The following is a 112,206-nucleotide window of genomic DNA, read 5'->3' as shown; positions in this document are numbered from 1 at the left end:
ATCGACCAGAACACCATCGTCTTCGGCATCGGCCCCGCCGGTACCGGTAAGACCTATCTGGCGATGGCCAAGGCCGTGCAGGCGCTCACCGCCAAGCAGGTCAGCCGGATCATCCTGACCCGGCCGGCGGTCGAGGCCGGCGAGCGGCTGGGCTTCCTGCCCGGCACGCTCAACGAGAAGATCGATCCGTACCTGCGCCCGCTCTACGACGCGCTGCACGACATGCTCGACCCCGAGTCGATCCCGCGCCTGATGGCGGCGGGCACGATCGAGGTCGCGCCGCTGGCCTACATGCGCGGCCGCACGCTCAACGACGCGTTCATCATTCTCGACGAGGCGCAGAACACCACGCCCGAGCAGATGAAGATGTTCCTGACCCGGCTCGGGTTCGGTGCCAAGATCGTGGTCACCGGCGACGTCACCCAGGTCGACCTGCCCGGCGGCACCACCAGCGGCCTGCGGATCGTCCGCGAGATCCTGCGCGACGTCGAGGACGTGCACTTCGCCGAGCTGTCCAGCAGCGATGTGGTCCGGCACCGGCTGGTCGCCGAGATCGTCGACGCGTACGCGCGGTACGACGTCGAGCAGGAACAGAGCGCCACTCAATCCGTCCACGCCGTGCCGGGCCGAGCCGCATCCGGCGGCCGCACCGGGCACCGGCGCTGATACCAAGGGGTAAAGAGCACCACATGTCGATCGAGATCGCCAACGAGTCGGGAGTCGAGGTCGACACCGACGCGATCCTCGCGGTGGCCCGGTACGCCCTTGACGAGATGGGGGTCAACCCGCTCGCCGAGCTGTCGATCCTTCTCGTCGACATCGACTACATGGCCGAGCTGAACCACCGCTGGATGGGTGGTGACGGCCCCACCGACGTCCTCGCGTTCCCGATGGACGAGGGCAGCGTCGACCACGGCCCCGGCGAGGCGGGCACGGGGGAGCCGGCACTGCTCGGCGACATCGTGCTCGCCCCCGAGGTGGCCGCCAAGCAGGCCGCGGCGGCCGGTCACTCGGCCGCCGACGAGCTGCACCTGCTCACCGTGCACGGGGCGCTGCACCTGCTCGGCTACGACCACGCCGAGCCGGAGGAGGAGCGGGAGATGTTCTCGCTCCAGAACCGCCTGCTGCAGAGCTGGCGCACCAGCCGACAGACCGGCTGATACCGGTGGACCCAGCGTCTCTAGCCTCGGCAGGTCAGGCCTCGGCCGGCCTGCCGGACTTGCAGTTGATCGTTCTTGCCGTCGCCTTGGTCTTCCTGGCCGGCTTGGCCTCGATGGCCGACGCGGCCCTGGGCACGGTGTCCCCGGCCCGGGCCGCCGAGATGGCCCGGGAGGGCGAGCGCGGTGCCGCCGCCCTCGCCGCCGTCGCCGGCGACGTGGTGCGCCACCTCAACCTGCTGCTGTTGCTGCGGCTGATCTGCGAGCTCACCGCGACCACGCTGGTCGCGCTGGTCGCGGTGGACAGCTGGGGGATCGGCTGGCGGGCCGCGCTGGTCACCGCCGGTGCGATGACCCTGGTCAGCTTCGTGGTGGTGGGGGTCGCGCCGCGCACGGTGGGGCGGCAGCACGCCTACGCGGTGGGCCGGGCGGCGGCGCCGCTGGTGCGCTGGCTCGGCAAGGTACTCAACCCGCTCGCGTCGCTGCTGATCCTGATCGGTAACGCGGTGACCCCGGGCAAGGGCTTCCCGGACGGCCCGTTCGGCAGCCAGGTGGAGCTGCGCGAGCTGGTCGACCTGGCCGAGCAGCGCGGCGTCGTCGAGCACGGCGAACGCGAGATGATCCACTCGGTGTTCGCGCTGGGTGACACGATCGCCCGCGAGGTGATGGTGCCGCGCACCGAGATGGTGTGGATCGAGGCGCCGAAGACCCTGCAGCAGGCCCTCTACCTGTTCCTGCGGTCCGGTTTCTCCAGGATTCCGGTGATCGGGGACAGCGTCGACGACGTGCTCGGTGTGCTCTACCTGAAGGACGTGATCCGCCGCACCCAGTCGGGTGATCCGGCGGCTACCGCGCAGGCGGTGGCCGAACTGATGCGGGCGGCGACGTTCGTCCCGGAGTCGAAACCGGTCGACGACCTGCTGTCCGAGATGCAGGCCGCGCGCACCCACCTGGTGATCGTGGTCGACGAGTACGGCGGCACGGCCGGCCTGGTCACGATCGAGGACATCCTCGAGGAGATCGTCGGGGAGATCACCGACGAGTACGACGTCGAACGCCCGCCGGTCGAGCACCTGGACGACGGCGCGGTGCGGGTGACCGCCCGCCTGCCGATCGAGGACCTGGGCGACATCTTCGGCGTGGAACTGCCCGCCGACGAGGTCGAGACCGTGGGCGGCCTGCTCGCCCAGACGCTGGGCCGGGTGCCGATCCCCGGCGCCGGCGCCGACGTGGGCGGCCTCTACATGGTCGCCGAGGGCACCACCGGCCGGCGCAACCGGATCGACTCGGTGCTGGTGCGCCGGGCCGAACAGCCGGCCGACCGGTCCGACGAGACCACCACCGACCCCGCCAACCCGGGCTCCGGCCCCGGCCGATCTGGCGAATCCGAGACTGAGGAAAGACAAACCGCAGATGCCTGACCCGACCTTTGCCGGCGCGGCCGTGCCGACGACCGACGGCGGCGCGCTGAGCGCCGAGGACAACAAGTTGGTCACCCTGGCCCGCAGCGCCCGCGCCCGGGTGGGCGCGGTCGAGGGTGCCGCGGTACGCGACCAGGACGGCCGTACGTACAACGGTGCCACCGTGTCGCTGCCCAGCCTGTCGGTGACGGCCCTGCAGCTGGCGGTGGCCCTGGCGGTGTCGTCGGGTGCTTCGGCGATCGAGGCGGCCGCGGTGGTGACCGAGGCGTCGGAACTGGACGGCGCCGGCCACGCCGCGGTGCGCGACCTGGCCACGAACGCCCCGATCCACGTGGCGGCCCCCGACGCGACTCTGCTCGGCACGGTCACCGTATGACGCAGCCGGGTAACGAGGGCGAGCGCCGGCTGACGGCCGGCGAGCGCAACGAACTGCGCCGCCAGGAGCGGCGGGCGGCCCGCCGCACAGCCGACACCACGGGCGCCGCGGGTGGCACGGGTGGCGCGGCTGCCCGGGGCGGCCAGAAGGGCGGCGGCCAGCGTGGCGGTGCCTCGGCCGGTGGTCAGCGCGGTGGCGCGGCCGGTGGCGGTCAGCGGTCCGGCGGCCAGCGCAGCGGCGGTCAGCCGGGCGGCGGTCAGCGGTCCGGTGGTCAGCGCGGTGGCGGCTCGGCCGGCGGCGGTCAGCAGGGCGTTGGTCAGCCCAGCGGCGGTCAGAAGAACAGCCAGGCAGCCGGGGCCGGGCAGGGGCGGGGTCCTTCTGCTCGTACTACGGGACGGCCAGGATCGGCCGGGGGCGGACCAGCCCGTACCCAGAAAGTGCGGGAGGTGACCGCCAAGAGTGAGCCCCGGCCGGAGAGCAGCCCGCCTGCCCGGCGGGTGCACCGGCATGCCGAAGCGGCGCGCAGCGGCGCGGGCGACGGCGTCTACCGGGCCGGTTTCGCGTGTTTTGTCGGGCGGCCGAATGCCGGGAAGAGCACCCTGACCAACGCGATCATCGGGCAGAAGATCGCGATCACCTCGAACAAGCCGCAGACCACCCGGCACGTGATCCGGGGCATCCTGCACCGCGAGGACTCGCAGCTCGTGCTGGTGGACACGCCGGGTCTGCACCGGCCGCGAACCCTGCTGGGGGAGCGGCTCAACGATCTCGTGCGCGAGGTGTGGAGCGAGACCGACGTGATCGGCATCTGCTTCCCGGCGGACGAGCCGGTGGGGCGCGGTGACCGGTTCATCTCGGCCGAGATGGCCGAGCTGAAGGCCACCGTGATCGCCGTGGTGACGAAGGTCGACCTGGTGGGTCCGCAGCGGCTGGCCGAGCATCTCCTCGCGGTGAGTAAGTTGTACGACTTCGCGGAGATCGTACCGGTCAGCGCGGTGTCCGGGCATCAGGTGCAGCAGCTGGTCGACGTGCTGGTCAAGCACCTGCCGGAGTCCCCGCAGCTGTACCCGGACGACGTGCTGACCGACGAGCCGGAGCAGGTGCTGATCGCCGAGCTGATCCGCGAGGCGGCCCTCGAGGGGGTGCGCGACGAGCTGCCGCACTCGATCGCGGTGATGGTCGAGGAGATGCAGGTCGAGGGCAAGCTGACCAAGATCTACGCGGACCTGTACGTGGAGCGGGACAGCCAGAAGTCGATCGTGATCGGCACCCGCGGAACACGTCTCAAGGAAGTTGGGAGCAAAGCCCGAGGTGAGATCGAGCAACTTCTGGGTACCAGGGTGTACCTAGATTTACATGTTCGTGTCGCCAAGGAGTGGCAGCGTGATCCCCGTCAATTGCGCAAGCTGGGTTTCTGATTTTCCCGATTATGGGATAATTCACGCTGGTTTGCGGGGACGTGCGGCGCTTAGGTAACTCAAGAGTCATGCGGAACCAGTACCTGGACCTGCTCCGTGCCGTCGCGACCGTGCGAGTGGTGGTCTACCACTCCACCGGTTGGGCCGCGCTGACCGTCGCTTTCCCGGCCATGTCGGTGATGTTTGCCCTGGCCGGCTCGCTGATGGCGGCTTCCCTCGACAAGTACGGCCCGTGGGCGGTGGAACGCCGCCTGCACCGGCTGCTGCCCTCGCTGTGGGTGATCGTCGGCATCGCGGTGCCGGTCATGTTCACGGCCGGGATGGTCTGGGACTGGAAGGTGCTGCTGTGGGCGTTCCCGCTGCAGGACCCGCCGGCCGCCGGCTTCTGGCTCGAGGGGCTCGCCGCGATGTGGTACCTGCGGGACTTCCTCTGGATGGTGCTCCTGTCGCCGCTGGCGCTGCCGCTGTTCCGGCGGGCACCCTTGCTGACGATCCTGACGCCGTACGTGGCCCTCGCCGTGATGACCTTCACCGGGATCAAGCCGCCGGCGGTGATCCACGACCTGGCCCTGTACGGCGGGGCCTGGCTGCTCGGCTTCGCCCACCACGACGGCATGCTGAAGCTGACCGCCCGCCGCTGGTGGCTGATCGGCGCGCTCGCGGTCACCGGTGTCATCTGGACGCTCACCCACCCGGGCCCGCGCGGGTTCGACCTGAACGACATCCCGCTCGGCAATGCCCTCTGGTCGGCCGCGTTCATCCTGGTCGCGCTGGGGATCTCGCCGATGGTGCGGCCGCGCCGGGTGCTGACCGTGCTCAACTCCCGAGCCCTGACGATCTACCTCTGGCACGTGCCGATCATCGTGGCCCTGTCGCACTTCGCGATCTGGTCGGGCCTGCCGATCTTCGGCTGGGTCGGGATCAGCTGGCGCCTGGTGGTGGTGACGATCGCCCTCGCCGGCGTGGTGCTGGCGGTCGGCTGGGTCGAGGACTGGGCGGCCGGGCGGCGGCCCCAGCTCGTGCCGGGTGTGTCCCGGCGGCAGATCCCGGTGTCGCCGGCCCCGGCCATGGCGTCGACCAGGGTGTAGCTCTTTCAGCGGCTCAGATCGCGCGGGTTTCGGCCGACGTCGTCTCAGATCTCGCGGGTTTCGGCCGAAGTCGTCGATGATGGAGACCACCTATCCGGTCGAGGCGCCCACGCTCGAGTCGGCGCACGAGGCGCTGCGCCGGCTGTACGGGCCGCACACCGAGGACCTGTGGAAGACGCTGCTGTTCAGCGCCGGGCTGACCGGGGCCGAGACCGACCCCGGGTCGTTCGGCCGGATGGTCGTGTCGATGCAGGCCGCCGACGGGGTCACCGGGCTGTGCGGGCGTTCGCTGGCGATGCGGGCCGCGGCCTTCAAGCGGTTGGCCGCTTTGCCCCCTTCGGACGACGTGGTCGTCGTGCGGGCCGCCGGGGAGGGCGCGTGAACGACTTCAGCCGGATGGCGGTGCTGGCCGGGATCGACATCGACAACCCATCGCTTCGCGAGAAGCTGGACGCCCTGGCCGCGCGGGCTGCCGCGCGGCTCGGCCGGGAGGTCGGCCTGATCAGCATGGTGCTGGACAGTGCCCAGTTCTTCGCCGGGTCGTACGGGCTGCACGGGTGGCTGGCCGAACTGGGCGGGACGCCGATCGAGTGGTCGTTCTGCGTGAACGCGGTCCGGTCGGGCCGGCCGTACGTCGTGCCGGACGCCCGGATCGACGCGTTGCAGTCGACGAATCCGCTGGTCTGCGTGGACGGGGTGCGCAGTTATGCCGGGGTGCCGATCGTGGTGGACGGGGAGGTGCTCGGGGCGCACTGCGTCCTCGGGTACGCCCCGGCCGAGTTCACCCCGGCGGACCTCGAGGAGCTCCACCGCGGGGCTTCGGAGATCGTCGAGCTGCTGATCTCCTATCGGCGGCCGGTCACCGCGCCCTGACGTCTCACCGGCCCTGATCCCTGATCTCTACCGGCCCTGACTTCTACCGGCCGCGGACCAGCAGTGGCTGGGCCACCTGGCCGATTTTTCCGGACATGTCGAACATCTGGCCCTCGGCCAGGCCCAGGCCGTCCTCGGACACGATCGTGCGGGCGGCCAGGTGCACCCAGTCGCCCACCGGTTCCCGCAGCAGGGTCGCGGTCATGGTCGGCGGGATGGACAGCCACTTGTCGAACGGCAGGATCGCGGACAGCCCGTTCGCCGAGTCGGCCACGATCAGGGCCCGGTCCTGACCGGTCAGCTCGATGCCGTCGATCAGCGGGGTGCGCACCCGGCTCCACACGTGCGTCTCGCCCAGCTCGTCGAGCCCGCCCCGGGTGCAGCGCCACTCGATCGCCCGGCCGTAGCCCCAGTCCCCGCTGAACCTGTCTTCCCGCTCGGGCAGCAGTTCCGCCCGGGTGTCGTCGGGCAGCACCGGCGGCTGCGGCCCGGGCGCGATGTGCCAGGCCCGGGCGCTCACCGCGACCCGGCCGTCGATCACCATCCGGGCCTCGTTGAGCGCGGTGAGGCGGCCCGGTTTCACCTCGGACACCTCGACCCGGGACTCGCGGCGCGGGATCGGGCCGAGGAAATCCACCGAGAGCCGGGCCAGGCGCAGGCCGTCGAGGCGCAGCAGGTGCCCGAGCAGGGCGGCCGGCGGGCCACCGTGCTGCATGGCGCCGTCCCACGGGCTCTCGGTGAATTCGGACGGTTCGTAACGGTCGTCACCGAGTGGTAGGTAAAAGCTCACGGAGTCGAGGCTACGGTTATGTCCCCACTCGTCACCCGTACGTCGATCACATTCTTTGCCGTGGCGTCGCTGGTCAGGCCGTCCAGGTTCTCGTCACCGGACCCGGAGTGGGACAACACCTTGTACTTGCCCGCCGGCACCCCCACCCACATGTCGCCGCTCGTCGTCTGGGCGGTCACCGAGGTGGGCGCGGTCAGCTCGACGCGCACGTCGCCCGAGGTGAGCTTGACGTCGACCGGACCGGCCACCCGGATCGCCTGGATGTCGCCCGAGGTGGTGCGCACCTTGACCGAGCTCTTCGCGTCAATCACCTCGATGTCGCCCGAGGTGGCCTGCACCGAGACCGCGCCGGTCGCGTTGGCCACCGTCACGTCGCCCGAGGTCAGCTGCAGGTCGGTGATGCCCACCCCGTCGAGCCGGATGTCCCCGGAGCGCTCCTTGCCGTGCACGTTCACCCCGGGCGGCGTCTTGATCTCGTAGAACACCGAGCAGTTCCCGCCGCACGACGTGTCGATGTTCAACGTCGTGCCGTCCAGCTTGTAGGGGTTGCCCGGATTGGTCGAGCGGCTGATCACCCGGCGGATCGTGGTCTCGGTGACGTTTCCGGTGGTGATCACCACGTCGCCGCTGCCCCCGGTCAGCACGATGTCGGTGATCTTGGCCTTTTCGGTGTCGTCGTAGGTCATCTTCGCCCCGATCACACCGGCGCAGCCGGTCAGGGCGGTCGTCGACGCAGCGATGACGGCGAGGACTCCGGCGCGCCGGATCAGGGTCGAGGTCATGGCTCAGACGCTATTCGCGCGCGATACGCCGGCACTATCGGTCCTCCCACTGAGCCGCCCCCGAGATGACCCTGAGATCCGGCTCAGGGTTTGCCGCCCGGGACGGGGTTTGTCGTACCCCCGGGGCAGAATGCCAGTAGTTCCTTGAGGGAGGATGGGCCGTGCCCACCGGATCCGGTTACCGCCGAGAGCTCTACCGCGACGACGCGGTGGTGCTGCGTGTGCAGAAACTCGGCGAGAGCGACCGGATCATCACGCTGCTGACCCGCCGGCACGGCCGGCTGCGCGCGGTGGCCCGCGGCGTGCGGCGCACCGCCTCGCGTTTCGGTGCCCGGCTCGAGCCGTTCGGCCACATCGACCTGCAGCTGGCCGGCTCGCCCGAGGGGGTCGGCAGCGCGCTGCACTCGGTCAGCCAGGTCGAGGCGGTCGCGCTCTACGGCAAGCACTTCCTCACCGACTACCCGCGCTACACGGCGGCCAGCGCCATCGCCGAGACCGCCGAGCGGCTCACCCCGATCGAGCGGGAGCCGTCGCTGCGGCTGTTCCAGCTCACCCTGGGCGCGCTCAAGGCCCTCGCCGCCGGCGAGCACGCCGGCCCCCTGGTCCTCGACGCCTACCTGCTGCGGGCGATGGCCACGGCCGGCTGGGCGCCGGCCATCTCCGAGTGCGCGGTCTGCGGCACCCCGGGCCGGCACGCGGCGTTCTCGGTCCCGGCCGGCGGCGCGGTCTGCCCCGACTGCCGGCCACCCGGCGCCGCCCACCCCAGCCCGGACACCCTCGGCCTGATGCGGGCGCTCACCGACGGCGACTGGCTGGTCGCCGACTCGTCCGAGCCGCCGATCCGCCGGGAGTGCAGCGGCCTGGTCGCCGCCCACCTGCAATGGCACATGGAGCGGGCGCTGCGCTCGCTGCCGCTGGTCGATCGACGGGAGAGTTCCTGATGCCGCGTCCACCCACCCCGCACCTGTCCGGGGTCCGCCCGCCGGAACTGCCGAAGGCCGCGCTGCCGAAACACGTGGCGATCGTGATGGACGGCAACGGGCGCTGGGCCAAGGACCGCGGCCTGTCCCGCACCAAGGGCCACGAGCAGGGTGAATACTCGCTGTTCGACACGATCGAGGGCGCCATCGAGCTGGGCATCCCCTACCTGTCGGCCTACGCGTTCTCGACCGAGAACTGGAAGCGCTCGCCCGAGGAGGTGCGCTTCCTGATGGGCTTCAACCGCGACGTGATCCGCCGCCGCCGCAACCAGCTGGTCGACCTGGGCGTGCGGGTGGTCTGGTCCGGGCGGGCCGGCCGGCTGTGGAAGAGCGTCATCTCCGAGCTGCAGACCGCCGAGGAGATGTCGAAGAACAACAAGACGCTGACCCTGCAGTTCTGCGTCAACTACGGCGGGCAGGCCGAGATCGCCGACGCGACCGCCGCGATCGCCCGTGACGTGGTGGCCGGCAGGCTCAAGGCCGACAAGATCACCGAGAAGACCATCGCGAAATACCTGTACCACCCCGAGGTCCCCGAGGTCGATCTCTTCCTGCGCCCGTCCGGCGAGCAGCGCACCTCCAACTTCCTGCTCTGGCAGACCGCGTACGCCGAACTGGTCTTCCTGGACACCCTGTGGCCCGACTTCGACCGCCGCCACCTCTGGTACGCGTGCGAGCTCTACGCCTCCCGGGACCGCCGGTTCGGCGGGGCGGTGCCCAACCCGGTCGCCCCCGCTACGTCGTAAGGATCCGCACCGTCGCGGCGGTGTCGGACAGATCCGGGAGTACGGCGTGGGCGCCCGCGAGCACCAGATCGGCCATCGTGGTCGCTCCGGTCGCCACGCCCACCGCGAGGGCGCCGTTGGCCAGCGCGGCCGTCACGTCGTGCACCGTGTCGCCGATGACGACCGGGGTGAACTTCTCGCCGTACTTCGCTTCGGCGCGTTCCAGGCTGCGGCGCACCAGGGTGGCGCGCACGGCGTCGTCGGTGCCGTAACCGCCCACCTCGGCGTCGAACGAGCCACTGAGCCCGAACGCGGCCACCTTGGCCGCCGCCACCTCGGGCACGTTGCCGGTGACCAGCGTCTGCACCACCCGCGGGTCGTCGCCGAGGCGTTCCAGCACATCCCGTACGCCGGGCATCAGCGCACCCTGCTCGCCGAATTCGTGCTGCACCGCGAGCACGTTCTGGACGTAGCGCACGAAGAACGTCTCCGGCGTGCAGTCGGTCACCCCGTGCCGGGCGAACACCTCGGCGCAGATGTCCATGTCGGTGCGCCCGCCGAAGATCGGTGTCTCCAGCCAGGCGCGCCCGGTGATCTCGGTGAACGCGGCCCGCCAGGCGCGCGCCGCCACCCCGCCGCCACGCAGCAGGGTGTAGTCGATGTCCCACATGACCAGGCGTCTCACTCCTGCAAGGCCCGTTCGATGTGTTCGACCTTCGCGGTCAGCGCACCGGTGACTCCGGGCCGCACGTCCGCCTTGAGCGACACGCTCACCCGGTGCCCATCCTTGCCGACGGCCTCCACGGCCGCCTTCACCACGGCGAAGCATTCGTCCCACTCACCCTCGATCGTGGTGAACATGGCGTCGGTGCGATTGGGCAGCCCGGAAGCCCGTACCACCCGCACCGCCTCGGCGACGAGGTCCCCCACGGATTCACCGGACCCGATCGGCGTAACAGAAAACGCAACCAGCATGCGGCAATAGTCGCAGCACGCTCCCGGTCCGGCGCAACCCTTCAGCGCCCGCTGTGTCGGACCCGCCGCGCGGGTGCGAGAGCGCTCTCAGAGAGGCCGGGCGGCCGATTCGGCCCGCGCCGGCGGCGCGAGGAGATCGCGCTTCCCGCCGCGCCGCCTTGCTTCCGGCGGCCGGCTTCGCCCGCCTGCCGGCGGTGCCCGGCCCGCGCCGGGCTCGCGGTCGGCTTTTGGGTTGACGGAGTGAGTACTCACTCCGTAGCTTGAATTGCATGACAGAGACATCGGCTCGGCGCCGGGCGCCGGGAATGAGCCCGGAGCGGCGCCGGGAGATGATCGTGGCCGCGACGGTGCCGTTGCTCATGGAGCACGGCGCCGGGGTCAGCACCCTGCAGATCGCCCAGGCCGCCGGGATCGGTGAGGCCACCGTCTTTCGCGCCTTCACCGACAAAGACGAGCTGCTCGATGCCTGTGTGGCTGCTGTCCTGCGCAACGATCAGGTCCTGGCCGAACTCGACTCCGTGCCGCTCGGCCAGCCGCTCGCCGACCGGTTGGCCGAGGCCGCCGCGACCCTGCGCGCCTATCTCGACCGGATGGGCGTGGTGATCGGCGCGGTGCATTCCGCCGGCCGGCGTGCCGAGCGCCGCGCGCCCGCCGCAGGCCGCCCCGCACCGGGCGAGAGCGGCAGCGGCGGCAGCGCGGCGGGCGAGAGCAGCGCGGCGGGCGAGAGCAGCGCGGCGGGCGAGAGCAGCGCGGCGGGCCGGACGGCCGGCAGGCCGGCGCCGGACGGCCACCTCGCCGGGGCGCGGGAGGAGGCGGCGGAGCGGACGCGGCAGGCGATCATGCGGCTTCTCGAACCCGACCGGGCCTCGCTGCGGCTGCCGGTCGACCAGCTCACCGACATCTTCCTCGGGCTGCTGGTCCCCGGCCGCGGAATCCCCGGCGGGCCGCACGTGCCGACCGAGACCCTCGTCGACGTCTTCCTGCACGGTGTGGTCGCCGGGGAGGCATAGGTCAGCAGGTGCGGCTTCGCTTCCAGGCCAGGAAGGCCCGGGGCTTGTCGGTGATGATGCCGGCCATCCCCGGGTACGAGGCCATCCGCTTCCACTCGGCCGGGTCGTTGACGGTCCACGAGTAGACGCGCAGGCCGCCGGCGGTCCACTTCGCCATCCGCGCGGCGGTGATCGCGTCCTTGTTCTTGATCAGGATGTTCGCGTGCAGTTTGACGGTGGCCGGGTCGACGTCGCCCACACCCTGCACCAGCGCCCGCGCGTAGGTGGGCAGCCGGGTCTTGGCCTCGTCCAGGGTGGCGGCGTCGAACGACGAGATCGCCGGCAGCGGGGCCGTGCCGCCCCGCGACTTCAGGGCGGCCTCCAGCGCCGTCCACTGGGTCGCGTTCGGGTTGACCTTCAGCTCCACGAACGCGTACGCGGCGTCGACGACCTGGTCGTTGATGAAGTCCCGCAGCGTCGGCACCGGCTGGTCGTCGTCGGTGCGCAGCTCGCTCAGCTCGGCGTAGGTGAACTCGGCGACCGGGCCGGTGCCGTCGGTCGTGCGGTCCACCGTCTCGTCGTGCATCAGCACCGGAACGTTGTCCCGGGTGAACCGGACATCGGTCTCCCAGAACCCGACGGTCTGGTTGGATGCGTCCCGATACGCGTTGCGGCTGTTCTCCACGTATCGTTCGTTGCCGCCGCGGTGCGCCAGCGGCGACGGGGTCACGCACGCCGCGGCCGACGCCGACAGTGAGGTGCCGAGGGCCACCCCGGCCGCGACGGCACCGACCGCGATGACCGATACGACTCTTCGATTCATCGCAGCATCATTGCATCGTCCCGCCAGTGAGGTGTGCCGATCGACTACCGTCCGGCTGTGACAAACGCGGCAGCGGCGGGAACCTGGGTTCTGGGTGATCAGCGGGTCAACCGGATGGGATTCGGATCCATGCGGCTCACTGTGGACCCCGACCCGCACGTCGCCGTCCGGGTGCTGCGGCGGGCCGTCGACCTCGGCGTCGAACACGTCGACACCGCCGCGTTCTACTTCTCACCGGGCGGCATTCTGGACGTCGGCGACGGACCGGCACGGTATGCGACCGAACTCATTCGGCGCGCTCTCTCGCCGTACGGTGAAAGGCTTTTGATTGCCACCAAAGTCGGACCGGGAATCCTGGCCGATGGCCGCTGGGGTGAAGCCCGCACCGCGGGCGAGCTGCGCAAACAGGTCGAGGAAAACCTGCGGCGGCTCGGTGTGGAACGGCTCGACCTGGTCAATCTGCGGGTGTTCCGGTCGGCCGATTCGATCGCCGAACGGTTCGCGGCGCTCGCCGACATGCGCGCGGAAGGGCTGATCCGCCATCTCGGGCTTTCGGCGGTACGGGTGGAACAGCTCGACGAAGCGCTCGCCATCGCGCCGGTCGCGTGCGTGCAGAACAGTTACGCCCTCGACCTGAGGCACAACGACGAAATGCTGCGGGTCTGCGGAGAGCGGGGAATCGCGTTCGTGCCGTTCTTCGCGATCGCCGGACCGGGAAAGGAAAGCGGCGCGAGCGCCGAACAGAATGCGGTGATCGAGGCGGTGGCGGCCCGGCACGGGGCGACCGCCCACCAGGTACGCCTGGCCTGGACCCTGCACCAGGGGGAGCATGTGCTCGCCATTCCGGGAACCGGCAGTGAACGGCACCTCGCGGAAAATGTCGCGGCCGGCGCCATTCGGCTCACCGAGAGCGACCTGTCCGAACTGTTTGCCGTCCGGCCATGAGATCGACAGGGCCCGTTGAGGTCATCCCGCGAATGTGTCGACGAAACCGCATGAGTCGATCCTTCGTCGGGAGCACACCAATATGGGTCACGGCCACGACCACGATCACGACCACCCGCAGCTGAGCACCGGCGGCGACCTCTCGCCGGCCATGGACCTGAGCATCCCGGACAGCGAACTGTCGCCGTCCGATGTGTCCCGCCGCGGCTTCCTGCGCGGTGCCGGCCTGCTCGGTGCCGGTGCCGCCGCCTCCGTGCTGGCCACCCCGGGCGCCGCCGAGGCCGCCGGCCTGTCGCACGCGCACGGCCCGACCGGTGGCGGCGCCGAGAAGGGCGGGTTCCAGTGGCTCGCCGGTGACCACCACATCCACACCCAGTACAGCTCCGACGCCCAGTACCGGGTCCTGGACCAGGCCAAGCACGGCCACGCGTACGGGCTGGACTGGCTGGTCATCACCGACCACGGCAGCAACGAGCACGCCAAGATCGGTGTGGAGAAGGTCAACCCGGACATCCGCAAGACCCGCGAGGAACTCAAGGGCCTGCTGACCTTCCAGGGGCTGGAGTGGAACATCCCGGCCGCCGAGCACGCGACCGTGTTCGTGCACCCCGGCAAGAACGAGGTGGCCGTCCTCAAGCAGTTCGAGCAGACCTACGACGGCTCGCAGCTGCCCGCCACCAACACCGAGGCGCAGAACGAGGCGGCCGCGATCGCCGGCATCAAGTTCCTCGCCTCGCAGGTGAAACAGCGCAAGGTCGAGGGCGCGCTGTTCCTGGCCAACCACCCGGCCCGCCGCGGCATCGACTCGCCACACGAGATCCGCAACTGGCGCGACGCCGACCCGACGGTCGCCATCGGCTTCGAAGGGGCGCCCGGCCACCAGGCCGCCGGCATCCCGATCGCGTACGGCCGGGGCGGCGCCCGCGGCTACTACGACAACAACCCCTCGGCCGCCTCGTACGCCGGTTACCCGCTCGAGAGCTACCGCACCTGGGGTGGCTTCGACTGGATGACCGCCACCGTCGGCGGGCTCTGGGACAGCCTGCTCTCCGAGGGCAAGGCCTGGTGGATCACCGTCAACTCGGACTCCCACGTCAACTACCTCGACCAGTCCGAGCGCGGGCCCGGCAGCGACTTCGCCACCAACGGCAAGTACAACGACCCGGTCTACAGCGGCAAGACCCTCACCACGGCCGGTGACTTCTGGCCCGGCTACTACGGCCGCACCAACGTGGGTGCGTCGTCGTTCGCGTACAAGGCGGTCATGGACGGCCTGCGGGCCGGCCGCGTCTGGGTCGACCACGGCCGGCTGATCAAGAGCCTGGACGCCCGGGTCCGGGTGGCCGGCGACCGCCGTGGCAGCACCGGCACCCCGCTCGGCGGCGTGGTGCAGGTCAAGCGGGGCACCTCGACCGAGCTGACCCTCGAGATCGACCTGCAGGACGTGCCGAATTTCGCGGCGTTTGTGCCCGTACTCAAGCGGGTTGATGTGATTGTCGGAACGGTGACCGGCCCGGTCACCGACAAGGACACCTTCAAGGCGCCCGACACCAAGGTCGTCAAGTCGTTCGAGGTCGACGCCGCCGCCAAGAGCGTTTCGGTGACCTACTCGTTCGGCCGCCTCGACAAGCCGTTCTACGTGCGGGTCCGCGGCACCGACGGCAAGCGCACCCAGCCCGGCCTGATGGGTACCGCGGTCGACCCGTACGGTCCGAAGCTGGACGTCATCGGCGACGCCGACCCGTGGGGCGACCTGTGGTTCTACACCAACCCGATCTGGGTCCTGCCGAAGTGACGTTGTACCGCTCGGTCGCGGCCGTCGGCGTCAGCCTCGGCCACCCCGACCTGGCCGCCGCGGACCACTGGATCCTGTCCCTGGATCCACGTCCGCGGCTGGCCTGCACCCACCTCGTCACCACGCCGCACCGGCACGTGGCGATCAGCCTCACCACCACCGAGGTCTATGAGACCGAGCCCGAACTGCAGGCCGCCGCGGATGCGGCAGTGGACGGCAAATTCGGCCGCGCGGTCATCTTCCCCGGGGTCGAGGAGCTGACCGGCATCCGTACCGTCGCCGAGATTCTCGAACTCAGCGCGATCGAACGGGTCGAGGTGCTTGGCTCGGGCGTCGCCGACGGCGACGCCCAGGTCGACACCCGCGACTTCGTCCGCCCGCAATACCGGGACAGCGAGCTGGTCCTCACCACCACACCGGCGGCCGGGGGCGTCCTGGTCCCGTTCGAAACCCGGGATCCCACCCCCTGCTGCGCGAACCACTGACCCTACGCTGGGCCGGTGTCTCTCCACACCCAGTTGCTTCAAGGACGCGGTGGGGTGCTGCTCTTCGGCATCACCCCACCGCGCCGCAGCGCCACCCCCGAGAAGATCCGGGAGATCGCCGAGATCACCCTCGGCCGCCTGACCGGCCTCGACCTCGACGGCCTGATCCTGTACGACATCGACGACGAATCCGACCGCAACCCCGGTGAGCGTCCGTTCCCGTACCTGCCGACCATCGACCCGGTCGAATTCCACACCCACCTCGGTGCCTGGGACCGCCCGGTCGTCATCTACCGCTGCGTGGGCAAGTACGCCGAGGACGAGCTGCGGTCATGGCTCACCACCGCGGACACCGACCGGGTGCTCGGCGTCTTCGTCGGAGCCTCATCGGGTGACAAGCCGGTGCGGACCGACCTGCGCCGAGCGCAGGCACTTCGTGCGGAGGTACGGCCGGAGCTGGGCCTGGGCGCGGTGGTCATCCCCGAGCGGCACGCCCGCGGCGGCGAGGAACACCTGCGGATGCTCACCAAGCAGGAACGCGGCTGCAGCTTCTTCATCTCCCAGGTGATCTACGACGCCGGCGAGACCAAGGACCTGCTCTCCGACTACTTCTACGCGTGCCGCGCGGGTGGCCTGGAACCCCGCCCGGTGATCTTCACGCTGTCCCTGTGCGGCTCGACCAAGACCCTGGCGTTCCTCAAATGGCTGGGCGTGGACGTGCCACGCTGGCTGGAGAACACCCTCCTGCACGCCGAGGACCCACTGGCCGAGTCACACCGCGAGGTTCTGGCGATAGCCCAGGACCTGCGCGACTATTGCGAACGGCTGGGCCTGCCATACGGCTTCCACGTCGAGTCGGTCTCCATCCGCAAGGTAGAGATCGACGCCGCCGTCCGCCTGACCGAGGAACTGGGCGCCCTGCTGCGCTCAGCCCCTATCGAGGCCTGAGCTTCCGGTCGCGGACCATGCCGATCCCGCTCCTACCGCCACGAACAACGCGAACGGAAGCTCCGGGTCGGCCTGAATGACGGCCAAGGCCACCCACTGGTTGTGCTCGGGGCAGCTCCACGCCAGCATCCCGCTTGTCTGGCTGCGGAAGAAGTCGACCGCCTCGCCATCCTCAAGGTCGGCGGGATTCCTGTGTTCCCCGTCGCCCCAGAAGTTGACCTCCTCAGCCGGCCCCCACCTTTTGCTGAACGCCTCCGCAAGTCGGTCGCGCTCCTGCTCAATGGCGTCTCGGACCGGCCCGACGACCTCCTCGCCACGGTCATCCCAGAAGTCCTGAGTGACAGAGAGACGAGCCACGTGGTGGTCTACGTCCCCGAACGCGTCCCGGCGGCCGTAAGCGATGTCGGGAAACGGCTGACGCATCAGGGCGTCAACGGCTGCTTCGTGCGCCGAGCTCATGGTCTCCAGATTAGATGTCGGCCCGTGGCCAGGTTTTTCACGCCAGACTTTGGAAGCCCGGACGAGTTGCAGAGGTGGCGCACGGCATCCTCGAAACCCTCGGCGCCCTCATGAACCTCGTAATACTCGCCCCACGTGGTGTCGACCGTGAGGCTGATCCAGCGCAGCCCGTCGGGCGCAAGTTCGGTCGCAGACAGGGAGACGCTGGATATCTCATCCCACCGCAGCATGTCGATACTGGCGGCGCCAGGGCGCATCTCCATGCCGAATACCGAGACCAGAGGCTCGGTCTCCGACGTCACCGTGACACCGTCACCGGTCACCTCAATCCGCTGCACCGGCGGATCCTACGCAGGGCGCCGCCCGGTTCCGAGGCTGCCGCCAACGAAGGGCCGTACGGCCCAGACCTGAGCGGCGGAAGTCGGCACCGAGCCGGCGGAGAGAACCCACTCGTCGGCGAGGGCGCCGACAACCAGGTCGTCGTTGCCGAAGCGCAGCACCAGACCCGCGCAGACCGCGTCACCGTCGTGGCCGAGGATCGCGGCACCGTCGCTGAGCCGGGCCCCGACGAAACTCGACAGCACATCCGGACTCAGCGCCGGGCCGACTCTTGTCTGCCCGTACTCATCCATGTCGTAGGAACGGTATGGATCCTTCTTCGAGAGGAGGAACTGGTCGCCGCGGCCGTGCAGAGCGATCGGACCAGTGTGTTCGAAGAAGAGCCATGCATGCAGCAGGCTCTCGGCATCCGGTTCGCGCCGTCCCTCGAACCAGTGCCGGGCCTCGGTCACGGCCTCGAGCCGTCGCCCGCAGATGCTCGTCAACCATGCTTCAACCATCGAGGGATCGCTGAAGCCCACGTACGGCACCTGGTGCTCCACCCGCAACGCCTGCCATACGGCGTGAGCGGTGGCTTCGTACACGTCGCCCACACCGGTGTCGCACTCGGTGACGGCCACCTGGGTCACCGTCACCTTTGCCGCCTCGGACCGGCCGTGCAGCGCCCACTGAGCGCCCAGCTCGGCCTCACGCCGGTGTTCGTCGGAAGCGTCAGCCAACACCTCGACCCCGGGTCGGCTCGACGCCGCCACCTCCACAGTGACCTGCGCGAACCGTGAGTAGCGGCTCGTCTGCTCCAACAGGCGGAAGGTGGTCACGGCCCTGATCGTTCCAGCCAGTTGCCGTCTCCGGCGAACGATATAGCGCTACGCGGCGCCCGCATCGCGACCAGAGAGGCGCACCGGCTTCGCAGTGCCGGTGAACCTCCATCGGGCAGCCATGGCGAGTTGGAGAGGTTCTGGCAATCGCCTAGGACCTACGCGATTTCTGGGAGCGGCTGGGCCTGCTGTACGGCTTCCACGTCGAGTCGGTCTCCATCAGCAAGGCAGAGATCGAGGCAGCCGCCCGCCTGACCGTGCCCTGCTGCGCTCGGCCCTCATCAGAGCCTGCAGTTATCCACAGGCCACAACAATGTCGCGAACCTCACCGCCTCCCTGTGCCAGCCTGACAACGTGCTGGAGGAACTGACCCGAGTCCGTGGTGTGCTCGCCGAATGCGGCGACACACCACTGTGGTCGTCCACCGACACCCAGGTGCTCGACGCGCTCGTGCAGGCACATGCCTGTGCGCAACAGGTGCAGGCGATCCTCGCGCACCTGATCCACGAGGCCGAGACCCGAGGCCTGCCACGCAAGGAAGCCGCGTCGAGCACACCGGTGTGGCTGCGGCAACGGATCCGGACAAGCATGTGGGAAGGTCGGAGACTCGCGAAACTAGCCGCCGAACTCGACCGCTCCCCGGCGCTCGACACGGCCGTCTCCGACGGAGAGATCTCCACCGACCAGGCGATCGTGATCGCCCAGGCGGTCGCGGACCTACCCGCCGACACCAGCATCGACACCCGGGCGCAGGCCGAGAAGCTGCTGATCTCCTACGCCGCCGAGTTCGATCCGGCCACCCTGGCCAAGTTCGGCGCCCGGATCCTGGCGCACGTCGACCCGGAGGCCGCCGACCGGCACGACGAAGAGGCGCTGAAACGGCAGGACGCGCGCGCCCACCAGGGGCGAGGGTTCACGCTGAGCCCGACCGGCGACGGCCGGGTGCGGCTGTCGGGCTGCCTGGACACCGCGGCCGCGGCCATCGTCAACGCGGCGCTGGACCCACTGTGTCACCCCGGCCGGGAGTCCGCGACCGACAGCGACACCACCCGCACAGCGGCGCAGCGTCGCGCGGACACCCTCGTCGACATCTGCAACCGAGTCCTCCGCAACGGGGAATTGCCGACATCGGGCGGAGACGCGGCCCAGGTGGTGGTGACCATCCCGATCGACACCCTGCGAACCCCGCCGGCCTCGTCCGCGGAACCCTCCGGCGAACCGCCCGCTCCGGGCCATGGTTCGGCGGGTCGCAGCGGTGTCTCCGGAGCGCTGGACACCGACGCACCGATCAGCGCCGCCGAGGCGCGGCAGATGGCCTGTGACGCTCAGATCATTCCGGCGGTGCTCGGCGCCGACGGGCAGGTGCTCGACATCGGCCGTGCCCGTCGCCTGTTCACCGGCCCGCTCCGCCGGGCCCTCATCCTTCGCGACGGCGGGTGCGCCTTCCCGTCGTGCGACCGGCCGGCGAACTGGGCCGACGGACATCACATCCAGTCCTGGGCCGACGGTGGACCGACCACCCTGTCCAACGCTTGCCTGCTATGCCGCTACCACCACCGGGTCATTCACCGCACTGATTGGCGGGTGCGCCTAGCGGCCGACGGCCTTCCTGAGTTCATCCCACCGCCGACCGTCGACCCGTTACGCCGGCCTCTCCGTAACGCCTACCATCGGCGGCAGTGAGCAGGGCGGAGACGACATCAGACACCCGCGGCCAGTTCGATCAGGTGGCGTCGGCATGCCTGGGCGGCGGCGGGCATGCGGTGGTCTCGGTGGTGGATTACAGCTATGTCCGGGTGGGTTGGGGTTGGGGTCAGCTGCCGTATCGCTATGGCTGGGCCGGGTGCCTCGGCGGCGGTTCGAGCCAGTAAAGCCACGCCCAGGCCGGCGGCCACCAGTTCGCGGATGCTCGCCGGGGTCGCTGCCTCGAACGGGACTTGCGGAGCGAAGCCGGCCGTGTGGGCGGCCTCGTCGAGGATGGCTCGCAGGCCGCTGCCCGGCGGCAAGCAGACGAACGGCTCGTCGCGCAGCTGGGGCAGGGGGAGCGCGGTGCCGCCCGCCAGGTGGTGTTCGGGCGAGACGATCAGCACCACCTGCTCGCGGGCTATCCGGTGAGCAGAGAAGCGGGACGGCAGGTCGGCGTGTGCCGGGCCGACCACCAGATCGACCATGCCCGCGTCCAACTCGGTGAGGAGGGCCGCGATCAGGCCGGAGCGCAGGTTGAGGCTGACCCCGGGATAGCGGGCGTGGAACCCGGACAACGCCCCGGGCAGGTCGAAGCCGCCGACGACCGCGGTGGCGCCCAGGGTTACCCGGCCAGTCAAGACGGCGGCCAGGTCGGCCAGGTCGTTGCGGGCGCCGTCGATCTCGGCCAGGGCGCGCCGGCTCCGGGCCAGGAACAACTCGCCGGCTTCGGTTAAGGCCACCCGGCGGGTGGTGCGGGTGAACAGCTCGGTGCCCAACTCCGTCTCGAGCGCGCGGATTTGGGCGGACACCGCCGACTGGGCGACGTGCAACCGCTCGGCGGCTCGGGTGAAGCCGCCGAACCGGGCGACCGCCTCGAAGTAGGTGAGTTGGCGCAGCTCCACGGATTCATCTTTGGTCGCGATTAATCGCAGCGCAACTCTGTCTTGGACTTATCAAAGTGGTCGGGTCAGGCTCGGAGTCATGGAACAGCGAAAGCTTGGCGATCTGGCCACCTCCGCGATCGGGCTCGGCTGCATGGGCTTCTCGCAGGCGTACGGGCCGGCCGACGACGACGAGTCGATCGCCGTGATCGGGGACGCGCTCGACCACGGCATCACCCTGATCGACACCGCGATGAGTTACGGCCAGGGGCACAACGAGAGCCTGGTCGGGCGGGCCATCGCCGGCCGCCGCGACGAGGTGGTGCTGGCGACCAAGCTCGGGATCGTGCGGGGTGCGGACGGCACTCGCCTCGATGGTCGGCCGGAGAACGTGCGCGGCTACTGCGACGCCTCCCTGCGGCGTCTCGGCGTCGACATCATCGACCTCTACTACCTGCACCGGGTCGATCCCGAGGTGCCAATCGGCGAGACGGTCGGCGCCATGGCCGAACTCGTGGCCGCGGGCAAGGTGCGCCACCTCGGGGTCTCCGAGGTCAATCCGGTCCAGCTGGAGCAGGCGGCGGCGGTGCATCCGATCGCCGCCGTCGAGTTCGAGTGGTCGCTGGCCTGGCGGGAACCGGAGGACGACGTGGTGCCGGCCGCGCGGCGCCTGGGTATCGGCCTGGTCCCGTACAGTCCGCTGGGTCGCGGCCTGCTCACCGGGGCCCTACCGACCGGGCCGTTTCCGGAGGGGGATTTCCGGCGCACCGATCCGCGGTTCGGTGGCGAGCACCTGACCGCCAACCTCGAGCTGGTGCGGGCGCTGGCCGCGACGGCCGAGGAACATGGCTGTACGCCGGGGCAGATGGCGCTGGCCTGGCTGCTCGCGCAGGGTAACGACGTGGTGCCGATCCCGGGCACCCGCAGTCGGGCCCGGCTGGCCGAGAACGTGGCCGCGGCCGGCATCGCCGTCGACCCGGACGCGGTCGTGCCCCGCGAGGCGTGGCGCGGCGACCGGACCTCCTTCGCGGCGCGCGGCACGACGCGCAGTAAGTGACAAGCCGCTGAGCGCGGCATGACGCGCAATAGGAGGCAAACGCGGCACGACGCGCAGTAGGTGGCAAGCGCTGCGTGCGGCATGACGCGCAGTAACTGGCAAGCGCGGCACGACACGAAGTAGGTGATCAGATGATCGGGCGGAACAGGCCCAGCGTGATCGTGGTGGCCAGCACGGCTGCGGCGAGCCCGGCCGCGCCGATGATGAGCAGCGTGTCGGCGCCGGTGAAGGTCTGCCGGCGGGCGTAGGTGCGGGGCAGGCCGGAGTCGAAGCCTCGCGCGTCCATCGCCACCGCCAGTCGGCCGCCCCGGCGCAGTGCCCCGACCAGCAGCGCGAACGCGGTGGCGCCGAACAGCCGTACCTTGGCGGCCGGGTTGCGGCCGGCGTCGACGCCGCGGGCCCGGCGGGCCAGGGTGAGCATCTGCCATTCGGCGCCTAGCAGCGGCAACAGCCGGAACGCGGCGAGTGCGCCGATCGCGAAGCGGGCCGGCGCCTTGGCGTTCTGCACCAGGGCGTCGGCCAGGTCGGTGGGGTCGGTGGTGGCGAACACCACGATGCCGGGCAGGGCGATCGCGAACAGCCGCAGGATCAGCCCGAGCGCGGTGGCCAGCACGCCGGTGGTGACGTCGAACGGGCCGAGTCCGACCAGGACGGTGCCGCTGCGGTCGGACGCGAACAGCACCATGGTGACCAGCACGCCGGCGCCGGCCAGCAGCAGCGGCCAGACGTGCCGGGCCAGCACCGCGTGGCGCAGCCCGAACAGCGGCAGCAGCGCCAGCTCGATCACCAGCGCGATGGCCGGAGTGAGCGGGTCGAGGGTGCTGAGCAGCGGCAGCGAGAAGAGCAGAGCGGCGGCGAGCTTGGCGACCGGGTTGCGGCGGGCGAGCGGCGCCGCCGGATTCCCGATCGGCTGGGTCACGAACGTCATGCCGGCCGTCCGGAGAACTCGCCGCGAACGGCCGTCATGCCGGCCGTTCGGAGAACTCGCCGCGAACGGCCGTCATGCCGGCCGTTCGGAGAACTCGCCGCGAACGGACGTCATGGCGGGCGAGCGGCGCCGCCGGATTCCCGATCGGCTGGGTCACGAACGTCATGCCGGACGTCCGGAGAACTCGCCGCGAACGGACGTTATGCCGGGCGGGCGGCGCCGCCGGATTCCCGATCGGCTGGGTCACGGCCGTCATGCCGGTCGTCCGGAGAGCTCGCCGAGGGCGAACGTCCGGTCGGCGACGGTCCGCACGAAGTCGTCGTCGTGGGTCACTGCCACCACGGCGTGGCCCTCGTCGCGTAGTTCGGCCAACAGCGTGACCAGCTCGATCCAGGTGCGCCGGTCCTGGCCGAAGGTGGGCTCGTCCAAAACCAGCAGACGGGGGGCGGTGGCCAGGGCCGTCGCGACGCTCAGGCGGCGTGCTTCCCCGCCCGAGAGGGTGTACGGGTTGGCAGCGGCGAGTTTGGTCAGCCGCAGCCGCTCCAGCAGCGAGTCCACGGTGCCGGCGATCTCGGTGGGCGTCCGGCCGAGCCGCCGCGGGCCGACCGCCAGTTCGTCGGCGACCCGGGACGTCACGAACTGGTGCTCGGGGTTCTGGAAGACCGATCCGATCCGCGAGGTCAGCGTGGCCGCCCGCCACCGGTGCGGCGGTTTCGGGTCGCCGAACGCCGACACCCGCCCACCGGTCGGCGCGAGCAGCCCGCCCAGCACCAGCGCGAGGGTCGACTTCCCGGCCCCGTTCGGCCCGGTTACCGCGAGCACCTCACCGGCGCTGACCGACATCGAGACATCGTTGAGGCGCTTGTCGACGGCCACGTCCTCGGCGACAACAAGAGCGACCGCACGAGCGACCGCACGAGCGACCGCACGAGTGGCCGCGAGAGGCGACGTCGGCGAACCGGCAATAGCCCGCTGCGGGGCCAGCGGGAATCCCGGCACCCACACGCCCTCGTCGGCGAGGCGGTCACCGTATCCGGCGAACACCACCTCGGGGGTGCCGTCGGCCCGGATTCCGCCGCCCGCTTCGAGCACCACCACCCGGTCGACCAGCGGCAACGCCTCGGCGACCCGGTGTTCGACCAGGATGAGGGTGGATGACGACCGGGACCGGGTGATCGCCGTACGGACCAGGTCGGCGCCGGCCGGGTCGAGGTTGGCGGTCGGTTCGTCGAGCAGCAGCAGGCCCGGCCGCAGCGCTAGCACCCCGGCCAGCGCCAGCCGTTGCGCCTCGCCGCCGGACAGCGCCGCCGTCGACCGGGTGATCGGGTAGGGGAAGCCGACCCGGTCCAGGGCGTCGCTGACCCGGGGCCAGATCTCGGCGGCCGGCACTCCGCGATTTTCCAGGCCGAAGGCCACGTCGTCGCCGCTGCGGGCCATCACCAGCTGGGTCTGCGGGTCCTGGAAGACGATGCCGACCCGGTCGCGGGCGTCGGCGGGGGAGCGGCCGTCGATCTCGACGGTGCCGGCCTGTTCGCCCGAGTCGGCGGGGAGCAGGCCGGCCAGCGCGGCGAGCAGAGTGCTCTTGCCGGCCCCGGAGGGACCGAGCAGCAGCACCCGCTCGCCGTCGTCGATGCGCAGGTCGACGTCGCGGACCGCCCAGGCGCGACGGCCCGCGTGCCGCCAGCCGAAGCCGCGAAGAACGACGGTGCTCAAGGGTGGATCAGACGAGCGCGCGGGAGCGGCCGGCCGCGAACCGGTCGAGCACCCCGGTCTGGGCGAGGGCCCGCACCAGCAGCAGGCTGCCGAGACCGGCGATCACCAGCGAGGACGCCGCGGTGATCAGGATGTACGGCAGTCGCATGCTGGCCCAGGACGTGCCGGGGTACCAGACGAATGCGTCGTACACCGAGGCCACGATGCCGGCGGTGGCGCCGGCCAGCAGGGCCACCGGCAGGTTGTAGACCTTGTAGGCGAACGCCGCGAAGATCAGTTCGGCGCCGAGGGCTTCCAGCGGTCCCTGCACGACCAGGGTCCAGCCCCAGCTCGTGCCGATCGCGACGGACACCAGCGAGGCGAGGGTGAGGGTGTAGAACGCGGCGCCGGGCTTGCGCACGATCAGCGCGCCGAGCACCGCCGGGACCAGCCACATCCCGTAGAGGACGGCCCGTCCGGGGAGCGGGATGGCGTCGGCCGGCCCGTTCCAGAGCAGACCCCAGGCCCAGAAGATCACGCCGAACGCGACCGCGACGATCGAGGCGATCACGATGTCTATCGTGCGCCAGCGGTTGGAATTTGTTGCCATGGTTGCCTCCCAGCGGGTACCGGGAGGAGACGCAGCGCCGTGGAAATAAAGACCACGGCGCGGCTGGAGAAAAGACCGAGCTTCCTGCGCTGGCATTACCCAGATCAGGTACGAGGGTCTGCGGTTGCCCGCACTCTCAGCGCTGTGCGCTCCCCTGTCGGATTGCTTATGTTTCGATGACGCTAACACCGTTGGCAGTTCCGGGACAGCGAGGGAGCCATCACATGGAGATCAAGGCGCGCGGGATGACCTTCGACGTGTACGAGGGTGGCCCGGTCGACGGTGAGCCCGTTCTGCTGCTGCACGGTTTCCCGCAGAACCACCGCGAGTTCGACCTGATCCTGCCTCGCCTGCACGAGGCCGGCCTCCGCACGTACGCCGTCGACCAGCGCGGTTACTCGCCCGGCGCCCGCCCGGACAACGTCGGCGCCTACCGGATCACCGAGCCGGCCAAGGACGCCATCGCCGTCCTGGACGCCCTCGGCATCGAGAAGGCGCACGTCATCGGCCACGACTGGGGCGCGCAGGTCGGCTGGATCCTGGCCGCCCAGTACCCCGAGCGGGTGCGCACCCTCACCGCCGTGTCCGTCCCGCACCCGCGGGCGTTGCGCCTGGCCATGCGGGTCCGGCCGACCCAGCGGGCCCGGTTCAGCTACTTCGCGGTGTTCCGCAGCGCGATCGCCGAGCGGTTCCTGCTGGGCGCGAACGCGGCCGTGCTCAAGGCGATGCTGAGCCCGACCGGGGACCGCGCCACGCTGTACGTGGACGCGATGCGGGAACCAGGCGCGCTGACCGGCGGCCTCAACTGGTACCGCGCTTTCAGTGGCAGCGACCTGGGCGGCGTCGGCGTGATCACGGTCCCCACCACGTACGTCTGGAGTGACCGCGACGGTGTCGTCTCCCGCACCGCCGCGCTGCGCACCCGGGACTGGGTGGAGGCCGACTATCAGCTGGTCGTGCTGCGCGGGGTGAGCCACTGGGTGCCCGAGCAGGCGGCCGGCCCGCTCGCCACGTACGCCCTGGCGCGGATCACCGGCGGCGACCCGACACCGTCAGACCCAGCTTCTTGAGTTCCAGTTCGGCCAGGGCGTCGACTGCCTCGGCGTCGCCGTTGCGCCAGCTCTGCGCGATGTCGGGGCCGAGTTTGGCCAGTTCGTTCAACGGCTGACTGGCCAGCGCGCGCAGCGCCAGCAGATCACGGCCGGCGCTTTCACCGCGTACCGAAGAAGCCACCGCGGCCCGGCGCATCCACCGCAACCGCAGCGGAAGCCAGAAGAACAACACCAGCGCGAGCGGTACGGAGAGCGCGAGGATCGTCATGATCAGCGCCAGCTGATCGACGATCTCCTGCTGTTGCGCGCCCGCGTCGGCCAGCGAGCGGGCCGCGTCGGCGGCCCCGTTGAACGGTTTGACCAGCTGGTCACCGACCAGCGGGACCCGGCCGATCTTGCCGCCGGCGTCGGCCAGGTTGTCGGCGATGCCGCCGCCCGCGCTCTGCAGTTTCTGGCCCGGTACGGCCAGTTTCTCGACCATGTCGTGCACCCAGAGGCCGGCCCGGATCCACAGGTAGATCCAGATGACGACGATGATGTCGGTGAGCAGTTGGCGGATGGCGGTGGGGATCCGCTCGGCGTAAAGCTTCACGGGGCACAGCGTCCCACGTGGAACGACTCAGCGCTTGGCCGCGCACTCCGGGCAGGTGCCGAAGATCTCCATCGTGTGCGAGACGTCCACGAACCCGTGTTTCGCGGCCACCCGGTCGGCCCACGACTCGACCGCCGGGCCCTCGACCTCGACCGCCCGGCCGCAGGACCGGCAGACGAGGTGATGGTGGTGGCCCTGGCTGCACCGGCGGTAGAGGTGCTCGCCGCCGGGCGGGCGCATCACGTCGATCTCGCCGGCGTCGGCGAGGCCCTGCAGGGTGCGGTAGACGGTGGTGAGGCCGACGCGTTCGCCCCGGTCACGCAGGATGGCGTGCAGGTCCTGGGCGCTGTTGAAGCCCTCGGTCTCGTTGAGCACGGCGCTCACCGCGCTGCGCTGCTTGGTGTTTCGCTGCGCGGTCGAGTCGATGTTCACGGGCGGACCTCCCTCGCGTGGCTGACGGCGTCGGCGACGATGTGCGCGACATGGTCGTCCACCAGCGAGTATGCGATCTCCCGGCCCCGGCGCGCACCCCGCACCACGCCGGCCCCGCGCAGCACCCGCAGATGCTGGGACACCAGCGGCTGGGGTGCGCCGAGCTTTTCCACAAGTTCGTGCACGCAGCGTTCTCCCACACCGAGTTCGGCGACGATCGCGACACGGATCGGCGCGGACAGGGCGCGCAGTAGCTCCCCGGCCGACTCGTACGCCTCGTACCCGGTCACCGTCGTCATCGCAGTGCCCAACTTAGCGTGCGGAGCCGGTTCATCCTTGGAGGACGACATCGGGCGGCTCCACCTCCCGGGGATGCTGTGCGCGGCGGCGCAGCGCGCGGACGGCGCCGCCGCCGGCCGCGATCGCCACGAAGGCGGCGAGCGCGATGATGACGGTGGTCGCGCCGGGCGCGGTGTCCACCTCGGCCGAGACGGCCACGCCGACGCCGGCGGCGCCGAGGCCGATCAGCATGGCCAGCGCCATGGTGCTGCGAAAACCCCGGGTGACCTGCTGGGCGGCGGCGACCGGCACGACCATCAAGGCCGAGACCAGGAGCAATCCGACCGTACGCATGGCGATGGTCACGGTTACCGCGGTGGTCACCGCCATCAGCAGATTGAGGGTACGCACGGGCAGGCCGCTGACCTTGGCGTACTCCTCGTCGTTGCAGACCGCGAACAGTGCCGGGCGGAACACCGTCATGGTGATCAGCACCGCCGCGCCGAGCGCCACGATGATCACCACGTCCTGCGGTGAGGTGGTGATCAGCGAACCGAACAGGTACTGCATCAGGTTGGCGTTGCTGCTGTCGTCGGAGAGCCCGACCAGCACCACGCCGCCCGCGATGCCGCCGTAGAACAGCAGCGCCAGGGCCAGGTCGCCGGAGGTGCGGCCGCGCTGGCGGATCAGCTCGATGCCGACCGCGCCGAGCGCGGAGACGATGACCGCGCTGATCACCGGGGAGTGGTGCAGCAGCAGGCCCACGCCGACGCCGGTGAGCGCCACGTGCCCGATGCCGTCGCCGATCAGCGACAGCCGCCGTTGCACCAGGTAGATGCCGAGGGCCGGGGCGGCCAGGCCGATCACCAGCGCGCCGATCAGCGCCCGGATCATGAAGTCGTACTGGAAGAGGTCCATCAGCCCGCTGTCATCCGGTCGGCCGGTGCCCACTCGCAGATGGCGGCCTTCTCCAGGGCGGCGTGCGGGTGCACGTGGTCGTGGTCGGGGTCGGCGTGGTGGCCGGCCGGCTCGGGCGGAATGCCCTCGTGGGCGATGCGGCCCTCGTGCACCACGACGGCCCGGTCGATCAGCGGCCGCAGCGGGCCCAGCTCGTGCGCGACCAGCAGGATCGTGCCGCCGCCGGCCGCGAACCGGCCCAGCGCCGCGGCGAACGCCTCCTGGCTGGCGGCGTCCACGCCGGCCGTGGGCTCATCGAGGACCAGCAGGTCGGGCCGGCCGGCCAGGGCGCGGGCGATCAGGGTGCGCTGCTGCTGGCCGCCGGACAGGGTCGACACCGGGTCGCCGATCCGGTCGAGCAGGCCGACGTCGCGCAGGGCGGCCTGGACGGCGGCCTTGTCGGCGGCACCGGCCGGGCGGAAGATGCCGCGGCGGGCCAGCCGGCCGGAGGCCACCACCTCGCCGACCGTAGCCGGCACCCCGCTGCCGGCGCCGAGCCGCTGCGGAACGTAACCGACCCGGGCCCAGTCCCGGAATTTGCGCTGGGCGGTGCCGAACAGGTCGATCTCGCCGCGGGCGGCCGGGACCAGGCCGAGGATCGTGCGGATCAGGGTGGACTTGCCGGAACCGTTGGCGCCGAGAATGGCGACGACCTCGCCGCCGGTGACGGCGAGCGAGACGTCGTGCAGGATCTCCCGGCCGTCGTAACCCACGGCCAGGTGGCGTACGTCGACGGCGCCCTTCACATCAGCGGCGGTCATGAGGTGCACCCCAATGCCTCGGTCAGGGCGGCCAGATTGGCCCGCATGACGGTGAAGTAGTCGGACGACGTGTCGGTCAGCCCCTCGAGCGGGTCCAGCACGGCGGTCTTGGCGCCGACCTCACGAGCGATGGTCTCGGCCACCTTCGGGCTCACCAGTGTCTCGAAGAAGATCGTCGTGGTGCCGGTCTCCCGGGCCTGCTCGGCCACCGCGGCGAGGCGCTGCGGGGACGGCTCGGCCTCGGGCGAGATGCCGGTGATGCCGACCTGGGTGAGGCCGTAGCGGGTGGCCAGGTAGTTGAACGCGCTGTGACTGGTGACCAGCTCATGCCGCTGACAACTCGCCAGGCTCTTCGCGTACTCCTGGTTGAGGCTTTGAAGTTGGGTTTGCAGTTCTTGGGCCTTGGCCCGGTAGGCCGCGGCGTTGGCCGGGTCGGCGGCGGCCATCTTCTCGCCGAGCGCGCCCGCGATGGTGCTGAACCGGACCGGGTCGAGCCAGACGTGCGGGTCGCGGCTGCCGCCCTCCGGCTCCTCGGATTTCTCGGTGTAGGGCAGCAACTCGACCACCGAGGCGACGTCGAACGCGCGGTCCTTCGCCTCCTGCGCGACCGCGGTGTCGACGGCCGGCTGGAAACCGTTCAGGTAGACCGCGAGGCCCGCGTCGGCGACGTCGGCGACCTGGCGCGGGTTGAGCTCCACGTCGTGCGGCTCGGCGCCGGGCTTGGTGAGATTGGTAACGGTCACCGTGTCGCCGCCGATGCGCTCGCTGAGGAACTGCAGCGGGTAGAAGGCGGTGACCACGTTCAGCTTGCCGTCGGCCTGGGCCGGCCGGTCGGCGCACCCGGCCACCACGGCGAGGGTGAGCAGGGCGGCGAGCAGAACGCGGGGCATAGCACCCACTGTCGCTGACAATGATAATGATTGTCAAAAGCGCATGGGTTTTACACAGCCTTCGCTATGACTGCGGCCAGCAGCAGCACCAGCATCACCACGCGCAGGACCCGGGTCGACGGGCGCTGCACCGGCCAGGTGGTGAACGTCAGCGTGGCCAGGCCCGCCGCGAGCAGGAACAACAGGGCCGCGCCGACGATCCCCGGCAGGAACATCCCGGCCAGCATCAGGACCAGCGCCACGATGAACGCGGTGGTCGGGTTCACCCGGGCCAACCGGCGCAGCAGGTTGTCGGACGTCGCCACCATGTCGCCTCCTAGCGCTGCGTACGCTCGTCGCATGCTCGTGCTCAACCGCTTCGTCGTCCCGCCGGACACGCATGACGGCTTCGTTGTCCGGGCGCACGCCGCCCTGACCGCGCTGGCCGAACGACCCGGCTATCTCTCCGGCCGGCTCACCCGCGCGATCGACGACCCCGCCCACTGGACCCTCGTCACCGAGTGGGAGTCCGTCGGAGCCTACCGGCGGGCGCTGAGTGGATTCGACGTCAAGGTCCACGCCACCCCGCTGCTGGCCGAGTCGGTCGACGCGCCGTCGGCCTTCGAGACGCTGGCCAGTGCCGCGCCCGGTGGCGAGGTGGTCGTGACGGCCAGTGACCGGGCCGCGGACCCCTGGCGCTGACGACTAATCTGGCTTCATGACGACGGCCCCTTCTGTTCCTGGCCCGCCCGGCCCGCCGCCGGGGCCCGGCGTCTACCCGCCCTTCCCGGCGCCGCCGGTCGAGGGCAAGGGCAAGCGGGTCGGCTGGGGCGTCGGCATCGCGGCCGGGGTCGTCGTGCTGATCTGCGGCGGGGGGCTGGCCGCGCTGATCGGCATCGGGGTGTCCGCCACCGGCGCCATGCAGGAGCGGGCCGAGGCCGCCGTCTCCGACTATCTCGACGCCGTCCAGGCCAAACGCTACGACGACGCGTACGACCTGCTCTGCGACAGCACCCGGGAGGACGAGAGCTCGGCCGAGTTCCGGGCCCGGATCACCGGCCAGGAAGCCATCACCGAGTACACCTTCGGCGACTTCAACATCGTCAACATGAGCCTGCCGGTCGACGTCACCTATCTCAACGGCGCGTCCGCCGAGGTCTCGGCCGCCCTTGAGCAGGACACCGACACGGGCGATTTCGAAGTGTGCTCGCTCGGGGAGTAATCTCGCTGTTTGTCCCGATCTTTTGTTGATCACCGCCTGCGATGTCCCCGCCGACACCCAGCCGGCGTAGGAGGAACATGCCCGCCGATCGAATCGATGCCGTCGTCTCCCTGGCCAAGCGCCGGGGTTTCGTCTTCCCCTCCAGTGAGATCTACGGAGGAACCCGCTCGGCCTGGGACTACGGTCCGCTGGGCGTGGAGCTGAAGGAGAACGTCCGCCGCCAGTGGTGGCGCACGATGGTTCAGCAGCGCGACGACATCGTCGGCCTCGACTCCGCCGTCATCCTGTCCCGCGACGTGTGGGCGGCCTCCGGTCACCTCGAGGCGTTCGTCGACCCGCTGACCGAGTGCCAGTCCTGCCACAAGCGGTTCCGCGCCGACCATCTCGAGGAGGCGTGGGAGGCCAAGCACGGCTCGCTGCCGTCCTCGCTGCAGGAGCTGAACTGCCCGAACTGCGGCAACAAGGGCACCTTCACCGAGCCGAAGATGTTCAACGGCCTGATGAAGACCTACCTGGGCCCCACCGAGAGCGCCGACGGGCTGCACTACCTGCGCCCGGAGACCGCCCAGGGCATCTTCGTGAACTACAACAACGTGGCCACCGCGGCGCGTAAGAAGCCGCCGTTCGGCATCGCCCAGGTCGGCAAGAGCTTCCGCAACGAGATCACCCCGGGCAACTTCATCTTCCGTACGCGTGAGTTCGAGCAGATGGAGATGGAGTTCTTCGTCGAGCCCGGCAAGGACGAGGAGTGGCACGAGTACTGGTTGCAGCAGCGCTGGAACTGGTACCGCGACCTGGGCCTGTCGGAGAGCAACCTGCGCTTCTTCGAGCACCCCAAGGAGAAGCTCTCGCACTACTCCAAGCGCACGGTCGACATCGAGTACCGCTTCCAGTTCGGCGGCACCGAGTTCGCCGAGCTCGAGGGCATCGCGAACCGCACCGACTTCGACCTCACCACGCACTCCAAGCACTCCGGCGTCGACCTGTCGTACTTCGACCAGGAGAAGCAGGAACGCTGGATGCCGTACGTGATCGAGCCGGCCGCCGGCCTGACCCGCGCGGTGCTCGCGTTCCTCCTCGAGGCGTACGACGAGGACGAGGCGCCCAACACCAAGGGCGGCGTCGACAAGCGCACGGTGATGCGCTTCGACCCGCGCCTGGCGCCGATCAAGGTGGCGGTGCTGCCGCTGTCGCGTAACCCCGAGCTGTCCCCGAAGGCCCGTGGCCTGGCCGACACGCTGCGCAAGCGCTGGATCGTCGAGTTCGACGACTCGCAGGCGATCGGCCGGCGTTACCGCCGCCAGGACGAGATCGGTACGCCGTTCTGCGTCACGGTCGACTTCGACACCCTCACCGACGACGCGGTGACGGTGCGCGACCGCGACACCATGAAGCAGGAGCGGGTCGCCCTCGACCAGATCGAGGACTACCTGCTCAAGCGCCTGCCCGGCTGCTGATCCTCGTCATCTTCTAGAAGGCGAAGCCGCCTGGCCGGCCGTTCCGGTCCGCGATGAGCCCGGCCAAGGTCGCGATAGCGATCTCGGCCGGGGTCCGCGCCCCGATGTTGAGCCCGATCGGCCGGTGCACCCGCGCGATCTGCTCGTCCGGCACGCCGAGCTCGCGCAGCATCGCCACGTGCGGCCCCTCGATGGCCGGCTTCCCGAGAGTGCCGATCCACCGGGTCCGCGCCGCCAGCGTCTCCTTGAGCACGGTGCCGATCTCGGCCCGGTGATGGTCGCTGAGCACGACGTCGGTGCTCTCATCCAGCTCGGCCGCGGCCAGATCGTGCACGACCCGATCGCCGTGCGCCCGCGGTGTCCCCTGAAGCCGTGACTCATCCGGCTCGACGAGCACCGCCTGAAACCCGGCGTCCACCCCAAGCCGAAGCATCGCCTCCGCCGTAGGCGACTCAAACACCACAACCAGCCGCCGCGGACTCAACCCATTACTCACAACCCGACTGTGCCAGATCCACACCCACCCCGCGGCCTAGATGCAAGACACGTTGTCGTGCGCCTAGAATCTATGCACATCGAGACGCGGCTTGGAAAGCAATAACCCCGGCAGCATGCCGAAGCAGAGGCGACCGGGGTCTTCGCCGCAAAGCCTAACGCGCGACGGGGTGGATTTGTCCGGGGTTTCTGCTCAAAATTTACCAGCGCCTAGGGGTCGCTGGACCAGTAGGCCTTGGACTAGTATTTCGGGCGAGGCGATCCCCATGCCGGACAGCACAGTCCGGCCGCATCTCTCACCCCGGAGGAACCCACATGACCGCTACCCTCGACGAGCGCGTTACCGACCTGGAGGGGCGTCGACCGCACACTGCGACCCTGGACCAGCACACCGAGATGCTGACGCGGCTCACGGCGACGGTGGACCGGCAAACTGCGACGCTGCGCGAACACACCATCACCCTGGCTCACCACACACTGACCCTGGACTCCATGCAGGGCGGGGTGCAGCAGCTGATCGGCATGGTTGACACGCTGATTCACCGCGACGACTCCCGGTAAGCCGGGCGGGCGATTCGGGGTCGCCGGGCTGGGCGTGTCACGCTTGGGGGCGTGACTGCACCGCTCATGCTCGGCGACCACGTCGTCAACCCGCCCGTTGTGCTCGCTCCGATGGCGGGCATCACCAACGTGGCCTTTCGGCGGCTCTGCCGGGAGCAGGGTGGCGGGGTCTACGTGTGCGAGATGATCACCACTCGGGCGCTGGTGGAGCGGATTCCCAAGACGCTCAAGATGATCGCGTTCGCCGAGGATGAAGGGTTTCGCAGCCTTCAGCTCTACGGGGTCGACCCGGACGTGACCGCGGCTGCGGTGCGGATGATCGGTGAGGACGGCCTGGCCGATCACGTCGACCTCAACTTCGGGTGTCCGGTGCCCAAGGTCACCCGGCGTGGGGGTGGGTCGGCGCTGCCGTGGCGGCGGCGGCTGTTCGGGCGGATCGTGTCGCAGGCCGTGGCGGCGGCCAAGCCCTTCGGCATTCCGCTCACCATCAAGATGCGCAAGGGCATCGACGACGACCACCTGACGTACGTCGAGGCGGGCCTCGCCGCGCAGGAAGCGGGCGTCGCCGCGGTGGCGCTGCACGCGCGCACCGCCGAGCAGCGCTACTCCGGCAAGGCCGACTGGGACGCCATCGCCACTCTCAAGCAGGCCCTCGACGTGCCGGTGCTCGGCAACGGGGACATCTGGGAGGGCTCCGACGCGTTGCGCATGGTCGCGCACACCGGCGTCGACGGGGTCGTCGTGGGCCGGGGCTGCCTGGGGCGGCCGTGGCTGTTCGCCGACCTGGAGGCCGCGTTCACCCAGGGCGGCGACTACCGGCCGGTGCTGCCGGCCCTCGGCGAGGTCGCGAAGATCATGTCCCGGCACGCCGAGCTGCTTGTCGACGCGCTGGGCGACGAGAAGCACGGCTGCGCCGACTTCCGTAAGCACATCGCCTGGTATTTGAAGGGTTTCCCGGTCGGTGGGGACCTGCGCCGCAGCCTCGCCATGATCTCCTCGCTGGCCGAGCTGGACGACCTGCTCGGGATGCTCGACCCGGCACTGCCGTTCCCGGCCGACGCGCTGGGTCAGCCGCGCGGCCGGGTGAACGCCCCGGGCAAGGTCTCCCTGCCGTACGGCTGGCTCGACAGCCGGGACGACGAGTCGGTCCCCGAGGGCGCCGAAACCGACGAATCGGGCGGCTGACCGATGCTGGGAACGGGAAAGGCCGGGGTCGACACGATCCGGGCGGTACTCGGCGGTGAGCTCAGCCTGGAAGAGGGCCTCGACGCGCTCACCGTCGCACCGGACGCCGATGCCGCGCTCGCCCAGGCGGTGGCGGCGGCCGTCGACCGGCTCTTCCAGGCCGGGTGGCAGCCGGCCGAGCTGCACCGGGTGGTGGCCCGGCTCGGCGACCCGGTGCAGGCCCAGGTGGTCGCCGATGCGGCCAAGGCCTATCTCGCGAGGTTCGCCGACGTCGACCCGCGCTGGCGCGGCCAGGCCGAGGAACTGCCGCGCGGCACCGTCCGGGCCGACCGGATCAAGCGCAACGACGCCACCCTCGGGCTCCTGCTCGAACTGCGCCGACTCCCGCGCATCGAAGCCCTGGTCCCGCCCCCCGGCACCGTCGCCGCCACCCGCTATCAGGGGGCCGACAACCGCATCCTGGAACGGGTGCGCGCCCTGCTGGCCAAGGCCGAGAGCACCGACTTCCCGGCCGAGGCGGAGGCGTTCTCGGCCAAGGCCCAGGAACTGATCGCCAAGCACAGCATCGAATCGGTGCTCACCGCCGTGCCGGAAGCGGCCCCGCTGGCCCGCCGGGTCGGCGTCGACCATCCCTACGAGAGCGAGAAGGCTGCTCTTCTCGACGCGGTCGCCCGGGCCAACCACTGCCACACCGTCTGGTCACCCGAACTGGCCTTCTCCACCGTTTTCGGATTCGACGCCGACATCGACGCGGTCGAATTGCTCTACACGTCGCTGCTGGTGCAGGCGAACCGGGCGATGGCCCGCGACGAACCGGCCAAGGGCAAAGCCCGGATCAAAGCGTTCCGGCGCAGTTTCCTGGTCGCCTACGCCCATCGCATCGGCGAACGGCTCGAGTCGACCACCCGCCACGAGATCGAGCGGCACACCGATCTGCTGCCGGTGTTGCGCAGCCGCGATCTGAAGGTGCAGGAGGCGTTGACGCGCGCTTTCCCCCGTACCGTCAAGGCCCGCGGCAGCCGGGTCGACAGCCTCGAGGGATGGGAATCCGGCCGCGCCGCGGCCGACGAGGCCAAATTGGGTTGACCGGGGCGCGACGATAAGGGCATGCATCCGGTTTGACGCTGAACGCCGCTGCTCTACGCCGTCCGTGCCCTCGGGGACGGAGTCCTGCTCTACCCGGTCTACGCGCTGCTGTTCGCCGACGCGGGCCTGACGACCGGTCAGATCTCCACGCTGTTCGTGATCTGGTCGGTGGTCTCGTTCGCCTTCGAGGTGCCCTCCGGCGCGCTGGCCGACGCGTGGTCCCGCCGCGGCCTCTACACGATCGGTCAGATCCTGATCGGCGCCGGTTACGCGCTGTGGCTGGTCTGGCCGGCGTTCCCGGGCTTCGCGCTGGGCTTCGTGCTGTGGGGGATCGGCGGCGCGCTGACCTCCGGCACCCTCGAGGCGCTCGTCTACGACCAGGTCGGCGACGACTACGCCAAGGTCATCGGCCGGGCCGGCACGGTCGGCATCCTCGCGATGACCGCCGCCACGCTGCTGGCCGCGCCGGCCTTCGCGGTGGGCGGCTACCGGCTGGTGGGCATCGCCAGCGTCGCGGTGGTCACCCTCAGTGGTCTGCTCGCGCTGGGCTTGCCCGATTCGAGGGGTACGGGCGGGGAAGGCCCCGGTTATGCGGCACTGCTGCGGTCCGGTCTGCGGGAATCGGTCAAGAGCCGGCGGATTGTTCTCGCTCTCGCGGTCGCGGCACTGCTGCCGGGATTCAGCGCGCTCGACGAATATCTGCCGCTGCTCGCCCGGGAGAAAGGCGCGCCCACGGTAGCCGTACCGCTGATTTATGCCTTGACCGCGCTCGCGATGGCCGCGGGAAGCGCGCTCGCCGGACGTTTCGCCGCGCGGCCAATTCTCGGGTGCTCAGTCGCGGGAGCGGCGGCCTTACTTGCCGCCGGCGTTCTCATTCCGCACCTGGCCGGGATGGTCGTCATTTCGGCCGCGTTCGGGCTGCTGCAATTCGCGATGGTGCGGGGGGAGACCCGGCTTCAGGACGAGATCACCGGGCCGGCCCGCACCACCGTGCTGTCGGTGAGCGGCTTCGGGGCGGAGGTGTTCGCCGTCCTGCTGTACGCGTGGTTCGCGCTGCCACTGGCATTGACGCCGTTGTTCGCGCTCGCCGCGATCCCGTTACTGCTCACCGCCGTTCTGGAAATCGTCCGCCGGGGATGAGGGACAACCCGCGACGGCGGCTCACGATGACCGCATGACGACCTTCACGGTGTGGCGGTTCGACAGCCCGGACGGCGCGCAGCGGGCCGCCGAGACGCTCAAGAACGCGCAGTCCGACGGCCTGGTCAAACTGCTCGACCACGCGGTGATCACCTGGCCGCCGGGCGCCGCGCAGCCGCAACGGCTGCACGGGCACGACGGGGTGTGGCGCGGGGCCGGCTGGGGCGCGTTCTGGGGGTTGCTGGCCGGCACGCTGTTCCTGGTCCCGGTGGTCGGCGGCGCGGCCGGCGCCGCGATCGGCGCGATCAGCAAGGCCACCGAGGACGCCGGCATCACCAAGGAACAGCTGACCAGGATCCGCACCGAGATCACCGAGGGAACATCCGCGCTGTTCCTGGTCACCGACGCCGGCAACCTCGACCGCCTCGGCGAACGCTTCCACGGCCTGGGCGAACACTCCCGCCTCATCGACACGAACCTGACCGATGGCGAACGGGAGATCCTGCTCGAGACCTTCGGCGGCGCCTCGGCGAACCCGCAGCCCTACTAGAGGCCCGCACCCCTACTAAAGGCCCGCAGCCCTGCTAAAGGCCCGCACCCCTACTAAAGGCCCGCACCCCTACTAAAGGCCCGCAGCCCTGCTAAAGGCCCGCAGCCCTGCTAAAGGCCCGCAGCCCTGCTAAAGGCCCGCAGCCCTGCTAAAGAGGTAAAAAGGCGGGGAGGGCGGATCGCCCTCCCCGCCGGGAGCGGGCACGGTGGGCGCCGGTCAGACGTCGAGGTCGTTTTCGATGCGGCGTAGCTGGTGGCGGGCCATGGCCAGGTTGGACCGGTCGCGGCGCAGGGCCACGTAGAGGAACAGGCCCTTGCCGGAGCGGCTGGTCAGCGGGCGGATCAGGTGGTACTGGCTTTCCAGGGTGATGAGGATGTCCTCGATCTTCTCGGAGATGTTGAGCATCTCCATCGCCCGCAGCTTGGCCCGGACCACGTCGGTGTTGCCGGCGGCGGCGACCGTCAGGTCGAGTTCCTTGCCGCCGCCGACGGTGCCCAGCGCCATGCCGCTCGTGTGGTCCACGAGGGCGACGCCCACGGCGCCGTCGATTTCCATGATCTCTTTGAGTGCGGTGTCCATATCGGGCATGGGATGGTCCTCCGTTGCGGTGGGATGGCGGTCCGCCGCGTCGCCGGCGGTACCGGGGTGATCAGCCGGTCGCCTGCCGGCGCCGGGCGTTGTCGGGCAGGGTGGCCATCGGCGTGCGCCGCGTCAGCGGTGCGGCTTGGCCGGCCTGCGCTGGGCCGGGCTGAGTGGGACTGTGCTGGCTGGGAATGGCCGGACGCATCTGTGGTTTTGCCTCGAGGACGAGGATCCGGACGAGGCGCCGTACGCATCGGCGTGCCTCGAGGTGGACCATCGCGAGGTTGGCGTCCCCGGACGTGACCAGGGTGAGCAGTGTGTTCTGGCCCGCGGTGTAGGTGGTGATGTAGCCGCGATCGCACTCGACGACCGACTCCCGCAGGCTGCCGTGGTTCACCGCGTGGGCGAACCGCCGGGCCAGCGCCAGGTGCGCGGCGGCCAGCGCGGCGAGACCGTCCGGTTCCAGGCCGTGCGCGTCGTGCGCGACCACCAGCCCGTCGGTGCTCGCGAGCACGCTGCCGGACAGTTCCGGCAGCCGGGAGCGCAGGCGGTCGAGCTCCTGGAGCACCGCCGGATCCACCGTCATCCTCGGTCGGCCTTTCTCTTCTGGTCTCGGGAACGCGTCGGAAAAGGGGGTGCGCGTGTCACCGCAGGCCCCGCAATGCGGTGCGGATCCGCTTGAGCAGCACCTCGTCGGTGCCGGGATGGATCTGCGCGGGTTCGGCGGCCACCTCTTTCGGCAGCTTCGCGCCCGGTTTTCGGCGGGCCAGCCGGGGCGGCCGGTACACCGTGCCGTTCGCGTTGGTGTCCTCGGCGACAACCGGCGGCGGGGGTGGCGCGGGGGGAGGGTCGGGGGCCGCTGGGCGCACGCCGGACACGACCGGCACGACCGCCACGGCGGGGGAGTCGACGGGACCCGCCCGATGCCGGCGCGCGTCCACCGCGGTGCCGCGGGCCCGGGGCAGCCTGACGAATTCGGGAGCTTCCGCCCGTACCTCCGGAAGTTCCAGCAGACCCAGCGCCGCGAGGCGCCGCAGCTCCTGGATGGTCGCGAAGCCGGCGCGGCCCAGCAGTAACGCCAGGTCGGCCGGGGTGCGCTGGCCGTCGGCGTGCACCAGCAGCTCCCACTGCGGCGCGGTCAGCGTGATCCGCTCCCGCGGCGGCCGGGACACCGGCGTGACCACCGCCGTGTCGATCCGGGGGTCCGGGAAGATGTCGTCGAGCATCTTCGCCCGGCGGCGCACCTCCCGGTCCACCGCCGCCGGGTCGATGTGCGCGATCGGGCCCAGCCAGTGCATGGCGCCACCGAGGAACTCGACCGGCGCGGACGCCGGCGACAGCGCGAAGTACGCCGCGTCGTAGGTCGCGCCGAGCACGCACAACTCCAGCTCGCCCTGGGTGAGATGGCCCTGCTCGACCAGCAGCCGGCCCACCCGGGCGGTGGAGGTGCCCTGGTCCAGGGCGGTCTGCCAGGTCCGGCCGGCCAGCCGGCCGGACGCGGTGAGCAACTCGCCGACCCCGGGCGCGGCCGGCGACTCGGCGTAGATGACCCGGCCCTCGAGGACGTAGACCGCGCCGCCCGGGTGGCCCCCGACCACCAGGGCGCCGGTCTGCCGGTCGGCCGCCACCTGGGTGAACAGGCGGGCCGGCGCGGCGGTCTTCGAGGTGGTCACCCGGTCTCTCCTCACGTGGCGATCAGGTCATCGGCGAGTTTCTGCATCCGGCGGCGGGCCACCGCGAGGTTCCCCTGCTGCCGGTCCAGCCAGACGTAGAGGACGAGCCGACTGTCGAAATCGGTATGTACGAGGCGGAGCAGGTGATAGCCGCCGGCCGTCGTGATGATCAGGTCTTCCAACAGGTCGTGCGGTACCGCCGAGACGAACAGGGACCGGCTGGTGGCCGCCTGGACCACGTCGGCCGTGCCGGCCGCAGCCGCCTCGTGGTCGGAATTCGGTGCGGTTCCCGTCGTGGCGACCGGGAAGCCGGTGGTGTAGTCGACGATGCTGGCGCCGACCGCGCCAGGAATCGCCATGGCCTCCTGCAGACAGTGATCGACGCCGGGCACGTCACTCCCTCAGCGCTGGTGTCCCCCCACTGGACGGTGACGAACGTCCCTGTTGTCACCGTGCGCCATCCTGCGGCGACCATGACCCGACAAGTCGCACCCGATGTGCGTCATGGTCGGCGAGACTCGCAGCGGCGCCGTTGCGGGCCGATCGCTCCCAGCCAATGCCGCTCGCCCGGGACCAGCCGCAGCGGCGCCCCGCCGGACCGCAGCAACTCGCCGGCCGCGTCGGCGACGGTCACCGACACCCGCGACGCCAGCTCGTTCTGCCCGATCAGGCCCTCGCGCATCAGCACCCGCCCGACCCGGCAACCGGCGCGGCCCTCGGCCACCGCCGACGACCACGCCGCCCGGCTCAGCCGCCCGGAGGCGACCAGCCGCTCGCCGAGACCGGGACAGGACGAGGTCTCGGCGTACGCGATCCGGCCGCCCACCAGATGGAGCACGCCGCCCGGCGTGCCACCCACGTGCAGCGCCCCGGTCCACCCGGCCGTACCCAGCTCGCTCAGCAAAAGCCGCAATCGCTCCACGCCTCGCATGGTTCGAGGCCATCGAGGGTCGTCGTCGCACGGCCGGTGCGGGTGCTCAGGACGAGGGTCCCCCGACCGGGGCGCGTAACATGATCGTCACTTTTCGATAAGGGGGGCGCCATATGCCGGTCCGCTGGGAACAGATCGTCGTGGACGCGGAGGATGCGCACCGGCTGGCCCGCTGGTGGGCCGAGGCTCTCGGTTACGTGATCGTGCACGAGGCCCCCGACGAGGTGGAGATCCGGCGCACCCCCGACGAACTGCCCGGCCTGCTGTTCACCCCGGTACCGGACGCCAAGACCGTCAAGAACCGCCTGCACATCGACCTGCGCCCGGACGATCAGGAGGTGGAGGTCGAGCGGCTGGTGAACATGGGCGCCCGCCTGGCCGACGTCGGCCAGCACGACGTCTCCTGGGTGGTGCTCGCCGACCCGGAGGGCAACGAGTTCTGCGTGCTCGCGTCCAAGCGAGCCTAATAGCGGAAACGGGCCATCAGCGTCTGGATCTCGCCGGCCGCCGTGCTCACCACCTCGGCGGAGGTGCGCGTCGTGTTCGCCCCCTCCGCCGTCGACTCCGTCGAACGGGTGATGTTGGTGACCGTGCCGGAGATCTCGCCGGCCGCCGCCGACACCTCACCGACGTTGCGCGACATCAGCTCGGTCGTCGCCGACTGCTGCTCCACCGCCGCCGCGATCATCCGCTGACCGTCGTCGATCTGCGCGATCACCTCGGTGATCGAGGCGATCGCGGCCGCCGTCCCGTTCGTCATCTCCTGGATCGCCGAGATCTTCGCGGTGATGTCCGCGGTCGCCTGCGCGGTCTCCTGGGCCAGGTCCTTCACCTCGGTCGCCACCACCGCGAACCCCTTGCCGGCCGCACCGGCCCGGGCCGCCTCGATCGTCGCGTTCAACGCCAGCAGGTTGGTCTGCTCGGCGATATTGGTGATCAGCTGCACGATGTCGCCGACCTCCCGGCTCGCCTCGCTCAGCTTGGCCACCGCCTCGGCGGTCCGTGCCGCGTCCCGGGTCGCCGCGCTCGTGGTCGCCGTGGCCACCTCGGTCTGCCGGGCGATCTCCCGGATCGACGCCGACAGCTCGTTGGTCGCGGTCATCATGTCGCCCACCGCCGACGACACGTTCTGGGCCGACGCGTCCGCGCTGCGCGCCTGCGCCGAGGTCTGCTCGGCCGAGGTGTCCAGCTCGCCGGCGAGCGTCCGCAGATCACCGCTCGCCGCGGTCAGCGTCCCGATGCTCAGCGCCGTCGCGGCCACCGTCTGCCGCAACGCCCCCATCGCCCCGTTCAGCGCGCCGGCCATCTCGCCCAGCTCGTCGCGGTGCAGCACCGGCACCTGAACGGTCAGATCACAATCGGCCACCGCGCGCAGGCCGGTCACCATCTCCCGCAACGGCCGGCGGATCGCCCGCAGCGTCCGCCAGCCGGCCAGCACCGTGATCAGGATGCCGGCCAGGCCGGCCAGCCCGATGATCCAGTCGCTCTTCTGGGCCGACGAGACACCCTGCTCGCTGGCCGCCAGCACGGCCGCGCCCATCGCGTCGTCGAGCGCCCCGAGGTCCTCCTCGAGCTCCGCGTAGATGGTCAGATAGTCCTTGAGTTCGGTGGGGTCCCGGCTGCTGACGACCTGCGCGGCGGTGTCCGCGTAGACCACCAGCCGGGGCCGCACCCGGGTGTATTCGTCGGTCAGATCGGCCGGTGCCTCGGCCGCCGCCGTGTCGTAGTTCTCCAGAATTGTCTTACCGTGCTCGGCGACCTCGTTGCCGGCCGCCGAGCGGTAGTACATCGCCGACATCACGTCCGCCCGCAACGCGTCGTGCATCATGTCGGCGTTCCACTGGTGGCTCATCCCGTCCGACACCCGGGCGATGTCCCGGTTCGCGTCCGCCTGCACGTGCGAGCTGTAGATCGCGAAACCCACCACCAGCGCCACCGACACCAGCCCGGCCGCGCCCATCATCAGCAGGCGGGCGACGATGGTCATACTCCGGCCGGCCGGAGAAACGGACTCCACGGCTACTACATCGGCAACCGATACGAGCTGCTTAGGCTGGGATCATGACGGCGCTCGACGCCCAGAGGTGGCTTACCGAACCGACCAAGGACAGCGGCTACGGAAGGACGCCCTACCAGCGCGATCGGGCTCGCGTTCTGCACTCGGCCGGCTTCCGCCGGCTGGCGTCCAAGACCCAGGTGCACACGGCCGGGTCCGACGACTTCCTGCGTACGCGGCTGACGCACTCGCTGGAGGTCGCCCAGATCTCCCGCGAGATGGGCGCCCGGCTCGGCTGCGACCCGGACGTCGTCGACGTCGCCGGACTGGCCCACGACCTCGGCCACCCGCCCTTCGGGCACAACGGCGAACACGCCCTCGACGCGGTCGCCCAGTCCTGCGGCGGCTTCGAGGGCAACGCGCAGACCCTGCGCGTCCTCACCCGCCTGGAGGCCAAGGTCCCCGGCGCCGGCCTCAACCTCACCCGCGCCTCCCTCGACGCCTGCGCCAAATACCCCTGGCCCCGCAAACCTTCAACCCGCAAATTCGGGGTGTACGCCGATGACCGCCCCGTTTTCGACTGGATGCACCCGGCTGAGCTGGGCGAACGCCGCTGCCTCGAAGCGCAGGTGATGGACTGGGCCGACGACGTCGCCTACTCCGTGCACGATGTCGAGGACGGCGTGCACGGCGGCTACCTCACCCTGCGGCCGCTGCTGGCCGACCCGGACGAGCGGGCCGCGCTCTGCGCCGACGTCGCCGCCACCTACTCCGACGAGCCGGCCGACGCGCTGGCCGCCGCCCTCGAACAACTTCTCGCCGACCCGGCCGTCGCGCCGGTCGCCGACTACGACGGCACGTTCGCCGCGCAGGTCGCCCTCAAACGGATGACCAGCATCCTCACCGGCCGGTTCGTCGCCTCGGCGGTCGGTGCCACGCAGAGCCGCTACGGTACCGATCCGGTCCGCCGGTACGAGGCCGACCTCATCGTGCCGCGCACTGTCCGTAACCAGTGCGCGCTGCTGAAGGGCATGGCGTTGCGCTACGTGATGCGGACCCGGGCCGCCGAGGACTGGTACGACCAGCAGCGCACGATCCTCGTCGAGTTGGTGCAGGCTCTGACCCGTACGCCGGAGAGGTTGGATCTGGTTTTCGGGCCTTTGCACGCCGCCGCCGAGAGTGACGCCGCCGCACTCAGAGTGGTCGTCGACCAGGTCGCGTCGCTCACCGACCACGCCGCCGCGGCGTGGCACCGGACCCTGGTGGCGGCGCGCACCTGACGCGAGGCAGGATGTATGCCGTGGCGGGCAGGGTCAAGGACGAGGACATCGCGCTGGTCCGCGACCGCACGTCGATCGCCGACATCATCGGCGAGACGGTGACGCTGCGGTCGGCCGGCGGCGGCAACCTGAAGGGCCTGTGCCCTTTCCACGACGAGAAGACCCCGTCGTTCACGGTGGCTCCCGCCCGGAATGTCTACTTTTGCCACGGGTGCGGCCAGGGTGGCGACGCCATCAAGTACCTGATGGACGCGGAGCATCTGTCGTTCATCGAGTCGATTGAGCGGCTGGCTTCGCGGGCCGGGATTCAGCTTCGGTATGAGACCGACAATTCGCCCAGCCCGGGGCCGCGGCCGCAGGCCGGGCAGCGGCAGCGGCTGCTCGCGGCGCATGTCGCCGCGTCCGATTTCTACCGTGAGCAGCTCAGCACGCCGGGGGCGCGCAAGGCGCGGGAGTTCCTCGCCCAGCGCGGGTTCGGGCGGGACGCCGCCGAGCGGTACGGCTGCGGGTTCGCGCCGGACTCGTGGGACGCCCTGGCCAAGCATCTGCGGATGAAGGGCTTCACGGCCGACGAGCTGAACACCGCCGGGCTGACCAAGCCGGCCCGGTCCGGTTCGCTCATCGACCGGTTCCGGCGCCGGCTGCTGTGGCCGATCAAGGATCTGACCGGCGACGTGATCGGGTTCGGCGCGCGCAAGCTGTTCGACGACGATGACGGCCCGAAATACCTGAACACGCCGGAGTCGCCGCTCTACAAGAAGTCGCACGTGCTCTACGGCATCGACCAGGCGAAACGCGAGATCGCGAAGCGTGGCCGGGCGGTCATCGTGGAGGGTTACACCGACGTGATGGCGTGCCACGAGGCGGGCGAGCCGACGGCGGTGGCGACCTGCGGCACGGCGTTCGGGATCGATCACATCGGGGTGCTGCGCCGGCTGCTGATGGACAGCGACAGCTTCACCGGCGAGATCATCTACACCTTCGACGGGGACGCGGCCGGGCAGAAGGCGGCGCTGCGCGCCTTCGAGGAGGACCAGCGGTTCGTCGGGCGCACGTTCATCGCGGTCAGCCCGGACAACATGGACCCGTGCGAGTTGCGGCTGGCCCGGGGCGATCTCGCGGTGCGCGACATGATCGCCGGGCGGGAACCGCTCGTCGACTTCGCGTTGCGGCACACGATCGGCAAGTTCGATCTGGACACGGTGGAGGGCCGGGTCGAGGCGATGCGCCGGGCCGCCCCGCTGGTCGCCAAGATCAAGGACCGGGAAAAACGTCCGGAGTACGCGCGGAAGCTGGCCGGCGACCTCGGGATGGACCTGGAACCGGTGCAGCGGGCGGTGAACTCGGCCCTGCGTGGTGCCGCCTCGGAGGAGGCGTCCCGGCCGGCCGCGCGGACCCCCTTGGCCCCGCAGCGGCTGGTCGAGCGCGAGTCGCTGAAACTGGCGCTGCAGGAGCCGGTGCTGGCCGGGCCGATGTTCGACACGGTCGGTGCCGAGGACTACGGCGACCCGGTCTACCAGGCGATCCGGACGGCCATCGCCGCGGCCGGGGGCGCCTCGTCGGCGTCGTCGGGTGGCGTGGTGTGGATCGAGAAGGTGCGCGACTGCTGCGACGACCTGGCCGGCAAGGGGCTGATCTCGGAGCTGTCGGTCGAGCCGCTGCGCACCGACGGCGTGGTCGATCCGCGCTATGTGCAGATCACCCTGGCGAGGTTGCAGGTGGGTTCGGTGACCACCCGGATTCGTGATCTGAAGTCGAAGGTGCAGCGGCTGAACCCGGTGGCGCACAAGGATGAGTACCTGGCGTTGGCCGGCGAGCTCTTCTCCCTCGAACAGCAGGCGCGCGCGTTGCGCGATCAGGCGGCAGGTGGACTGTGAACCTTCTTCGACGTAGGCCCAAGCTCCCGGCGGCGCTGCGGCCCGCGCTGGGCCCGGACGAGCGGGTGGTGGCCTGGGCCGCCCTCGACGGCGACCAGGCGCTGGTCGCCACCAACCACGGGTTGTGGCTCCCGGGTGGGAAGCAGCTGGGCTGGCACGAGATCCACAAGGCGGCGTGGTCCGGCCGGGAGCTGCGGATCACCCCGGCCGAGCTGGCCGAGGACCGCACGGAGTACGTCGTGCTGGTCGACGGCCCGGTGGTGAGTTACCTGCTGCTGGAGCCGGGCCAGCTGCCCGATCAGGTGCGCAGCCGGGTGACCCGGTCGGTGGCGTACACGTCGCATCATCCGCTGAACGCCGGCGGGGTGCGGGTGGTGGGCCGGCGGGTGCCCGGGAAGAACGGGCTGAGCTGGGCGGTCCGCTACGACGCGGGCACGCCGGTGAAGCTGCCGGCGGTCACCGAGCTGACCGGTCAGCTGGTGGCGGCGGCGCAGGAGGCCACCGCCCCGCCGGAGTGATTTCTGTCGTACCCCCGATCTAGGGTCATCGCCGTGGATTCCCTCATACATGCGCGCGGACTGGTGAAGCGGTTCGGCGATTTCACGGCGGTCGACGGCATCGACGTCGATGTGCGCCGGGGCGAGGCGTTCGGGTTCCTCGGCCCGAACGGCGCCGGCAAGAGTTCGACAATGCGCATGATCGGGTGTGTGTCCCCGCCGACCGACGGTGTGCTGCGCATTCTCGGGCTGGACCCGCGGCGGGACGGGCCGAAGATCCGCGCGAAGCTCGGAGTGTGCCCTCAGCTCGACAATCTGGACATCGAGCTGACCGTCCGGGAAAACCTGTCGACCTACGCCCGGTTCTTCGGGATTCCGCGCAAGGTGGCCCGGCAGCGGGCCGCCGAGTTGCTGGAGTTCGTGCAGCTGACCGAGCGTGGTGACAGCAAGGTCGAGCCGCTGTCCGGCGGCATGAAACGGCGGCTGACGATCGCCCGGGCGCTGGTCAACGAGCCCGAGATCGTGCTGCTCGACGAGCCGACCACCGGTCTCGACCCGCAGGCCCGGCACCTGGTGTGGGAGCGGCTGTTCCGGCTCAAGCAGCAGGGCGTGACGCTGGTGCTGACCACGCATTACATGGACGAGGCCGAGCAGCTGTGCGACCGGCTGGTGGTGATGGACGCCGGCCGGATCGTGGCCGAGGGTTCGCCGCGGGCGCTGATCGAGCAGTATTCGACGCGCGAGGTGGTGGAGTTGCGGTTCGCCGCCGAGTCGCAGGAGCCCTACGCGGAGAAGCTGGCCGGCCTGGGCGAGCGGCTCGAGGTGCTGCCCGATCGCATCCTGCTCTACGTGACCGACGGCGACGCGGCGGTGGCCGAGGTGCAGCACCGGTCGCTGGCCCCGGCCAGCGTGCTGGTCCGGCGCAGCAGCCTGGAGGACGTGTTCCTGCACCTCACCGGCCGAACGCTGGTGGACTGATGGTCGCCGGGGCGTACGTGTTGGAGTACCACCTGGTCAACTATCGCCGCACCTGGCGGTCGAGCGCGCTGTCCACGCTGGTCCTGCCGCTGCTGACGATGGTGGGGTTCGGGGTCGGCGTCGGGGCCTACGTGTCCGGCGGGGTCGGCGGGGTGCCCTATCTCGACTGGATCGTGCCGGGCCTGATCGCGTCGACCGCGGTGCAGACCGCGTTCGGCGAGGCGACCTGGCCGGTGCTGAGCTACTTCGAGTGGCTGAAGGTCTACTTCGCCCAGGCCGCGGCGCCGCTGCGGGTGGGTGACATCCTCGGCGGTCACCTGGCGTTCATGGTGTTCCGGGTGCTGACCAGCGCGGCGGCGTTCCTCGGGGTGGCGGCGCTGTTCGGGGCGGTGCACTCGTGGTGGGCGCCGATGACCCTGGTGGTGTCGCTGCTGGTCGGGCTGGCGGTGGCGGCGCCGACGGTGGCCTACAGCGCGAGCATCAGCAGCGACAGCTACCTGGCGATCCTGATGCGGTTCGCGGTGCTGCCGATGTCACTGTTCTCCGGGGTGTTCTTCCCGGTGGAGTCGCTGCCGGTGGTGCTGCGCTGGGTGGCCTACGCGCTGCCGCTGTGGCACGGCGTCGAGCTGAGCCGGGACTCGATGCTGGGGCTCGCGCCGGGCTGGCTCGGCCTGCTGCACGTGGTCTATCTGCTCCTCTGGTGCGCGGCCGGGTGGCTGCTGGCGCACCGGCTGTTCCAGCGCCGGTTGGCGGTCTGACATGGTGACTTTCGTTCTGCCGCGACTGGTCTCGTTCGAGGGGATGGGCCGGCGGTCCGCGTCGGTGACCGAGCGCAACATCAACACCCTGCGCTCGACGTACTGGGTGGTGATGGTCTCCGGCTTCCTGGAGCCGGTGCTCTATCTGTTCTCGATCGGCGTCGGGGTCGGCGACCTGATCGGTGACATCGCGCTGCCGGACGGCCGTCTCGTCGGCTACGCCGAGTTCGTGGCGCCGGCCATGCTGGCGGCGTCCGCGATGACCGGCGCGCTGTCCGAGACGACCTTCAACTTCTTCGGGAAGATGAAGTTCATGCGGCTGTACGAGGGGATCCTCGCGACGCCGGTGCGGCCCATCGAGATCGCCCTGGGCGAGCTGGCCTGGGCGATGGTGCGCGGGGTGCTCTACTCGGCCGCGTTCCTGGTGATCATGGTGGCGATGGACCTGACGTCGTCGGCCCGGGCCCTCGCGATGCTTCCGGCCGCGGTCCTGATCGGCTTCGCCTTCGGCGCGCTCGGCATGACGATCTCCACGTTGATCCGCAGCTGGCAGGAGTTCGACCTGATCTTCTCGGGGCAGTTCGCGCTGTTCCTGTTCTCCGGCACGTTCGTGCCCGCGACGGCTTATCCCGACTGGTTGCGCTGGGTGATCGAGGCGACCCCGCTGTACCGGTCGGTCGACCTGGCCCGCGCGCTGAGCCTGGGCCCGGTGGGCTGGACCCAGGCTCTGGACGTGCTCTACCTGCTGGCTCTGCTGGGGCTCGGCCTCGCGGTGGCGGGCCGCCGGATGACCGGGATGCTGTGCAAGTGAGCGGCTGCTTCTTGGACAAATAGGACGGCGGCCGCGCATCAGCCGAAGCTGGTGCGCGGCCGCCGGGTGCGCCGCTCAGTTTGTGCTCAGGCCGCGTTCGCTGCCCTTCTTGAGCTTGCGGTCGTCGCGCAGCTCCAGGAAGGGCTCGTCAGAGGGGTCATGGCCGGCCGCGATGGCCCGGCCCCGCTCCAGTTCGGCGTCGAGTTCGGCGCCGAGCAGGATGGCGATGTTCGAGATCCACAGCCAGACCAGGAAGGCGATGACGCCACCGAGCGTGCCGTACGTCTTGTCGTAGTTGGCGAAGTTGCCCAGGTAGATCGCGAACGCGCCGGACGCGATGAGCCAGAGCACCACGGCGAAGATGCCGCCGGGGCTGACCCACCGGAAACCGCCGGTCTTGGCGTTCGGCGACGCCCAGTAGAGGATCGCGAACATCAGGCTGATCAGCACGATCAGCACCGGCCACTTGGCGATGTTCCAGGTGGTCACGGCGACGCCGCCGAAGCCGAGCTTCTCGCCGACCACCCGCGCCACGTCGCCGGTGAAGACCACGATGACGGCCGACGCGACAAGCATGAGGCCGATGATCCCGGTGACCGAGACCCGGATCGGCAGGGTCTTCCAGATCGGCCGGCCCTCGGGCACGTCGTAGACGGCGTTCGAGGCACGCATGAACGCTGCGGTGTACCCGGAGGCCGACCAGAAGGCCAGCACGATACCGAGGATCGCGGTGAAGCTGGACGCGCCGCTGTCGCTGACGTTGTCGAGCACGGTGTTGACCAGGGTGGTGATCTGCTCGTTGCCGGTCAGCTCGCTGACCGTGTCCTTGACCGTCTCCTGCCCGTTCGGCCCGAGCAGGCCGGCCAGCGACACCAGCACCAGCGCACCCGGGAAGATCGACAGCACGCCGTAGTAGGTGAGGGCGGCCGCCCAGTCCGAGATGTTGTCCTCGGAGAACTGCTTGAAGGTGCGCTTGATCGCGGCGACCAGCCCCTTGGCGCCGAGCTGGCTGGGGTGATCGGGCCCGGCTTCGGGCGGCGTGGCCTTTCCGTCATAGGCCTTCTCCGGACCCGTCTTGGTGGTGGCCGCGGCGGCGATGTCGTAGTCGTCAGAGCCTGTCGCGTAGGCCTTCTCGTCGCGCTCCGCACGATCCTCGGAGCGGCGATCAGTCCCGGCCGGCGAGTCGGACCTGGCGGTTTCCGGAGCGGGCCGGGCGGTTTCCGGGGCGGACGGGGCGGCTTCCGGGGCGGATCGGCCGGCTTCCGGGTCGGACCTGCCGGCTTCCGAGTCGGACCTGTGGAAAAGCTTCATAACGGGATCCCATCCGGGCGAAGGCAGTCATCACGGCAGCCCTCCGCACGTGCTCAACCTCCCCGCCACGTGCGAATACGACCAGTACTGCAATGCCCACGCAGCGCGCCTTCCTAACGCCCCGGAGCGGGGACTGGCACGACCATCCGCTGCCAACTTTTGCTTTTGGTGACGAAAGTTGGGAGAGATTCGGGAGAAGGTCTGGACTGCTGCGGCAGAACGAGCCTAGTGTGACCGACACAACACCAGGTGTTCGACAGTGCGGTCCGGAGGTGTCCGTGTTTCATGCCGATGCTCCCCACCTGCGGATTTTGCGGCTTCTGCGGGACGAAGGGGCGGTTTCCCGGGCCGAGCTCGGGGACCGGTTGGAGCTGACCCGGCCGCGCCTCCTCGCCGAGGTCGAGCGCCTGGTCGGGGTCGGGCTGATCGCCGAGGCCGGGATGGCGGCGTCGCGCGGCGGGCGGCGCTCGACGCTTGTCGAGATCCATCCGCGGTTGCGGTTCGCGGCCGTCGACCTCGGGGCCAGCTCGATCGACATCGAGGTGGTGAACGGGCGGCTGGAACCGGTGGCCACCTATCGCGAGGCCGCCGACATCCGGTCCGGGCCCAAGGTGATCCTGCAGCGGGTCAACGAACTGCTGGCCAAGGCCCGCATCGACGGCGCCTACGAGCGGCTCGACGGGGTGGGCATCGGGGTGCCCGGCCCGGTCAGCTTCCGGGACGGGGTTCCGGTGTCGCCGCCGATCATGCCGGGCTGGGACCGTTACCCGGTGCGCGAGCTGCTGGCCCGCGAGCACGGCTGCCCGGCCGTGGTGGACAACGACGTCAACATCATGGCCATCGGCGAACGGCACGGCGGGGTCGCGCACTCGGTGGACGACTTCCTGTTCGTCAAGATCGGCACCGGGATCGGGTGCGGCATCCATCTCGGCGGCACGGTCTATCGGGGGATCGACGGGTGCGCCGGCGACATCGGGCACATCCAGGTCGATGCGAACGGGCCGTTCTGCTCCTGCGGCAACGCGGGCTGCCTGGAGGCGCTGTTCAGCGGGGCCGCGCTGGCCCGTGACGCGCTCGCGGCGGCCCGGGCGGGGGAGTCACCGGCGCTGGCCGAGCGGCTCGCCGGGGCCGAGGAGCTGACCGCCCGGGACGTGGCGGAGGGGGCGGCCGAGGGGGACGTCACCTGCATCCGGCTGATCCGCGAGGGCGGCCGGCGGGTCGGTGGGGTCCTCGCCACGCTGGTCTCCTTCGCCAACCCTTCGATGATCGTGATCGGGGGTGGTTTGGCCCAACTCGGGCACGTGCTACTGGCTGAGATCCGCAGCGTCGTCTACCGCCGGTCGTTGCCGCTGGCCACCGGCAACCTTCCGGTCGTGCTGTCCGAGCTGGGCGGTCGCGCCGGGGTGACCGGCGCCGCCGTACTGGCCAGCGACATGGCCTTCGAGCAGGCGTCATGAGCGCCCCGGGGGCCACCGGCGCCGCTGTCCCGGGCGCCGCCCCGGTTCTCCGTCTCACGGATGTCGTCAAAACGTTCCCCGGCGTCCGGGCGCTCGACGGCGTCCAGCTCGAAGTGAACGAGGGCGAGGTGCACTGCCTGCTCGGGCAGAACGGGGCCGGCAAGTCGACGCTCATCAAGGTCCTCGCCGGCGTGCACCACGCCGACAGCGGCGAGATCAGCTGGCTCGGCGAACCGTTCGCGCCGGCCACCCCGCAGGCCGCCATGCGGGCCGGCATCGCCACCATCTACCAGGAACTCGACCTGGTCGACGACCTGTCGGTGGCGGAAAACGCGTTCCTCGGCCATGAGGAGAGCCGGTTCGGCTTCACCCGGCGGCGGTCGTCGGCCGCCAAGACCCGGCAGATCCTGGCCCGGCTCGGCCACCCGGAGATCCCGGCGCGCCGGCTGGTGAAGCACCTGCCCGCGGCCGGCAAGCAGATCGTCAGCATGGCCCGTGCCCTGTCGCACGACGCCCGGCTGATCGTCATGGACGAGCCCAGCGCTGTGCTCGCTCATGACGAGGTCGCCAACCTGTTCCGGATCATCCGGGAGCTGACCGCGCAGGGCATCGCCGTCATCTACATCTCGCACCGGCTGGCCGAGATCCGCGAGATCGGCGACCGGGTGACGGTCCTCAAGGACGGCCGCACCACGGCCGCCAACCTGCCCGCGCGCACCACCCCGACCCGGGAGCTGGTCGGCAAGATGACCGGGCGCAGCATCGAGTACGTCTTCCCGCCGCGCCGCCCGCGCGACGAGACCGAGCCGATCCTGGTGGTGGCGGGACTGACCCGGCACGGCGAGTTCGCCGACGCGACCCTCGCGGTCGCCCCCGGCGAGATCGTGGGAATCGCCGGCCTGGTCGGCTCCGGCCGTTCCGAGCTGCTGGAGACCATCTTCGGGGCCCGCCGCCCGGACAGCGGAACGGTCACCATGGACGGTCGCCGGGTCACCGGCGTCGGCGGGGCCGTCGCCCGGGGCATCGGGATGGCCCCCGAGGAACGCAAGAGCCAGGCCCTGCTGCTGGACGAGCCGGTCTACAAGAACATGACCCTCGCCTCGTTCAGCGGCTTCGCGCACGGCGGCTTCACCGACACCCGGGACGAGCGGGCCGCCGCGCTCAAGACCGCCGACCTGCTCGAGCTGCGGCCGCGTGACGTCGACCGGCCGGTGCGCACGCTCTCCGGCGGCAACCAGCAGAAAGTGGTGGTCGGCCGCTGGCTGCTCGGTGGCACCAAGCTGCTGCTGCTCGACGAACCCACCCGCGGCGTCGACGTGGGTGCCCGGGCCGAGCTCTACCAGGTGATCCGCGGCCTGGCCGAGGACGGCGTGGCCGTGCTGCTGGTCTCCAGCGAGGTGCCCGAGGTGCTCGGCCTGGCCGACCGGGTCCTGGTCATGCGGGAGGGCCGGCTCATCCACGAGGCCCCGGCCGACGAACTCGACGAAGACACCGTTCTCGACCTCGTGATGGCGGGGTCACTTCTGGAGGGAGAGCCGGCATGACCGCCTGCACCGAGCGGCACCACCGTAAGTTGCTCGCCCAGGCCGCAGGCGAGGGCCAGAAGGGCATGCCTGAGGCAGGTGCAGCGTGACCGCAGAAGCTGTGCGGGCAAAGAAGCCGCGCCAGATCGATGACGGGGTCATCCGCAATCTGGGTCTGGTCGGGGTGCTGATCATCCTGGTGGTCATCGGGATCGTCACCCGGCCCGAGCTTTACTCCGACCCGACCTGGGTGCGCAACAACGTCCTGACCATCCTGCAGCAGGCCTCCGCGATCGGCGTGGTCACCGTCGGGATGACCTTCGTGATCATCGGCGGCGGCATCGACCTGTCGGTCGGCGCGATCATCGCCCTGTCCGGCGTCTGGGCCACCACCCTCGCCACCCAGAGCTACGGCGCGGCCGGCATGATCTTCACCGCGCTGGTCGTCGGCGTCGCGGTCGGCGTCGTCAACGGCGTGCTGATCTCGTACGGGCGGCTCGTCCCGTTCATCGCCACCCTCGCGATGCTGGTGTCGGCCCGCGGTCTCGCCGCCCAGATCTCCGGCAAACAGACCCAGGTCTCGGCCAACGACACGATCAACAACATCGCCTCCACCAAGCTGATCGGCATCCCGCTGCTGGTGTGGATGCTCGCCGCGGTGGTGGCGGCCGGCTGGGTGCTGCTCAACCGCACCACCTTCGGCCGGCGCACGGTCGCGGTCGGCGGCAACCCGGAGGCGGCCCGGCTGGCCGGCATCAACGTCAAACGACACACCCTGATGCTGTACGCCCTGTCCGGGCTCTGCTGCGGGATCGCCGCGATCATGCTGACGTCCCAGGCGACAAGTGCCCAGGCCGCCATGGCGAACCTCTACGAACTCGACGCGATCGCCGCGGCGATCATCGGCGGCACGCTCCTCAGCGGTGGCCGCGGCACCATCGTCGGCGCCCTCTTCGGGGTGCTGGTGTTCTCCACCATCACCAACCTCTTCGCCATCAACAACCTCTCCACCGAGGTCCAGAACATGGTCAAGGGCGGCATCATCGTCGCCGCCGTGTTGATCCAGCAGTTCCGGTACCGCTCCTTAACGCAACTCCTCAAGCGCTGATCTCTCGCCCGGCCGCTCTATCCGGGTACCCCTTGGGAGGAATCATGTCCGCTTTGTCTCGCAGGCGCGTTTTGTTCGGTGGCGCCGCTGTCGGCGCCGGCGCCCTTCTCACCGCGTGCACCAGCAACGACCCCGGCACCGACGCCCAGGTCAAGACCAACTCGAGCGGGGACGCGAACGCCGCCCCCGGCACCAAGGTCGTCATCGGATTCTCGGCCCCGGCCGCCGACCACGGCTGGATCGCCGCGATCACCAACAACGCCAAGGCGCAGGCCGCCGCGTACACCGACGTGGAATTGAAGACAGTCGAAGCCGGCGCCGACGCGGCGGCGCAACGGGCCGCCCTGGCCACGTTGATCGCCCAGAAGCCGACCGTGCTGGTGATGCTCCCGCACGACGGCAAGGAGCTCAACGCCACCGGCCTGGAGGCGATGCGGGCCGGCATCCCGGTGGTCAACCTCGACCGCGCGTTCCCGTCGCAGGCCGCCTACCGGCTGCAGATCAAGGGCGACAACTACGGCATGGGCCTGGCCGCCGGCGACTACATCGGTGCGCAGCTCAAGGCCAAGGGCGTGAGCAATCCGATCATCGGGGAGATCCCCGGCATCGACTCGCTCGAGCTCACCCAGGAACGCACGCAGGGATTCAACACCGCCCTCGCCGCGTACGGCTTCAAGGTCGCCAACCGCAGGCCGGCCGAGTTCACCGCCGACTCGGGCCAGGCGTCCGCGACCGCCCTGCTGCAGGCGCTGCCCAAGATGGACGCGCTCTGGAACCACGACGACGACCAGGGCATCGGCGTGCTCGCCGCGATCAAGCAGGCCGGCCGCAGCGAGTTCTTCATGGTCGGCGGGGCCGGCTCGAAGGCCGCCATCGACCAGATCATCGCGGACAACAGCGTGCTGAAGGCGACCGTCACCTACAGCCCGTCGATGGCCTCGTCGGCGATCTCGCTGGCCCGCCTGATCGGCCAGGGCAAGGGCATGACCGACCTGGTCGAGCTGCAGGTTCCCAAGGAGATCACCCTCGCTTCCGAGACGATCACCAAGGAGAACGCCGCGAAGTACGCGAAGCTTGGCTTCTGACAACACTTCCTGAAATAGGGGGATTCATGGCGGGACAGCTGCGGGTCGGCATGGTCGGCTACGCGTTCATGGGTGCCGCGCACTCGCAGGCCTGGCGCACCGTCAACCACGCGTTCGACCTGCCGCTGTCGGCACGGATGCGGTTGGTGTGCGGCCGTTCCCCGGACGGGGTGGCGGCCGCCGCCGAGAAACTCGGCTGGGAGGAACACACCACCGACTGGCGGTCGGTGATCGAGCGGGACGACATCGACCTGGTCGACATCTGCACGCCCGGTGACACGCACGCCGAGATCGCCCTCGCCGCGCTCGCCGCCGGCAAACACGTGCTGTGTGAGAAACCCCTGGCCAACTCGGTGGCCGAGGCCCGGGAGATGGCCGCGGCCGCGACCGCGGCACAGACCCGGGGCGTACGCACGATGTGCGGTTTCAACTACCGCCGGGTGCCCGCGGTGGCTCTCATGCGCCGGATGGTCGAGGCCGGCCGGATCGGCGAGATCCGCCACGTGCGTGCCGTCTACCTGCAGGACTGGATCGTCGATCCGGAGTTCCCGCTGGTCTGGCGCCTGCGCCAGGAGGTGGCCGGGTCGGGCGCGCTCGGCGACATCGGGGCGCACATCATCGACCTGACCCAGTTCGTGACCGGCCAGTCGATCCGGTCGGTCACCGCCACCACCGAGACGTTCGTCAAGTCCCGCCCGCTGCCAGGGGCTTCCACCGGCCTGTCCGCGTCGGCCTCCGGAGCCGAACGCGGCGATGTCACGGTGGACGACGCCGCGCTGTTCCTGGCCCGGCTCGACGGCGGGGCGATCGCCACCTACGAGGCGACCCGCTTCGCCACCGGCCGCAAGAACGGGCTGCGGGTCGAGCTCAACGGCTCGCTCGGTTCGCTGGTCTTCGACTTCGAGCGGATGAACGAGCTCGGCTTCTACGACGCCACGCGGCCGACCGCCGAGCAGGGCTTCAGCCGCATCCTGGTGACTGAGCCCGAGCATCCCTACATGGCGGCGTGGTGGCCGCCCGGGCACCTGATCGGTTACGAGCACTCGTTCACCCACGAGATGCGGGACCTGATCGAGGCGATCGGCGCCGGCCAGGACCCGGCGCCGTCGTTCACCGACGCGCTGCAGGTTCAGCTGGTGCTGGACGCGGTGGCCCGCTCGGCGTCGACGTCGCAGTGGACCGAGGTCGAGCCGGTCGGATAAACGTCCGTCGCGGAGCCGGCGAGGGAACGGCACGGTTGCGCCCCGTGCCGGGGCCGGCCCGCGACGGTACGGCTCGCGACGGTACGACGTGCTGTGCAGCCGTCCGAGTGATCTTTCGTCCGCACGGGTGATCGTCGCGTGCGTGTCCGAAATTGCACATGATGCACATAGATAGCGCTCTCCGGGGGTCTCCGGCCCTACCCGCGCGCATCTCTACTGGCAGGTCACCCTAGCCGGACACATCGGTGACCGCCGATCTTCTCGGCACCCCTCGATCATGTTGGTGCCGGTCACCGCGTCGCACGGCGCGTACGCCGCTGATCCTGTGGACACATGACGCTCGTATCCGGGGGTAGAGGGACCCCACGGATGGAGGCGTCATGTCAACGCGACGGACCAACCCGCATGCGTCGAGCAACGGCGGCGGCATGGTCCATACTGGACGCCGAAGCACGCGCAGATGCACGTGCATATGCACCGGTGCGCTTGTCCGGGGAGGACTCTGATGCGGCTGAGACATCCTTCCGGCCGGATCGTGCACCTGAGTTGTGAGGTCGCCCCGCGACCCGCGAGCAATCTACCGGGCCTCGTCGCGCGGCTCGACACCTATGGGGCCGTCCGGGCCCGGCTCGGTGTCGACCAGCTCGGCGTCAACCTGTGGCTTCCCCCCGCACTCGCCGCCGCCCTCGCCGTAGAGAGCCGCGCCCGCACCCGGCTTCGTGCCGAACTCGATGCTCGCCGCCTCGAGGTCGTCACGATGAGCGGGGCGCCCTTCGCCGAGGGCGGCGGCGAGCAGCCCACCACGGAGAACGAACCGGCGTGGACCGAACCGGCCCGCCGGGAGTACACGCTGGACCTCGCCCGCATCCTGCTCGACCTGCTCGACGCCGAGGCGGTCCGCGGCGCGGTCAGCACCATCGGGTTCGGCCCGCGGGCCGGCTGGGCCGAGGCGTCCGACAAGGCGAGCCTCGGCATCCTGCGCCGGCTCACCGCTGGCCTGGCCGACCTGGCCTGGCAGAACGGGCGCGCGGTCCGGGTCGGCTTCCAGCCCGCGCCGGGCTTCGTGCTCGACACCCCCGAGCAGACCGTGGCCGCACTCAGCCGCATCGACCGGGACCGTCTCGGGGTCTGCCTCGACCTCGGCCACATCGCCCGCAACTGGACCGACCCGGCGGCCGGCATCGAGTCGGTCACCGACGCCGGGATTTCGATCATCGAAGTCCGGCTCACCGCCGTGCCCGGCGGCACGACCGAACCATGGCGCACCGCCCTGCGACAGGTTTTCGGCGCCGCCGGGCCCCTCACCGAGTACCTCACGTTGCTCTCGCGCTACCCGGACCCGACCCCGGAGCAGATCGCGGCCGACGTGGCGTACCTTCTGGCCGAGCTCGCCGCCCTCGGCCTGTCGCCGGAGAACGAGCCCTGCCCCGTGCGTTAGCGGGTATCGCGCCGCGCCCTGCCCCGGCGATAGAGTCGGTGGTGGTTCCGCCGTTCGGCGGGCTGCTCCGGGAGGCGCAAACCCGGCGCGGCCGCGACACCGGCCCGGCGGTGCCGACCCGAGGTCGGCCTTCCCTCGCCGCCCGCCGATGACGGCTGCGAGCAGGGAGTCAGACACCATGGCCCGACCCATCACGCTCTTCACCGGCCAATGGGCCGACCTGCCCTTCGACGAGGTGTGCCGGCTGGCCGCCGAGTGGGGCTACGACGGGCTCGAGATCGCCTGCTGGGGTGATCACTTCGAGGTCGACCGGGCGCTCGCCGAGCCCGACTACATCGACCGCAAGCGCGAGCAGCTCGAGAAGCACAACCTGAAGGTGTTCGCGATCTCCAACCACCTGGTCGGCCAGGCGGTCTGCGACCACCCGATCGACGAGCGCCACCAGGACATCCTGCCGCCGTCGATCTGGGGTGACGGCGAGGCCGAGGGGGTGCGGACCCGGGCCGCCGAGCGGATGAAGGACACCGCTCGCGCCGCCGCCAAGCTCGGCGTCAAGACCGTCGTCGGCTTCACCGGGTCGTCGATCTGGCACACCGTGGCGATGTTCCCGCCCGCCTCGCAAGCCATGATCGACCGCGGTTACCAGGACTTCGCCGACCGCTGGAACCCGATCCTCGACGTGTTCGACGAGGTCGGAGTGCGCTTCGCGCACGAGGTCCACCCCAGCGAGATCGCGTACGACTACTGGACCACCCGCCGGGCCCTCGACGCCATCGGGCACCGGCCGGCGTTCGGGCTGAACTGGGATCCGTCGCACTTCGTGTGGCAGGACCTCGACCCGGTCAACTTCATCCTCGAGTTCAAGGACCTGATCTACCACGTGGACTGCAAGGACGCCAAGGTCCGCACCGGCGACGGCCGGCGCGGGCGGCTCAGCTCCCACCTGCCGTGGGCCGACCTGCGGCGCGGCTGGGACTTCGTGTCGACCGGGCACGGCGACGTGCCGTGGGAGGACTGCTTCCGGGCGCTGAACGCGATCGGCTACGACGGTCCGATCTCGATCGAGTGGGAGGACGCCGGGATGGATCGCCTGGTCGGCGCGCCCGAGGCCCTCCAGTTCGTGCGCCGGCTGGCCTTCGACGCGCCGGGCGCCGCGTTCGACGCGGCCTTCTCGTCCTCGTCCTGACCGCGGGGTGAAGGGGCGGGCCACGCCCGCCCCTTCACCGTCACCGCTGTTGCTGCTGCTCGCCGGCTATCCGCACCAGCTCGACGAGACCGCCGGCGTACTCCTGCGACTCGGCGTGGGCCTCGGCGTACGGCGGCTGGAAACCGACGCCCTCCCACTGCTGGGTCGAGGAGTTCCAGAGGTCGTTGCCGATCTCGAAGTCCCAGGCGTCGATGCCCAGGTCGTAGTAGAGCTGGTCGGCCGAGTTGCCGGCCGCCGAATACAGCACGTCGGCGACCGGCCCGGTGTACGACGGCCAGGTCACCGTCCCGCGCTCGGCCGAGATCGCGCCGACGATGCGACGCGCGCTGTCCAGGAAGAACTTCGACTCGTCGATCGACGGCCGGGGCAGCGTCACCCGCCCGTCGGCCCGATAGGCGCCCGGCGGCCACATGAAGTAACCGCCGTAGCTGTGCACGTTCAGCGCGAACTTGATGTTCGGGTGCGCCGACGCGAGAGCGATCACGTTGCCGCTCTCCGCCTCGGACAGTTCCGCGGTGCCCGCATAGGTGCCGGACAGGCAGTTCGCGCTGCCACCCACGTAACCGTCGAAATAGGAGCCGACCGCGTAGTTGCGGTTCACGTCGACACCCCAGGAATCGCGGTAACGCGGGTCACGGCTGGTACCCGTACAGTGATTGACCAGGTTTTTGCGTTGGAAGTTGAAGTCGTTGAAGGAGTAGTTCGCGCCGTCCGGGTTCACCGTGGGAATCACGAAGATGTCCACCGTGTCGACCAGTTGCCGGGTGGCCGCGTCGGTCGCGTAATTGGCCAGCAGCCGTTCCGCGAATTCCAGCGTCACCAGCGGGGTCGCCCATTCACGCGCGTGTTCCTGGCTGTACGCGAGCACCCCGATCTTCGAACCGTCCCGCACCCTGCCGATGCGCAGCGCCTGCACGGTCCACGGTTTCTCGCTGACCTCGGTGCCTTTCAGCCCGTCGTCCAGCCGGACCGGCCCGGCCACCGGCATCGGCAGCCCGGCCGAGCCGCTCTCGACCGAGGCCTGGAACAACCGCGGATACTTCGCCGAGATGAAGGCGGCCACGTCGTCGGTCGAGCTGATCACCTTGCCGCCGGCATCGGTGGCCAAGGTCAAGGTCAGGACCCGATCGCGGTACGCCGCGGAAAGCGGTCGATTCGCCAGCTGCGGATCGACGGTCTTCACCTGGACACCGTTCATGCCCTGATCGCCGAACTTCACCGACTCGACCACGATGGCGGCCGCGTTCGGGTCACCCAGGTAGGCCACCGCCGTACGCCGATAGCCCTGGGTCTTGTTCGGCAGGTTGAGAACGTCGAGAAGTTTCGGGTACTGCTTCTTGAGCCGCTTGATGCGCGCCGCGATATCGGTCGGCGTCATGTAGGCGTCGACGAAATCCTTTTGATAGCCGGTCGGCAGCGCCGGGGGAGTGGCATTCGGCCAGACCGCCGGAGTGACCGTTCGGCTCTTTCCGCCCAGGCTCGAGGTGGCCACGACCGAGACCGGTTTCGCCGGCAACGGCTGCGGAAGCGCGTAGTGGTATTGGTATTCGCCGGAATCCTCGAAACGCACCAGCTGATAGGAGCCGGTGGCCCCGTCGGCGGTGGTCCAGGTGACGGTGATCTCGACGTCCGGATCGGCGGTCGCCGTGGTCGCGACCTGGGTCTGCAGGAAGGTCTGCCCGCCGGTGGTCCACCAGTACGCCTGCAGGAACTGCAGCGTGTCGGCGGCCAGCCGTTGCGGAGCGAGCGTCGCCTGGCTCGCCGTGCTCTCCCGCTGGATCACCTGGACCGGCTGGGCGCCCGCGCTGGTCAGCGCGGCCAGCTGGGCGTCGTCGACCACCAGATCGGCGAGCACGGCGCCGTCGGCCGAGGTGCGCGGCCGGGCGGCGATGTCGGCGCCCTCGGCGACCAGCCGCTGCAACGCGGCCTCGTCGGGAAGGCGGAAGCGGATCAGGGCGTGCTCCGCGTCGCCCAGCGTGATGGCGGCGGCTTCTGTCGCTTTTGTTGAGGCGCCGGCTTCAGCCGGCGTCAGCGAGACGGTGAGAAGGGCGGCGGAGAGCGCCGCTACCCATCGAGACCGTGGTGACATCGCACCCCCTCAGTGCTCGTGCAGCAGGGCGTGGGTCTGGCTGATCTCGGCCCAGGACTTGGGCGTCGCCGGCGTGGCCTTCTTCGCTTTTCCGGCCGCCGAGGCGAGCACCGGCTTGGCCGGGGTGTAGAGCCAGGCCTGGAACAGGGCGGCCAGGTCCTGGCCGGAGATCTTCTCGGCCAGGGCGGTGAACTCGGCGGTGGTGCCGTTGCCGTAGCGGTGCTCGGCCGTCCAGGTCCGCAGGATCTCGAAGAAGGCGTCGTCGCCGACGGCCACCCGCAGCTGGTGCAGGGTCATCGCGCCGCGGTCGTAGACGGCATCACCGAACAGCTCGGCGACGCCGGGATCGGCCGGCGCGGTGGTCCAGATCGAGGCGTCGTCCGGGTACGTCGCGTACAGGTAGTCGAAGATCTCCTGGGCGGTGCCCTCGTCGTTCTTCTCCGACCACAGCCACTCGGCGTAACTGGCGAAGCCCTCGTTCAGCCAGATGTGCTGCCAGTCGGCCACCGACACCGAGTCGCCGAACCACTGGTGGGCGTTCTCGTGCACGACCACCGACGTGTTGGCGCCGCGGCGGAAGAACGAGGCCCCGAAGTTCGGGCGGGTCTGGGTCTCCAGGGCGAAGCTGACCGTGCCGGGCGGCATGACGACGCCGCCGCGCGCCTCGAACGGCCACGGGCCGAACAGGGTGCTCTCCCAGTCGGTGATCTCGGCGGTGCGTTCCACGCTGGCCTGCGCGCCGTCCCGCCACTCGGGGCTGAGCAACTGCGAGTACGCGTTGTAGACGGTCTGGCCGTTCGCGGTGGTGTCCTGGGTGATGTCGTACTGGCCGACGGTCAGGAAGGTCAGGTAGGTGGCCTGCGGTTTCAGCGACCGCCAGCTCCACCGGGTGTAGCCGAGCGTCTCCTGCACCGGCGGGCGCGGCATGGTGCCGTTGCTGATCGCCTCCACGCCGGTCGGCACCGACACCGAGACGTCGAACGTCGCCTTGTCGGTCGGGTGATCGTTGCTGGGGAACCACCACCAGGCGATCTCCGGCTCGCCGATGGCGAGGGCGCCGTCGGGCGTCCGGGTCCAGGCGGTGAAGCCGGCCGCGACCTTGGTCGACGGCACCCCCGAGTACTGCACGACGACGGTCATCGCGCCGCCGTCGGCGATCGTCCGGGCCGGGGTGACGACCAGCTCGTGGTCGCCCTCGCGGGCGAACGTGGCGGGGCGGTTGTTCACGTAGATCGACGAGACGTCGAGCACGAAGTCGAGGTTGAAGCGGCTCAGGTCCTGGGTGGCGGTGGCCAGGATGGTGGTGGTGCCGGTGAGCTTGTCGGTGCTGGGGGTGTAACGCAGCCGGATGTCGTAGTGGCCGACGTCGTAGCCGCTGTTGCCGTAGTCCGGGAAATAGGTGTCGCCCAGTCCCGGTCCACCCGGTGCCGGGGCGGCCTGCGCCGGCACTCCGGTCACGCCCAGGGTCAACGCTGTGGCGGCCATCGCCACGAGCAGTCGTCGCACGGGAAGTCCTTCCTCGCTTTTGGCTAGGTCCCGCCGAACATATCGGAGTGGGTCGATCCCTGCGGTCCCTCCACTGTGTCGAATGCCACAGACTCTGAGTAACTTCTGAGATGCGGCCCGTCACCTGGGGCCGCAATATCTCCGAAATATCCGGGCAGAGCGGCACGTCTTGAACGGGTCAGGGGTACTTAATTAGCGTGCCATCGCATGGACACTCATAAATATGTTGGGCCGGTCTGGTCGCTGTTCCGCATCGTCGTCGGCCTGCTGTTCACGCTGCACGGCGCGGCCACCGTCTTCGGCGTCTTCGGCGGCAACCAGGGCAGGGGCGAGGCGCTGCCGATGGGCCAGTGGCCAGGCTGGTGGGCCGGGCTCATCCAGCTGATCTGCGGGCTGCTGGTGATGGCCGGCCTCTTCGCCCGGCCGGCGGCGATCCTCGCGTCCGGCTCGATGGCGTACGCCTACTTCGTCGTGCACCAGCCGCACGCCCTGCTGCCGAACCAGAACGGCGGCGTCGAGGCCGCGCTGTACGCGTGGTCGTTCCTGGCGATCGCGGTGGTCGGCGCGGGCCCGTGGTCGGTGGACGCCCTCTGGCGCCGCCCGGCGGTCCCGGCCACCGCCTAGCGGCCGGTGCCGCTCAGCCTGTGCGCGACCGGGGCGGCTGGTCGAGGATCAACTGTTCGACGGTCACCAGGCGCTCGTGCAGCGGAGGTACGTGGACGCCGGACAGGTCGCCGAGGACTCGTCGTGCTGTCCGAACCTGCTGGCCGGCCGCGACCAGGTCATCCGCCGCGGCAAAGGCGCCAGCCAGTGCGGTCGCCGCCTTGACCTGCCGGAACGAGTCGGTGATCTGCTCACTCAGAAGTGCGGCACGCTGCCCGTCGGCTATCGCCTCGGTGTTCAGGCCAAGGCCGGACCGAACCTCGGTGAGGGTGATCAGCGTGTCGCACTCGGCCTTCTGGTCATGGGTGCGCCGATGCAGTGCGAGCGCGGTCTCGCAGTGCCACCGGGCCGGTCGTAGGTTGCCCAGCGCGAGGTGGAGCGCGCCGAGACTGCTGTGACTCTGACCCATGCCCCGCTTGGCGCCGATCTGTTCGCGGATGGCGAGCGCTTGCCGGTGACTCCGGACGGATCTCTGGTAACGGCCGAGCCGGAGATGTGCCTCGCCGAGCCAATGCAGGACCGCCGCCTCACCGGCGACATGGTCGGTGCTGCGGCAGGCAAGCAGCGCCTCCTCGTAGATCTCGACGGCCCGGGAGACTTCGCCGAGGCTCAGGTAGGTGGACGCCAGGTTATGGGCGGCGGCGATCTCCTCCTCGACGTACCCGGTGGTCGCGGCGAGCTGCCGGGCCGCGACGAAGGTCGCGACCGCCCGGTCGTAGTCGTGCACGGCGAAGTAGGTCGTGCCGAGGTTGATGAGGGTGCCGATCTCGCCCAGCTCGTGACCGTCCGTCCGGGCCGCCGCAAGCGCCAGCTGGTTGAGTTTGAGGATGTCGCCCTGGCCGCCGTAGCGATCGAGGATCTCGTGGACGACACCGGGGATCTGCCATCCGTGCCGGTGGTACCCGTTCTGGGCGGCCCATCGGCTGACGGCAAGGATGTTGTCGCGTTCGGCGTCGCACCACGCCAGCGCGTCGGTGTCGGCCGGGAAGGTCTTCGGCCGGATCTCCGGAGCGGGCGGCAGGCCCGGCATCGCCGACCACTCAGGAGCGATGACCGCCACCGCGCCGGCCGCGGACAACAGGTACCAGTCCAGCAGCCTCCGCTGCTCCCGGGCGGCAGTGGCCGGGTCGTCCTCGGCCGCTGCTCGCTCCAGCGCGTACCGGTGCAGCAGGCTGTGGAAGCGGTATCGGCGGGCGGTGTCGTGGTTGATCATGTGGGCTTTCGCCAGCGTGTTGAGGAGAATCTCGGCGTCGGGCACCTCCGCGCCGACGATCGCCGCCGCGGCTTCCGAGCTGATGCTCGATCCAGGATGGATCGCGATTCGGCGGAACAGCCGGGCGGCATCGGGCCGCAGAGCGCGGTACGACCAGTCGAAGACCGTGGTGAGGCAGGCCGCCTGGTCGTCCTCGTCAGTCGCGTCGAGAAGGCGGTGCCGCAGTTCGCCGATCAGTTCGCCGATGCCGGCCCGTGGCCGTTCCGCCACGTGCTCGCCGATGATGCGTACCGCCAGGGGAAGGCCACCGGACAGCCGCGCGAGGGTCAGCAGGTCGCCGGCTTCCGCGCTGCCCCGATCGCCGACGATGCGGGCCAGCAGCGCCATCGACTCGGTTTCCGGTAACGGGGTGGCGCTGACGGTGCGCACCCCGTTGCGAATGCTGAGCCCGCTCAACCTGTTCCGGCTGGTTATGACAGTGAGACAGCTCATCGATCGCGGAATCAGCGGCCGGACCTGAGTCGAGTCCAGCACGTTGTCGATGAGGATCAGGATGCGCCGATCGCCGATCAGATCCTCGAAGCGGTCGCGGCGTTGTTCCAGCGTGACCGGAATCTGGTCCGGCGGCACCCCGAGGATGCGCAGAAACCGGTCGATCGCGTCCGCCGGGTCGATCGGTTTCGCCAGGCCGTACGCCCCCGCGTCCAGATAGAGCTGACCGTCCGGGAAGTTCTGCCGCTGCCGGTGGGCCCAGTGGGTCGCGAGGGTGGTCTTCCCGACACCGGGCATCCCCGTGATGACAACAACATTGTTGAGCGGAAGAACCGGACCGCGCAGCGCGTGCAGCTGGTCCAACAGGGCCTGCCGTCCGGTGAAATCGGCGATGTCCGGCGGAAGGTGACGAGGGGTCACCTCCGGGGCCGACCGGGATGATCGGATGCCGGGCGGGTCGATGTCGATGTCCGGCTCGGCGCGCATCTCGCGGCGGAACCGGCGCCGGAAATCGCCCGCGAACCGCTTGGCCTCGCTGTGCCTGCCCACCGCGCGAAGCGCCCGGACCCAGCAACGGGCCAGTGCTTCGTCCAACTCGTGCGCCTCGAGGACGGGCTCGAGCTGAGCCAGCACCGAATGCGGCCGGCCGCACGCCAGCCAGCACTCGGCGAGCAGCTTGTGAGCGTCGGCAAGAGTGTCGTGCAACGAGCGGCGCAGTTGCTCGGCCCGTGGCCCGCGAAGTTCGGCCAGCGGGTCGCCCCGCCACAGGGCGAGAGCACCGACGAGGATCTCGGCGGCCGATTCGGGATTTCCCCGATCGTCCGCGTCCCGGGCGTTTGCCAGCAACCGCCGGAACCGGTGCAGATCGACCGTGGCCGGGTCTATGGCGAGCCGGTAGGAACCGGTGCCGGCGACCCGTAAGAGCGCCCGTTCCGATCCGACCTGGGCGAGCACCGCGCGCAGGCGACTGGCGAAGGAATACAGGGTCGGCCGGTGATCCGCCTTTTCCTTCGGGTCCCAGAGCAGGTCGATGATGGTCTCGGCCCGGACCGGCAGGCCGGCGTGATAGAGCAGGACCGCGATCATTCCGCGTTGTTTCGCCGGGCCGATCGGCACGGCCTTTCCGTTGTGGATCAATTCCGTCGGACCGAGTACCCCGAATTCCACCTGCGACCCCCATCGCCGCACAATCAGGCCGCTACTCATTGTGTTCTACCTCGGCAAACCGTCTGCACTTCTCCCCGTTCTGTGCAATTTCTGGCACGCCCGAGCCGGTTCACGTGCATTCGGACGGCAAGGTTCCGGCAAGGTCTCCGGCAACGTGTCCGGGCCACCATCGCGGCAGGCGAATCGTCGGCATGGGGGTGGGTCGGATGATTGATCCAGAGTGGGTCACGGCACCAATTGGAATCGACGCAGGACGATGGGTGTCACGATCGGGATGTCGGACGATATTGATCGCGGCGCACACCATGGTGAGTTGCCATCGACTGCTGGACATCGCGGAACTCGTGGAGCCGGACCCTCGGGTGCAGACCGTGTTCACGGTGGCGCCGGACACCTTCAACGCCGGTGTCACCGGTCATCTGCAGCGGCTCGGTGCTCTCGTCATCCCGTGGCAGCAGGCGATCCGGGAGACATTCGACCTGGCGGTGGCGGCTGCCCACGGCGGGCTGCACCAGCTGCACGCGCCGGTGCTGCTGTCAGCCCACGGGGCGGGGCGCGCCCGGCTGGTCGATCCGATCGGGCGCGGTGGCCTCCCGGCCACCGGGCCCACCGTGTACGGACTGGACGCGCCCCGGCTGATCCGGGATGGCCGGGTGGTCGCGTCGGCGCTCGCGCTGTCCCACGACAATGAGCGAGAGATCCTGGCCCGGCAGTGCCCGGACGCCGTACCGCTCGCGGTTGTGGCCGGTGATCCCTGCTTCGACCGGCTGGTCGCCAGCCTTGCCGAACGTGTCCGGTACCGGCAGGCGTTGCGGCTGAGCGACCGGCAGAAGCTGGTCGTGGTGAGCTCGACGTGGGGCGAGGACGGGTTGTTCGGCGGTGTCCCCGAACTGCTGCCGATGCTGATGAATCAGCTGCCGCCGGACCGGTTCCGAGTGGCGTTGCTCCTACATCCGGCGATCCTGGGGGCGCACGGCCGGCGCCAGGTCAGCGCGTGGACCCGCGGCTGCCGGGAGGCGGGGATGATGCTTGCCGATTCGGCGGACGACTGGCGGGCGTACCTCGCGGCCGCCGATCACCTGATCGGTGACCGCGGATCGGTCACCGCGTACGGCGCAGCCATCGGTCTGCCGGTCCTCCGCGTCCCGGCGAGCCGTGCCACTCGCACGGGCCCGGGCTCGCCGCAAGCACTGGTGCTGGACGCGGCCACGCGCCTGGACCTGACCGGACCGCTTCAACGGCAACTCCTCGCCGTCCGTCCGATCGACCACCGGCGGGTGGCCGCCGCGATAACGTCGCGGCCAGGCCGGTCGGGCTACCTGCTCAGACAGACGATGTACCGGCTCATGCGGCTGCCGGAGAGCGCCGGAGACCAGGCCGCCGGTCCGGCCGTGGTGGCCGTTCCGGGCTCGCCGGTGGCGGTCGGCTCGTGAGCCGGCCCGGCGACCCGAATGCTCTCGCCGATGTCCTGATCCTGGCCGTGGACGACCGGGCGTCCGCCGGCCGAGGCGCGGAACTGCTCGCCACCTATCCCGGTGCGAGCCTGGTCATGGTCGCCGGACCCGGTACCGTCCACGCCTGGTTCCGGGACGGCGTCGTCCTCGCGATGCCGGCCGGCGACGACCTGGAGGAGCTAGCCACCGTCCTGTACGGCTGGTGGTGCCGTGAGCGCCAGTCGTCGCCGCAGCTCGGCGGCGCGCGGCGACCCGTGCGTCGTCAGGATCTCCAGCGCCAGCCGAAGGCAGCGACTGCTCCGGCCGGTATCGCCGCGGAGACCGGCGATCGTTCCGGTCAGTTCGAGCGCCTCCGCCTCGCCGACGGCGGCGCCGAGCGCTCGCATACCGTCGACCGCCTCGGCCGCCAGCCGATCGGCGGCGGCCAGCTCACCTGAGGCCAGGTAAGCGTTCGCCAGCCCGATCTTCACCCGGACCGGGTTGTACGGGTCGTCCGCCACCGACCGGTCGAGCAAACTGCCTGCTTCCCGGAGCAGGCGGATCGCCTCGATGATCTGGCCCTGTCGCACCAGCAGCGCGCCGAGGTTGATCAGCGTGAGCCCCACGTTGCGGTGGTTGCCCAGTCGTCGCCGGACGACCAGCACCTCCTGGAGCAGCTCCACCGCCGCCTGCTCACGGCCGGAATCGCGGAACGACAGGGCCAGCATCTCCTGGGACTCGACGCGCCCCTCCACGTCCTCGGCCTCGGTGTAGCGCTCCACCGCGGTCCGGAGCAGCTGTTCCGCGGTGTCGTGTTCACCCAGGGTGGTGCAGGTGCGACCGAGACGTTTCAGCATCCTTCCCTCGGCGGCGGGGTGATCGCCCCACATCCGGGCGGCGGCGAGGCCGCGGAGGTCGATGTCCTTGCGATCGACGCCCTTGCGGTAGAGCTGCAGGGGCCAGAGGGCGTCCGAGGTATGCCAGGCGAGTTCCGCCCACCGGTGGTCGAGCGCCACCTGGACGGCCGCGTTGAGATTCGCGCGTTCCCGGTCCATCCAGGCCAGCGCCTCATCGCGGCCGGCCGGCTCCGGCAGATCGTCCGGCGTGGTGCGGTAGGAGTAGACGAGCCGCCGGCGGTACGGGGTCGCCACTGCATCGCACACGCTGGCCGCCCTCAGATACCACTCGAGCAGGGCGAGCAGTGCGGCATCCTGAATCGGCTCGGTGTCGTTTTCATTGGTTTTGTCCCGTGCGTGCAACTGGATGAGGTCGTGAAACCGAAACCGATCCTCGGCGACCTCCTGCAGCAGATTGAGCTCGAGCAGGACGTCGATCAACCGGTCCGCCTCGGCGGCCGGTGCCTCCGTGCGGATCTGCGGCATCAGCGCCGCCACCGGGCCGAGGCCGAACTCCCGGCCCGGGTGCAGGGAGAGCCGCCGGTAGAGCGCGGCCGCCGGTGCGGTCAATGCTCGGTACGACAACTCGAACGATCCCCGCACCGAGGCCTCGTCGCCCGGCACCGGATCGCCCGGCCTCTGAGTACCCGGCGCTTCGAGCCGGGCCAGCCGGCTGGTCTCGTCCGCAAGCGCGGCGACCATCCGGGCCACTGTCAACCGGGGCCGGGCCGCCAGCCTCGCCGCGACCAGGCACAGGGCGATCGGTAGCCCGCCGCACAGGCTGGTCAGATGCTCGGCCTGCTCGCGCTCGTGGTCGATCCGCGCCCGGCCGACCATGTTCGACAGCAGTTCCACCGACTCCCCGCTGGTCAACGGCGCGATCTCGACCAGCGTCGCGCCGTCGGCGATGAGGCTCGACAGGTGAGATCTGCTGGTCACCACCGCCATGCTCGACGTGGAGGCCGGAAGGAGGACACGCACCTGAGCGGCCGAGTAGGCGTCGTCCAAGATCACCAGCAGGGAGCGCCCGGCGGTCTGCGACCGGTACAGCGCGGTCAGTTCGGCGAGGCTCGAGGGCAAGCTGCCGTCCGGCACACCCAGACCGCGGAGGAACAGCCGTAATGCCTCCGCCGGGTCCGTCGGCGCGGAGGTGCCGAACCCACCGAGGCTCAAAGCTAGGTGTCCCCCGGGGAAGGCATCCAGGTTCTCGTGCGCCCACTGCCGGGCCAGTGCGGTCTTGCCGACGCCGCTCGGACCGCTCAGCACGACGACGGCGGGCCCGGGACCGGCTGCTGCCCGGCGCAGTAGTTCGAGCTCGGAACGCCGCCCGGTGAAGTGTGGGTTGGGAGCCGCCGACTGGCGTGGGATCACCGCCGGCGGCGATGCCGGGCTGTGCAGGTGCACACCGCCGTGAATGTCCAACGCCTGAATGCTCGGGCCGGCCACGAAGCCCGAAACCTCGTTGCCGATCGTTCCCGCGCGGTCTCGGGGCGGGCGGTTCAACGCGTCTCCCGCCGTCGATGCGCGTTCAGAATTTGATACCGCCGTGAATCGAGCGGGTCTGGATCACCTGCTGGGCCTGCCCGCTGAAGTTGTTGACCACGGCCGACCCGTCGGCGGACCCGTGGGCGGTGGCGCCCTGCCAAGCAGCCGTGACCTGCTGGGCGAAGGCGGGGTCCTCGGCCATGGCGGTCGCCAGGTAGCGGGCCAGGACCTCGATGCGGGCGATGTCACCGGGCTGCTGGAGCGCGGCGTCGAGACCGTCGGCCGCAGGCGTGGCATGGCCGAATCGGGCGCGAACGATCTCATAGACGTTCTTCAAAGCGCTTTTTCCGCCGGCGACGACCAGGGCGGATCCCTGAGTGGACAGGGCCGACGCGACGGCCGCGACAAATTCCTCGAACATGCACGTCCCCCCGGTCGTGACAGGACCTCATGTTAACGGCGGCGAGGAGGGCCGATGTGTCGTAGCGGTGATGTGTCAGAACAAGCGAAACGCCGATGCGACGGTGTGGAAAAATCCGAATCTGATTCACGGGTTCCGGCAACAGTCAAGTCGTTACACTCCAACTTGGACTTGTCGCATATCGATCACAAGTACGTGACGGGGGACAAAGACCTCCACGTTCGCACCTTATGACCGAAAAGTGAGAGTGTTCAAGCGAGTGGATCTCCTCGTATCCTGACCGGCGGCCATCCACGGCCGCCGATTAAGGGAGATTCATGGTTTCGTTCATGCTGGCAGCGTTGCCGGTTGCCGATGCGCACCTCTCCGTCGCTGCTCCTTTGCAGTCGAGTCTCGGAGGGCTGGCTCACGACGCCGTTGCCGCCACCATCCAGTGGGTGAAGTGGCTGGTTGAATCTTCGGGCGTCCTCCTCGCGCTTGTCGGCTGACGTCTCTCGGGAAGGCTGTTACCGCAGCCCCCGGCCCTCATGGAAGTCCGCGATCGGTGCAGTCGACTCGAACAGTCGGCTGCACCGATCGTTTTGTGCCCCGGAAGGGTCGCATGACACCTGGGCGCTAGTCAACTAGCGGCCTGCGTGTCATGTTCCGTCCGTGCAACCGAACTGCTCCCGTCGATTCCGTTCTAGATCAACGGCGGCTGCCGAAGATCACGGCACGAATCGACCCCTCGGGTCGCGCTTCCCGTTGCCGGGACGCGGCCCCGGAAGGAGTACGGATGCGTCGCAACACCCGACCCGTCAGCCACGGAATCCTGGCGGCGGCCTTCGTCGCCACCGGTGCGGTCGCGCTGCCGGCGATTCCGGCCGCCGCCGCCACCCGCACCTCCGGCACCGTCCACCCCACCGGAGCGCTGGCACCCACGGCGAAGGTTGCGGCCAAGTTCAAGATCCGGGCCCTCGGCACCCTGCCGGCGAGTGTCGACCTGCGGGCCGGTGCGCCCGCCGTCGGTGACCAGGGACAGGTCGGCTCGTGCGTGGCCTGGTCGATCGGGTACAGCCTCAGCGGCTACTACGCCCGTGGCATCGCCGGCGCCGGGGTGCCCTACGCGCCCCTCTACCTGTACATGCGCACCGTGCAGGGCACGCCCGGACCGAACACCGGCCTGTCGGTGTCGGCCGCGCTGCGCAACGAGCAGACCGAGGGCATCGACACCCAGGCCGACTACTGGCAGGGCACCACCAACTACAGCGTCGCGCCCACCGCCGACCAGGTCGCCAACGCGGCGAACTACAAGCTCACCGGCTGGACCACGCTGTTCGCCGGCGTGCAGGGCGGCACCCGGGCGCAGGCGGCCATCCAGCAGTCGCTGGCCGACGGGACGCCGGTGTCGATCACCATTCCGGTGTACTCGGCGTTCGACTCCGTCAAGTCGATGGACGCGTACAGCAGCACCTCGGGCGCGCTGCGCGGCTACCACCAGGTGACCGCGTACGGCTACGACTCGACCGGTCTGATCATCCGTAACTCGTGGGGAACCCGCTGGGGCAGTTCCGGGGACGCCAAGCTGGCCTGGTCGTTCGTGAACGGCAGTGTGGTCGCGGGCTACACCGTGGCCGGGGTCAGCGACAAGGGTCAGGCCACCGTCGGCACGCCCAAGGTCACCGGCCTGTCGGCGGCCAAGGCCGCGGGCGGTACCACCGTCACCATCATCGGCACCAACCTGACCGGCGTCACCAAGGTCAGCTTCGGCACGGTCACCGCCGACTTCACCAACGTCACCACCGACGGCGGCGCCGCCGCGATCGCCGCGGTCGTCCCGGCCGGCCAGAAGGTCGGCACGGTCGTCGACGTGACCGTGACGAACGGTGCCGGCACCAGCGCCGTGGTCGCCGCCGACAAGTTCACCTACGCCACCCCGGCGCCGGCTCTGACCGCGCTGGCCCCGGCCACCGTGACCACCCTCGGCGGCACCCCGGTCACGCTGACCGGCACGAACCTCACCGGAGCCACGGTCAAGGTGGGCGGCGTGGTCGCGAGCCCGCGGAACGTCACCGCGACGTCGCTGACCTTCACCGCGCCGGTCCGGGCGGCCGGCTCGGCCGACGTCACCATCACCACCGCCGGCGGGACCGTCTCGCTGCCGCTGACCTATGTGGCCCCGGCCGCGCCGACCGTGACGTCGCTGAGCGCCACCTCGGTCACCACCAAGACCGGCACCGCGCTGGTCGTGACCGGTACGTCGTTCGTCGGCACGGTCAGCGCCACCGTCGACGGCAGGAACGTCGGGCTCACCCGGGTCTCGGACACCCAGCTGAAGCTGACCGTCCCGGCCCACGCGGCCGGCACCGTCCCGGTCGTGATCAAGGCGGCCGGCGGCAGCACCGACCCGATCAGCCTCACCTACGTCGCCCCGGCGCCGACGGTGAGCTCGCTCAGCCCGTCGGCCGGCTCGGCCACCAAGGGCGCGGTGGTGACCGTCGCCGGCTCCAGCTTCACCGGGGCCACCAGCGTGCGGCTCGGTGACACCGAGGTCCCGTTCCAGGTGCTCTCCGACACCAAGCTGCAGGTGACGGTCCCGGCCACCGCGGCCGGCAGCTACCTGGTCACGGTGACCACCCCCAGCGGCAGCAGCGTGACGGCCGCGAAGTACACCGCCCGCGCCTGAGGGTTGAAATGCCAAGCCGGCCCGCTCCTGAACGTCGGGAGCGGGCCGGCGGCGTGTTCAGACCCGGCACTCCCAGGTGGCGGAGTCGTAGTAGTTGCTGAACCGGTCGATCGTGGCGCTGCCGACGGTGTAGGCGCAGACCGCCGGGACGCTGACGTCGTAGTAGGTCGGGCCGCTGCGGTTGTAGGAGACGCAGTGCCAGTCGTACGCGGTGGTGCCGAGCAGGGCCGCCGCGCTGTGCCCGGTCGACGTGCAGTAGTTCGTGAAGTCCGGCGCGACGACCGTGGGGGTGACCCGCCAGCAGGACACCGAGGCCGGATCGCGGAAGTCGCCGATCCGGTCGACGGCGTCGCCGGTGGCGTACGTCCAGCGGCAGGCCGCCGCGAAGGTGAGGTCGCCGAGCCCGCCGTCGGTGCCGGTGCAGTGCCAGTCGTAGGCGGTCGAGCCGGTCAGCACCGCGTCGGCCGCGCCGATCGAGCGGCAGTACGCGCCGAGGTCGAGCCCGCCGAGTTGCTGCGGGCCGAGTTGCTGCGGGCCGGTTGCCGCGGCGGCCGGGGTGAGGGCGGCCAGCGCGCCGGCCAGTCCGACGAGGGCAGCCAGCAAGAACTTGCTGATCGATCGCACAGTGCTCCTGTGGGGTGCGCAAAGGGCGGCCACCAGCAAACTCGTGGTGGCCGTCCTCAGTGGAAGTAGGCATCGACAGCCTACGATCAGCGCGTCAGATTGCAAATCCTTGCAACACCGTCGAAATCTTTCAGGCCCCGTAGTAAGCCGTCGTCATCAACTGCTGCATGTCGTCCAGCATCGGCATCCGCGGGTTGGCCGGGGCGCACTGGTCCTCGTACGCGTTGAGGGCCTGTTGCGGCAGCGCCGCCAAGAATTCTTTTTCGTCGATGCCGAGCTTGGCGAACGACGGTTCGATGCCGACCGCGTCCCGCAACTGTTCGACCGCCTCGGCCAGTGATTCCGGGCCGGGCGCGGCGAGGCCCAGCATCCGGGCGATGTCGGCGAACCGCTCCGGCGCCCGGTAGCTCTCGTATTTCGGCCAGCCGGACAGCTTGGTCGGCACCGTGCCGTTGTAGCGGATCACGTGCGGCAGCAGCACCGCGTTGGTGCGCCCGTGGGCGATGTGGAAGGTGCCACCCAGGGTGTGCGCCATCGCGTGCACGATGCCGAGGAACGCGCTGCCGAACGCCATGCCGGCGATCGTGCCGGCGTTGTGCATCCGCTCGCGGGCGTCCGGGTCGGCGTCGTTCACCGACTTCGCCAGGTTGGCGAAGATCAGCCGGATCGCGTGCAGGGCCAGGCCGTCGGTGAAGTCGTTGGCGTAGACCGACACGTACGCCTCGATCGCGTGGGTGAGGGCGTCGAAGCCGCTGTCGGCGGCGATGACCCGGGGCAGGCTGGCGGTCAGCACCGGGTCGATGATCGCGACGGTGGGGGTGAGCGCGTAGTCGGCGAGCGGGTATTTCTTGCCGGTGCGGTGGTCGGTGATCACCGCGAACGGGGTCACCTCGGCGCCGGTGCCCGAGGTGGTCGGGATGCAGACCAGCTTGGCCCGGTCGCCGAGCGGCGGGAACGCGAACGCCCGCTTGCGGATGTCGAAGAACTTCTCCCGCATGTCCTCGAAGTCGATCTCGGGGTGCTCGTACTTCAGCCACATGACCTTGGCCGCGTCCATCGCCGAGCCGCCGCCCAGCGCGATGATCGTGTCGGGCTTGAACGACCGCATCAGGGCGGCGCCGCGGTCCACCGTGGTCATCCGCGGTTCCGGCTCGACGTCGTCGATGATCTGCAGGGCGACCTGGTTGGGCCGGCGCTGCAGCACCCGGTTGAGCCGGTCGACGAAGCCCAGCCGGGTCATCGCGTCGTCGGTCACGACGGTGACCCGCTGCACGTCCGGCATGTCGGTCAGGTAGCGGATGGACTGCGGCTCGAAGTAGATCTTCGACGGGACCTTGAACCACTGCAGGTTGTTCGTCCGCCGGCCGATGCGCTTGATGTTGATGAGGTTCACCGCCGAGACGTTGTTCGACACCGAGTTGTGCCCGTAGCTGCCGCAACCCAGAGTGAGGGAGGGGAGGAACGCGTTGTACATGTCGCCGATGCCGCCCTGCGACGCCGGCGAGTTCCAGATCACCCGGACCGCCTTGACCTTCTCGCCGAACTCGCGGGCCAGGGCGGCGTCCTCGGTGTGGATGACGGCGCTGTGGCCCAGGCCGTGGAACTCCACCATCTCGGCGGCCAGGCGCAGGCCGTCGGCGCGGCTCCCGGCGTGCAGCACGGCCAGCACCGGGCACAGCTTCTCCCGGGTCAGCGGCTCGCTCGGGCCGACCTCGCCGACCTCGGCCAGGAGGATCGAGGTCTGGGCCGGCACCGCGAACCCGGCCTGCTCGGCGATCCAGGTGGCGGGCCGGCCGACGACCGCCGCGTTCAGCTTCGCTTCCGCGCAATTCGCGCCGCGGGCCGCGACGCCGAAGATGAACCTCTCGAGCTGCTGCTTCTCCTCCGGGCTGCACACGTACGCGTGCAGCGCCCGGAATTCGTCGAGGACGGCGTCGTAGACCGGTTCGTCGATGATCACGGCCTGCTCGGAGGCACAGATCATGCCGTTGTCGAAGGACTTGGACAGCACGATGTCGTTGACGGCGCGCTTGAGTTTGGCGCTCTTCTCGACGTACGCCGGGACGTTGCCGGCGCCGACGCCCAGCGCGGGTTTCCCGGTTGAGTAGGCCGCGCGGACCATGCCGTTTCCGCCGGTGGCGAGGATCGTGGAAACACCGGCGTGGTGCATGAGCTCGGAGGTCGCGGCGACCGACGGCTCGTCGACCCACTGGATGCAGTTGACCGGCGCGCCGGCCGCGACCGCGGCGTCCCGGACGATGCGGGCCGCCTCGACGCTGCACCGCTGGGCGGCCGGGTGGAACGCGAAGACGATCGGGTTGCGGGTCTTGAGCGCGAGCAGCGCCTTGAAGATGGTGGTGGAGGTCGGGTTGGTCACCGGGGTGATGCCCGCGACCACGCCCACCGGGTCGGCGATCTCGATGATGCCGCTGATCTCGTCCTCGCTGATCACGCCGACCGTGCGCATCTTGGCCATGCTGTGCGTGACGTGCTCGCACGCGAAGATGTTCTTGACCGCCTTGTCCTCGAACACGCCGCGGCCGGTCTCGTCGATCGCGAGCTGGGCCAGGGCGGCGTGCCGGTCGAGAGCCGCCACCGACGACTTCTTGACGATCCGGTCGATTCGTTCCTGGTCGAACGCGCTGTAGTCGTCGAGCGCCTTGAGAGCGTTCGTCACCAGCGTGTCGATGTCCGTCATCGCGTCCTCACCCCATCGGTCGAGCCTGTGCTCCCATCGTTGTTCCGCCCCCGGCATGAGCCTCAGGGGCTTCCGGCAGGCCGTCGCCGGGACTTTTGGCCCGTCTTCCCAAGGGCCCGTTTAGGCTGGTCTGTGCAGTTTCAGGCCACCCGGCCCGCAACGGTAGGGACCAATGGCCTGTAGTTCGCACACGCCCCGGTGCGACGGTGGACGGAGACCGGCAAGGGGAGGCATCGCAATGAGCGAGAAGAACGCGTGGCGCGGATTCACCGAGGGTGCTTGGCAGAACGAGGTTGCTGTCCGTGACTTCATCCAGGCCAACTACACGCCCTACACCGGTGATGGCGGCTTCCTCGCCGGGCCGACCGAGCGCACCACGGCGGTCTGGGCGAAGCTGTCCGCGATGTTCCCCGAGGAGCGCGAGCGCGGCGTCTACGACGTCGACCCGGACACCCCGTCGACCATCACCTCGCACGGTCCGGGCTACATCGACCGCGACGCCGAGCTCATCGTCGGTCTGCAGACCGACGCTCCGCTTCGCCGCGCGATCATCCCCAACGGCGGCTGGCGGATGGTCGAGGGCAGCCTCCGGACGTACGGGTATGAGCCGTCCCCGGTCGTCGCCGACATCTTCACCAAGTACCGCAAGACCCACAACTCCGGGGTCTTCGACGTGTACGACGCGAACATCCTCGCCGCGCGCAAGGCCCACATCATCACCGGCCTGCCCGACGCGTACGGTCGTGGCCGGATCATCGGCGATTACCGCCGGGTCGCCCTCTACGGCGTCGACCACCTGATCGCGGCGAAGAAGGCCGACAAGGCCGCGTCGCGCGCGCCGTTCACCGAGGCGCTCATCCGCCGGCGCGAGGAGCTGTCCGAGCAGATCCGGGCGCTGTCCGAGCTCAAGGAGATGGCCGCCTCCTACGGCTACGACATCTCCGGCCCGGCGTCGAGCGGGCGCGAGGCGATCCAGTGGCTGTACTTCGCGTACCTGGCCGCCGTGAAGGAGCAGAACGGCGCGGCGATGTCGCTCGGCCGCACCTCCACCTTCCTCGACATCTACCTGCAGCGCGACATCTTGGAAGGTTCGCTGGACGAGGCGGCCGCGCAGGAGCTCATCGACGACTTCGTGATCAAGCTGCGGATAGTGCGCTTCCTGCGCACCCCGGAGTACGACGCGCTGTTCTCCGGCGACCCGACCTGGGTCACCGAGTCGATCGGCGGCATCGGCGCGGACGGCCGGCCGCTGGTCACCCGCACCTCGTTCCGCTACCTGCAGACCCTCTACAACCTCGGCCCGGCGCCCGAGCCGAACATGACCGTCTTCTGGTCGCCGGCGCTGCCCGACGGCTTCAAGCGGTTCTGCTCGCAGGTGTCGATCGACACGAGCGCGATCCAGTACGAATCCGACGAGCTCATGCGGCCGCGCTACGGCGACGACACCGCGATCGCCTGCTGCGTCTCGGCCATGGAGGTCGGCAAGCAGATGCAGTTCTTCGGCGCCCGGGTCAACCTGGCCAAGACCCTGCTCTACGCGATCAACGGTGGCCGCGACGAGATCACCGGCGTCCAGGTCGGACCGGTCCTGCCGCCGCTGACCGGCGCGGTGCTCAGTTACGACGAGGTCGCGCAGCGGTTCGACACGATGATGGACTGGCTCGCCGAGACCTACGTGGACGCGCTCAACATCATTCACTACATGCACGACAAGTACGCCTACGAGCGCATCGAGATGGCCCTGCACGACTCGGACATCCTGCGCACCATGGCGTGCGGCATCGCCGGCCTGTCGGTCGTGGCCGACTCGCTGTCGGCGATCAAGCACGCGACCGTCCGCCCGGTGCGCAACGACGACGGGCTGATCACCGACTACGAGACCGAGGGCGAGTTCCCGGCGTACGGCAACAACGACGACCGGGCCGACAAGATCGCCACCGAGCTGGTCGAGATCTTCATGTCGAAGATCCGTAAGCACCCGACCTACCGCGACGCGATGCACACCCAGTCGGTGCTGACCATCACGTCCAACGTCGTCTACGGCAAGGCCACCGGCAACACCCCCGACGGCCGCCGGGCCGGCGAGCCGTTCGCACCGGGCGCCAACCCGATGAACGGGCGCGACAAGCACGGCATGGTCGCGGCGGCGCTGTCGGTCGCGAAGCTGCCCTACGAGCACAGCCTCGACGGCATCTCGCTGACCACCACGGTCACCCCGGCCGGCCTCGGCAACACCAAGCCCGAGCAGGTCACCAACCTGGTCGGCGTGCTCGACGGCTACAACGCCGTCAACGGCTTCCACATGAACGTCAACGTGCTCGACCGGGCCACCCTGGAAGACGCGATGGCCCACCCGGAGAACTACCCGCAGCTGACCATCCGGGTCTCCGGTTACGCCGTCAACTTCGTCCGCCTGACCCGGGAGCAGCAGAACGACGTCATCTCCCGCACCTTCCACGGCGCGCTGTAATCATGGTCGCCCGGCCGCTCCCGGCACCCCAGACACTCGTCCCGACCGGGTCGGTGCACTCCTGGGACGTGGTCACCGCCGCCGACGGGCCGGGCACCAGGTTCGTGACGTTCCTCGCCGGTTGCCCGTTGCGCTGCCTCTACTGCCACAACCCCGACACGTGGCAGCGACGCAACGGTCAGCTGATGGCGGTCGAGGAACTGGTCGCCAAGATGCTGACGTTCCGGCCGTTCATCCAGGCCGCCGGGGGCGGGGTGACGGTCTCCGGCGGCGAGCCGCTGCTGCAGCCCCGCTTCGTCCAGGCCTACCTGCGCCGCTGCCAGGAATACGGCATGCACACCGCGCTGGATACGTCGGGTTTCCTGGGGGCGCGGGCCTCCGACGAGCTGCTCGACGACACCGACCTGGTGCTGCTCGACGTGAAGTCGTCGATCCCGGCGCTGTACAAGAAGGTGACCGGGATGCCGCTGGAGCCGACGATCGCCTTCGGCGACCGGCTGGCCGCCCGTCGCAACCTCGTCCGGTTGCGCTTCGTCCTGGTCCCGGGCCTGACCGACGACCGGGAGAACATCGCCGGGGTGGCCCGGCTGGCCGCCGGCTGGGGCAACATCGACCGGGTGGACGTGCTCGGCTACCACCGGCTGGGCGTGTCGAAGTACGAGGAGCTGGGCATGCGCTACCCCCTCGACGGCGTCCTGCCCCCGACGCCCGACCAGCTGGCCGAGGCCGCCGCGATCTTCGCCGATCACGGCCTGCCGGTCAGCGCGACCTGACGGGAGGCTGTGCCAAGTCACCAAAGTGGACTGACGGGGTCGCGACAGTTTGATCTGCTTCGATGGGGAATGGACCCCACACTGTCCGGGTGGCTGAGCGTGACCACTCTTCTCCCGACGTTGCCGCCGAGTCGGCACCGGCGGCCGGCGAGCGCACCCGCGCCCCGGCGAGCACTGTGGAGTCGCAGGCCGGGGCCGCTCCGGGGCTGAACATGCCCGCGGTCAGCAACGGCGCGCTGGCCCGAGCGCTGGGTGCCGGGCCGGGGGCTGTTCTCGGAGCCGGCGAACCCGGTCCGCCCGGCCTGCCGCCCGAGGCCTTGCTGGCCCTGCAGGGCGCAGCGGGCAACCGAGCGGTCACCGCGCTGCTGGCTGCGCCGCGAGAAGCGGGCGACAGCCGGGCGGCCCTCGCGCCGCCGGCGCCGCCGTCGGGGTTGGGTGACAACCGGGCGGCGGGTGGGCTGCTGGCCTCGCCGTTGGGGGAGAGTGACGGGCGGGCGGCGGCTGCGCTGTTGGCGGCGCCGCCGGGGGAGACTGCGGTTGCGCGGGCGGACGCGCCGGCCGAGGCGCCTACCTCGGCCGACGTAGGTGGGCTGCCGCCGGCGGCGGGGATTGAGCAGCAGGGTGGGGCGGCTATGCGGACGCTCGCGGCTGCCGCGGCATCGTCGGGGGCGGGCGCCGCGCCTGAGCCGGCGCCTGTCGCGGCGACGCTGCAGGCCGCTGGTCTGCCGGGGGTCTCCGAGATGCCGCCGGCCGTATCCGAGGTGCCGGTGGCGCCCGCTGTGTCGGAAATGGCCGATTCGACGGCGCTTGTGCTTCGGGACACCGCGATGGCCGCTGCCGATCAGAGCGCGGCCGCGGTGAACGGGCTTGCGTCGGGTGGCATCGGGGCGGTGACGTTCACCGGGGACTCCGCGGAGGCCGGCCGGGCCTCGGCGATGATGTCCGAGTTCTTCGCCTCCATCGGTGCCCGGGCCGGTGCGCTGGTGGCTACCGGGACGGCGATCGCCGCCGAATATCGCGCTACCGCTGCGGCCACCGCTGGGCAGATCCGCTCGGCGGCCGCCGAGCGGGCCCAAGCCGCTGCGGGGCACGTCGCGCAGCTCACCGTGGACGCGCAAGGGGACGCGGCGGGTGCCGTCGCGACCGTTGCCGCTCGACGCGATGCCGCCAAGGGTGCCGTCACGGCGGCCAGCGACGCGGCCAGGGCCCGCCTTGAATCCGGTCTCGCCACCTCGCTCGCGGCCGTTGACGCGCGGCTGGCGACTCACCTGGCCGCGATCGACACCAAGTACTCGGCGGGGGACGGCAAGTTTCGCGCGGTCGGGAAGACGGTCGGGGACGAGGCTGCCGCCACCGGCGCGCAGATGGCCGAGAAGTACATGGAAGGGCTCAAGGACGAGAGCGACGGATTCTGGGACGGGCCGCTCACCTACAACCGGGGCAAGGCGCGCCGGGACACCGCGCGGGAGATCTCCACGGCGTACCGGAAAGGGCTTGTCGACGCGGCCGACAAGCAGGCCGAACAGGCTCAGGCGGGCCGGCTCCGGGACGCCGAGGCGGCCAAGGCCGCCGCGGCTCAAGCCCGCGAGGCCCTGAGGCAACAGCACGCCGGGACTCTGGCCACGGTGGATCAGGCGCATGCGGCGGCGTTGCGGCGAGCCGATGACGCGTACGCGACCCTGAGCGCCGCGATCCTCCATGGGCGAGCCGGTGGGCAGCAGCTGCTCGGTGAGCTCGAGGCCATGCTGGCGGCGAACATCCGGGATGCGGCGGAAGCCCAGGCGGCGGAGGTGGAGCACCAGGCCGCGCTGCTGGCCACCGCGACGCTGGGCCAGGTCGGGCGGGCCGTCGCCGGGATGCTCGCAATGGGCAACGCGCTGGCGTCGCAGCTGAACGGGACACCCTCGCCGTCGGCCGACTCGCTGGGCACCGGCCTGGCCGCCGCGACCGCGGAACTCGATGCCGGTGTCGCCGACGTGCAGGCGACTATCGCGCAGAGCAAGGCCGCCGGTGACCAGCTGCTCGCGCAGTCCGGGCCGGCCGTCGTCGCCGGGCTCGGCGCGTCCACCCAGCAGGGGCTCGACGCGGCGACCACCGGCGGCACCGGCGTCGGTGGCGCGATGCGGGGGGTCGCGGCGGCCGGCGAGGACGCGTTCGGGTCGATCGAGCAGCAGCACACCAGCGCGCTCGGCACCATGACCACGGCCGCGGACAGCGGGTTCGGTGAGGTGGTGGCGGGGCTCGACCGGACGTACGCCGAGATTGACCGTGGTTTGGATCTTGGTTTTACGCAGAGTGTGGCCGGGCTGGAGCAAGGCCTGCGCGGCAGCCTGGCGAAGATGCCGGCGGAGATCCGCACCAAGGCGGAGGAGAACGCGGACCGGGTGCCGCCGCGCTGGAAGAAGATCGCCAAGGTGCTGCTGATCGTCGCCGTGGTGCTGGTCGTTGCCCTGGTGGTCGGGCCGTTCGTGATCGGCGCGGTGGGTGCCGCACTGGGCACCGGCGCGGTCGTCACCGGGATCATCGCGGGTGGCATCGTCGGCGCGGCCACCGGCGCCACCCTCCAGGTGATCAACAACTGGTCGGAGAACCGGCCGCTCGGCGAGGGCGTCCTGAAGGCTGCCCTGATCGGCGGGGTGGGCGGCGCGGTGGGTGGCGGCGCCGGTGCCTTCTTCGCCGGTGGCACGACGGTGGTGAACACGGCGTTCCGGCAGTTCCTGGCGGACACGGCGCTCAACACCATCACCGAGACGGTGATCAACGTGGCGACCACCGGGGAATTCAGCTGGGCGGCGCTGGGGATGGCGGTGCTGTCGGCGGCGGCGGTCGGCGGTGCGCTGCACGGGGTGCCGGGGTTCCGGGGGGTTCAGGGGCGCTCGATGAAGCTGGGGGAGTCGTTCGGCGGGGCGGTTCGCACGCGCTTCGGCGGGACGGCCGGCCTCGGGCCGGTGGCGGGCGGCTCCGACCCGGCGCTGACCCAGCAGGGCGACGAGGCTGCAGCTGGCACCCAGGCCAGCGAGTCAGCCGCGACCCCCGAAACCACCACTGCGACCTCCGAAACCACGACCGCGACCGCGACGTCCGAAACCACCACTGCGACCTCCGAAAGCGTGACGACCGCGCCCGAGAATGCGCCGGTCACCTCCGAAGGCGCCGTGCCGGCCGAGGGGGCCGCGGCCGAGACCGTAGCGGCCACGAGCGAGGCGGTGCCGGGCGTCGCGGGCACCACCGCCGCGGAGCCGGGCATCGCGCCGGGGACCGTGCCTGACCGGCCGGCCGGGGACGTGATGAAGCGGTCCGAGTCGTACCTGCGTAAGAAGGGGATCGACCCGCACGAGCTCAAGCAGGGGCAGGTGGACGGGCCGGTCTCGCACTACGACATCTACGAGGACCGCGACGGCAACCTCTGGGCCCTGCGTAAGAAAGGCCGGTTCGGCTCGGACAACGACAGCGCGACCTACCTCGGCAAGGTCGGCGACCACGAACTGGTGGTCACCCCGCGCGGCGACGACGACCTCGGCCCGACCGGGCACGACGAATCACAGCCGTCCCCGGCCGAGCATGAGCAGTCGCCACCGGCCGAGCACGAGTCGGCGACGCCCGCGCCGCACGCCGGGCCGGGGCGCCCGCTGGACGCCGATTTCGACGCGGCGGCGCGGGCCGATCTCGACGGGCGGCCGAACACCGACTTCATCGAATCGTGGGACCTGGTCGGAGTGGACGGGCCGCACAAGATGTCGTCCAACAAGGACCCGTCGATCGGCGCGAATCAGCAGCGGTACTACCTGACCTACAAGGAAGATTTCACCGGCATGACCCGTCAGGTGTCGGTCAACTTCGACCCGGACAGCGGACAATTCGGTGTGATCAAGTTTTCCAGCAACGACCCGAGTCAGGGCGGCGGTGGCGGGGGCCGTGGACGCCGGGGTGGCCGCCGATGAACGGCTGGCGGGTCGCCCTCGCCGTCCGGAGTGTCACGGTCCACCCCGACGACGTGTCCCGGCGCTTGGGCCTGTCCCCGGACCGCACCTCGTCCCGCCCGGAGCAGCGATGGCCGTACATCTGGGAATTGGCTTCGGACCGTCCGCCCGACGCCGACCTGGACGATCACCTGGCGGCCGTGGCCGGCCGGTGCGCCGCCGCGCTCACCGCGATCGCCGAGCTGGCCGCCACCGAGGGCGTGACCGTGGCGGTCGAGGCCGTGTTCCGGGGAGCCGAGGCGCCCGGGATCTGGATCCCGCCGGCCGCGATCGCGTTCGCCGCCGCCTGCGGCATCGGCGTCGACGTCGATCTGCTCTCCTGACCGGCTGCGAGCCTGGCCGGCCGCGAGCCTGGCCGGCTGCGCGCCTGGCCGGCCGCGAGCCTGACCGGCTGCGCGCCTGATCGAGTGAGAGCCTGATCGGGTGAGAGATTCCGTGATCCTTGACTGCGACCCGGGCCACGACGACGCACTCGCCCTGCTGCTGGCGGCTGGCGACGCGCGGGTGCGCCTGCTCGGTGTCACCACCGTCGCCGGCAATCAGACCCTGGAGAAGACGACGCGGAACGCGCTGAAGATGCTCGCGCTGGCCGGCGTCGCCGACGTTCCGGTCGCGGCCGGCTGCGACCGGCCGCTGGTCGGCGAGCTCACCGTGGCCGAGGACATTCACGGCTCGTCCGGGCTCGACGGGCCCGACCTCGACGTACCGGTGGGCGAGGTCGAAGAGGTGCACGCGGTCGAGCTGATGCGGCGGCTGATCACCGGCTCGGCCGAGCCGGTCACCCTGATCGCCACCGGGCCGCTGACCAACGTTGCGCTGCTGCTGCGTACGCATCCCGAGGTCATCCCGAACGTACGCCGGGTGGTCTTCATGGGTGGTTCGACCGAGCGCGGCAACACCACCCCGTACGGCGAGTTCAACATCGTCACCGACCCGGAGGCGGCCGATATCGTGCTGCGCGCCGGCCTGCCGACCACCATGATCGGCCTCAACGTCACCCACCAGGCCCTGGCCACCGCCGAGATCATCGCCGAGTTCCGGGCGATGGACACCCGGCTGGGCACCATCTGCGCCGAGTTGATGACGTTCTTCGCGAGCACCTACCGCCGTGAGTTCGGCTTCGAGCACCCACCGGTCCACGACCCGATCGCGGTGGCCGCCGTGCTCGACCCGTCGCTGGTCCGGACCGTGCCGGCGCCGGTCGCCGTCGAACTGAACGGGACCCACACTCGCGGTGCCACCGTGGTGGATCTCCACCACCGCACCGGCGGCCCCTCGAACGTGGACGTCGCGGTCGGCCTGGACGTGGACGCGTTCTGGCGGCTGCTGATGACCGCGGTGCGGCACGTCCCGGGCTGACCCGCCAGAGGGCCAAGACGGGTCGATGGGAGGATGCCGCGATCCGCATTGGTCACTACCTTCCAGGTGTCATCGGCCCTGTGCACCAAGCCGGAAGGACTGCCCGAGCAATAACGTCGAAGCCGCGGTTCGCCTCGTACTTCGCTCGAGGTGGGCGTCCGTTACCAGCGTCGAGCAATTCGATGCCGGGTGCGGGCTCGATGACGGCATTGTGCTGATAACTCGGGTCGGCACCCGGGATTTCAGCGATATCGCGTGGGTCGGCCGGTGCGTCAACAGTTCGGCCAAGCTGTGCAAGGCCGCCAGGTCGCCCGAGTTGATCGCGGTTACCCACGAAGCCTACGAACGCCTGGACGGCACGGACATTCTCCACGATGTGGAGTGGTCTCAGGCGGCCTCGCTCGAGATCGGTGGAGTCTCCCGGACAGTCTTCAGCACCGGCTTCGTCGCGCCGCCCGCTCAGCCGACCACCGAGCGCAGCGGGATCTGAGCCGACCGCAGGTCGGCGATCAGGTCGCGCAGGTACGGGTGTTCGTCGAGTGGCAGGCCGTCCGGGTTCGGGATGGTCAGGTAGGCCGAGTCGCCGATGATCGAGGTCGTCGCCGTGCTCGTGTACCGGTTTACCAGGCTCTGGGTACGGGCCAGGTCGGTGGCGGCCACCTGGATGCGGCTCGGTCGCCACTCGCCGCCCAGGTTGGCCGGTGCCGGCTGGGCCGCGGCGGCCGCCCGGGCCGGTTCGGGGCCGGGCGTGCGCAACGTCGCCGCCGTGCCGGCCGGGTGCAGCAGCGCGTTGGCCACCAGCTGCAGGCCGCTCTCGTTGTACGCCCGGAACAGCGGGTTGAACGCGAACAGCACCGCGTGCCCGGCGCCGGTCGGCTCGTCCACCACCACCGACGTTCCCTTCAGCAGGTCGTCCCGCACGGTGTAACCGTTGTGCCAGAACGTGTCGCCGGCCGGGTAGGTGACGACGTTGGTGCCGGTGGTGGTCGGGTTGAGGATCGGGTCGTCGTTGTTGAACTGGAAGTCCTCGGCCGGGCGGCCCAGCGCGACCGGGCTGTCGCGGTCCACGTCGACCCGCAGGTGCGAGCCGATCACCAGGTAGTCGTCCGGCTTCGGCTTCTCGGTGGTGGAGGTCAGGCCGGCGGCGCGGGCCACCCGGGTGCCCTCGTTGCGCAGGCCGATGTAGGTGTGGCCCTGGGCGATCCAGTTGCGCAGGTTGGCCTGGCCGGCGGCGGTGAGACCGCCGGTCGCGCTGCTGCCGTCCGGAACCAGCAGCACGGTACGGCCGGTGAACGCGGCCGTGTTGTCGTTGATGTCGGCCGTGGTCACCGGCCCGAGCGGCAGGCCCCACTTCTGCCCGAGCACGTAGCGAGCCTCGCCGTACGAGCCGGAGGTGACCGAGATGCCGGTGCCCCGGAACAGGCCGACGTCGGGCAACGCGATCGCCGTACCGCTGGAAGGTCGTCGGCTGGCGGTGAGGGTGACGCCCAGTGATCGGGCGAGACGGTCGGCGGCCGGGGTGATTGTGGCCGCGGGAACGCGGGCCAGGCCCGCGTCGCGGACGACCGCGACGCCCTGGCCGAGCAGGCGGAAGGTGAGCTGGGCGGCGGCCGCCGAATCCAGGGGGTACGTGTACGAGGTGGCCCGTTGCGTGCGGCCGCCCTCGATCCGTTTGACCAGCTCGGCCCGGGGTCGCACGACGTCGCCGGTGTAGATGGTGTCGATGCCCATCAGCAGTGGATTGCTCCACGAGGACACGTCGTAGAAGTACGGGAACGGGACGTACGGATCCTCGCCCAGCGTTGCCTGGATCCAGTGCTTCTGCGGCTGTTCCATCGGGATCCAGTACGCGCCGGCCGGCACGGTGACGTTCCTGCCGGTACGGCCACCGAAGATCCGGGCATTGCGGACGGTGACCGGCTTCTTGACCTCGTACACCTCGACGTCCATCCGGCGCAGCCGCTCGACCAGCTGCCGGACGTCGGCGAGCTGGCGGCCGGGCATCAGGAAGTACGACCTGATCTTGATGTCCGGCACCGGGAACTGGACCTCGTTGGCCGGCTGGACCACCTCGTTCGGCTCCAGGGTGCCGGCCCGGCCCTCGGCCAGCGCGTCCGCCCAGAGCTTGTAGTAGCTGGTCAGCACCTCGCGTTTGTGCTCGGCGGTCCAGCCCAGGGTGGCCCACTGGGTGTTGAACTGCTGCTGGACCCGGTCCTGGACGGCCGACGCGCTGCCCTTCTCGTACGTCATCCCGGCCGCGCCGAAGCCGGCGGCCGGAACCGTGTCGCCGTAGCCCATGTAGAACAGGTCGTAGGTGTCGTAGTTGAAGTAGCACTCGGTGGTGACCGTCGCGGTGCAGACTCCGTTGTAGCCGAACCCGGCCTTGTTGGCCGCGCCGATCCGGTTGATCCAGTCGACCGGAGCGTCGGCGATCTCGTGATGGATCGGGTCGGCGTTCGGCGGGAAGAAGTAACGCTGCCCGCCCATCTCGTGGGCGTCGACGAAGACCTGCGGCGGGAGTTTCCGGAGCAGTTCGAGCTTGCTGTCGGTCTCCGGCTGGGTGCGCGCGAACCAGTCCCGGTTCAGGTCGAAACCGAAGTCGTTCTGCCGCCGGCTCGCGTCCCGGCCGTCCGGATTCTGGGTCGGCACAATGACCGTGATCAAATTGTCGTTGCGCTGCTGAACGGCGCAGGAAAGGCCGGCGGCCAGTTCGTACAGCGTCTTCAGGGCGGCGTCGGCGCCGCTTTTCTCGCCGCCGTGCACGTTTCCGGCGATCCAGACGACGGCCGGTCGGTCGGCGGCGATCCGGCGGGCCTGGCCGGCGCTGGTCACCCGGGGATCCCGGAGGCGGCGGATGTCCTCGATGGCACCCGGCCGGCTGGACACCACCGCGTACGGCAGTGGCTGGCCGAGCACGCTGGTGCCCATCGTGCCGGTGACCACGCGATTTGATGCCTGGTCGACCGCGTGCAGGTAGTCCCGGATCTCGCCGTTGGTGACCACTCGCGACTGTCCGGTGCCGAGCGGGAAGCCGAGGAACGTCTCCGGGCTCGGCACCGTGCTCAGGTGGGCGCCCGGATCGGTGCTGCAACTGGGCGGCCGGGGCGCGGCGCCCGCCGGGGTTCCGGTGAGCTGCGGGGTCAGGGCGGCAGCCAGCACGACCACCACGGCACCCGCGAGTTTCGGAATGCGCATCGCGTCCTCGTTCCGTTCCCGGGAAATGACTCGAGACGTTTCGCAGCCTATGGTCGCAAATTTGTGCCGGTCAACATCCCGAAATGGCTATCCATTGCCCGATCTGAATGACCTGCCGAATCAGCCGGCGAAGAGGGGTCAGCCGGCGAAGCGGGTCAGCCAGCGGAGCGGGTCGGCCAGCACCTCGCGGACCGCGGCCCGGGCCGCACCCAGCGCGGGCGCCTCCGCGCCGTAGGTGGCGGCGGAGATCTCGGGGCGGGCCCGGCGGGTGCCCCGGAACTGGGCGCCGATTGCCCGGTCGATCTCGGGAGCGAGCCACGGCGTGAGGTCGCGGTAGATGCCGCCGAGCACGATCCGGTCGAGGTCCAGCAGGTTGAGATAGCCGGCCAGGACGCCGCCGAGAGCGGTGCCGGCCCGGTCCAGGGGCCCGCTCCGTAAAGCGAGCGGCCCCGCGTACTGCTCGAGGCAGCCGCGCCGCCCACACCGACACGCCGGGCCGTCCGGGTCGACCCGCACGTGTCCGATGTCGCCACCCCCGCCGTGCCGCCCGCGATACAGGCGACCATCGACGACGAGCCCCGCGCCGATGTCGTGCCCGCCACTGACGTACAGGTAGCTTTCGCCGGCTCGAAGCAGCTCGTCCTCGGCGAGGGCGGCGAAGTTGGCCTCGCTGTCGAGGACCACCGGCCGGCCGGCGTCGGGCAGGCGGAGGCCGGCCAGGCCGTCGGCGACCCCGGCCGCCACCTCGGTGCCGCACAGGGTGAGGCCGGCGTCGCCGATCGCGGCGACCGCGGACCGGGCCAGCCGCCCGACCGCGCGCCGGCCACCCGCCGCGGTCCGGCAGAACCGGACCCGGCCGGTGAGGTCGACGACGCAGGCCGCGGCGTGCTCGGCGGCCACGTCGAAGCCGAGCCCGGCCGGCCCGTCGGTGCGCAGCGCGAGTGCGGTGCCGCGCCGGCCGACCCCCGACCGGGTGGTCGCGCCCGCCTCGCGCACCAGCCCGCCGCCGATCAGCTCGTCGACGAGGCTGCTGGTGGTGGAGCGGTTCAGGCCGGTGCGGTCGGAGATGCCGGCCCGGGAGATGGCGCCGGGGTTCTCGGCCACGTGACGCAGTGCGAGTGCGAGGTTGTGTGCCCGCGTGCCAATGGGCGACATGACAATTCCTCTCCCGTTTCCGGGAGTCGATTGTATGACTGTTAACCCCTAATGATCATGCCGCGAATTAATGCCAGGGCCAATGGTCCCGACCGTCGCAGGACTTAAGTATTGCCTGGTCAGGGCCTTAAGAAGGGAAGTCGGCGACGTTAGCAATTTGTTACGGCAGGCCACCAGAAAGCGTTTTATGTTGGCCGCGGCAACAAAACTGATCGTAAATAGAAAGGAGGCGTCGGAGTGGCACAGAAACTCCGCGTCTTCGCGGCGGTAGCCATGGCCGCGACGCTGGCCGCGACAACGGCGTGCAGCAGCAGCCGTGATGAGGACAGCAGTTCCGGCTCCAGCTCGAACCTCATCGGCATCGCGATGCCGACCAAGAGCCTCGAACGCTGGAACAACGACGGCGCGCACCTGAACGACCTGCTGACCAAGGCGGGCTACACGACCACCCTGCAGTACGCCGACAACAAGGTGGACCAGCAGATCACCCAGCTCCAGAACATGATCAACCAGAACCCGAAGGTGCTGGTGGTGGCGTCGATCGACGGCACCGCGCTCAGCCCGGTGCTGGAGAAGGCGGCCCAGCAGAAGATCAAGGTCATCGCGTACGACCGCCTGATCAACGCGACGCCGAACGTGGACTACTACGCCACCTTCGACAACTACCAGGTCGGCAAGCTGCAGGGCGAGTACATCGTCAAGCAGCTCGGCCTGGACGCCGGCAAGGGCCCGTTCAACCTCGAGCCGTTCGCCGGGTCGTCCGACGACAACAACGCCAAGTTCTTCTTCTCCGGCGCCTGGGACGTGCTCAAGCCGTACGTCGACAGCGGCAAGGTGGTCATTCCGTCCGGCAAGAAGCTGGCGAGCGACGCCGACTGGAAGAACGTCAGCATCGACGGCTGGAGCTCGCAGAAGGCCCAGTCCGAGATGGACAACCGGATCAACTCGTTCTACACCGGCGGCAAGAAGGTCGACGTCGTGCTGTCCCCGAACGACTCCCTGGCGCTCGGCATCGAGCAGTCCCTGGAGTCCAAGGGCTACAAGGTCGGCACCGACTGGCCGGTCATCACCGGGCAGGACGCCGACCTGGCCAACACCAAGAACATGCTGGCCGGCAAGCAGTCGATGACCGTCTGGAAGGACACCCGGACCCTCGGCGACCAGGTCGCCAAGATGGTCGACCAAATCGTCAAGGGTTCGGCCGTCGAGACCAACGACACGTCCTCCTACAACAACGGCGTCAAGGTCGTGCCCTCGTACCTGCTCGCCCCGGTCGTGGTGACCAAGGACGACGTCAAGACGAAGCTGGTCGACTCCGGCTTCTACACCGCCGACAAGCTCGGCCTCTAGTCAAGTTCACGGCCGGGCCCCGGTGAACAAAGGGGCCCGGCCGTCCCGGCGAAAGTGGCCACCATGAGTCCGATCCTCGAAATGCGCGGGATCACCAAGACCTTCCCCGGCGTCAAGGCGCTTCAGGACGTCACGATGACCGTGGCGCGCGGGGAGGTGCACGCCATCTGCGGCGAGAACGGCGCGGGCAAGTCCACCCTGATGAAGGTGCTCAGCGGGGTCTACCCGCACGGCAGTTACGAAGGCGAGATCGTCTTCGAGGACCGGCCGTGCCAGTTCCGGACCATCCGCGACTCGGAGGAACGCGGCATCGTCATCATCCACCAGGAGTTGGCGCTCAGCCCGTACCTGTCGATCGCGGAGAACATCTTCCTCGGCAACGAGCGCTCCAGGCGCGGCGTGATCAGCTGGACCGAGACCAACAAGCAGGCCGCCGCGCTGCTGGCCCGGGTCGGTCTCGACGAACAACCGGACACCAGGATCATCGACCTCGGGGTCGGCAAGCAACAGCTCGTCGAGATCGCGAAGGCGCTCTCCAAGGAGGTGCGGCTGCTGATCCTGGACGAGCCGACTGCCGCGCTGAACGACGAGGACAGCGCGCACCTGCTCGACCTGATCCGGCACCTCAAGGAACAGGGCATCACCAGCATCATCATCTCGCACAAGCTGAACGAGATCGCCGCGATCGCCGACACCACGACGATCATCCGGGACGGCCGGAGCATCGAGACCCTGGACATGCGCGGTGCCGAACCGGTGACCGAGGACCGCATCATCCGCGGCATGGTCGGCCGGGACCTGGCCCACCGCTTCCCGGCCCACGAGCCGGACGTCGGGGCGGAGATCCTCCGGATCGAGGGCTGGACGGTCCATCACCCCGTCGATCGGTCGCGCACCGTCGTGGATCAGGCAAATTTGACCGTACGGGCGGGAGAGATCGTCGGGCTCGCCGGCCTGATGGGCGCCGGGCGCACGGAACTGGCGATGAGCGTCTTCGGGCACAGCTACGGCAGCGACATCTCCGGCCGGCTCTACCTGCGCGGCGAACCGGTGGCGATCCGGACCGTCGACGCGGCCATCGCGCACGGGATCGCGTACGCCACCGAGGACCGCAAGCACTACGGCCTGAACCTGATCGAGGACATCAAGCGGAACACGTCGGCCGCGAAGCTCCAGCGGATCTCCCGGTTCGGCGTGGTCGACGCGGCCAAGGAGGTCACCCTCGCCGATCAGTACCGCCGCGAGATGAAGACCAAGGCCGAGAGCGTGGACGTACCGGTCGGCAAGCTCTCCGGCGGCAACCAGCAGAAGGTCGTCCTGTCCAAGTGGCTCTTCGCCGAGCCCGACGTCCTCATCCTCGACGAGCCCACCCGCGGCATCGATGTCGGCGCCAAGTACGAGATCTACGAGATCATCAACCGCCTCGCCGACGCCGGTAAAGCCGTCTTGATCATCTCGTCGGAGCTGCCCGAACTGCTCGGCACCTGCGACCGGATCTACGCGATGAGCCAGGGCCGGATCACCGGCGAGATTCCCCGCGCGGAGGCGACCCAGGAGGGCCTCATGCGCTTGATGACCATGGAGAAAACCGCATGACCACCATGGAGAAGAACCGCGAGGCGGCGCCTCCCGGCCAGAAACTGACCACATACCTAGGTCAAAACCTGCGGCAGTACGGCATGATGGCCGCCCTGGTCGTCATCGTCGTGCTGTTCCAGATCACCACCGACGGCAAGCTGCTCTATCCGAACAACATCGCCGCGCTGATCCAGCAGAACGCGTACGTCCTGATCCTCGCCATCGGCATGGTGATGGTCATCGTGGCCGGGCACATCGATCTGTCGGTCGGCTCGGTGGTCGCCTTCATCGGCGGCATCTGTGCCCTGCTGATCAGCGACCACAACGTGCCGTGGCTGCTGGCGGTGGTCATCTCGATCGCGATCGGCGGTCTCGTCGGTTGCTGGCAGGGCTTCTGGATCGCGTACGTCGGCATTCCGGCCTTCATCGTCACCCTCGGCGGCATGCTGCTGTTCCGCGGCCTGGCGATCGTCCTGGTCGGCACGACGGTGGCCGGCCTGCCGACCAGCTTCAACGACATCAGCAACGGCTCACTGCCGAACGCGCTGGGCTTCCTCGGCGACCTGGACGGCCTGACCCTGCTCATCGGCATCGTGGCGATCGCCGGACTGGCCGCCGGCCAGATCCGGGCCCGGCGCTCGCTGCTCCACAACGACCTGCGGGTCGAGCCGTTCGCCGCGTTCGCCGGCAAGCTGGTCATCTCGGCCGCGGTGATCGCCTACATCACCTACCTGCTGGCCAAGAGCGCCGGCGGCACCCCGATCGTGCTGATCATCGTCGGCGTCCTGGTCCTGCTCTACACGTTCATCATGACCAACACCGTGTTCGGCCGGCACATCTACGCGATGGGCGGCAACCTGCCGGCCGCGATGCTCTCCGGTGTGAAGACCAAGCGCGTCAACTTCATGATCTTCGTAAACATGGGCCTGCTGGCCGGCGTGGCGGCGGTGGTGACCACGTCCCGGGCGGGCGCCGCGGTGGCCGCCGCCGGCAACAACTTCGAACTGGACGCGATCGCGGCCGCCTTCATCGGCGGCACCGCGGTGAGCGGCGGCATCGGCAAGGTGACCGGCGCGATCATCGGCGCCTTCATCATGGGCGTACTGAACATGGGCCTGTCCATCATGAACGTCGACCCGGCCTGGCAGATGGCGGTAAAGGGCCTGGTCCTGATAGCCGCAGTGGCGTTCGACATCACCAACAAACGCCGCGCGAAGTAACGGCGGCCGGAGGGCCGGCCTATGACTCGGGGGTCAACCGGGTGCGTAGGTCGGCTTTCAGGATTTTGCCCACCTTCGACCGGGGCAGGTCCTCCCAGATCTCGATCTGTTTGGGGGCCTTCACGCTGCCCAGCCGTTCCTTCACGAAGGCCGCGATCTCCGCCTTGTCGACCGTGGCGCCGTCGCGGAGCTGGAGGATCGCGGTCACCCGTTCGCCCCACTTGTCGTCGGGCAGACCGATCACCGCGCAGTCCTGGACCGCCGGGTGCTGCATGAGGGCCTGTTCGACCTCGGTCGAGTACACGTTGAAACCTCCGGTGATGACCATGTCCTTGGCCCGGTCCACGATGTACAGGTAGTTGTCGTCGTCGAGGTAGCCGATGTCGCCGGTGTGGTGCCAGCCGTGCGCCGAGGCGGCCGCGGTGGCGTCCGGGTCGCGGTGGTAGCCGCGCATCACCAGCGGGCCGCGGGCCACGATCTCGCCGGTCGCGCCGCGCGGCAGCAGGTCGCCGCCGGGGCCCATGATGGCCACCGTGACCAGCGGCGACGGGCGGCCGGCCGAGGACAGCCGGGCTTCCGCGACGCTGCCGTCGGGCCGGTAGTGGTCGGCCGGCGCCATCGTGGAGATCATCATCGGCGCCTCGGTCTGGCCGAACAGTTGCGCCATCGGGCCGATCCGGCTCAGCGCCTCGGCCAGCCGGGCCGCGGACATCGGCGCCGCGCCGTACCAGAAGCACTGCAGCGACGACAGGTCGGCGGCGTCGAGCGAGGGATGCGCGAGCACCATGTAGATCAGCGTCGGCGGCAGGAAGGTGTGCGTCACCCGGTGCCGTTCGAGCAGCGTGATGAACTCGGCCACGTCGGGGCGCCGCATGATGACGATCTCGCCGCCGCGCGCCAGCACCGGGAAGCACAGCACCCCGGCGGCGTGGGTGAGCGGGGCGAGCGCCAAGTAGGTCGGAAGACCGGCCCACGGATAGCTCATCAGCGTGATCGCGGTCATGGCGAAGAGGTTGGCGCCGGTCAGCTCGACGCCCTTGGGCCGCCCCGTGGTCCCGCCGGTCCCGACGATCATGGCCAGGTCGTCGACCGGAGCAAGATCAACATCGTCGGAAGAGGACGCGGACAGGAACGAATCCCAGTCCGTCTCCAGGCAGACCAACGTGGTCAGATCCGGCAAGCCGTCGCGGATCTTCGCCACCAGCGGCGCGAACGACTCCTGGTAGATCAGCGCCTTGCAGCCGAACAGATCCAGGAGCTCGCGGTTCTCGTACGCCTCGTTTCTGGGGTTGATCGGGCACCAGACCGCGCCGGCCCGGCTGATCCCGAAAACGCAGGTGAAAGCGGTTGGATCGTTCCCGGAGAGGACCGCCACCCGATCTCCGGGAACGACCCCCCGGGCGGCCAGGGCGGCGGCCACCCGGAAGCTGAGTTCGCGCACCTCGGCGTACGTCCGAGAGACGCCGTCCGTGGTCAAGCAGGGCGCGTCCGGGTCGAGGGACGCGCCCTTGTCGAGGTAGTCGACGAGCCGCATGACTCAGCTCTCGACCGTGACCGTCGGCTCGCGGACCAGGCCGAAGCTGGTCAGCACGCCGAGCAGTTCGCGGTGCCCGAAGGCCTGGCAACCGGAGGCGAAACCGACCCGGCGCGGCGGGCGTTGCAGCAGGTGGTACGCGGCGTACGCCTGCATCAGGCCGGTCTGCTTGTAGTTCGAGTTGCCGTAGATGACGCAGTGCGCCCGGCCGAGCGGCCCGGAGGCATGCACCGAGTCGACCGACTTGTTCAGGCGCGGGTTCTCCCGGGGCGGCATCTGGTTCATCACCTGCGAGGCGGTGGCGGTCAGCGCCGCGTACCGATCCTCCGGGTTCATGTCCTTCGTCGCCTCCAACGCTCCCGCGACGATCTGCGGAACCCCGTGCATCAGCGCGTTGTTGAAGACGCCGCCGAGCACCTTGACGTTGGCGACCCGCGGGTCGTTGCGGTACCAGACCGGGTGCGAGGTGCCGCCCCACGGCAGGGCCAGGGCGAGTTCGTGCTGGCCGGGCAGCACCAGCTGATAGAGGCCGGCCGACGGGTCCCACGGTTCGTACCGGTTCTGCTCCAGCCGGAACGCGCCCGAGGTGGCCGCGTTGACCAGGATGGTCAGCGTGGACGCGATGGTCGGGCTGCCGCCCCAGAACACCGCGATGTCCAGGCTGTCCAGTCCGGGCTTCTCCAGGCACAGCTCGGCCGCGATCTCGCCGGTGGTGTACATCTGCGCGATGCCGGGCGCGAGCAGCAGGCCGGCCGCGGCGAAGTCGGAGCCGTACTTCTCGTCGCAGGTGATCATCCAGTCCTGCTCGCCGGTGGTGTCCAGGTAGTGCGTGCCGGCGGCCAGGCAGGCCTCGACCACCTCCGGCCCGTACACGCTGAACGGCCCGACCGTGTTGCACACCACCGAGGCACCGCGGAACAGCTCGGTGAGCTCCTTGGTGTCGTGCGTGACCTCGACGATCTCGTAGTCGGCGGTCTCGATGCCGGCCACGTTCTGCCGCATCGAGGTGTCCAGCTTGCCTTCATCGCGGCCGGCCGCGATGAACGGAACGTTGTACTCGCGCAGGTATTCGCAGATCAGCCGGCCGGTGTAGCCGGAGGCGCCGTAGACGACGACGGGCTTGGTGGCCATGTCACATCCCCATTCCGCCGTCGACCGGCAGGCCCGCGCCGTTGATGAAACGGGCCGCGTCGGAGGCGAGGAACACCACCGCGTCGGCCATGTCGCCGACCTCGCCCAGCCGCCCCGACGGTGTCAGCTCGACGACTGCGCCGACCGCTTCCTCCGGCGAGCCGAACAGCCCGAGCCGGGCCACGTCGTTGGCCAGGCCGGCGCCCATCGCGGTAGGAACAAGACCGGGATAAATGCAATTGACGCGTACGCCGTAACCGAGCTTGCCGGACTCCATCGCCGCCACCCGGGTCAGCCGGTCGACGCCGGACTTGGTGGCCGAGTAGACCGAGATGCCGGGGAACGCGATCGTCGCCGCGACCGAGGCCACGTTGATCACCACGCCGCCGCTGCCGCCGGCCCCGCCCGGCCGCATCGTGCGGAACGCATGCTTGATGCCCAGCGCCGTGCCGAGCAGGTTGACCTCGAGCTGCTTGCGGACCGCGGCCGGGTCGAGGTCGACGATCAGGCTGGTGATCTCGATGCCCGCGTTGTTCACCATGATGTCCAGCCCGCCGAGGACCTCGACCGCCCGGGCGACGGCCGCTTCCCAGCCGGCGTCGTCGGTGACGTCGAGGTGCACGAAGCCGTGGCCCTCGCCCAGCGACTCGGCGACCTTGGGGCCGAGTTCGTCCTGCAGGTCGGCGATGACGACGGTGGCGCCGGCCGCGGCGAGTGCGCGGGCCATGCCTTCGCCCAGGCCTTGGGCGCCGCCGGTGACGAGGGCCCGGCGGCCGGTGAGATCGATCTGTGCCATGGAAGCTCCCGGGGAGTGCTGAAGACGAGACCCACATCACATGCCCGATCTTGACAGTTGTCAAGAGAAGTCTGGACGCTTGTCAAGCTCGTAGGATGTGCCTGTGACCCCGACCCGCCCGGTCGACAAATTCGACCGCCGCCGCGACGAGCTGGCCGAGTCCGCGCTGACCACCCTCGGCGCGATGGGTTATGCCCGGAGCAGCCTGCGCGAGATCGCCGGCAACTCGCCGTTCAGCCACGGCGTCGTGCACTACTACTTCGAGGACAAGCTCGAGCTGGTCATCTACAGCGTTCGCTACTACAAGGCGCGCTGCGTGACCCGTTACGACGCGGTGGTGCGGGACTCGGCGACGGCCGGCGAGCTGGTCGAGGCGTTCGCGGCGAAACTGGCGCAGACCATCCGCGACGAGGCCCCGATGCACCGCCTGTGGTACGACCTGCGCACCCAGAGCATGTTCGAGGAGGGGCTGCGCGAGGCCATCACCGAGATCGACGCGGCGCTCGAGGCGATGATCTGGCGAGTGGTCGACCGATACGCGGCCCTCACCGGTTGCCCACCCTCGGTGACCGCTTCCTCGGCGTACGCCATGCTTGATGGTCTTTTCCAGCAGGCACTGCTGGCCTTCACCGCCGGCGGCGAGCCGGTCCTGGACGGCCTGGCCACCCAGGTGCGCGCCGTGCTGCCGCTGCTGGTGCGTCAGGGCGTCTGCGACCGTTCGCCCAGCACCTCGCGGTAGAGCGCGTTCCGGATGGCGATCTCGCGGCGGTCGAGCAGGCCGAAGCCGAGCCGGTTGGGCGCGTAGCAGTAACCGATCCCGGTGTCCGGGTCGGCGAAGCCGAACGAGCCGCCGTTGCCCGGCGTGCCGAAGGCGGTGCCGGCCGCGCTGCCGAACGGCGCGCCCGGCGTCGGTTTGAGATATCCCAGCGAGAACGAGATCGGGGTCCGCAGCAGTACGTCGACCGGCCCGCCGGACGGTGGCCGGACCGGTTGGGTCAGGGCCTCGAGCGTCGCGCCGGTCAGGCCGAGCCGGCCGGTAAGGGCGGCGTCGTAGGCCGACGCGACGGCCCGCGGAGTACCGATGCCGTTGCCGGCCGGGATCTCCACCCGCAGCATCTCGTCGGTGTTGAAGGCGGTGTCCACCAGCAGCTCGGGCGGATTGCTGAGCGACCGGCGGGCCGGGCTGGCCGGCCGCATCATGGCCAGCAGCGTGGGCGTGGGGTAGTCCCGCAGGTGCAGCATCATCTGCAGGCCGCCCCGGCCGTGGATGGTCGCCCGGCGGTCCAGGTCGAAGCCGGCCGGCAGCCCGATGAAGAAGTCCAGGCCGAGCGGGCCGGCGATCTCGTCGGCGAAATATCGGCCCAGTGATCGCCCGGCCGGGTCGACCCGGCGCAGCAGCTCGCTCTCGTACCAGCCGAGGGTGATCGTGTGATAGCCGTGCCGGGTGCCCGGCGGCCAGAGCGGCCGTTGCAGCGCGAGGGCCGACGCCACCAGATCGAGGTCGCCGAGGTCGGCGACGGTCAGCGGGATGTCGATGATCGGCAGGCCGGCCTGGTGCGACAGCAGCTGCCGCACGGTGATCTCGCCCTTGCCCCGCCAGCCGAACTGCGGCCAGTAGGTGGCGACCCGCTCGTCGTAGTCGAGCAGGCCCCGGGAATGCGCGAGGGCCAGCGCCAGCGAGGAGACGCCCTTGGTAGTCGAGTACATCACCACCACGGTGTCCTCCTGCCAGGGAAGACGTTTGACGCCGTCGCGGTAGCCGCCCCACAGGTCGACGACCTTGCGGCCGTCGCGGTAGACCGCGCAGGCCGCCCCGATTTCGCCCCGCTCGGCGAAGTTGCGGCGGAACGCGTCGGCGACCGGGCCGTACCCCTCCGCCACCGCACCCTGGATGATCGTGGCCATGCCTTCAGCCTCGTCCGGCACGCGCCCCGCGACCACGGCCGAAATGCCCTTGATGCCGGTAGGGTGCTGCGGGTGACTCGTCCACTTTGGCCGGCCGATCCGCGCCGGCTCGGCGACTACGAGCTTCTCGGCCGGCTCGGCGAGGGCGGCATGGGCGCCGTCTACCTGGGCCGCGGGCCCGACGGCCGGCACGTCGCGGTGAAGGTGATCCGCCCGGAGTACGCGTGGGACACCGAGTTCCGCGGCCGGTTCCGCAGCGAGGTCAACCGGGCCCGTGAGGTGCCCGGATTCTGCACCGCCGCGGTGCTCGACGCCGACCCCGACCACGAGACGCCCTACCTGGTCGTCGAGTACGTCGACGGGCCGAGCCTGGGCGAGGTGATCAAGGAGCAGGGTCCGCTCGCCGGTGGCACCCTGCACAGCGTCGCGGTCGGGGTGGCCACCGCGCTGGCCGCCATCCACGGCGCCGGGGTGATCCACCGCGACCTCAAGCCGGAAAATGTGCTGTTCTCGCTCGGCACCCCCAAGGTGATCGACTTCGGCATCGCCCGGGCGCTGGAGGTGACCAGCCGGCACACCCGCACCGATCAGATGGTGGGCACCGTCTCGTACATGGCTCCGGAGCGTTTCGAGTCCGACCAGGACGTCGGGCCGGCCGCCGATGTCTTCGCCTGGGGTGTGGTGGTGGCCTACGCGGCCACCGGCCGCACCCCGTTCCGGGGCGACTCGCCGGCCGCCACCGCCGCCCGGATCCTCACCCAGCCGCCCAATCTGATCGGCCTCGACGGGCCGCTGCGCGACCTGGTCGGCCGGGCCCTGGCCAAGAAACCGGAGGATCGGCCGACCGCGAGCGAGCTGCTCGACCTGCTGCTGGCCACCGATTCCCGGCAGGCCCTGGCCGATCGGCCCGAGCTGCGCCGGGCCGCCGAGGCCGCCGCGCACACCGGCCGGTTGCGACCCGATCCGGTACGCACCGACGCCGTGCCCCGCCGACGCCGGACCGCCCGGGTGCTGGCCGTGGCCGGTGCGGCGGCCGTGCTGGCCGGGGCCGGCCTGTTCGCCACCGAGCCCGGCCGCAGCCTGCTGGCCAGCCCACGCGCCGAGCCTACGACCTTTGTGGAGACCAGCACCGCGCCGCCGGCTGCCGGGAAAGCCCAGCCGCGGGTCCAGGGAGCGTCGGTGATCGACCGGCTGGACCGCCCGGGGCAGTGGAAAACGACCCGGCCGGTGGAGGACGCGGCCGGCTGGTGCATCTTCGGCCAGCACCGCCTGCTGGCGACCACGCATGAGGCGAACGACTACCAATGCACCGGGCCGACCGACACGTTCGCCGGTGATCAGCGGATCGCGGTCGACGTCACGGTGATGACCGCGAACGCGTGCGCGGTGATCTGGTTCCGGGTGGTCGATCAGAGCGGCTACCGGGCCTCGTTCTGCCCGAAGCAGGTGCGGATCGGGATGGACAACGACGGCGAGGTCACCGGCGAACAGTCGACTCCCTCGACGGCGTTCCGGCTCGGGCAGACCCACCGGGTCGCCATCGCCGTGCTCAACGAGGCCGCCGAGATCACCGTCGACGGCACCGCCGTGTTGACCGCGGAGCTCACCGACCCGCTGCTGGTCGGTGGCCAGGTGCGGCTCGGCGCGCTGAACGACGAGAACAGCGGGGACTCCGGCGCCGCGTTCGCGAACGCCGAACTCCGGTCGCCGACGGTGAGCGCGCAACCGGTGCAGTTCGCCGACCTCACCGGCAAGGGCCGGGCCGAGTCGGTGGTCAAGCTCTACTCGTACGACCCGGTCGCGCACGTCGCGGTGGTCGAGCCGGTGCTGTACCTGTCCGGCCCGGACTACTGCACGCTGCTGAAACTCAAGCAGACCGACGGGCGATGCGAGCAGGAGACGATCATCGTCGAGAGCCACCTGAAGGTCACCCTCCCGGTGGTGACAAAGCCGGCCCTCACCACCTGGGACGACCCCGCCAGCGAGGGCGACTGCATCGGCACGATGACCAGCGGCGGCGTCTGCCCGATCAAGCTGGCCGCCTTCACGAAGTGGCTGAAGGCCGACCCGTACGGCCTGGCCGCCGTCACCACCAGCGCAGGCGTAGCCACCCGCCTGGCCGAGATGTACCGCCCCTGAGCAGCGGACCAGCAACGCCGCCCGGCCCGCGGCTCCCTCAGGCGCCCGACGTTACGTCCACCGCGATCGGGCCGGCCGGGGCGGACTCGTTGTCGGCGGCGTCTGCGGCGGTCACCGCGTATCGCCGCAGGCCTTGGGGTGCGCTGCGGTCGACGAACGAGAGCAGGTTCGGTTCCTCGGCCGGTGCCGTCGGTTCCTCGGCCGGTTCCTCGGCCGGTTCGGTGGCCGGCGAGGTCCACGGCCAGAGCCGGCGCCGTGTGTCCGGCGTCGGCGGCTTCGCGGACGACGGTCGCACCGAGGCGAGGAACCGGTAGTCGCGATACAGGTGGTAGACCGTCACGCCGACGTTGTCCGTCGCGAGTCCCCAGGAGATTCGCACGCCCTTTTCCGCGGCGTCGTACTCGGCGGAGAAGTCGGGTGGCACCGACGGCGGTTCGACATCGGCGCCACCCGCGGTGGCGAGCAGGTCGAAGACCCGTGCGAGCAGGTCGCGGAAGGTCTGCTCGCGCAGCCCGAGGGCGAAGGCGATGACGTACCCGATCGCCGAGGGCGATTCGCTCAGCTGCGTGGCGGCGGATTCGGGCGTGTTGAGCGATGCCTGGACGAGCGTCATGTAGACCACGTACCCGACGCCGCCGAAGAGGGCAGCGGTGATCGGACGGCCGAGGTACCAGAATTCGGCGCTCGGACGCCAGCGGTTCTGCGCCTTGGTCACCACTTCCAGGTTGGCGACGAGGCCGCCGACGCTGCCCCACCAGCCGATGCAGAGCAGGGGATGCGCCTTGCCGAGGTCGTGGACCCAATTGTCTTGCAGGTAGAGCAGGCCGACTGGGAGCAGCAGCAACAACCAGACGCAGGAATAGATGAAGATCATGGTGCCTCGCCGGGCGGGTTCCGCTTCGGGTTGCTTCTTCGCGCGGTCGGCCATCAATACATCGGTAGTCGGCGATGCGATCCGGCGCAACATCCGTTCGGTCACCGCAGATCACCCGGTGCTGGTTTACTGCGCATTGTCAAAGATCTATTCACGGGGATGGTACGAATGGCGATCTCGCGCAGACACATGCTGACCGCCGGCGCGGCCGGGCTGACCGCGGCCGGGCTGGCCGGTGCTACTCCGGCGGTCGCCGCCGCGCCGTCCGGCGGGCCCTGGACACCGGCCGCCGATCTCGGCCTCGCGCCCGGCAACAGCGCGGCCGCCAACCGTGCGGCGCTGGTGGCGGGACTGTCCAACTCCGGGGTGAGTGTCTACTTCGGCGACGGCGACTACCAGCTCGACAACAGTGGCACCGACATCGTCATCCCGTCGTTCACCGGCGTGCTGGCGATGGCACCGGCGGCCCGGTTCGTCTTCACCGACAGCGCCGGCCGCGGCCTGGAGTTCAAGGCGGGCACCGGCGCCCGGTTCTACGGGCTGTCGACCGCGTTCGTGACCGCCCCGGCCGCCCGGGTCGGCGCCCAGGAGTGCGTGCTGATCTCGCTGACCACCGACACGTACGTCGAGGACGTCACCATCACCGGATCGGCCGCCGCCGGGCTCCTGTTCTACCGGTGCACCCGGCCCACCGTGGTCGGCGCCCTGATCACCGGCACGATGGCCGACGGGCTGCACTTCGCCAACTGCCAGGACGGCAGCGCCGAGCGGATCACCACGATCGACACCGGCGACGACGGGGTCGCGTTCGTCAACTACGCGGACGGGCCGGCGTCCACCGGCGGGCGAGCCACCCACCTGAGCATCACCCGGTCCAAGGCGCGCGGGATCGCGGTGGTCGGCCAGAGCCGGGTGACGATCCGCGACGCGGTCGTCGACACCACCTCCTCGGCCGGCGTGTACTGCGCCAGGGAGAGCGGCGAGTGGGTCACCCGGAAGCCGGACGACGTGACCTTCCAGCGGATCCGGATCGTCGGCGCCGGCCTCAGCACCCCCGTCACCAGCTCCGGCCTGCGGATCACCGGGGCCGGCCGGGTCGTCGCGTCCGACATCACCATCGACCAGCCCGGCGCGCACGGCGTGCACGCCCAGGGCAACGACGCCGTGACCCTGCTCGACATGGTGGCCACCAACACCCCGCAGAGCGGCTTCCTCATGCAGGAGGGCACGTACTCGGTCGATCGGCTCACCGCCCAGGAGACCTTCGGCATCGGCGTGAACGCGACCGGTTGCACCCGGTTCGAGTACGGAACGATCACCGCGATCAACGCGGCCAAGACCCACGCCACGCACCGGGCCCTGAACGTCGAGAACGTCACCCGGGTTTTCGGCAACCGGGTCTGGATCATCGACACTCAGGCCACCGCCACCGGTTACGTGGCCGGCGCCTACGGCACCCAGAAGGGCAACCTGGGCACCCTGGTGGTCCAGGTCGACCACGGCACCTTCACCGTCGACAACCAGTCCGGCCTGACCTACACCCGGGCCTGACCGATGGGCATCGATTGGTGGTACAACCTCTATCTGCCCGCTCGGAATGTGGCGACGGCCCTGCGGGCCGTCGCCGCCCGCGCCCGCGCCGACTCCGGGCCGGTGCGGGTCACCCTGCCCGGCGGTGAAGAGCTGACCATGCCGTTCACCTCGAACTTCCGGAACCGGATCTCGATCGGCCTGATCTACCTGCACGTCTGGTACACGTACTCGCTGCGGCCCGGCTATGTGTCGATGAGCTTCACCGCCGCCGTCACCGGGATGAGCCACCTGTTCGCCGATTCCAGCAGCGTCCGGGGCGTCTTCACGGACCTGGCGGCCGAGGTCGGCGCGGTCTGCTGCGTGTTCGACCGGGAGGGCGACGGCGACGAGATCTGCTGGCCGGTCACCATGCCGTGCAATCGCGACTCTCTCAAGGAGCTCGCAGCCACCTGGCCTTAGGCTTCCATCATGCGGGTAGCGTTCGCCAGCGACGACGAGAACGAGACGACCCGGGCGGTCGCTCAGGCCCTGGCCGCCGCCGGTCACGAGATCATCGGGCCGGACTCGCCGCCGAGCTGGCCCGACCTCGGCCGTTTCGTCGGGCAGGCGGTGGTCGACGGCCGCGCCGACTACGGCGTGGTGATGTGCTGGACCGGCACCGGAACGGCGATCGCCGCCAACAAGGTCCCCGGGGTGCGCGCGGCGGTGGCCTGGGACCCGTGGATCGCGAGGGGCGCCCGGCTCTGGAACGACGCGAACGTGCTGGCGATGAGCCTCAAACGGCTCGCTCCCGACGTGGCCGTCGAGGTGCTGCAGGCCTTCCTGGACACGTCCGGCCCCGACCCGGACGAGGCCGCGAACATCGCCGCGATCGAACGATGACGGCCGCGATCGCCCGGAGCGTCAACACGCTCGTACGCTTCTGCGCCCGCCGCGACGTCCCGTCGCTGACCGCCGGCCTGGCCGACGTGGCCATCCTGTTCGGCGGCACGATCCTGGCCGGTGCCGACGTGTTCGCGGCGGCGATGCGGGCCGGCGTAGCCGACCGATACCTGATCGTGGGCGGCCAGGGCCACACCACCGACGCCTTGCGCGCTGTTCTAGGGGACGGCCTCAGCGAGGCCGCGCTGCTCGACCGCTACCTGCGGGAACGGTACGGCCTGGCCGCCGACCTGCTCGAGCAGGAGTCGACGAACTGCGGCAACAACGTCACCAACGCGCTGGCCCTGCTGCGCGCCGAGGGCGTCCGGCACGACCGGCTCGTCCTGGTGCAGGACGGCACGATGCAGCAGCGGATGGATGCCGGCTTCCGGCGTCACGCCGCACCGTCGACCCGGATAGTCAACTACGCCTCGCACCGGACTTTCGTCGACGATTCTCTGCGCTATCGGGACGAGCCGGTCGGCATGTGGCCGCTCGACCGGTACGTCTCGCTGCTGCTGGGGGAGATACCCCGGCTGACCGGGTACGGCCCCGCCGGCCGCGATTTCATCGCCCACGTCGAGGTGCCACCCGAGGTCCAAGACGCAGCCGATTATCTGCGGGATGCAACCGATTACACCGTACGAACGGCGGACGCGAGGTGGGCATGAGGCTTCCCGTCGTGGGTTATGTCGACCCCTGGAAGGCCCGGGTAGCGGAGGCCGGCTTCACCATGAAGACCGCCCCGGTGGGCGAGATCGAGCTGAGTTACGCGGAGGGCCCGGACAACGGCCCGCCGTTGGTGCTGCTGCACGCCCAGCACATGGACTGGTTCAGCTACAGCCGGGTGCTGCCCGCCCTGTCCCGCCGCTTCCACGTCTTCGACATCGACTATCCCGGCCACGGCGCCACCGTCGTCCCGCCCGGCTACCCGATGACGGCCAACCGCATCGGCGCCGACCTGGCCGCCTTCCTGGAAAAGACGATCAGCCAACCGGCGTACGCAAGCGGCAACTCCTCCGGCGGCCTGCTGACCGCCTGGCTGGCCGCAAACCACCCCGACCTGGTGACGGCGATCGTCCTGGAGGACCCACCGCTGTTCTCCGCCGAATACCCAAGAATCCGTACGACGATCGCCGACCGCTCGTTCGCCACGTGCTCCCGAGCGGTCCAGGAGGGCGTGGACGATTTCCTCCTCTACTGGATCGCGAGCAACAAGAAGTTCTTCACCAACAACATCGCCCCCGGAAGCGCGTGGGTGCTGACCCAGGCGGTGAAGGCCTACCGCCGAGCACATCGGGGCGAGCCGGTAGAGGTAGGCGTGCTGCCGAACGACACGGTTCGCCTGTTCCTGAGAGGCATGGACCAGTTCGACCCACGCTTCGGAGCGGCCTTCCACGACGGCACCTGGAACGAGGACTTCAACCACGCCGAGGCCCTGACCCGAATTACCTGCCCCGCGCTCCTGCTCCAGGCCGACTTCACCGTCCTGCCCGACGGCACCTTGAACGGCGCGATGACCCAGGAGGACGCCGACCGGGCCGCATCCCTGCTACCCAACGGCAAATACCAGAGGGTCGACGCAACCCACGTGGTGCACCTCGCCGACCCCGACCTATACGTACGAATCCTGGAGGACTTCTTCCGGTGAATCTTTTGCTGACGTCGAGCGGTCTGCGTAACGACACGTTGCGGGATGCGCTGCGGGACATGTTGGGAAAGCCGTTCGCGTCGGCGAACGTCGTGTTCGTGCCGACGGCGTCGGTGGCCGAGCCCGGCGACCACGGCTGGTTCGTCGCCGACATGATCCGGCTGCACGGCCTCGGCTGGCGGGAGTTCGACGTCCTGGAGTTGAACGGCCTGCCGCAACCGATGGTGCTCGACCGGCTCCGCCACGCCGACGTCATCTACGTCGAGGGTGGCAACCACTATCACCTGGCGCGCAGCATCACCGGCAACAACCTGGCCGACGGTTTCCTGGAGGCACTGGAGAGCCGGGTCTACGTGGGCGTGAGCGCCGGCTCAATGATCTTCAGTCAAAACCTGACGGCACACTCCGCCGACGTGATCGGCGACGCCGCAGACCTGCACGCGCTGGGCGCGACGACGGTGCAGCCACCTTTCGGCCTCTTCGACTGGTACCTGAAGCCGCACCTCTACTCGCCCCATTTCCCGGAGCGCGACGACGCCTGGGCCGACCGCATCGTCGAGCGAGCAGACTTCCCGATCTACTTCATCGACGACGAGACAGCCATCCACGTCAGCGGCGACAAGGTGGACGTCATCTCCGAAGGCCGCTGGCGCTTCCACCCTATTGGGACCCGGCGGCCACCAGTTTCGCGGTGATGGGTTCGAGGTCGGCGATCAGCTCGTCGAGTTCGGCGGGCGTGAGGGCGTCGTAGGGCGGGGCAGCGAGTTCGTCGGTCAGGGCTTCGACGCGCTGCTGGGTCTCGCGGCCGGCGTCGGTGAACCGGCCCTCGGCGTCGATGAGCCCACGCTCGCGCAACCCATCCATCACCGCGGCCAGTCGCTTCTTCGGCAGGTGGTGGATGCGCCCGAAGGACTCCGCCGGGTAGATGCCCGCCGCCAGCGCGCTGATCACGTGCGCCTCCGTACCGCCGATGGACGCGCCGAGGAGCGCGGCGATGTGCCCGTCCCCGCGGTGCTCGCGCAGCGTGGTCGCGGAATGCCACAGCCGGGCGACCGGGTCGCCCGGCACCTCGAGGGTGCGCATCCCGGCGTACATCATCCGGCCTGCGATGGGCGCGCTCAGCGCGGCTTTGGTGATCAGGTCGGCGGCGCGCGCCAGGCCGGGGGAGCCGGCCAGCTCGTCGCCGAGGATTCGTCGTACGGAGGCCGCGCTGCCCCGCTCCCGCGCGGCGACCGAGGCTTCCGGCGAGATCTTCTCCCACGCGCTCGGGATGTGCCGCGCGGCCTCTCCGTCGGCAAAGCTGTAGAAAGCCGCGTGTACGACCTCCGCGGGCACCCTCCCCAGCGGCGCGGCCCGGCTGGCGAAGTACCCGTCCCAGTAAGTGGGGTGGCCGAGCGCGGCCAGTTCGTCATTGCACTCGTCAGCGAAGAAGGTGACCAGGCAGATCGGCTCCAGAAGCCCGAACATCCGACGAGCAAGAGTGGCAGACACGAGCGTTTCCTTTCCCAGCAGGCGCCCGGCGCGCCCCGCTCCACACCCTCTCCACGATCGGCCGACCCCGGTTCCGACACGCTGGAGTGTGGTGAACTGGGTGGCGTGCAGATCCGTCCAGCTGAACTGGCGTCGATCCGGGCCGGCGACATCGATGTGGCGTTCCGCCGGTGGGACCGGCCGCGGCTCAAGGTCGGTACCCGGATGCGTACCGCGGTCGGGCTGGTCGAGGTCACGTCCGTCGACCGCGTACCGGTGGAGTCGCTTACTGCCGCGGACGCCGGCCGGGCCGGCGCGGCGTCGCTGGCCGCGCTCCGCCACGGATTGGACCGCTTGCACGCCGACCGGCCGGTGTATCGGATCGGGCTACGGTACGCGGGCGCCGACCCGCGCCATGAGCTGCGGGAAACGGTGCCCGACGCGGCGGAGATCGCCGCGGTCGTCGCGGGGCTGGACCGGCTGGACCGCGCCTCGCCGACCGGACCGTGGACCCGGGCAACGCTCCTGCTGATCGACGAACTGCCGGCCACCCGGGCACCCGACCTGGCACAACGGATCGGGCGAGACACGCCGTCGTTCAAACAGAACGTGCGCAAGCTGAAGGAACGCGGCCTGACCGAATCACTCGACATCGGGTACCGGCTCTCCGCGCGTGGTGCCGCCGTCCTGGACCACGAGGGTCACCCACGGCCGGCCCAGGTTCGACCGGTGCCGGAGCCGGGCACGCCGCTGCCACACCTCGGCGCGCCCGCTACCCGCGCGCTGACCGCGCACGGCGTGGTCCGGCTCGAACAGGTGGCCGAACTCAGCGAGGCCGAGGTCCAGGCGCTGCACGGAGTCGGTCCGTACGCCCTCGGGCGCCTGCGAACGGCAATGGCCGAGGCCGGACTCGCTTTCCGCGCCTGAGCCTGCCCAGGGAGCCGTGGCGTTCCGCCGTTGCGCTCGTGGTGTTCACCCGTCTTCGGGATGTCAGAAGTGTGCCATGCGTGTCGCGCCCTAGCGGAGCCCGACAGAACTCTGACATCGCAGACTGTTGATCAACCGCGTATTTCCAGCACTATCGCAGCCGGGTCGGCCTGGCGGCTACAGAGTTGGAACATTCAAGAAATGTCAGAGTAATGACGCGCGCCCAGTCTTCTCTCACTAGCAACAGCGGCCGGCGGCACGGGGCGGGGAGCTCGGACGACGGCGGCTAGCTCTGGAGATCTCATCCGCACGATCTGCCGTGCCGCGGCCCCGGCGGCACGTCCCCTTCAGCAGGAACGGAGTTCTCGCATATGTTGACCACCAATAAGCGGATGCGCGCGTCTGTGGCTATCGGCGCCATCGGGACGACCATGGCCCTCGTGCTCGCCGGCTGTGGCGCCCGCGCCGGCGACGACACGTCCACCGCCGGGGCCTCCGCGGCCGCCAGCTGCGTCGACACCTCCGGCAGCACCATCAAGCTCGGCTTCCTCAACTCCCTTACCGGTGGCATGGCGATCTCCGAGAAGACCGTCTCCAACGTGCTGCACATGGCCGCCGACGAGATCAACACCAGCGGCGGCATCCTCGGCAAGAAGATCCAGTACGTCCAGGAAGACGGCGCCACCGACTGGCCCACCTTCGCGGAGAAGACCGAGAAGCTGCTCACCCAGGACTGCGTCGCCGCGATCTTCGGCGGCTGGACCTCGTCCTCGCGCAAGGCCGTGAAGCCGGTGGTCGAGAAGCTCAACGGCCTCTTCTTCTACCCGGTGCAGTACGAGGGCCTCGAGTCGTCGCCGAACATCTACTACACCGGCGCGACCACCAACCAGCAGATCATCCCGGCGATGGACTTCCTCGCCTCCAAGGGAGTGAAGACGCTGTTCCTCGCGGGTAGCGACTACGTCTTCCCCCGCACCGCGAACGCGATCATCAAGCTCTACGCGGCCAAGCTCGGCATCAAGATCGTCGGTGAGGAGTACGTACCCCTCGACAAGGACGACTGGACCAGCCAGGTGGCGAAGATCGTGGCGGCCAAGCCCGACTTCATCTTCAACACCATCAACGGCTCGTCGAACGTCGGCTTCGTCAAGGCGTACTACGACGCCGGCCTCACTCCCGCGAAGACGCCGATCATCTCGGTGTCGATCGCCGAGGAGGAGGCGCCGGCCATGGGCCACGAGGTCACCGGCAACTACGCGTCCTGGAACTACTTCCAGTCGCTCAAGACCGACACCAACCCGAAGTTCATCCAGAGCTGGAAGGCCTACCCCAACAGCAGCGGCGTCACCTCCGACCCGATGGAGGCCGCCTACATCTCGCTGTACCTGTACAAGTCCCTCGTCGAGGCGGCCGGCTCGTTCGACGTCAACGCGGTGAACGCCGCGGCGAAGTCGCACACCATCACGTTCGACGCGCCGGAGGGCAAGGTCACGCTCGACGGCAAGAACCACCACATCTCCAAGCCGGGCCACATCGGCCAGATCAACGCCAACAACCAGTTCGACATCGTCTGGTCCTCCGACAAGTTCATCGAACCGGACCCGTACCTCGAGGCCTACGACTGGTTCCCGGCGGACATCCGCAAGCAGCTCGTGGGCGCGGCGGGCTGATCCTCCACCTGGACGCGGGGTTGCGTGTCGCCCGCGGCACGCAACCCCACCCCCACACAGAGAGCGATCGCACGTGGACGCACTGATCTCACAGCTGCTGAACGGCAGCGCACAGGGTGCGCTGCTCCTCCTGGCCGCGCTGGGCCTCTCGCTCACCTTCGGCCAGATGGGCGTGATCAACATGGCCCATGGCGAGTTCCTCATGCTCGGCGCCTTCACCGCCTACCTCGTCCAGCAGGTCATCGCCGCCAGTGACCTGTCGATCCCGGTCGCGCTGCCGGTCGCGTTCGTCGTCGCCGGCCTGTTCGGCCTCCTGCTGGAGGTCACCATCATCCGATGGATGTACCGCCGGCCCCTCGACACCCTGCTCGTCACGGTCGGGGTCAGCCTGATCCTGCAGCAGGCGGCACTGCAGATCTTCCCGTCCCAGGGCGTTCCGGTGGAGAAGCCCAGCTGGCTCGACGGGCAGCTGAACGTCCTCGGCTACGAATGGCCGCTGCGGCAGCTGTTCACCATCGTGCTCGCGAGCGTCTGCGTCGCCGCACTGTCGGCGTGGCTCAAATACACCTCGTTCGGCCGCCGCATCCGGGCGACCGTGCACAACCGGGACCTCGCCGAGACCACCGGGATCTCGACCCGCACCATCGACCGCCTCACCTTCTTCGTCGGGTCGGGCCTGGCCGGGGTCGCCGGAGTGGCCGCGTCGCTCATCGGCGGCACGAACTCCCAGATGGGCGCGCAGTACATCATCCCGGCCTTCCTCGTCGTCGCCGCCGGCGGCATCGGCCAGCTCAAGGGCACCATCATCGCCGCGTGGGCGGTGGGCGTCGCCCTCTCGTGCTTCGCCTACTGGACGACCGGCAGCCTGGCGCAGGTGCTCGCCTTCATCCTCGTGATCGTCTTCCTGCAGGTACGCCCGCAGGGCCTGTTCACGGTGCGAACCAGGAGTCTGGCATGACCAAGCTGAAGCCATTGCCCTCCCTCAGAGGCATCGCGGCCCTCAGCGGCATCGCGATGTTCGCCGTCCTGCTCCTCGCGGTCGCTCCCGCCGTACTCTCCGATCACTGGCTCAACAACCTCGGCAAGTACTGCTGCTGGGCCATCGCCGCCGTCGGCATCGGCCTCGCGTGGGGCCGGGGCGGGATGCTGGTGATGGGGCAGGGGGTGTTCTTCGCCCTCGGTGCCTACGCGATGGCCATGCACCTCACGCTGGAGACCGCCGGTGACCGGGTTCCGGGATTCATGGTGCTCTACGACCCGCTCGCGCCGCTCCCGGCGTTCTGGGAGCCGTTCCGCAGCGCGGGGTTCACCCTGGCGGCGATCGTGGTGCTCCCGGTGGTCGCGGCCGGCATCCTCGGCTACGCGCTGTTCAAGCGCCGGGTGAAGGGCGCGTACTTCGCGATCCTGACCCAGGCGCTCGCCGTCGCGCTGGCCACCCTGATCAGCTCCACGATCCGCGAGACCGGCGGCGACACCGGGCTCAGCGACTTCAAGTTCTTCTTCGGCTTCGTGCTGAACGACCCGGCGAACAAGGTCATGGTGTACCTCATCGCGGCCGCTCTGCTCATCGTGTGCCTGCTCGCGGTGTGGCAGTTCTACCGCAGCCGCTTCGGTGAGCTCCTCGTCGCCACCCGGGACGCCGAGGAGCGCGTGCGCTTCCTCGGCTACGACCCGGCCAACATCAAGCTCGTCGCCTTCGTCGTCTCCGCGCTGATGGCGAGCATCGGCGGAGCGATGTTCGTGCCCATCGTCGGCATCATCACCCCGGCCGAGATCGGTGCCGCTGCCTCGATCCTCATGATCGCGGGCGTCGCCTTCGGCGGCCGCGCAT

General features: G+C 70.0%; 107 protein-coding genes and 1 riboswitch (2 of these 108 running past the window's edge). Of the genes, 65 read left to right on the top strand and 42 right to left on the bottom strand.

Going from position 1 to position 112,206, the window contains the following annotated elements; genetic code table 11:
- The 8 genes from Ate02nite_RS45435 to Ate02nite_RS45400 all read left to right on the top strand — a co-directional run.
- Nucleotides 1-666: the 3' portion of a PhoH family protein gene (locus Ate02nite_RS45435; RefSeq protein ID WP_203814193.1), read on the top strand. It extends 411 nt beyond the left edge of the window; the window shows 666 of its 1,077 coding nt (coding positions 412-1,077); the start codon falls outside the window, past its left edge; the stop codon is at nucleotides 664-666.
- Between the two features lie 23 nt (nucleotides 667-689).
- Nucleotides 690-1,160, top strand: coding sequence for an rRNA maturation RNase YbeY (ybeY, locus tag Ate02nite_RS45430; RefSeq protein WP_203814192.1), 471 nt, complete (start codon nucleotides 690-692; stop codon nucleotides 1,158-1,160).
- Complete coding sequence (locus Ate02nite_RS45425) at nucleotides 1,160-2,578, top strand: hemolysin family protein (protein WP_438871331.1); 1,419 nt, start codon at nucleotides 1,160-1,162, stop codon at nucleotides 2,576-2,578. Before ybeY ends, Ate02nite_RS45425 begins: the two co-directional genes overlap by 1 nt.
- Nucleotides 2,571-2,954: a cytidine deaminase-like protein gene (locus Ate02nite_RS45420; protein WP_203814191.1), complete on the top strand. Its 384-nt coding sequence runs from the start codon at nucleotides 2,571-2,573 to the stop codon at nucleotides 2,952-2,954. The genes Ate02nite_RS45425 and Ate02nite_RS45420 overlap by 8 nt, the downstream gene beginning before the upstream one ends.
- 497 nt (nucleotides 2,955-3,451) lie before the next feature.
- Nucleotides 3,452-4,372, top strand: coding sequence for a GTPase Era (gene era / locus Ate02nite_RS45415; RefSeq protein WP_203814283.1), 921 nt, complete (start codon nucleotides 3,452-3,454; stop codon nucleotides 4,370-4,372).
- Nucleotides 4,373-4,440: 68 nt separating this feature from the next.
- Entirely contained in the window at nucleotides 4,441-5,460 is a 1,020-nt protein-coding gene (locus Ate02nite_RS45410; RefSeq protein WP_203814190.1) for an acyltransferase family protein, read from the top strand.
- 76 nt (nucleotides 5,461-5,536) lie between these two features.
- Nucleotides 5,537-5,842 carry a hypothetical protein gene (locus tag Ate02nite_RS45405; protein ID WP_203814189.1) on the top strand — a complete coding sequence of 102 codons (306 nt, stop codon included), beginning with the start codon at nucleotides 5,537-5,539 and terminating at the stop codon, nucleotides 5,840-5,842.
- Nucleotides 5,839-6,333, top strand: a complete 495-nt coding sequence (locus Ate02nite_RS45400) for a GAF domain-containing protein (RefSeq protein ID WP_239148184.1) — start codon at nucleotides 5,839-5,841, stop codon at nucleotides 6,331-6,333. Before Ate02nite_RS45405 ends, Ate02nite_RS45400 begins: the two co-directional genes overlap by 4 nt.
- 43 nt (nucleotides 6,334-6,376) lie before the next feature.
- Here the strand turns inward: Ate02nite_RS45400 and Ate02nite_RS45395 are convergent, their stop codons facing one another.
- Both Ate02nite_RS45395 and Ate02nite_RS45390 read right to left on the bottom strand, forming a co-directional pair.
- Nucleotides 6,377-7,123, bottom strand: coding sequence for a thioesterase family protein (locus tag Ate02nite_RS45395; protein WP_203814188.1), 747 nt, complete (start codon nucleotides 7,121-7,123; stop codon nucleotides 6,377-6,379).
- The gene (locus tag Ate02nite_RS45390; RefSeq protein ID WP_203814187.1) at nucleotides 7,120-7,905 is read right to left on the bottom strand and encodes a DUF4097 family beta strand repeat-containing protein; all 786 of its coding nucleotides are present in this window, start codon (nucleotides 7,903-7,905) and stop codon (nucleotides 7,120-7,122) included. The genes Ate02nite_RS45395 and Ate02nite_RS45390 overlap by 4 nt, the downstream gene beginning before the upstream one ends.
- A 161-nt stretch (nucleotides 7,906-8,066) precedes the next feature.
- Here Ate02nite_RS45390 and recO point away from each other — a divergent pair, with 161 nt between their 5' ends.
- The gene (recO, locus tag Ate02nite_RS45385) at nucleotides 8,067-8,846 is read left to right on the top strand and encodes a DNA repair protein RecO (RefSeq protein ID WP_203814186.1); all 780 of its coding nucleotides are present in this window, start codon (nucleotides 8,067-8,069) and stop codon (nucleotides 8,844-8,846) included.
- The gene (locus Ate02nite_RS45380; RefSeq protein WP_203814185.1) at nucleotides 8,846-9,631 is read left to right on the top strand and encodes an isoprenyl transferase; all 786 of its coding nucleotides are present in this window, start codon (nucleotides 8,846-8,848) and stop codon (nucleotides 9,629-9,631) included. The genes recO and Ate02nite_RS45380 overlap by 1 nt, the downstream gene beginning before the upstream one ends.
- Here Ate02nite_RS45380 and Ate02nite_RS45375 read toward each other — a convergent pair.
- Entirely contained in the window at nucleotides 9,621-10,295 is a 675-nt protein-coding gene (locus Ate02nite_RS45375) for an HAD family hydrolase (RefSeq protein WP_239148183.1), read from the bottom strand. The genes Ate02nite_RS45380 and Ate02nite_RS45375 overlap by 11 nt on opposite strands.
- Nucleotides 10,292-10,585, bottom strand: coding sequence for an MTH1187 family thiamine-binding protein (locus tag Ate02nite_RS45370; RefSeq protein ID WP_203814184.1), 294 nt, complete (start codon nucleotides 10,583-10,585; stop codon nucleotides 10,292-10,294). The genes Ate02nite_RS45375 and Ate02nite_RS45370 overlap by 4 nt, the downstream gene beginning before the upstream one ends.
- A 269-nt stretch (nucleotides 10,586-10,854) precedes the next feature.
- Between Ate02nite_RS45370 and Ate02nite_RS45365 the strand changes: the two genes are divergently transcribed.
- A complete protein-coding gene (locus Ate02nite_RS45365) occupies nucleotides 10,855-11,595 on the top strand; it encodes a TetR/AcrR family transcriptional regulator (protein WP_203814183.1) in 741 nt (246 codons plus the stop codon).
- A 1-nt stretch (nucleotide 11,596) separates the two neighbouring features.
- Here the strand turns inward: Ate02nite_RS45365 and Ate02nite_RS45360 are convergent, their stop codons facing one another.
- Nucleotides 11,597-12,397 carry a glycerophosphodiester phosphodiesterase gene (locus Ate02nite_RS45360; RefSeq protein WP_203814182.1) on the bottom strand — a complete coding sequence of 267 codons (801 nt, stop codon included), beginning with the start codon at nucleotides 12,395-12,397 and terminating at the stop codon, nucleotides 11,597-11,599.
- A 114-nt stretch (nucleotides 12,398-12,511) separates the two neighbouring features.
- Here Ate02nite_RS45360 and Ate02nite_RS45355 point away from each other — a divergent pair, with 114 nt between their 5' ends.
- The 4 genes from Ate02nite_RS45355 to Ate02nite_RS45340 all read left to right on the top strand — a co-directional run bounded on the left by Ate02nite_RS45355 (nucleotide 12,512) and on the right by Ate02nite_RS45340 (nucleotide 16,570).
- Nucleotides 12,512-13,342, top strand: a complete 831-nt coding sequence (locus tag Ate02nite_RS45355; RefSeq protein WP_203814280.1) for an aldo/keto reductase — start codon at nucleotides 12,512-12,514, stop codon at nucleotides 13,340-13,342.
- Between the two features lie 82 nt (nucleotides 13,343-13,424).
- Entirely contained in the window at nucleotides 13,425-15,137 is a 1,713-nt protein-coding gene (locus Ate02nite_RS45350; RefSeq protein WP_203814181.1) for a twin-arginine translocation signal domain-containing protein, read from the top strand.
- Nucleotides 15,134-15,622, top strand: coding sequence for a hypothetical protein (locus Ate02nite_RS45345; RefSeq protein WP_239148182.1), 489 nt, complete (start codon nucleotides 15,134-15,136; stop codon nucleotides 15,620-15,622). The genes Ate02nite_RS45350 and Ate02nite_RS45345 overlap by 4 nt, the downstream gene beginning before the upstream one ends.
- Before the next feature lie 15 nt (nucleotides 15,623-15,637).
- A complete protein-coding gene (locus Ate02nite_RS45340) occupies nucleotides 15,638-16,570 on the top strand; it encodes a methylenetetrahydrofolate reductase (RefSeq protein WP_239148181.1) in 933 nt (310 codons plus the stop codon).
- Here the strand turns inward: Ate02nite_RS45340 and Ate02nite_RS45335 are convergent.
- The 3 genes from Ate02nite_RS45335 to Ate02nite_RS45325 are packed head-to-tail and all read right to left on the bottom strand — an operon-like array spanning nucleotide 16,550 to nucleotide 18,186.
- Nucleotides 16,550-17,029 carry a hypothetical protein gene (locus Ate02nite_RS45335; protein WP_203814180.1) on the bottom strand — a complete coding sequence of 160 codons (480 nt, stop codon included), beginning with the start codon at nucleotides 17,027-17,029 and terminating at the stop codon, nucleotides 16,550-16,552. The two genes, Ate02nite_RS45340 and Ate02nite_RS45335, sit on opposite strands and share 21 nt — an antisense overlap.
- The gene (locus Ate02nite_RS45330) at nucleotides 17,026-17,367 is read right to left on the bottom strand and encodes a hypothetical protein (protein WP_203814179.1); all 342 of its coding nucleotides are present in this window, start codon (nucleotides 17,365-17,367) and stop codon (nucleotides 17,026-17,028) included. Before Ate02nite_RS45330 ends, Ate02nite_RS45335 begins: the two co-directional genes overlap by 4 nt.
- A 9-nt stretch (nucleotides 17,368-17,376) precedes the next feature.
- A complete protein-coding gene (locus Ate02nite_RS45325; RefSeq protein ID WP_203814178.1) occupies nucleotides 17,377-18,186 on the bottom strand; it encodes a hypothetical protein in 810 nt (269 codons plus the stop codon).
- Between the two features lie 354 nt (nucleotides 18,187-18,540).
- Between Ate02nite_RS45325 and Ate02nite_RS45320 the strand changes: the two genes are divergently transcribed.
- Nucleotides 18,541-19,869 carry an HNH endonuclease signature motif containing protein gene (locus tag Ate02nite_RS45320; RefSeq protein WP_203814177.1) on the top strand — a complete coding sequence of 443 codons (1,329 nt, stop codon included), beginning with the start codon at nucleotides 18,541-18,543 and terminating at the stop codon, nucleotides 19,867-19,869.
- 17 nt (nucleotides 19,870-19,886) lie between these two features.
- On the opposite strand, the gene Ate02nite_RS45315 is transcribed toward Ate02nite_RS45320, so the two are convergent.
- Nucleotides 19,887-20,774, bottom strand: coding sequence for a LysR family transcriptional regulator (locus Ate02nite_RS45315; RefSeq protein WP_203814176.1), 888 nt, complete (start codon nucleotides 20,772-20,774; stop codon nucleotides 19,887-19,889).
- A gap of 79 nt (nucleotides 20,775-20,853) precedes the next feature.
- On the opposite strand from Ate02nite_RS45315, the gene Ate02nite_RS45310 reads away from it, so the two are divergent.
- Nucleotides 20,854-21,810, top strand: a complete 957-nt coding sequence (locus Ate02nite_RS45310; protein ID WP_203814175.1) for an aldo/keto reductase — start codon at nucleotides 20,854-20,856, stop codon at nucleotides 21,808-21,810.
- A 127-nt stretch (nucleotides 21,811-21,937) separates the two neighbouring features.
- Here Ate02nite_RS45310 and Ate02nite_RS45305 read toward each other — a convergent pair whose 3' ends face one another.
- The 3 genes from Ate02nite_RS45305 to Ate02nite_RS45295 all read right to left on the bottom strand — a co-directional run bounded on the left by Ate02nite_RS45305 (nucleotide 21,938) and on the right by Ate02nite_RS45295 (nucleotide 25,040).
- Nucleotides 21,938-22,738 (bottom strand): energy-coupling factor transporter transmembrane component T family protein, encoded by an 801-nt coding sequence (locus tag Ate02nite_RS45305; RefSeq protein ID WP_203814174.1) that lies wholly within the window; start codon nucleotides 22,736-22,738, stop codon nucleotides 21,938-21,940.
- 252 nt (nucleotides 22,739-22,990) lie between these two features.
- A complete protein-coding gene (locus Ate02nite_RS45300) occupies nucleotides 22,991-24,451 on the bottom strand; it encodes an ABC transporter ATP-binding protein (RefSeq protein ID WP_203814173.1) in 1,461 nt (486 codons plus the stop codon).
- A gap of 7 nt (nucleotides 24,452-24,458) precedes the next feature.
- Nucleotides 24,459-25,040 (bottom strand): ECF transporter S component, encoded by a 582-nt coding sequence (locus Ate02nite_RS45295; RefSeq protein WP_203814172.1) that lies wholly within the window; start codon nucleotides 25,038-25,040, stop codon nucleotides 24,459-24,461.
- 63 nt (nucleotides 25,041-25,103) lie between these two features.
- A riboswitch (TPP riboswitch) is annotated at nucleotides 25,104-25,206 on the bottom strand.
- A gap of 58 nt (nucleotides 25,207-25,264) precedes the next feature.
- On the opposite strand from Ate02nite_RS45295, the gene Ate02nite_RS45290 reads away from it, so the two are divergent.
- Complete coding sequence (locus Ate02nite_RS45290; RefSeq protein ID WP_203814171.1) at nucleotides 25,265-26,110, top strand: alpha/beta fold hydrolase; 846 nt, start codon at nucleotides 25,265-25,267, stop codon at nucleotides 26,108-26,110.
- Here the strand turns inward: Ate02nite_RS45290 and Ate02nite_RS45285 are convergent.
- The 7 genes from Ate02nite_RS45285 to Ate02nite_RS45255 are packed head-to-tail and all read right to left on the bottom strand — an operon-like array spanning nucleotide 26,070 to nucleotide 30,311.
- Complete coding sequence (locus Ate02nite_RS45285) at nucleotides 26,070-26,684, bottom strand: hypothetical protein (protein ID WP_203814170.1); 615 nt, start codon at nucleotides 26,682-26,684, stop codon at nucleotides 26,070-26,072. The genes Ate02nite_RS45290 and Ate02nite_RS45285 overlap by 41 nt on opposite strands.
- A 27-nt stretch (nucleotides 26,685-26,711) precedes the next feature.
- Nucleotides 26,712-27,116 (bottom strand): Fur family transcriptional regulator, encoded by a 405-nt coding sequence (locus Ate02nite_RS45280; RefSeq protein WP_203814169.1) that lies wholly within the window; start codon nucleotides 27,114-27,116, stop codon nucleotides 26,712-26,714.
- Nucleotides 27,113-27,415 (bottom strand): ArsR/SmtB family transcription factor, encoded by a 303-nt coding sequence (locus Ate02nite_RS45275; RefSeq protein ID WP_203814168.1) that lies wholly within the window; start codon nucleotides 27,413-27,415, stop codon nucleotides 27,113-27,115. Before Ate02nite_RS45275 ends, Ate02nite_RS45280 begins: the two co-directional genes overlap by 4 nt.
- Before the next feature lie 31 nt (nucleotides 27,416-27,446).
- Nucleotides 27,447-28,313, bottom strand: a complete 867-nt coding sequence (locus tag Ate02nite_RS45270) for a metal ABC transporter permease (protein ID WP_203814167.1) — start codon at nucleotides 28,311-28,313, stop codon at nucleotides 27,447-27,449.
- Nucleotides 28,313-29,113 (bottom strand): metal ABC transporter ATP-binding protein, encoded by an 801-nt coding sequence (locus Ate02nite_RS45265; RefSeq protein ID WP_203814166.1) that lies wholly within the window; start codon nucleotides 29,111-29,113, stop codon nucleotides 28,313-28,315. The genes Ate02nite_RS45270 and Ate02nite_RS45265 overlap by 1 nt, the downstream gene beginning before the upstream one ends.
- Nucleotides 29,110-30,003: a metal ABC transporter substrate-binding protein gene (locus Ate02nite_RS45260; protein ID WP_203814165.1), complete on the bottom strand. Its 894-nt coding sequence runs from the start codon at nucleotides 30,001-30,003 to the stop codon at nucleotides 29,110-29,112. Before Ate02nite_RS45260 ends, Ate02nite_RS45265 begins: the two co-directional genes overlap by 4 nt.
- Nucleotides 30,004-30,053: 50 nt before the next feature.
- Nucleotides 30,054-30,311, bottom strand: a complete 258-nt coding sequence (locus Ate02nite_RS45255; protein ID WP_438871329.1) for a DUF6703 family protein — start codon at nucleotides 30,309-30,311, stop codon at nucleotides 30,054-30,056.
- Between the two features lie 31 nt (nucleotides 30,312-30,342).
- On the opposite strand from Ate02nite_RS45255, the gene Ate02nite_RS45250 reads away from it, so the two are divergent.
- The 3 genes from Ate02nite_RS45250 (at nucleotide 30,343) to Ate02nite_RS45240 (ending at nucleotide 32,661) form a co-directional block, all read left to right on the top strand.
- On the top strand, nucleotides 30,343-30,684 hold the full coding sequence (locus Ate02nite_RS45250) for an antibiotic biosynthesis monooxygenase family protein (RefSeq protein ID WP_203814164.1): 342 nt from the start codon (nucleotides 30,343-30,345) through the stop codon (nucleotides 30,682-30,684).
- Between the two features lie 16 nt (nucleotides 30,685-30,700).
- Nucleotides 30,701-31,204, top strand: coding sequence for an Rv0361 family membrane protein (locus tag Ate02nite_RS45245; RefSeq protein WP_203814163.1), 504 nt, complete (start codon nucleotides 30,701-30,703; stop codon nucleotides 31,202-31,204).
- Nucleotides 31,205-31,281: 77 nt separating this feature from the next.
- On the top strand, nucleotides 31,282-32,661 hold the full coding sequence (locus Ate02nite_RS45240; RefSeq protein ID WP_203814162.1) for a glycine--tRNA ligase: 1,380 nt from the start codon (nucleotides 31,282-31,284) through the stop codon (nucleotides 32,659-32,661).
- 13 nt (nucleotides 32,662-32,674) lie between these two features.
- Here Ate02nite_RS45240 and Ate02nite_RS45235 read toward each other — a convergent pair whose 3' ends face one another.
- Nucleotides 32,675-33,121 carry an XdhC family protein gene (locus Ate02nite_RS45235; protein WP_203814161.1) on the bottom strand — a complete coding sequence of 149 codons (447 nt, stop codon included), beginning with the start codon at nucleotides 33,119-33,121 and terminating at the stop codon, nucleotides 32,675-32,677.
- A 350-nt stretch (nucleotides 33,122-33,471) separates the two neighbouring features.
- Here Ate02nite_RS45235 and Ate02nite_RS45230 point away from each other — a divergent pair, with 350 nt between their 5' ends.
- The 5 genes from Ate02nite_RS45230 to Ate02nite_RS45210 all read left to right on the top strand — a co-directional run bounded on the left by Ate02nite_RS45230 (nucleotide 33,472) and on the right by Ate02nite_RS45210 (nucleotide 37,678).
- Entirely contained in the window at nucleotides 33,472-33,717 is a 246-nt protein-coding gene (locus tag Ate02nite_RS45230; protein WP_203814160.1) for a hypothetical protein, read from the top strand.
- 66 nt (nucleotides 33,718-33,783) lie between these two features.
- The gene (gene dusB / locus Ate02nite_RS45225) at nucleotides 33,784-34,902 is read left to right on the top strand and encodes a tRNA dihydrouridine synthase DusB (protein WP_203814276.1); all 1,119 of its coding nucleotides are present in this window, start codon (nucleotides 33,784-33,786) and stop codon (nucleotides 34,900-34,902) included.
- A 3-nt stretch (nucleotides 34,903-34,905) separates the two neighbouring features.
- Nucleotides 34,906-35,988, top strand: coding sequence for a DUF2786 domain-containing protein (locus tag Ate02nite_RS45220; RefSeq protein WP_203814159.1), 1,083 nt, complete (start codon nucleotides 34,906-34,908; stop codon nucleotides 35,986-35,988).
- Nucleotides 35,989-36,036: 48 nt separating this feature from the next.
- Complete coding sequence (locus Ate02nite_RS45215; RefSeq protein WP_203814275.1) at nucleotides 36,037-37,128, top strand: MFS transporter; 1,092 nt, start codon at nucleotides 36,037-36,039, stop codon at nucleotides 37,126-37,128.
- A 34-nt stretch (nucleotides 37,129-37,162) separates the two neighbouring features.
- The gene (locus Ate02nite_RS45210) at nucleotides 37,163-37,678 is read left to right on the top strand and encodes a DUF1269 domain-containing protein (protein ID WP_203814158.1); all 516 of its coding nucleotides are present in this window, start codon (nucleotides 37,163-37,165) and stop codon (nucleotides 37,676-37,678) included.
- Between the two features lie 216 nt (nucleotides 37,679-37,894).
- Here Ate02nite_RS45210 and Ate02nite_RS45205 read toward each other — a convergent pair whose 3' ends face one another.
- The 5 genes from Ate02nite_RS45205 to Ate02nite_RS45185 form a co-directional block, all read right to left on the bottom strand.
- Nucleotides 37,895-38,266 (bottom strand): hypothetical protein, encoded by a 372-nt coding sequence (locus Ate02nite_RS45205; protein ID WP_203814157.1) that lies wholly within the window; start codon nucleotides 38,264-38,266, stop codon nucleotides 37,895-37,897.
- Nucleotides 38,267-38,327: 61 nt separating this feature from the next.
- Nucleotides 38,328-38,846: a roadblock/LC7 domain-containing protein gene (locus Ate02nite_RS45200; protein WP_203814156.1), complete on the bottom strand. Its 519-nt coding sequence runs from the start codon at nucleotides 38,844-38,846 to the stop codon at nucleotides 38,328-38,330.
- 58 nt (nucleotides 38,847-38,904) lie between these two features.
- The gene (locus Ate02nite_RS45195) at nucleotides 38,905-39,933 is read right to left on the bottom strand and encodes a DUF4388 domain-containing protein (RefSeq protein WP_203814155.1); all 1,029 of its coding nucleotides are present in this window, start codon (nucleotides 39,931-39,933) and stop codon (nucleotides 38,905-38,907) included.
- A gap of 11 nt (nucleotides 39,934-39,944) precedes the next feature.
- Nucleotides 39,945-40,325 carry a roadblock/LC7 domain-containing protein gene (locus Ate02nite_RS45190; RefSeq protein WP_203814154.1) on the bottom strand — a complete coding sequence of 127 codons (381 nt, stop codon included), beginning with the start codon at nucleotides 40,323-40,325 and terminating at the stop codon, nucleotides 39,945-39,947.
- 110 nt (nucleotides 40,326-40,435) lie between these two features.
- Nucleotides 40,436-40,855, bottom strand: coding sequence for a hypothetical protein (locus Ate02nite_RS45185; RefSeq protein WP_203814153.1), 420 nt, complete (start codon nucleotides 40,853-40,855; stop codon nucleotides 40,436-40,438).
- Nucleotides 40,856-40,977: 122 nt separating this feature from the next.
- Between Ate02nite_RS45185 and Ate02nite_RS45180 the strand changes: the two genes are divergently transcribed.
- Nucleotides 40,978-41,331 (top strand): VOC family protein, encoded by a 354-nt coding sequence (locus tag Ate02nite_RS45180; RefSeq protein ID WP_203814152.1) that lies wholly within the window; start codon nucleotides 40,978-40,980, stop codon nucleotides 41,329-41,331.
- Here Ate02nite_RS45180 and Ate02nite_RS45175 read toward each other — a convergent pair.
- Complete coding sequence (locus tag Ate02nite_RS45175; RefSeq protein ID WP_239148179.1) at nucleotides 41,328-42,881, bottom strand: methyl-accepting chemotaxis protein; 1,554 nt, start codon at nucleotides 42,879-42,881, stop codon at nucleotides 41,328-41,330. The genes Ate02nite_RS45180 and Ate02nite_RS45175 overlap by 4 nt on opposite strands.
- Before the next feature lie 44 nt (nucleotides 42,882-42,925).
- Here Ate02nite_RS45175 and Ate02nite_RS45170 point away from each other — a divergent pair, with 44 nt between their 5' ends.
- From Ate02nite_RS45170 to Ate02nite_RS45145, 6 genes are read left to right on the top strand one after another with little or no spacing between them, the layout of a single operon-like run.
- Nucleotides 42,926-44,140: a deoxyguanosinetriphosphate triphosphohydrolase gene (locus Ate02nite_RS45170; RefSeq protein ID WP_203814151.1), complete on the top strand. Its 1,215-nt coding sequence runs from the start codon at nucleotides 42,926-42,928 to the stop codon at nucleotides 44,138-44,140.
- 11 nt (nucleotides 44,141-44,151) lie between these two features.
- A complete protein-coding gene (gene dnaG, locus Ate02nite_RS45165) occupies nucleotides 44,152-46,017 on the top strand; it encodes a DNA primase (RefSeq protein WP_203814150.1) in 1,866 nt (621 codons plus the stop codon).
- A complete protein-coding gene (locus Ate02nite_RS45160; RefSeq protein WP_203814149.1) occupies nucleotides 46,014-46,535 on the top strand; it encodes a hypothetical protein in 522 nt (173 codons plus the stop codon). The genes dnaG and Ate02nite_RS45160 overlap by 4 nt, the downstream gene beginning before the upstream one ends.
- A gap of 33 nt (nucleotides 46,536-46,568) precedes the next feature.
- The gene (locus Ate02nite_RS45155; protein WP_203814148.1) at nucleotides 46,569-47,492 is read left to right on the top strand and encodes an ABC transporter ATP-binding protein; all 924 of its coding nucleotides are present in this window, start codon (nucleotides 46,569-46,571) and stop codon (nucleotides 47,490-47,492) included.
- Nucleotides 47,492-48,250 (top strand): ABC transporter permease, encoded by a 759-nt coding sequence (locus Ate02nite_RS45150; protein WP_203814147.1) that lies wholly within the window; start codon nucleotides 47,492-47,494, stop codon nucleotides 48,248-48,250. The genes Ate02nite_RS45155 and Ate02nite_RS45150 overlap by 1 nt, the downstream gene beginning before the upstream one ends.
- A gap of 1 nt (nucleotide 48,251) precedes the next feature.
- Nucleotides 48,252-49,061, top strand: a complete 810-nt coding sequence (locus tag Ate02nite_RS45145; protein WP_203814146.1) for an ABC transporter permease — start codon at nucleotides 48,252-48,254, stop codon at nucleotides 49,059-49,061.
- Between the two features lie 75 nt (nucleotides 49,062-49,136).
- On the opposite strand, the gene Ate02nite_RS45140 is transcribed toward Ate02nite_RS45145, so the two are convergent.
- Nucleotides 49,137-50,372, bottom strand: a complete 1,236-nt coding sequence (locus tag Ate02nite_RS45140) for a YihY/virulence factor BrkB family protein (RefSeq protein WP_239148178.1) — start codon at nucleotides 50,370-50,372, stop codon at nucleotides 49,137-49,139.
- 272 nt (nucleotides 50,373-50,644) lie between these two features.
- On the opposite strand from Ate02nite_RS45140, the gene Ate02nite_RS45135 reads away from it, so the two are divergent.
- From Ate02nite_RS45135 to Ate02nite_RS45105, 7 genes are all read left to right on the top strand, one after another.
- On the top strand, nucleotides 50,645-51,829 hold the full coding sequence (locus Ate02nite_RS45135; protein ID WP_438871328.1) for an ROK family protein: 1,185 nt from the start codon (nucleotides 50,645-50,647) through the stop codon (nucleotides 51,827-51,829).
- Nucleotides 51,826-53,373 (top strand): sugar ABC transporter ATP-binding protein, encoded by a 1,548-nt coding sequence (locus Ate02nite_RS45130; protein WP_203814145.1) that lies wholly within the window; start codon nucleotides 51,826-51,828, stop codon nucleotides 53,371-53,373. Before Ate02nite_RS45135 ends, Ate02nite_RS45130 begins: the two co-directional genes overlap by 4 nt.
- Before the next feature lie 85 nt (nucleotides 53,374-53,458).
- Nucleotides 53,459-54,460 carry an ABC transporter permease gene (locus tag Ate02nite_RS45125; protein WP_203814144.1) on the top strand — a complete coding sequence of 334 codons (1,002 nt, stop codon included), beginning with the start codon at nucleotides 53,459-53,461 and terminating at the stop codon, nucleotides 54,458-54,460.
- Between the two features lie 44 nt (nucleotides 54,461-54,504).
- Entirely contained in the window at nucleotides 54,505-55,545 is a 1,041-nt protein-coding gene (locus Ate02nite_RS45120; RefSeq protein WP_203814143.1) for a substrate-binding domain-containing protein, read from the top strand.
- A gap of 26 nt (nucleotides 55,546-55,571) precedes the next feature.
- Nucleotides 55,572-56,747, top strand: coding sequence for a Gfo/Idh/MocA family protein (locus Ate02nite_RS45115; protein ID WP_203814142.1), 1,176 nt, complete (start codon nucleotides 55,572-55,574; stop codon nucleotides 56,745-56,747).
- Between the two features lie 505 nt (nucleotides 56,748-57,252).
- Nucleotides 57,253-58,185: a sugar phosphate isomerase/epimerase family protein gene (locus Ate02nite_RS45110; protein WP_203814141.1), complete on the top strand. Its 933-nt coding sequence runs from the start codon at nucleotides 57,253-57,255 to the stop codon at nucleotides 58,183-58,185.
- Nucleotides 58,186-58,363: 178 nt separating this feature from the next.
- The gene (locus tag Ate02nite_RS45105; protein ID WP_203814140.1) at nucleotides 58,364-59,371 is read left to right on the top strand and encodes a sugar phosphate isomerase/epimerase family protein; all 1,008 of its coding nucleotides are present in this window, start codon (nucleotides 58,364-58,366) and stop codon (nucleotides 59,369-59,371) included.
- Between the two features lie 40 nt (nucleotides 59,372-59,411).
- On the opposite strand, the gene Ate02nite_RS45100 is transcribed toward Ate02nite_RS45105, so the two are convergent.
- Together Ate02nite_RS45100 and Ate02nite_RS45095 are read right to left on the bottom strand one after the other, a co-directional pair.
- Nucleotides 59,412-61,481 (bottom strand): M14 family zinc carboxypeptidase, encoded by a 2,070-nt coding sequence (locus Ate02nite_RS45100; protein WP_203814139.1) that lies wholly within the window; start codon nucleotides 61,479-61,481, stop codon nucleotides 59,412-59,414.
- 9 nt (nucleotides 61,482-61,490) lie between these two features.
- Nucleotides 61,491-62,966, bottom strand: a complete 1,476-nt coding sequence (locus Ate02nite_RS45095; RefSeq protein ID WP_438871330.1) for a M1 family metallopeptidase — start codon at nucleotides 62,964-62,966, stop codon at nucleotides 61,491-61,493.
- Between the two features lie 228 nt (nucleotides 62,967-63,194).
- Here Ate02nite_RS45095 and Ate02nite_RS45090 point away from each other — a divergent pair, with 228 nt between their 5' ends.
- A complete protein-coding gene (locus Ate02nite_RS45090; protein WP_203814137.1) occupies nucleotides 63,195-63,611 on the top strand; it encodes a DoxX family protein in 417 nt (138 codons plus the stop codon).
- Nucleotides 63,612-63,624: 13 nt separating this feature from the next.
- On the opposite strand, the gene Ate02nite_RS45085 is transcribed toward Ate02nite_RS45090, so the two are convergent.
- Nucleotides 63,625-66,471: an AfsR/SARP family transcriptional regulator gene (locus Ate02nite_RS45085; protein ID WP_203814136.1), complete on the bottom strand. Its 2,847-nt coding sequence runs from the start codon at nucleotides 66,469-66,471 to the stop codon at nucleotides 63,625-63,627.
- 395 nt (nucleotides 66,472-66,866) lie between these two features.
- On the opposite strand from Ate02nite_RS45085, the gene Ate02nite_RS45080 reads away from it, so the two are divergent.
- Nucleotides 66,867-67,955 carry a hypothetical protein gene (locus tag Ate02nite_RS45080; RefSeq protein ID WP_203814135.1) on the top strand — a complete coding sequence of 363 codons (1,089 nt, stop codon included), beginning with the start codon at nucleotides 66,867-66,869 and terminating at the stop codon, nucleotides 67,953-67,955.
- 200 nt (nucleotides 67,956-68,155) lie between these two features.
- On the opposite strand, the gene Ate02nite_RS45075 is transcribed toward Ate02nite_RS45080, so the two are convergent.
- Nucleotides 68,156-70,354, bottom strand: coding sequence for a tetratricopeptide repeat protein (locus Ate02nite_RS45075; RefSeq protein WP_203814134.1), 2,199 nt, complete (start codon nucleotides 70,352-70,354; stop codon nucleotides 68,156-68,158).
- A 25-nt stretch (nucleotides 70,355-70,379) separates the two neighbouring features.
- Nucleotides 70,380-70,757 (bottom strand): hypothetical protein, encoded by a 378-nt coding sequence (locus Ate02nite_RS45070; protein WP_203814133.1) that lies wholly within the window; start codon nucleotides 70,755-70,757, stop codon nucleotides 70,380-70,382.
- A gap of 317 nt (nucleotides 70,758-71,074) precedes the next feature.
- Here Ate02nite_RS45070 and Ate02nite_RS45065 point away from each other — a divergent pair, with 317 nt between their 5' ends.
- Together Ate02nite_RS45065 and Ate02nite_RS45060 are read left to right on the top strand one after the other, a co-directional pair.
- Nucleotides 71,075-71,245: a hypothetical protein gene (locus Ate02nite_RS45065; protein WP_203814132.1), complete on the top strand. Its 171-nt coding sequence runs from the start codon at nucleotides 71,075-71,077 to the stop codon at nucleotides 71,243-71,245.
- A gap of 287 nt (nucleotides 71,246-71,532) precedes the next feature.
- On the top strand, nucleotides 71,533-73,422 hold the full coding sequence (locus Ate02nite_RS45060; protein WP_203814131.1) for an IPT/TIG domain-containing protein: 1,890 nt from the start codon (nucleotides 71,533-71,535) through the stop codon (nucleotides 73,420-73,422).
- A 57-nt stretch (nucleotides 73,423-73,479) separates the two neighbouring features.
- Here the strand turns inward: Ate02nite_RS45060 and Ate02nite_RS45055 are convergent, their stop codons facing one another.
- Both Ate02nite_RS45055 and adhE read right to left on the bottom strand, forming a co-directional pair.
- Complete coding sequence (locus Ate02nite_RS45055; RefSeq protein ID WP_203814130.1) at nucleotides 73,480-74,046, bottom strand: hypothetical protein; 567 nt, start codon at nucleotides 74,044-74,046, stop codon at nucleotides 73,480-73,482.
- 130 nt (nucleotides 74,047-74,176) lie between these two features.
- Nucleotides 74,177-76,744 (bottom strand): bifunctional acetaldehyde-CoA/alcohol dehydrogenase, encoded by a 2,568-nt coding sequence (adhE, locus tag Ate02nite_RS45050; RefSeq protein ID WP_239148177.1) that lies wholly within the window; start codon nucleotides 76,742-76,744, stop codon nucleotides 74,177-74,179.
- Between the two features lie 238 nt (nucleotides 76,745-76,982).
- Here adhE and pflB point away from each other — a divergent pair, with 238 nt between their 5' ends.
- The 6 genes from pflB (at nucleotide 76,983) to Ate02nite_RS45020 (ending at nucleotide 85,816) form a co-directional block, all read left to right on the top strand.
- A complete protein-coding gene (pflB, locus tag Ate02nite_RS45045) occupies nucleotides 76,983-79,214 on the top strand; it encodes a formate C-acetyltransferase (RefSeq protein ID WP_203814128.1) in 2,232 nt (743 codons plus the stop codon).
- Between the two features lie 2 nt (nucleotides 79,215-79,216).
- Complete coding sequence (gene pflA / locus Ate02nite_RS45040) at nucleotides 79,217-79,987, top strand: pyruvate formate-lyase-activating protein (protein ID WP_203814127.1); 771 nt, start codon at nucleotides 79,217-79,219, stop codon at nucleotides 79,985-79,987.
- An 89-nt stretch (nucleotides 79,988-80,076) separates the two neighbouring features.
- On the top strand, nucleotides 80,077-83,928 hold the full coding sequence (locus Ate02nite_RS49645) for a polymorphic toxin type 33 domain-containing protein (protein ID WP_203814126.1): 3,852 nt from the start codon (nucleotides 80,077-80,079) through the stop codon (nucleotides 83,926-83,928).
- On the top strand, nucleotides 83,925-84,290 hold the full coding sequence (locus Ate02nite_RS45030) for a DUF4279 domain-containing protein (RefSeq protein ID WP_203814125.1): 366 nt from the start codon (nucleotides 83,925-83,927) through the stop codon (nucleotides 84,288-84,290). The genes Ate02nite_RS49645 and Ate02nite_RS45030 overlap by 4 nt, the downstream gene beginning before the upstream one ends.
- 100 nt (nucleotides 84,291-84,390) lie before the next feature.
- The gene (locus Ate02nite_RS45025; RefSeq protein ID WP_239148175.1) at nucleotides 84,391-85,326 is read left to right on the top strand and encodes a nucleoside hydrolase; all 936 of its coding nucleotides are present in this window, start codon (nucleotides 84,391-84,393) and stop codon (nucleotides 85,324-85,326) included.
- Nucleotides 85,327-85,537: 211 nt separating this feature from the next.
- Nucleotides 85,538-85,816 carry a hypothetical protein gene (locus Ate02nite_RS45020; protein ID WP_203814124.1) on the top strand — a complete coding sequence of 93 codons (279 nt, stop codon included), beginning with the start codon at nucleotides 85,538-85,540 and terminating at the stop codon, nucleotides 85,814-85,816.
- Here Ate02nite_RS45020 and Ate02nite_RS45015 read toward each other — a convergent pair.
- Both Ate02nite_RS45015 and Ate02nite_RS45010 read right to left on the bottom strand, forming a co-directional pair.
- A complete protein-coding gene (locus tag Ate02nite_RS45015; protein WP_203814123.1) occupies nucleotides 85,786-88,521 on the bottom strand; it encodes a M14 family zinc carboxypeptidase in 2,736 nt (911 codons plus the stop codon). The genes Ate02nite_RS45020 and Ate02nite_RS45015 overlap by 31 nt on opposite strands.
- A 138-nt stretch (nucleotides 88,522-88,659) precedes the next feature.
- Complete coding sequence (locus tag Ate02nite_RS45010; RefSeq protein WP_203814122.1) at nucleotides 88,660-89,676, bottom strand: ROK family transcriptional regulator; 1,017 nt, start codon at nucleotides 89,674-89,676, stop codon at nucleotides 88,660-88,662.
- 237 nt (nucleotides 89,677-89,913) lie between these two features.
- On the opposite strand from Ate02nite_RS45010, the gene chvE reads away from it, so the two are divergent.
- The 3 genes from chvE to mmsB all read left to right on the top strand — a co-directional run bounded on the left by chvE (nucleotide 89,914) and on the right by mmsB (nucleotide 93,824).
- A complete protein-coding gene (chvE, locus tag Ate02nite_RS45005; RefSeq protein ID WP_203814121.1) occupies nucleotides 89,914-91,026 on the top strand; it encodes a multiple monosaccharide ABC transporter substrate-binding protein in 1,113 nt (370 codons plus the stop codon).
- 63 nt (nucleotides 91,027-91,089) lie between these two features.
- The gene (gene mmsA / locus Ate02nite_RS45000; RefSeq protein ID WP_203814120.1) at nucleotides 91,090-92,622 is read left to right on the top strand and encodes a multiple monosaccharide ABC transporter ATP-binding protein; all 1,533 of its coding nucleotides are present in this window, start codon (nucleotides 91,090-91,092) and stop codon (nucleotides 92,620-92,622) included.
- Nucleotides 92,619-93,824: a multiple monosaccharide ABC transporter permease gene (gene mmsB, locus Ate02nite_RS44995; RefSeq protein WP_239148174.1), complete on the top strand. Its 1,206-nt coding sequence runs from the start codon at nucleotides 92,619-92,621 to the stop codon at nucleotides 93,822-93,824. Before mmsA ends, mmsB begins: the two co-directional genes overlap by 4 nt.
- A gap of 19 nt (nucleotides 93,825-93,843) precedes the next feature.
- Here mmsB and Ate02nite_RS44990 read toward each other — a convergent pair whose 3' ends face one another.
- The 3 genes from Ate02nite_RS44990 to Ate02nite_RS44980 are packed head-to-tail and all read right to left on the bottom strand — an operon-like array spanning nucleotide 93,844 to nucleotide 97,285.
- On the bottom strand, nucleotides 93,844-95,358 hold the full coding sequence (locus Ate02nite_RS44990) for an acyl-CoA synthetase (protein ID WP_203814119.1): 1,515 nt from the start codon (nucleotides 95,356-95,358) through the stop codon (nucleotides 93,844-93,846).
- Between the two features lie 3 nt (nucleotides 95,359-95,361).
- A complete protein-coding gene (locus tag Ate02nite_RS44985; protein ID WP_203814118.1) occupies nucleotides 95,362-96,489 on the bottom strand; it encodes a DUF5938 domain-containing protein in 1,128 nt (375 codons plus the stop codon).
- A 1-nt stretch (nucleotide 96,490) separates the two neighbouring features.
- Complete coding sequence (locus tag Ate02nite_RS44980; protein ID WP_203814117.1) at nucleotides 96,491-97,285, bottom strand: SDR family NAD(P)-dependent oxidoreductase; 795 nt, start codon at nucleotides 97,283-97,285, stop codon at nucleotides 96,491-96,493.
- Nucleotides 97,286-97,388: 103 nt separating this feature from the next.
- Between Ate02nite_RS44980 and Ate02nite_RS44975 the strand changes: the two genes are divergently transcribed.
- On the top strand, nucleotides 97,389-98,024 hold the full coding sequence (locus tag Ate02nite_RS44975) for a TetR/AcrR family transcriptional regulator (RefSeq protein WP_239148173.1): 636 nt from the start codon (nucleotides 97,389-97,391) through the stop codon (nucleotides 98,022-98,024).
- Here the strand turns inward: Ate02nite_RS44975 and Ate02nite_RS44970 are convergent.
- Complete coding sequence (locus Ate02nite_RS44970; protein ID WP_203814115.1) at nucleotides 97,985-99,190, bottom strand: serine hydrolase domain-containing protein; 1,206 nt, start codon at nucleotides 99,188-99,190, stop codon at nucleotides 97,985-97,987. The genes Ate02nite_RS44975 and Ate02nite_RS44970 overlap by 40 nt on opposite strands.
- A gap of 72 nt (nucleotides 99,191-99,262) precedes the next feature.
- Here Ate02nite_RS44970 and Ate02nite_RS44965 point away from each other — a divergent pair, with 72 nt between their 5' ends.
- Entirely contained in the window at nucleotides 99,263-101,329 is a 2,067-nt protein-coding gene (locus Ate02nite_RS44965; protein WP_203814114.1) for a serine/threonine-protein kinase, read from the top strand.
- Between the two features lie 37 nt (nucleotides 101,330-101,366).
- On the opposite strand, the gene Ate02nite_RS44960 is transcribed toward Ate02nite_RS44965, so the two are convergent.
- Nucleotides 101,367-102,257 carry a hypothetical protein gene (locus Ate02nite_RS44960; RefSeq protein WP_203814113.1) on the bottom strand — a complete coding sequence of 297 codons (891 nt, stop codon included), beginning with the start codon at nucleotides 102,255-102,257 and terminating at the stop codon, nucleotides 101,367-101,369.
- Nucleotides 102,258-102,371: 114 nt separating this feature from the next.
- Here Ate02nite_RS44960 and Ate02nite_RS44955 point away from each other — a divergent pair, with 114 nt between their 5' ends.
- The 6 genes from Ate02nite_RS44955 to Ate02nite_RS44930 are packed head-to-tail and all read left to right on the top strand — an operon-like array spanning nucleotide 102,372 to nucleotide 107,003.
- The gene (locus Ate02nite_RS44955) at nucleotides 102,372-103,754 is read left to right on the top strand and encodes a glycoside hydrolase family protein (RefSeq protein WP_203814112.1); all 1,383 of its coding nucleotides are present in this window, start codon (nucleotides 102,372-102,374) and stop codon (nucleotides 103,752-103,754) included.
- Nucleotides 103,755-103,757: 3 nt separating this feature from the next.
- The gene (locus Ate02nite_RS44950) at nucleotides 103,758-104,195 is read left to right on the top strand and encodes a hypothetical protein (RefSeq protein WP_203814111.1); all 438 of its coding nucleotides are present in this window, start codon (nucleotides 103,758-103,760) and stop codon (nucleotides 104,193-104,195) included.
- Between the two features lie 9 nt (nucleotides 104,196-104,204).
- A complete protein-coding gene (locus Ate02nite_RS44945; RefSeq protein ID WP_203814110.1) occupies nucleotides 104,205-104,618 on the top strand; it encodes an RpiB/LacA/LacB family sugar-phosphate isomerase in 414 nt (137 codons plus the stop codon).
- Nucleotides 104,615-105,328 (top strand): YdcF family protein, encoded by a 714-nt coding sequence (locus tag Ate02nite_RS44940; protein ID WP_203814109.1) that lies wholly within the window; start codon nucleotides 104,615-104,617, stop codon nucleotides 105,326-105,328. The genes Ate02nite_RS44945 and Ate02nite_RS44940 overlap by 4 nt, the downstream gene beginning before the upstream one ends.
- The gene (locus tag Ate02nite_RS44935; protein WP_203814108.1) at nucleotides 105,325-106,308 is read left to right on the top strand and encodes an alpha/beta fold hydrolase; all 984 of its coding nucleotides are present in this window, start codon (nucleotides 105,325-105,327) and stop codon (nucleotides 106,306-106,308) included. The genes Ate02nite_RS44940 and Ate02nite_RS44935 overlap by 4 nt, the downstream gene beginning before the upstream one ends.
- Nucleotides 106,305-107,003, top strand: coding sequence for a peptidase E (locus Ate02nite_RS44930; RefSeq protein WP_239148172.1), 699 nt, complete (start codon nucleotides 106,305-106,307; stop codon nucleotides 107,001-107,003). Before Ate02nite_RS44935 ends, Ate02nite_RS44930 begins: the two co-directional genes overlap by 4 nt.
- Here the strand turns inward: Ate02nite_RS44930 and Ate02nite_RS44925 are convergent.
- On the bottom strand, nucleotides 106,969-107,799 hold the full coding sequence (locus Ate02nite_RS44925; RefSeq protein ID WP_239148171.1) for an SCO6745 family protein: 831 nt from the start codon (nucleotides 107,797-107,799) through the stop codon (nucleotides 106,969-106,971). The two genes, Ate02nite_RS44930 and Ate02nite_RS44925, sit on opposite strands and share 35 nt — an antisense overlap.
- Before the next feature lie 105 nt (nucleotides 107,800-107,904).
- Here Ate02nite_RS44925 and Ate02nite_RS44920 point away from each other — a divergent pair, with 105 nt between their 5' ends.
- From Ate02nite_RS44920 to urtC, 4 genes are all read left to right on the top strand, one after another.
- On the top strand, nucleotides 107,905-108,705 hold the full coding sequence (locus Ate02nite_RS44920) for a hypothetical protein (protein WP_203814107.1): 801 nt from the start codon (nucleotides 107,905-107,907) through the stop codon (nucleotides 108,703-108,705).
- Nucleotides 108,706-109,097: 392 nt separating this feature from the next.
- Nucleotides 109,098-110,375, top strand: a complete 1,278-nt coding sequence (urtA, locus tag Ate02nite_RS44915; protein WP_239148170.1) for an urea ABC transporter substrate-binding protein — start codon at nucleotides 109,098-109,100, stop codon at nucleotides 110,373-110,375.
- A gap of 73 nt (nucleotides 110,376-110,448) precedes the next feature.
- Complete coding sequence (gene urtB / locus Ate02nite_RS44910) at nucleotides 110,449-111,333, top strand: urea ABC transporter permease subunit UrtB (protein ID WP_203814105.1); 885 nt, start codon at nucleotides 110,449-110,451, stop codon at nucleotides 111,331-111,333.
- A protein-coding gene (gene urtC / locus Ate02nite_RS44905) for an urea ABC transporter permease subunit UrtC (RefSeq protein ID WP_203814104.1) crosses the window boundary here: on the top strand, nucleotides 111,330-112,206 show its 5' portion. The gene runs 236 nt beyond the window's last position; the window shows 877 of its 1,113 coding nt (coding positions 1-877); it begins with the start codon at nucleotides 111,330-111,332; its stop codon lies off the right edge, out of view. Before urtB ends, urtC begins: the two co-directional genes overlap by 4 nt.

It is taken from the genome of Paractinoplanes tereljensis (genome assembly GCF_016862435.1).
Lineage (GTDB): Bacteria > Actinomycetota > Actinomycetes > Mycobacteriales > Micromonosporaceae > Actinoplanes > Actinoplanes tereljensis.
The sequence above is the reverse complement of the archived record's forward strand: the minus strand, read 5'-3'. Positions and strand labels throughout refer to the sequence as shown.

Excerpts from the sequence above, each read along its gene's own strand:
- Ate02nite_RS45030 (WP_203814125.1), top strand. The coding sequence starts at position 83,925 with ATGAACGGCTGGCGGGTCGCCCTCGCCGTCCGGAGTGTCACGGTCCAC.
- ybeY (WP_203814192.1), top strand. The coding sequence starts at position 690 with ATGTCGATCGAGATCGCCAACGAGTCGGGAGTCGAGGTCGACACCGAC.
- Ate02nite_RS44960 (WP_203814113.1), bottom strand. The coding sequence starts at position 102,257 with ATGGCCGACCGCGCGAAGAAGCAACCCGAAGCGGAACCCGCCCGGCGA.
- Ate02nite_RS45420 (WP_203814191.1), top strand. The coding sequence starts at position 2,571 with ATGCCTGACCCGACCTTTGCCGGCGCGGCCGTGCCGACGACCGACGGC.
- Ate02nite_RS45170 (WP_203814151.1), top strand. The coding sequence starts at position 42,926 with ATGACGGCGCTCGACGCCCAGAGGTGGCTTACCGAACCGACCAAGGAC.
- dusB (WP_203814276.1), top strand. The coding sequence starts at position 33,784 with ATGCTCGGCGACCACGTCGTCAACCCGCCCGTTGTGCTCGCTCCGATG.
- Ate02nite_RS44955 (WP_203814112.1), top strand. The coding sequence starts at position 102,372 with ATGGCGATCTCGCGCAGACACATGCTGACCGCCGGCGCGGCCGGGCTG.
- Ate02nite_RS45100 (WP_203814139.1), bottom strand. The coding sequence starts at position 61,481 with ATGTCACCACGGTCTCGATGGGTAGCGGCGCTCTCCGCCGCCCTTCTC.
- Ate02nite_RS45095 (WP_438871330.1), bottom strand. The coding sequence starts at position 62,966 with ATGGCCGCCACAGCGTTGACCCTGGGCGTGACCGGAGTGCCGGCGCAG.
- Ate02nite_RS45210 (WP_203814158.1), top strand. The coding sequence starts at position 37,163 with ATGACGACCTTCACGGTGTGGCGGTTCGACAGCCCGGACGGCGCGCAG.
- Ate02nite_RS45230 (WP_203814160.1), top strand. The coding sequence starts at position 33,472 with ATGACCGCTACCCTCGACGAGCGCGTTACCGACCTGGAGGGGCGTCGA.
- Ate02nite_RS45295 (WP_203814172.1), bottom strand. The coding sequence starts at position 25,040 with ATGGCAACAAATTCCAACCGCTGGCGCACGATAGACATCGTGATCGCC.
- Ate02nite_RS45370 (WP_203814184.1), bottom strand. The coding sequence starts at position 10,585 with ATGCTGGTTGCGTTTTCTGTTACGCCGATCGGGTCCGGTGAATCCGTG.
- Ate02nite_RS45410 (WP_203814190.1), top strand. The coding sequence starts at position 4,441 with ATGCGGAACCAGTACCTGGACCTGCTCCGTGCCGTCGCGACCGTGCGA.
- Ate02nite_RS45205 (WP_203814157.1), bottom strand. The coding sequence starts at position 38,266 with ATGCCCGATATGGACACCGCACTCAAAGAGATCATGGAAATCGACGGC.
- Ate02nite_RS45365 (WP_203814183.1), top strand. The coding sequence starts at position 10,855 with ATGACAGAGACATCGGCTCGGCGCCGGGCGCCGGGAATGAGCCCGGAG.
- Ate02nite_RS45275 (WP_203814168.1), bottom strand. The coding sequence starts at position 27,415 with ATGACGACGGTGACCGGGTACGAGGCGTACGAGTCGGCCGGGGAGCTA.
- Ate02nite_RS45360 (WP_203814182.1), bottom strand. The coding sequence starts at position 12,397 with ATGAATCGAAGAGTCGTATCGGTCATCGCGGTCGGTGCCGTCGCGGCC.
- Ate02nite_RS45270 (WP_203814167.1), bottom strand. The coding sequence starts at position 28,313 with ATGGACCTCTTCCAGTACGACTTCATGATCCGGGCGCTGATCGGCGCG.
- Ate02nite_RS45010 (WP_203814122.1), bottom strand. The coding sequence starts at position 89,676 with ATGTCGCCCATTGGCACGCGGGCACACAACCTCGCACTCGCACTGCGT.
- Ate02nite_RS45405 (WP_203814189.1), top strand. The coding sequence starts at position 5,537 with ATGATGGAGACCACCTATCCGGTCGAGGCGCCCACGCTCGAGTCGGCG.
- Ate02nite_RS45060 (WP_203814131.1), top strand. The coding sequence starts at position 71,533 with ATGCGTCGCAACACCCGACCCGTCAGCCACGGAATCCTGGCGGCGGCC.
- mmsA (WP_203814120.1), top strand. The coding sequence starts at position 91,090 with ATGAGTCCGATCCTCGAAATGCGCGGGATCACCAAGACCTTCCCCGGC.
- Ate02nite_RS45130 (WP_203814145.1), top strand. The coding sequence starts at position 51,826 with ATGAGCGCCCCGGGGGCCACCGGCGCCGCTGTCCCGGGCGCCGCCCCG.
- Ate02nite_RS45355 (WP_203814280.1), top strand. The coding sequence starts at position 12,512 with ATGGGATTCGGATCCATGCGGCTCACTGTGGACCCCGACCCGCACGTC.
- Ate02nite_RS44985 (WP_203814118.1), bottom strand. The coding sequence starts at position 96,489 with ATGGCCACCAAGCCCGTCGTCGTCTACGGCGCCTCCGGCTACACCGGC.
- Ate02nite_RS45260 (WP_203814165.1), bottom strand. The coding sequence starts at position 30,003 with ATGCCCCGCGTTCTGCTCGCCGCCCTGCTCACCCTCGCCGTGGTGGCC.
- Ate02nite_RS45065 (WP_203814132.1), top strand. The coding sequence starts at position 71,075 with ATGGTTTCGTTCATGCTGGCAGCGTTGCCGGTTGCCGATGCGCACCTC.
- Ate02nite_RS45070 (WP_203814133.1), bottom strand. The coding sequence starts at position 70,757 with ATGTTCGAGGAATTTGTCGCGGCCGTCGCGTCGGCCCTGTCCACTCAG.
- Ate02nite_RS44940 (WP_203814109.1), top strand. The coding sequence starts at position 104,615 with ATGACGGCCGCGATCGCCCGGAGCGTCAACACGCTCGTACGCTTCTGC.
- pflA (WP_203814127.1), top strand. The coding sequence starts at position 79,217 with ATGGTCGCCCGGCCGCTCCCGGCACCCCAGACACTCGTCCCGACCGGG.
- Ate02nite_RS45145 (WP_203814146.1), top strand. The coding sequence starts at position 48,252 with ATGGTGACTTTCGTTCTGCCGCGACTGGTCTCGTTCGAGGGGATGGGC.
- Ate02nite_RS45120 (WP_203814143.1), top strand. The coding sequence starts at position 54,505 with ATGTCCGCTTTGTCTCGCAGGCGCGTTTTGTTCGGTGGCGCCGCTGTC.
- Ate02nite_RS45310 (WP_203814175.1), top strand. The coding sequence starts at position 20,854 with ATGGAACAGCGAAAGCTTGGCGATCTGGCCACCTCCGCGATCGGGCTC.
- Ate02nite_RS45240 (WP_203814162.1), top strand. The coding sequence starts at position 31,282 with ATGCCCGCCGATCGAATCGATGCCGTCGTCTCCCTGGCCAAGCGCCGG.
- mmsB (WP_239148174.1), top strand. The coding sequence starts at position 92,619 with ATGACCACCATGGAGAAGAACCGCGAGGCGGCGCCTCCCGGCCAGAAA.
- Ate02nite_RS45115 (WP_203814142.1), top strand. The coding sequence starts at position 55,572 with ATGGCGGGACAGCTGCGGGTCGGCATGGTCGGCTACGCGTTCATGGGT.
- Ate02nite_RS44980 (WP_203814117.1), bottom strand. The coding sequence starts at position 97,285 with ATGGCACAGATCGATCTCACCGGCCGCCGGGCCCTCGTCACCGGCGGC.
- Ate02nite_RS45110 (WP_203814141.1), top strand. The coding sequence starts at position 57,253 with ATGCGGCTGAGACATCCTTCCGGCCGGATCGTGCACCTGAGTTGTGAG.
- Ate02nite_RS44945 (WP_203814110.1), top strand. The coding sequence starts at position 104,205 with ATGCGGGTAGCGTTCGCCAGCGACGACGAGAACGAGACGACCCGGGCG.
- Ate02nite_RS45255 (WP_438871329.1), bottom strand. The coding sequence starts at position 30,311 with ATGGTGGCGACGTCCGACAACCTGCTGCGCCGGTTGGCCCGGGTGAAC.
- Ate02nite_RS45335 (WP_203814180.1), bottom strand. The coding sequence starts at position 17,029 with ATGAGCTCGGCGCACGAAGCAGCCGTTGACGCCCTGATGCGTCAGCCG.
- Ate02nite_RS45290 (WP_203814171.1), top strand. The coding sequence starts at position 25,265 with ATGGAGATCAAGGCGCGCGGGATGACCTTCGACGTGTACGAGGGTGGC.
- Ate02nite_RS45305 (WP_203814174.1), bottom strand. The coding sequence starts at position 22,738 with ATGACGTTCGTGACCCAGCCGATCGGGAATCCGGCGGCGCCGCTCGCC.
- Ate02nite_RS44990 (WP_203814119.1), bottom strand. The coding sequence starts at position 95,358 with ATGCGGCTCGTCGACTACCTCGACAAGGGCGCGTCCCTCGACCCGGAC.
- Ate02nite_RS44935 (WP_203814108.1), top strand. The coding sequence starts at position 105,325 with ATGAGGCTTCCCGTCGTGGGTTATGTCGACCCCTGGAAGGCCCGGGTA.
- Ate02nite_RS45200 (WP_203814156.1), bottom strand. The coding sequence starts at position 38,846 with ATGACGGTGGATCCGGCGGTGCTCCAGGAGCTCGACCGCCTGCGCTCC.
- adhE (WP_239148177.1), bottom strand. The coding sequence starts at position 76,744 with ATGACGGACATCGACACGCTGGTGACGAACGCTCTCAAGGCGCTCGAC.
- Ate02nite_RS44970 (WP_203814115.1), bottom strand. The coding sequence starts at position 99,190 with ATGGCCACGATCATCCAGGGTGCGGTGGCGGAGGGGTACGGCCCGGTC.
- Ate02nite_RS45250 (WP_203814164.1), top strand. The coding sequence starts at position 30,343 with ATGCTCGTGCTCAACCGCTTCGTCGTCCCGCCGGACACGCATGACGGC.
- Ate02nite_RS45245 (WP_203814163.1), top strand. The coding sequence starts at position 30,701 with ATGACGACGGCCCCTTCTGTTCCTGGCCCGCCCGGCCCGCCGCCGGGG.
- pflB (WP_203814128.1), top strand. The coding sequence starts at position 76,983 with ATGAGCGAGAAGAACGCGTGGCGCGGATTCACCGAGGGTGCTTGGCAG.
- Ate02nite_RS45390 (WP_203814187.1), bottom strand. The coding sequence starts at position 7,905 with ATGACCTCGACCCTGATCCGGCGCGCCGGAGTCCTCGCCGTCATCGCT.
- Ate02nite_RS45015 (WP_203814123.1), bottom strand. The coding sequence starts at position 88,521 with ATGCGCATTCCGAAACTCGCGGGTGCCGTGGTGGTCGTGCTGGCTGCC.
- Ate02nite_RS45150 (WP_203814147.1), top strand. The coding sequence starts at position 47,492 with ATGGTCGCCGGGGCGTACGTGTTGGAGTACCACCTGGTCAACTATCGC.
- Ate02nite_RS45140 (WP_239148178.1), bottom strand. The coding sequence starts at position 50,372 with ATGAAGCTTTTCCACAGGTCCGACTCGGAAGCCGGCAGGTCCGACCCG.
- Ate02nite_RS44950 (WP_203814111.1), top strand. The coding sequence starts at position 103,758 with ATGGGCATCGATTGGTGGTACAACCTCTATCTGCCCGCTCGGAATGTG.
- Ate02nite_RS45090 (WP_203814137.1), top strand. The coding sequence starts at position 63,195 with ATGGACACTCATAAATATGTTGGGCCGGTCTGGTCGCTGTTCCGCATC.
- Ate02nite_RS45105 (WP_203814140.1), top strand. The coding sequence starts at position 58,364 with ATGGCCCGACCCATCACGCTCTTCACCGGCCAATGGGCCGACCTGCCC.
- Ate02nite_RS45380 (WP_203814185.1), top strand. The coding sequence starts at position 8,846 with ATGCCGCGTCCACCCACCCCGCACCTGTCCGGGGTCCGCCCGCCGGAA.
- Ate02nite_RS45220 (WP_203814159.1), top strand. The coding sequence starts at position 34,906 with ATGCTGGGAACGGGAAAGGCCGGGGTCGACACGATCCGGGCGGTACTC.
- urtA (WP_239148170.1), top strand. The coding sequence starts at position 109,098 with ATGCGCGCGTCTGTGGCTATCGGCGCCATCGGGACGACCATGGCCCTC.
- Ate02nite_RS45265 (WP_203814166.1), bottom strand. The coding sequence starts at position 29,113 with ATGACCGCCGCTGATGTGAAGGGCGCCGTCGACGTACGCCACCTGGCC.
- dnaG (WP_203814150.1), top strand. The coding sequence starts at position 44,152 with ATGTATGCCGTGGCGGGCAGGGTCAAGGACGAGGACATCGCGCTGGTC.
- Ate02nite_RS45180 (WP_203814152.1), top strand. The coding sequence starts at position 40,978 with ATGCCGGTCCGCTGGGAACAGATCGTCGTGGACGCGGAGGATGCGCAC.
- Ate02nite_RS45350 (WP_203814181.1), top strand. The coding sequence starts at position 13,425 with ATGGGTCACGGCCACGACCACGATCACGACCACCCGCAGCTGAGCACC.